The 115,343-nt window shown below is 56.7% G+C and carries 104 protein-coding genes and 4 pseudogenes (1 of these 108 cut by a window edge); 63 read left to right on the top strand and 45 right to left on the bottom strand.

All coding sequences use genetic code 11. The annotated features are described in order from the left end of the window. From CRO62_RS00510 to CRO62_RS00605, 19 genes and pseudogenes are all read left to right on the top strand, one after another. Nucleotides 1-601 carry the end of a CapA family protein gene (locus CRO62_RS00510; RefSeq protein ID WP_097098734.1) on the top strand. It extends 632 nt beyond the left edge of the window, so 601 of the gene's 1,233 nt are visible here — the last part of the coding sequence; its start codon lies off the left edge, out of view; it ends in the stop codon at nucleotides 599-601. Nucleotides 602-716: 115 nt separating this feature from the next. Beyond that, a pseudogene (gene pepT / locus CRO62_RS00515) lies at nucleotides 717-2,013 on the top strand (peptidase T). Nucleotides 2,014-2,017: 4 nt separating this feature from the next. Further along, a complete protein-coding gene (gene ctlX, locus CRO62_RS00520) occupies nucleotides 2,018-2,941 on the top strand; it encodes a citrulline utilization hydrolase CtlX (RefSeq protein WP_097098735.1) in 924 nt (307 codons plus the stop codon). Nucleotides 2,942-3,104: 163 nt separating this feature from the next. After that, complete coding sequence (gene traI, locus CRO62_RS00525; RefSeq protein WP_097098736.1) at nucleotides 3,105-3,743, top strand: acyl-homoserine-lactone synthase TraI; 639 nt, start codon at nucleotides 3,105-3,107, stop codon at nucleotides 3,741-3,743. Continuing rightward, nucleotides 3,740-4,711: a P-type conjugative transfer ATPase TrbB gene (gene trbB / locus CRO62_RS00530; protein ID WP_097098737.1), complete on the top strand. Its 972-nt coding sequence runs from the start codon at nucleotides 3,740-3,742 to the stop codon at nucleotides 4,709-4,711. Before traI ends, trbB begins: the two co-directional genes overlap by 4 nt. Further along, entirely contained in the window at nucleotides 4,701-5,105 is a 405-nt protein-coding gene (trbC, locus tag CRO62_RS00535; RefSeq protein ID WP_097098738.1) for a conjugal transfer pilin TrbC, read from the top strand. The genes trbB and trbC overlap by 11 nt, the downstream gene beginning before the upstream one ends. After that, nucleotides 5,098-5,397, top strand: a complete 300-nt coding sequence (locus CRO62_RS00540; protein ID WP_097098739.1) for a conjugal transfer protein TrbD — start codon at nucleotides 5,098-5,100, stop codon at nucleotides 5,395-5,397. Before trbC ends, CRO62_RS00540 begins: the two co-directional genes overlap by 8 nt. 10 nt (nucleotides 5,398-5,407) lie before the next feature. Next, on the top strand, nucleotides 5,408-7,876 hold the full coding sequence (locus CRO62_RS00545; protein ID WP_097098740.1) for a conjugal transfer protein TrbE: 2,469 nt from the start codon (nucleotides 5,408-5,410) through the stop codon (nucleotides 7,874-7,876). After that, nucleotides 7,848-8,657: a P-type conjugative transfer protein TrbJ gene (trbJ, locus tag CRO62_RS00550; protein WP_097098741.1), complete on the top strand. Its 810-nt coding sequence runs from the start codon at nucleotides 7,848-7,850 to the stop codon at nucleotides 8,655-8,657. Before CRO62_RS00545 ends, trbJ begins: the two co-directional genes overlap by 29 nt. Continuing rightward, nucleotides 8,654-8,881: an entry exclusion protein TrbK gene (trbK, locus tag CRO62_RS00555; RefSeq protein WP_097098742.1), complete on the top strand. Its 228-nt coding sequence runs from the start codon at nucleotides 8,654-8,656 to the stop codon at nucleotides 8,879-8,881. Before trbJ ends, trbK begins: the two co-directional genes overlap by 4 nt. After that, nucleotides 8,875-10,062 carry a P-type conjugative transfer protein TrbL gene (gene trbL, locus CRO62_RS00560; protein ID WP_097098743.1) on the top strand — a complete coding sequence of 396 codons (1,188 nt, stop codon included), beginning with the start codon at nucleotides 8,875-8,877 and terminating at the stop codon, nucleotides 10,060-10,062. The genes trbK and trbL overlap by 7 nt, the downstream gene beginning before the upstream one ends. A 17-nt stretch (nucleotides 10,063-10,079) precedes the next feature. Next, nucleotides 10,080-10,757 (top strand): conjugal transfer protein TrbF, encoded by a 678-nt coding sequence (locus tag CRO62_RS00565; protein ID WP_097098744.1) that lies wholly within the window; start codon nucleotides 10,080-10,082, stop codon nucleotides 10,755-10,757. Between the two features lie 17 nt (nucleotides 10,758-10,774). Then, complete coding sequence (gene trbG / locus CRO62_RS00570; protein ID WP_097098865.1) at nucleotides 10,775-11,629, top strand: P-type conjugative transfer protein TrbG; 855 nt, start codon at nucleotides 10,775-10,777, stop codon at nucleotides 11,627-11,629. Continuing rightward, on the top strand, nucleotides 11,629-12,108 hold the full coding sequence (trbH, locus tag CRO62_RS00575) for a conjugal transfer protein TrbH (protein WP_097098745.1): 480 nt from the start codon (nucleotides 11,629-11,631) through the stop codon (nucleotides 12,106-12,108). The genes trbG and trbH overlap by 1 nt, the downstream gene beginning before the upstream one ends. 11 nt (nucleotides 12,109-12,119) lie before the next feature. After that, on the top strand, nucleotides 12,120-13,424 hold the full coding sequence (trbI, locus tag CRO62_RS00580) for an IncP-type conjugal transfer protein TrbI (protein ID WP_097098746.1): 1,305 nt from the start codon (nucleotides 12,120-12,122) through the stop codon (nucleotides 13,422-13,424). Nucleotides 13,425-13,795: 371 nt separating this feature from the next. Beyond that, nucleotides 13,796-13,915: pseudogene (locus CRO62_RS27420) on the top strand (integrase); the annotation flags it as partial. 698 nt (nucleotides 13,916-14,613) lie between these two features. Next, the gene (locus CRO62_RS00595) at nucleotides 14,614-15,063 is read left to right on the top strand and encodes an Rrf2 family transcriptional regulator (RefSeq protein WP_097098747.1); all 450 of its coding nucleotides are present in this window, start codon (nucleotides 14,614-14,616) and stop codon (nucleotides 15,061-15,063) included. A gap of 185 nt (nucleotides 15,064-15,248) precedes the next feature. Continuing rightward, entirely contained in the window at nucleotides 15,249-16,010 is a 762-nt protein-coding gene (locus CRO62_RS00600; RefSeq protein ID WP_179784414.1) for a nuclear transport factor 2 family protein, read from the top strand. Between the two features lie 121 nt (nucleotides 16,011-16,131). Beyond that, on the top strand, nucleotides 16,132-16,668 hold the full coding sequence (locus CRO62_RS00605; RefSeq protein ID WP_097098749.1) for a DUF2867 domain-containing protein: 537 nt from the start codon (nucleotides 16,132-16,134) through the stop codon (nucleotides 16,666-16,668). A 320-nt stretch (nucleotides 16,669-16,988) separates the two neighbouring features. Here the strand turns inward: CRO62_RS00605 and CRO62_RS00610 are convergent, their stop codons facing one another. Further along, complete coding sequence (locus tag CRO62_RS00610) at nucleotides 16,989-17,843, bottom strand: PAS domain-containing protein (RefSeq protein ID WP_179784415.1); 855 nt, start codon at nucleotides 17,841-17,843, stop codon at nucleotides 16,989-16,991. Between the two features lie 4 nt (nucleotides 17,844-17,847). Beyond that, on the bottom strand, nucleotides 17,848-18,090 hold the full coding sequence (locus tag CRO62_RS26960) for a hypothetical protein (RefSeq protein ID WP_143539363.1): 243 nt from the start codon (nucleotides 18,088-18,090) through the stop codon (nucleotides 17,848-17,850). 798 nt (nucleotides 18,091-18,888) lie between these two features. On the opposite strand from CRO62_RS26960, the gene CRO62_RS00615 reads away from it, so the two are divergent. From CRO62_RS00615 to CRO62_RS00635, 5 genes are all read left to right on the top strand, one after another. Continuing rightward, nucleotides 18,889-20,817, top strand: coding sequence for a methyl-accepting chemotaxis protein (locus tag CRO62_RS00615; RefSeq protein WP_097098751.1), 1,929 nt, complete (start codon nucleotides 18,889-18,891; stop codon nucleotides 20,815-20,817). Next, nucleotides 20,817-21,299 carry a chemotaxis protein CheW gene (locus CRO62_RS00620; protein WP_097098752.1) on the top strand — a complete coding sequence of 161 codons (483 nt, stop codon included), beginning with the start codon at nucleotides 20,817-20,819 and terminating at the stop codon, nucleotides 21,297-21,299. The genes CRO62_RS00615 and CRO62_RS00620 overlap by 1 nt, the downstream gene beginning before the upstream one ends. A gap of 180 nt (nucleotides 21,300-21,479) precedes the next feature. After that, a complete protein-coding gene (locus CRO62_RS00625; RefSeq protein WP_179784416.1) occupies nucleotides 21,480-22,409 on the top strand; it encodes an HD-GYP domain-containing protein in 930 nt (309 codons plus the stop codon). Between the two features lie 115 nt (nucleotides 22,410-22,524). Beyond that, nucleotides 22,525-22,929 (top strand): hypothetical protein, encoded by a 405-nt coding sequence (locus tag CRO62_RS00630; protein ID WP_097098754.1) that lies wholly within the window; start codon nucleotides 22,525-22,527, stop codon nucleotides 22,927-22,929. Between the two features lie 343 nt (nucleotides 22,930-23,272). After that, nucleotides 23,273-24,124, top strand: coding sequence for a cation diffusion facilitator family transporter (locus tag CRO62_RS00635; protein ID WP_323455423.1), 852 nt, complete (start codon nucleotides 23,273-23,275; stop codon nucleotides 24,122-24,124). A 149-nt stretch (nucleotides 24,125-24,273) separates the two neighbouring features. Here CRO62_RS00635 and CRO62_RS00640 read toward each other — a convergent pair whose 3' ends face one another. Next, entirely contained in the window at nucleotides 24,274-25,233 is a 960-nt protein-coding gene (locus CRO62_RS00640) for an IS3 family transposase (RefSeq protein ID WP_323455411.1), read from the bottom strand. Between CRO62_RS00640 and CRO62_RS00645 the strand changes: the two genes are divergently transcribed. Then, entirely contained in the window at nucleotides 25,220-25,831 is a 612-nt protein-coding gene (locus tag CRO62_RS00645) for a dienelactone hydrolase family protein (RefSeq protein ID WP_179784417.1), read from the top strand. The two genes, CRO62_RS00640 and CRO62_RS00645, sit on opposite strands and share 14 nt — an antisense overlap. A 745-nt stretch (nucleotides 25,832-26,576) precedes the next feature. On the opposite strand, the gene CRO62_RS00650 is transcribed toward CRO62_RS00645, so the two are convergent. Genes CRO62_RS00650 through CRO62_RS00660 form a run of 3 tightly spaced genes read right to left on the bottom strand, consistent with a single transcriptional unit; the run spans nucleotide 26,577 to nucleotide 28,920 of the window. Continuing rightward, nucleotides 26,577-26,987 carry a hypothetical protein gene (locus CRO62_RS00650; RefSeq protein WP_097098756.1) on the bottom strand — a complete coding sequence of 137 codons (411 nt, stop codon included), beginning with the start codon at nucleotides 26,985-26,987 and terminating at the stop codon, nucleotides 26,577-26,579. A gap of 47 nt (nucleotides 26,988-27,034) precedes the next feature. Continuing rightward, nucleotides 27,035-27,928 carry an alpha/beta hydrolase gene (locus CRO62_RS00655; RefSeq protein ID WP_097098757.1) on the bottom strand — a complete coding sequence of 298 codons (894 nt, stop codon included), beginning with the start codon at nucleotides 27,926-27,928 and terminating at the stop codon, nucleotides 27,035-27,037. After that, entirely contained in the window at nucleotides 27,925-28,920 is a 996-nt protein-coding gene (locus CRO62_RS00660; RefSeq protein WP_097098758.1) for an MBL fold metallo-hydrolase, read from the bottom strand. Before CRO62_RS00660 ends, CRO62_RS00655 begins: the two co-directional genes overlap by 4 nt. A 258-nt stretch (nucleotides 28,921-29,178) precedes the next feature. On the opposite strand from CRO62_RS00660, the gene CRO62_RS00670 reads away from it, so the two are divergent. The 4 genes from CRO62_RS00670 to CRO62_RS00695 all read left to right on the top strand — a co-directional run bounded on the left by CRO62_RS00670 (nucleotide 29,179) and on the right by CRO62_RS00695 (nucleotide 33,613). After that, entirely contained in the window at nucleotides 29,179-29,667 is a 489-nt protein-coding gene (locus CRO62_RS00670; RefSeq protein WP_373694498.1) for a winged helix-turn-helix transcriptional regulator, read from the top strand. 949 nt (nucleotides 29,668-30,616) lie between these two features. After that, nucleotides 30,617-31,375: an SDR family NAD(P)-dependent oxidoreductase gene (locus tag CRO62_RS00685; RefSeq protein WP_097098762.1), complete on the top strand. Its 759-nt coding sequence runs from the start codon at nucleotides 30,617-30,619 to the stop codon at nucleotides 31,373-31,375. Nucleotides 31,376-31,475: 100 nt separating this feature from the next. Further along, on the top strand, nucleotides 31,476-32,240 hold the full coding sequence (locus CRO62_RS00690) for an SDR family NAD(P)-dependent oxidoreductase (RefSeq protein WP_097098763.1): 765 nt from the start codon (nucleotides 31,476-31,478) through the stop codon (nucleotides 32,238-32,240). Nucleotides 32,241-32,278: 38 nt separating this feature from the next. Next, nucleotides 32,279-33,613, top strand: a complete 1,335-nt coding sequence (locus tag CRO62_RS00695; RefSeq protein WP_097098764.1) for an MFS transporter — start codon at nucleotides 32,279-32,281, stop codon at nucleotides 33,611-33,613. A gap of 133 nt (nucleotides 33,614-33,746) precedes the next feature. Here the strand turns inward: CRO62_RS00695 and CRO62_RS00700 are convergent, their stop codons facing one another. Beyond that, complete coding sequence (locus CRO62_RS00700) at nucleotides 33,747-34,331, bottom strand: TetR/AcrR family transcriptional regulator (protein ID WP_097098868.1); 585 nt, start codon at nucleotides 34,329-34,331, stop codon at nucleotides 33,747-33,749. 352 nt (nucleotides 34,332-34,683) lie between these two features. Here CRO62_RS00700 and CRO62_RS00710 point away from each other — a divergent pair, with 352 nt between their 5' ends. The 3 genes from CRO62_RS00710 (at nucleotide 34,684) to CRO62_RS00720 (ending at nucleotide 37,507) form a co-directional block, all read left to right on the top strand. Further along, the gene (locus CRO62_RS00710; RefSeq protein ID WP_097098766.1) at nucleotides 34,684-35,097 is read left to right on the top strand and encodes a tautomerase family protein; all 414 of its coding nucleotides are present in this window, start codon (nucleotides 34,684-34,686) and stop codon (nucleotides 35,095-35,097) included. Nucleotides 35,098-35,767: 670 nt separating this feature from the next. Further along, nucleotides 35,768-36,436 carry a glutathione S-transferase family protein gene (locus CRO62_RS00715; protein ID WP_097098767.1) on the top strand — a complete coding sequence of 223 codons (669 nt, stop codon included), beginning with the start codon at nucleotides 35,768-35,770 and terminating at the stop codon, nucleotides 36,434-36,436. 726 nt (nucleotides 36,437-37,162) lie between these two features. Continuing rightward, entirely contained in the window at nucleotides 37,163-37,507 is a 345-nt protein-coding gene (locus tag CRO62_RS00720) for a MarR family winged helix-turn-helix transcriptional regulator (protein WP_323455424.1), read from the top strand. A 72-nt stretch (nucleotides 37,508-37,579) separates the two neighbouring features. On the opposite strand, the gene CRO62_RS00725 is transcribed toward CRO62_RS00720, so the two are convergent. Both CRO62_RS00725 and CRO62_RS00730 read right to left on the bottom strand, forming a co-directional pair. Beyond that, a complete protein-coding gene (locus tag CRO62_RS00725) occupies nucleotides 37,580-38,335 on the bottom strand; it encodes an MBL fold metallo-hydrolase (RefSeq protein WP_323455412.1) in 756 nt (251 codons plus the stop codon). A gap of 160 nt (nucleotides 38,336-38,495) precedes the next feature. Further along, complete coding sequence (locus CRO62_RS00730) at nucleotides 38,496-39,389, bottom strand: alpha/beta hydrolase (RefSeq protein WP_097098770.1); 894 nt, start codon at nucleotides 39,387-39,389, stop codon at nucleotides 38,496-38,498. Nucleotides 39,390-39,983: 594 nt separating this feature from the next. Here CRO62_RS00730 and CRO62_RS00735 point away from each other — a divergent pair. Both CRO62_RS00735 and CRO62_RS00740 read left to right on the top strand, forming a co-directional pair. Then, nucleotides 39,984-41,006 carry a four-carbon acid sugar kinase family protein gene (locus CRO62_RS00735; RefSeq protein WP_097098771.1) on the top strand — a complete coding sequence of 341 codons (1,023 nt, stop codon included), beginning with the start codon at nucleotides 39,984-39,986 and terminating at the stop codon, nucleotides 41,004-41,006. Nucleotides 41,007-41,009: 3 nt separating this feature from the next. Then, complete coding sequence (locus tag CRO62_RS00740; RefSeq protein ID WP_097098772.1) at nucleotides 41,010-41,708, top strand: FadR/GntR family transcriptional regulator; 699 nt, start codon at nucleotides 41,010-41,012, stop codon at nucleotides 41,706-41,708. Between the two features lie 36 nt (nucleotides 41,709-41,744). On the opposite strand, the gene CRO62_RS00745 is transcribed toward CRO62_RS00740, so the two are convergent. Both CRO62_RS00745 and pdxA read right to left on the bottom strand, forming a co-directional pair. Next, a complete protein-coding gene (locus CRO62_RS00745) occupies nucleotides 41,745-42,863 on the bottom strand; it encodes an iron-containing alcohol dehydrogenase (protein WP_097098773.1) in 1,119 nt (372 codons plus the stop codon). A 10-nt stretch (nucleotides 42,864-42,873) separates the two neighbouring features. Beyond that, a complete protein-coding gene (pdxA, locus tag CRO62_RS00750) occupies nucleotides 42,874-43,824 on the bottom strand; it encodes a 4-hydroxythreonine-4-phosphate dehydrogenase PdxA (protein ID WP_097098774.1) in 951 nt (316 codons plus the stop codon). 386 nt (nucleotides 43,825-44,210) lie between these two features. On the opposite strand from pdxA, the gene CRO62_RS00755 reads away from it, so the two are divergent. The 9 genes and pseudogenes from CRO62_RS00755 to CRO62_RS27425 all read left to right on the top strand — a co-directional run bounded on the left by CRO62_RS00755 (nucleotide 44,211) and on the right by CRO62_RS27425 (nucleotide 53,522). Continuing rightward, entirely contained in the window at nucleotides 44,211-45,089 is an 879-nt protein-coding gene (locus tag CRO62_RS00755; protein ID WP_097098775.1) for a dihydrodipicolinate synthase family protein, read from the top strand. Between the two features lie 120 nt (nucleotides 45,090-45,209). Then, complete coding sequence (locus CRO62_RS00760; RefSeq protein ID WP_097098776.1) at nucleotides 45,210-46,184, top strand: Bug family tripartite tricarboxylate transporter substrate binding protein; 975 nt, start codon at nucleotides 45,210-45,212, stop codon at nucleotides 46,182-46,184. Nucleotides 46,185-46,210: 26 nt separating this feature from the next. Next, complete coding sequence (locus CRO62_RS00765) at nucleotides 46,211-47,695, top strand: FAD-dependent oxidoreductase (RefSeq protein WP_097098777.1); 1,485 nt, start codon at nucleotides 46,211-46,213, stop codon at nucleotides 47,693-47,695. 33 nt (nucleotides 47,696-47,728) lie between these two features. Continuing rightward, entirely contained in the window at nucleotides 47,729-48,196 is a 468-nt protein-coding gene (locus tag CRO62_RS00770) for a tripartite tricarboxylate transporter TctB family protein (RefSeq protein WP_097098778.1), read from the top strand. 5 nt (nucleotides 48,197-48,201) lie between these two features. Next, entirely contained in the window at nucleotides 48,202-49,707 is a 1,506-nt protein-coding gene (locus CRO62_RS00775) for a tripartite tricarboxylate transporter permease (RefSeq protein WP_097098779.1), read from the top strand. Nucleotides 49,708-49,829: 122 nt separating this feature from the next. Then, nucleotides 49,830-50,718, top strand: a pseudogene (locus tag CRO62_RS00780) (methyl-accepting chemotaxis protein); the annotation flags it as partial. 521 nt (nucleotides 50,719-51,239) lie between these two features. After that, a complete protein-coding gene (locus CRO62_RS00785) occupies nucleotides 51,240-52,814 on the top strand; it encodes an ATP-binding protein (RefSeq protein ID WP_179784418.1) in 1,575 nt (524 codons plus the stop codon). Further along, a complete protein-coding gene (locus CRO62_RS00790; protein WP_323455413.1) occupies nucleotides 52,811-53,275 on the top strand; it encodes a response regulator transcription factor in 465 nt (154 codons plus the stop codon). The genes CRO62_RS00785 and CRO62_RS00790 overlap by 4 nt, the downstream gene beginning before the upstream one ends. Continuing rightward, nucleotides 53,259-53,522 carry a helix-turn-helix domain-containing protein gene (locus CRO62_RS27425; RefSeq protein ID WP_323455414.1) on the top strand — a complete coding sequence of 88 codons (264 nt, stop codon included), beginning with the start codon at nucleotides 53,259-53,261 and terminating at the stop codon, nucleotides 53,520-53,522. Before CRO62_RS00790 ends, CRO62_RS27425 begins: the two co-directional genes overlap by 17 nt. A 23-nt stretch (nucleotides 53,523-53,545) precedes the next feature. Here CRO62_RS27425 and CRO62_RS00795 read toward each other — a convergent pair whose 3' ends face one another. Continuing rightward, nucleotides 53,546-54,061 (bottom strand): hypothetical protein, encoded by a 516-nt coding sequence (locus tag CRO62_RS00795; protein ID WP_210201834.1) that lies wholly within the window; start codon nucleotides 54,059-54,061, stop codon nucleotides 53,546-53,548. A gap of 195 nt (nucleotides 54,062-54,256) precedes the next feature. After that, nucleotides 54,257-54,532, bottom strand: a complete 276-nt coding sequence (locus CRO62_RS00800; protein WP_097098782.1) for a substrate-binding domain-containing protein — start codon at nucleotides 54,530-54,532, stop codon at nucleotides 54,257-54,259. A gap of 445 nt (nucleotides 54,533-54,977) precedes the next feature. On the opposite strand from CRO62_RS00800, the gene CRO62_RS27430 reads away from it, so the two are divergent. Then, nucleotides 54,978-55,130 carry an ATP-binding protein gene (locus CRO62_RS27430; protein ID WP_373694499.1) on the top strand — a complete coding sequence of 51 codons (153 nt, stop codon included), beginning with the start codon at nucleotides 54,978-54,980 and terminating at the stop codon, nucleotides 55,128-55,130. A 201-nt stretch (nucleotides 55,131-55,331) separates the two neighbouring features. Here CRO62_RS27430 and CRO62_RS00815 read toward each other — a convergent pair. The 4 genes and pseudogenes from CRO62_RS00815 to CRO62_RS00835 all read right to left on the bottom strand — a co-directional run bounded on the left by CRO62_RS00815 (nucleotide 55,332) and on the right by CRO62_RS00835 (nucleotide 63,113). Then, nucleotides 55,332-56,784, bottom strand: a pseudogene (locus tag CRO62_RS00815) (PAS domain-containing methyl-accepting chemotaxis protein). Nucleotides 56,785-57,516: 732 nt separating this feature from the next. Continuing rightward, a complete protein-coding gene (locus CRO62_RS00825; protein ID WP_097098783.1) occupies nucleotides 57,517-60,648 on the bottom strand; it encodes an efflux RND transporter permease subunit in 3,132 nt (1,043 codons plus the stop codon). A 2-nt stretch (nucleotides 60,649-60,650) separates the two neighbouring features. Next, nucleotides 60,651-61,799: an efflux RND transporter periplasmic adaptor subunit gene (locus CRO62_RS00830; protein ID WP_097098869.1), complete on the bottom strand. Its 1,149-nt coding sequence runs from the start codon at nucleotides 61,797-61,799 to the stop codon at nucleotides 60,651-60,653. 720 nt (nucleotides 61,800-62,519) lie between these two features. Further along, nucleotides 62,520-63,113 (bottom strand): TetR family transcriptional regulator, encoded by a 594-nt coding sequence (locus CRO62_RS00835; protein WP_097098784.1) that lies wholly within the window; start codon nucleotides 63,111-63,113, stop codon nucleotides 62,520-62,522. Nucleotides 63,114-63,309: 196 nt separating this feature from the next. Here CRO62_RS00835 and CRO62_RS00840 point away from each other — a divergent pair, with 196 nt between their 5' ends. Further along, on the top strand, nucleotides 63,310-63,957 hold the full coding sequence (locus CRO62_RS00840; protein WP_143539365.1) for a hypothetical protein: 648 nt from the start codon (nucleotides 63,310-63,312) through the stop codon (nucleotides 63,955-63,957). A 369-nt stretch (nucleotides 63,958-64,326) separates the two neighbouring features. On the opposite strand, the gene CRO62_RS00845 is transcribed toward CRO62_RS00840, so the two are convergent. Beyond that, nucleotides 64,327-64,905 carry a TetR/AcrR family transcriptional regulator gene (locus tag CRO62_RS00845; RefSeq protein ID WP_097098786.1) on the bottom strand — a complete coding sequence of 193 codons (579 nt, stop codon included), beginning with the start codon at nucleotides 64,903-64,905 and terminating at the stop codon, nucleotides 64,327-64,329. A gap of 77 nt (nucleotides 64,906-64,982) precedes the next feature. On the opposite strand from CRO62_RS00845, the gene CRO62_RS00850 reads away from it, so the two are divergent. Then, complete coding sequence (locus CRO62_RS00850; RefSeq protein ID WP_097098787.1) at nucleotides 64,983-65,867, top strand: NAD(P)H-binding protein; 885 nt, start codon at nucleotides 64,983-64,985, stop codon at nucleotides 65,865-65,867. Between the two features lie 128 nt (nucleotides 65,868-65,995). Here the strand turns inward: CRO62_RS00850 and CRO62_RS00855 are convergent, their stop codons facing one another. Both CRO62_RS00855 and CRO62_RS00860 read right to left on the bottom strand, forming a co-directional pair. Continuing rightward, nucleotides 65,996-67,033, bottom strand: coding sequence for a zinc-dependent alcohol dehydrogenase family protein (locus CRO62_RS00855; protein ID WP_097098870.1), 1,038 nt, complete (start codon nucleotides 67,031-67,033; stop codon nucleotides 65,996-65,998). A 310-nt stretch (nucleotides 67,034-67,343) separates the two neighbouring features. Beyond that, nucleotides 67,344-68,360 carry an AraC family transcriptional regulator gene (locus CRO62_RS00860; RefSeq protein WP_097098788.1) on the bottom strand — a complete coding sequence of 339 codons (1,017 nt, stop codon included), beginning with the start codon at nucleotides 68,358-68,360 and terminating at the stop codon, nucleotides 67,344-67,346. A 221-nt stretch (nucleotides 68,361-68,581) separates the two neighbouring features. Here CRO62_RS00860 and CRO62_RS00865 point away from each other — a divergent pair, with 221 nt between their 5' ends. The 3 genes from CRO62_RS00865 to traR all read left to right on the top strand — a co-directional run bounded on the left by CRO62_RS00865 (nucleotide 68,582) and on the right by traR (nucleotide 72,943). Continuing rightward, nucleotides 68,582-70,741 carry a TonB-dependent receptor gene (locus CRO62_RS00865; RefSeq protein ID WP_097098789.1) on the top strand — a complete coding sequence of 720 codons (2,160 nt, stop codon included), beginning with the start codon at nucleotides 68,582-68,584 and terminating at the stop codon, nucleotides 70,739-70,741. Between the two features lie 78 nt (nucleotides 70,742-70,819). After that, nucleotides 70,820-71,626: an AraC family transcriptional regulator gene (locus CRO62_RS00870; protein ID WP_097098790.1), complete on the top strand. Its 807-nt coding sequence runs from the start codon at nucleotides 70,820-70,822 to the stop codon at nucleotides 71,624-71,626. A 612-nt stretch (nucleotides 71,627-72,238) separates the two neighbouring features. Beyond that, complete coding sequence (gene traR, locus CRO62_RS00875) at nucleotides 72,239-72,943, top strand: autoinducer-binding transcriptional regulator TraR (protein WP_097098791.1); 705 nt, start codon at nucleotides 72,239-72,241, stop codon at nucleotides 72,941-72,943. A 10-nt stretch (nucleotides 72,944-72,953) separates the two neighbouring features. On the opposite strand, the gene CRO62_RS00880 is transcribed toward traR, so the two are convergent. From CRO62_RS00880 to traA, 5 genes are all read right to left on the bottom strand, one after another. Beyond that, a complete protein-coding gene (locus tag CRO62_RS00880) occupies nucleotides 72,954-73,262 on the bottom strand; it encodes a transcriptional repressor TraM (RefSeq protein WP_097098792.1) in 309 nt (102 codons plus the stop codon). Between the two features lie 315 nt (nucleotides 73,263-73,577). Next, a complete protein-coding gene (locus CRO62_RS00885; protein WP_097098793.1) occupies nucleotides 73,578-74,204 on the bottom strand; it encodes a TraH family protein in 627 nt (208 codons plus the stop codon). Between the two features lie 12 nt (nucleotides 74,205-74,216). Next, on the bottom strand, nucleotides 74,217-75,512 hold the full coding sequence (locus CRO62_RS00890) for a conjugal transfer protein TraB (protein ID WP_097098794.1): 1,296 nt from the start codon (nucleotides 75,510-75,512) through the stop codon (nucleotides 74,217-74,219). Next, complete coding sequence (traF, locus tag CRO62_RS00895) at nucleotides 75,424-75,963, bottom strand: conjugative transfer signal peptidase TraF (protein ID WP_097098795.1); 540 nt, start codon at nucleotides 75,961-75,963, stop codon at nucleotides 75,424-75,426. The genes CRO62_RS00890 and traF overlap by 89 nt, the downstream gene beginning before the upstream one ends. After that, a complete protein-coding gene (gene traA, locus CRO62_RS00900) occupies nucleotides 75,960-79,262 on the bottom strand; it encodes a Ti-type conjugative transfer relaxase TraA (protein WP_097098796.1) in 3,303 nt (1,100 codons plus the stop codon). Before traA ends, traF begins: the two co-directional genes overlap by 4 nt. Before the next feature lie 254 nt (nucleotides 79,263-79,516). Between traA and traC the strand changes: the two genes are divergently transcribed. The 6 genes from traC (at nucleotide 79,517) to CRO62_RS00930 (ending at nucleotide 84,321) form a co-directional block, all read left to right on the top strand. After that, a complete protein-coding gene (gene traC / locus CRO62_RS00905) occupies nucleotides 79,517-79,813 on the top strand; it encodes a conjugal transfer protein TraC (RefSeq protein ID WP_097098797.1) in 297 nt (98 codons plus the stop codon). A gap of 4 nt (nucleotides 79,814-79,817) precedes the next feature. After that, nucleotides 79,818-80,033, top strand: a complete 216-nt coding sequence (traD, locus tag CRO62_RS00910) for a type IV conjugative transfer system coupling protein TraD (protein WP_179784419.1) — start codon at nucleotides 79,818-79,820, stop codon at nucleotides 80,031-80,033. Next, a complete protein-coding gene (gene traG / locus CRO62_RS00915) occupies nucleotides 80,020-81,963 on the top strand; it encodes a Ti-type conjugative transfer system protein TraG (protein ID WP_097098799.1) in 1,944 nt (647 codons plus the stop codon). The genes traD and traG overlap by 14 nt, the downstream gene beginning before the upstream one ends. 117 nt (nucleotides 81,964-82,080) lie before the next feature. Beyond that, entirely contained in the window at nucleotides 82,081-82,413 is a 333-nt protein-coding gene (locus CRO62_RS00920) for a WGR domain-containing protein (protein WP_097098871.1), read from the top strand. Further along, complete coding sequence (locus CRO62_RS00925) at nucleotides 82,413-82,973, top strand: thermonuclease family protein (RefSeq protein WP_323455415.1); 561 nt, start codon at nucleotides 82,413-82,415, stop codon at nucleotides 82,971-82,973. The genes CRO62_RS00920 and CRO62_RS00925 overlap by 1 nt, the downstream gene beginning before the upstream one ends. Next, nucleotides 82,954-84,321 carry a penicillin-insensitive murein endopeptidase gene (locus CRO62_RS00930; RefSeq protein WP_179784420.1) on the top strand — a complete coding sequence of 456 codons (1,368 nt, stop codon included), beginning with the start codon at nucleotides 82,954-82,956 and terminating at the stop codon, nucleotides 84,319-84,321. The genes CRO62_RS00925 and CRO62_RS00930 overlap by 20 nt, the downstream gene beginning before the upstream one ends. A gap of 199 nt (nucleotides 84,322-84,520) precedes the next feature. Here the strand turns inward: CRO62_RS00930 and CRO62_RS00935 are convergent, their stop codons facing one another. Beyond that, nucleotides 84,521-84,829, bottom strand: coding sequence for a DUF736 domain-containing protein (locus CRO62_RS00935; protein WP_003585013.1), 309 nt, complete (start codon nucleotides 84,827-84,829; stop codon nucleotides 84,521-84,523). Nucleotides 84,830-85,292: 463 nt separating this feature from the next. Between CRO62_RS00935 and CRO62_RS00940 the strand changes: the two genes are divergently transcribed. Next, nucleotides 85,293-85,481, top strand: a complete 189-nt coding sequence (locus CRO62_RS00940) for a hypothetical protein (protein WP_097098801.1) — start codon at nucleotides 85,293-85,295, stop codon at nucleotides 85,479-85,481. A 3-nt stretch (nucleotides 85,482-85,484) separates the two neighbouring features. Here CRO62_RS00940 and CRO62_RS00945 read toward each other — a convergent pair whose 3' ends face one another. The 12 genes from CRO62_RS00945 to CRO62_RS27130 form a co-directional block, all read right to left on the bottom strand. Further along, nucleotides 85,485-86,408: an ArdC family protein gene (locus CRO62_RS00945; protein WP_097098802.1), complete on the bottom strand. Its 924-nt coding sequence runs from the start codon at nucleotides 86,406-86,408 to the stop codon at nucleotides 85,485-85,487. A gap of 55 nt (nucleotides 86,409-86,463) precedes the next feature. Continuing rightward, nucleotides 86,464-86,631 (bottom strand): hypothetical protein, encoded by a 168-nt coding sequence (locus CRO62_RS27120; RefSeq protein WP_179784421.1) that lies wholly within the window; start codon nucleotides 86,629-86,631, stop codon nucleotides 86,464-86,466. Between the two features lie 48 nt (nucleotides 86,632-86,679). Further along, entirely contained in the window at nucleotides 86,680-87,267 is a 588-nt protein-coding gene (locus tag CRO62_RS00950; protein ID WP_097098803.1) for a hypothetical protein, read from the bottom strand. A 385-nt stretch (nucleotides 87,268-87,652) separates the two neighbouring features. After that, nucleotides 87,653-87,946, bottom strand: coding sequence for a hypothetical protein (locus CRO62_RS00955; RefSeq protein ID WP_323455416.1), 294 nt, complete (start codon nucleotides 87,944-87,946; stop codon nucleotides 87,653-87,655). Between the two features lie 139 nt (nucleotides 87,947-88,085). Further along, nucleotides 88,086-89,843: a ParB N-terminal domain-containing protein gene (locus tag CRO62_RS00960; protein ID WP_097098804.1), complete on the bottom strand. Its 1,758-nt coding sequence runs from the start codon at nucleotides 89,841-89,843 to the stop codon at nucleotides 88,086-88,088. Nucleotides 89,844-90,178: 335 nt separating this feature from the next. Beyond that, nucleotides 90,179-90,496 (bottom strand): hypothetical protein, encoded by a 318-nt coding sequence (locus CRO62_RS00965; RefSeq protein WP_097098805.1) that lies wholly within the window; start codon nucleotides 90,494-90,496, stop codon nucleotides 90,179-90,181. Between the two features lie 269 nt (nucleotides 90,497-90,765). After that, nucleotides 90,766-91,002, bottom strand: a complete 237-nt coding sequence (locus tag CRO62_RS27125; RefSeq protein WP_179784422.1) for a hypothetical protein — start codon at nucleotides 91,000-91,002, stop codon at nucleotides 90,766-90,768. Between the two features lie 214 nt (nucleotides 91,003-91,216). Further along, the gene (locus tag CRO62_RS00975; RefSeq protein ID WP_179784423.1) at nucleotides 91,217-96,310 is read right to left on the bottom strand and encodes a helicase-related protein; all 5,094 of its coding nucleotides are present in this window, start codon (nucleotides 96,308-96,310) and stop codon (nucleotides 91,217-91,219) included. 98 nt (nucleotides 96,311-96,408) lie between these two features. Continuing rightward, nucleotides 96,409-96,810 carry a DUF3085 domain-containing protein gene (locus CRO62_RS00980; protein ID WP_097098807.1) on the bottom strand — a complete coding sequence of 134 codons (402 nt, stop codon included), beginning with the start codon at nucleotides 96,808-96,810 and terminating at the stop codon, nucleotides 96,409-96,411. A 12-nt stretch (nucleotides 96,811-96,822) separates the two neighbouring features. Beyond that, on the bottom strand, nucleotides 96,823-97,431 hold the full coding sequence (locus tag CRO62_RS00985) for a DUF1419 domain-containing protein (protein ID WP_097098808.1): 609 nt from the start codon (nucleotides 97,429-97,431) through the stop codon (nucleotides 96,823-96,825). Nucleotides 97,432-97,570: 139 nt separating this feature from the next. Further along, on the bottom strand, nucleotides 97,571-98,479 hold the full coding sequence (locus tag CRO62_RS00990; protein WP_414896247.1) for a DUF3991 and toprim domain-containing protein: 909 nt from the start codon (nucleotides 98,477-98,479) through the stop codon (nucleotides 97,571-97,573). Nucleotides 98,480-98,752: 273 nt separating this feature from the next. Next, entirely contained in the window at nucleotides 98,753-98,929 is a 177-nt protein-coding gene (locus tag CRO62_RS27130; protein ID WP_038496918.1) for a hypothetical protein, read from the bottom strand. A gap of 493 nt (nucleotides 98,930-99,422) precedes the next feature. Here CRO62_RS27130 and CRO62_RS01000 point away from each other — a divergent pair, with 493 nt between their 5' ends. Beyond that, a complete protein-coding gene (locus tag CRO62_RS01000) occupies nucleotides 99,423-100,265 on the top strand; it encodes a DUF3800 domain-containing protein (protein WP_097098810.1) in 843 nt (280 codons plus the stop codon). Nucleotides 100,266-100,315: 50 nt separating this feature from the next. Here the strand turns inward: CRO62_RS01000 and CRO62_RS01005 are convergent, their stop codons facing one another. The 3 genes from CRO62_RS01005 to CRO62_RS01015 are packed head-to-tail and all read right to left on the bottom strand — an operon-like array spanning nucleotide 100,316 to nucleotide 105,754. Next, nucleotides 100,316-103,573 carry an error-prone DNA polymerase gene (locus CRO62_RS01005; protein ID WP_097098811.1) on the bottom strand — a complete coding sequence of 1,086 codons (3,258 nt, stop codon included), beginning with the start codon at nucleotides 103,571-103,573 and terminating at the stop codon, nucleotides 100,316-100,318. After that, entirely contained in the window at nucleotides 103,570-105,081 is a 1,512-nt protein-coding gene (locus tag CRO62_RS01010; protein ID WP_179784424.1) for a Y-family DNA polymerase, read from the bottom strand. Before CRO62_RS01010 ends, CRO62_RS01005 begins: the two co-directional genes overlap by 4 nt. Further along, nucleotides 105,002-105,754, bottom strand: a complete 753-nt coding sequence (locus CRO62_RS01015; RefSeq protein ID WP_097098812.1) for an ImuA family protein — start codon at nucleotides 105,752-105,754, stop codon at nucleotides 105,002-105,004. The genes CRO62_RS01010 and CRO62_RS01015 overlap by 80 nt, the downstream gene beginning before the upstream one ends. Before the next feature lie 282 nt (nucleotides 105,755-106,036). Here CRO62_RS01015 and ligD point away from each other — a divergent pair, with 282 nt between their 5' ends. Both ligD and CRO62_RS01025 read left to right on the top strand, forming a co-directional pair. Next, a complete protein-coding gene (ligD, locus tag CRO62_RS01020; RefSeq protein WP_097098813.1) occupies nucleotides 106,037-107,089 on the top strand; it encodes a non-homologous end-joining DNA ligase in 1,053 nt (350 codons plus the stop codon). 58 nt (nucleotides 107,090-107,147) lie between these two features. Continuing rightward, nucleotides 107,148-107,921 carry an SOS response-associated peptidase family protein gene (locus CRO62_RS01025; RefSeq protein WP_097098814.1) on the top strand — a complete coding sequence of 258 codons (774 nt, stop codon included), beginning with the start codon at nucleotides 107,148-107,150 and terminating at the stop codon, nucleotides 107,919-107,921. 308 nt (nucleotides 107,922-108,229) lie between these two features. On the opposite strand, the gene CRO62_RS01030 is transcribed toward CRO62_RS01025, so the two are convergent. After that, nucleotides 108,230-108,703 carry an Lrp/AsnC family transcriptional regulator gene (locus tag CRO62_RS01030; protein ID WP_097098815.1) on the bottom strand — a complete coding sequence of 158 codons (474 nt, stop codon included), beginning with the start codon at nucleotides 108,701-108,703 and terminating at the stop codon, nucleotides 108,230-108,232. A 102-nt stretch (nucleotides 108,704-108,805) separates the two neighbouring features. Between CRO62_RS01030 and CRO62_RS01035 the strand changes: the two genes are divergently transcribed. Beyond that, nucleotides 108,806-109,351, top strand: a complete 546-nt coding sequence (locus tag CRO62_RS01035) for an RBBP9/YdeN family alpha/beta hydrolase (RefSeq protein WP_097098816.1) — start codon at nucleotides 108,806-108,808, stop codon at nucleotides 109,349-109,351. 669 nt (nucleotides 109,352-110,020) lie between these two features. On the opposite strand, the gene CRO62_RS01045 is transcribed toward CRO62_RS01035, so the two are convergent. Beyond that, nucleotides 110,021-110,542: a MarR family winged helix-turn-helix transcriptional regulator gene (locus CRO62_RS01045; protein ID WP_038496953.1), complete on the bottom strand. Its 522-nt coding sequence runs from the start codon at nucleotides 110,540-110,542 to the stop codon at nucleotides 110,021-110,023. A 46-nt stretch (nucleotides 110,543-110,588) separates the two neighbouring features. Between CRO62_RS01045 and CRO62_RS01050 the strand changes: the two genes are divergently transcribed. Together CRO62_RS01050 and CRO62_RS01055 are read left to right on the top strand one after the other, a co-directional pair. Beyond that, nucleotides 110,589-111,794, top strand: coding sequence for an MFS transporter (locus CRO62_RS01050; RefSeq protein ID WP_173865429.1), 1,206 nt, complete (start codon nucleotides 110,589-110,591; stop codon nucleotides 111,792-111,794). Between the two features lie 85 nt (nucleotides 111,795-111,879). Next, nucleotides 111,880-113,181, top strand: coding sequence for an MFS transporter (locus CRO62_RS01055; RefSeq protein ID WP_323455417.1), 1,302 nt, complete (start codon nucleotides 111,880-111,882; stop codon nucleotides 113,179-113,181). 23 nt (nucleotides 113,182-113,204) lie between these two features. On the opposite strand, the gene CRO62_RS01060 is transcribed toward CRO62_RS01055, so the two are convergent. After that, a complete protein-coding gene (locus CRO62_RS01060; protein WP_097098818.1) occupies nucleotides 113,205-114,005 on the bottom strand; it encodes a helix-turn-helix domain-containing protein in 801 nt (266 codons plus the stop codon). Nucleotides 114,006-114,040: 35 nt separating this feature from the next. Continuing rightward, a complete protein-coding gene (locus CRO62_RS01065; protein WP_097098819.1) occupies nucleotides 114,041-114,613 on the bottom strand; it encodes a glutathione binding-like protein in 573 nt (190 codons plus the stop codon). A gap of 64 nt (nucleotides 114,614-114,677) precedes the next feature. Here CRO62_RS01065 and CRO62_RS01070 point away from each other — a divergent pair, with 64 nt between their 5' ends. After that, the gene (locus CRO62_RS01070; RefSeq protein WP_373694505.1) at nucleotides 114,678-114,938 is read left to right on the top strand and encodes a hypothetical protein; all 261 of its coding nucleotides are present in this window, start codon (nucleotides 114,678-114,680) and stop codon (nucleotides 114,936-114,938) included. Nucleotides 114,939-115,343 lie beyond the last annotated feature (405 nt).

Below are 115,343 nucleotides of genomic sequence, written 5' to 3' on the forward strand. Positions count from 1 at the left end.
CGAACTGGCGCTCGGCCGGACAATCTTCAAGCGCGCAGGTCGATTTGGCCGCAATGTGCGCATCGACGAGCGCGACATGGAGCGAAACCTCCAGGAAATCGCGTCAGCCGCGAGCGAGGGATACTTGGTCGTCTCCTATCTTCATCATCATCATTGGGCGTCCGACTGGTACAAGGTTCCTGAGTGGGTTGGCTCCATCGCACGCCGCTGTATCGACGCAGGGGCAGCAATGTTCCTGAGCCACGGCGCGCCGGTGCTTCAGCCACTGGAGATTTATAACGGACGGCCGATTTTCTACAGCCTCGGCAATTTCATATTCCATGTTCCTTCCAAATCAACCTGGCATTCACCGGAAGTCTGGGAGAGTGTGATTGGTGTGTGCAGCTTTGGGGCCCACAACCGACTGGTAGAGATCGAATTCCACCCCGTTGTCATCGGTGGCGAGGAGGGTTTGAGCCATTCAAGACTGGAGGAGCGACTGGCGCCCCATATTGCGACCGACGGTAGAGCAAACCGAATTCTCACGCGGTTTCAGGCGCAGTCGGCCGAGCTGGGAACACAAATCCAGATCGAAAACGACGTCGGTATCCTTCGGCTCTGAGTTCCGGACCACCTGATATGAGGCAGGACGAAATCCTTCACGCCCTCGTGTCAAACCAACGAACTGACATCGCCTAACCAAAACCATATCCAGATAAAGAGCGGAGCACAGATCCATGGAAACGACGGCAAGAGACGATACCGGGTTACGCGACGAGCTTCTCGAAAGGTTCTTTCGGTATGTCGGCATCGAAAGTCAGAGCAATGCGGCAGCGGCCGAATTGCCCTCGACGCCGGGACAACTGAAACTTGCCTTGTTGCTGGCACAGGAACTTCAGGAGCTCGGCATTGAAGACGTACTTGTCGACGAAAATGCAATCGTCACGGCGGTAAGGCGCGGCTCAAATCCGAATGCCCCGCGCATCGGCTTTATTGCCCACCTCGATACGGTCGATGTTGGGCTATCCGCTAATATCAAGCCGCAGATCAAGCGTTTTGAAGGGCGCGATTTATGCCTGAACGAGGACCGGCACATCTGGCTGCGGGTGGCTGACCATCCGGAGATAGAATCCTGGAGGGGAGGAGACGTCATCGTGAGCGACGGAACAAGTGTGCTTGGCGCCGACAACAAGGCGGCAATCTCGGTGATCATGACCCTTCTGGCACGATTTGAGAACGACGCTCCGACCGGTGATATTGCCGTTGCCTTCGTGCCTGACGAGGAGATCGGGCCTGCGAGGAGCAAAGGCGCTCGACCTTGCGCGCTTCCCTTGCGATTTCGCCTACACCATTGATTGCTGTGAGCAGGGTGAGGTCGTCGTCGAAAATTTCAACGCGGCATCTGCCGAGATTATTTTCACAGGCGTCAGCGCCCATCCAATGTCGGCCAAGGGCGTCCTCGTAAATCCTCTTTTGATGGCGATTGATTTCATCTCCCATTTCGATCGTAGGGATACACCTGAGCACACCGCGGGCAGGGAAGGGTATTTCTGGTTCAGGGATCTCAGCGCCAGCGACAGTGAGGCACGGCTAAAAGTCATGATCCGCGACTTCGACCGGAACAGCTTTGAAGAGCGCAAGAAGCGAATTGGCGTAGTGGCGGCACTCGTTGCCGCACAATACCCGACAGGCGCAGTTCGCAGCTCCGTTCTGGACACATATGACAATATCGCCGACCATCTTGCCGCCGATTCCCGCGCCGCTGACCTGCTGTTCAGCGCTCTTGACGAGCTCGGCATAAAAAAGAAGATCGTCCCGATGCGGGGCGGGACTGATGGTGCAGCGTTGTCCGCTCGCGGCATCCCGACGCCGAACTTTTTCACGGGCGCCTATAACTTCCATTCGCGCTTCGAATTCCTTCCTGTCTCCGCATTCGTGAAATCCTACGAGACAGCGCGGACAATCTGCAAACTGGCGGCACAGGGCGGCATCAACGTGCGGCGCTCAGCCGCAACATTTCTGAAAGCGGACTGAACTCATGCGATATTCTGCGCAAGCACCGGCCTCAGTCGTGATGATCCGGCCTCATAATTTTACGGTTAACACCGAGACGGCTGATGACAACAGTTTTCAAGCTGCGGGCGTCGATGTCTCGGACATCTCAAAAAAGGCTTATGCCGAGATAACCAACGCAGCCAAAACGCTCCGGCATCACGGTGTGACCGTCCATATGTTTGACGATAAGGGCAGTACAACACCTGACTCTGTCTTTCCAAACAACTGGTTCTCGACACATGCCGGCGGGTTTGTTGCCATTTATCCCATGCGGGCAAAAAATCGCAGAAAAGAGCGACGGGTCGATGTTATCGAAATGCTGAAATCGAAATACCGGGTGCAGCAGGTTGTCGACTACTCCGGGCTGGAACCTGATGGACTTTTTCTCGAAGGAACGGGTGCGATGGTCCTCGACCACATTGACAGGGTCGCATACGCGGCTCGCTCGGATCGAACAAATCCTGTTGCGCTCGAGCGGTTCGCCACACAATTCGGCTTTGAGCCGATGGTTTTTGATGCGTGCGATGCGCAAGGAATGCCGGTCTACCATACAAATGTATTGATGTGCATCGGAACCGATTTCGCCATGATCGGGAGCGGTATGATACGCGACATCTCCCGTCGTGAAGAGATTCTGGCCCGCTTGCATAGGTCAGGGCGGGAGGTCATTGAACTGCGCGACGATCAGATTGGCAAATTTGCCGGCAATGCACTGGAACTTGAGGGGAGTAGTGGGCGCATTCTGGCAATGTCTACGACAGCTGTAGCATCGCTTGAACCTTCCCAGCGAGAAGCGATCGAAGACTGCGTACGAATTGTTGCGCTTGATATACCCTCTATTGAGATGGCCGGAGGGTCGGTGCGTTGCACCTTGGCCGGCATTCACCTGATCCCCCGCAAAACCTAGGGTTTTCCAAGCCACGCCTACCCGTTGGCGGATGCGTTTGATGCACAGGAAAGGAAAGTAAAAGCGGCATGGCCTGCTGACGGCGAGCACTGCAGATCTGCAGATAGCCACGTCGCTTTCGAGATGCTCTTTCTTCGCACGGTGAAATCAAGCGGAGAAAGATATGCGGATCCTGACCGTTCCCCCTGATCAACACGCCCATCACAAAGATGAACTGGCGCAGATGCATCGACTTCGCGAAATGGTCTTCCGAGGTCGCCTCGAATGGGATGTCACAGTCACCGAGACAGGCGAATTTGACGAGTACGACCAGTTCGACCCCACCTATGTCCTTGCGGTGACAGACTATGGACGTGTGGTCGGATGCGCGCGCCTTCTGCCCGCACAAGGCCCGACTATGCTGGAGCTGACATTTCCGCAGCTCTTGAGGGATGGTTCGCTCAATGCGACGAGCGCGATGATCGAGAGTTCCCGCTTTTGCGTCGATACGACCTTGCCCGTGGGCAGGGGAGGGGGGCAGCTTCATCTTGCAACACTCACCATGTTCGCTGGGATCATCGAATGGTCGATGGCGAATGGCTACGACAAGATCGTCACCGCGACCGACCTTCGCTTCGAGCGCATCCTGAACCGGGCTGGCTGGCCGATGGCGCGTTTGGGTGAACCCGTTGCGATTGGCAATACCGTCGCCATCGCCGGCACACTTCCAGCGGATCAGGAAAGCTTCGAACAGGTTCGCCCTCCGAACTATCGATCTACTCTCTCTTATGGTGACAATCACTCGGCGAGGAGCGCGGCGTGAACCAGCTCCGTTCCCATCCCAGACTTGTCCGCAAACTCCAGGACGCACTTGGCGACAAGCTCTGCGTAGCGCTCGATGATGCGACAGTCGTCGAGATCATGCTCAACCCTGACGGCCGACTGTTCATTGAACGCCTCGGTCACGGTGTAGCCGAAGCCGGGGTCATGACGCCAGCGGCTGCGGAAGTCGTGATCGGCAGTGTCGCCCACGCATTGCAGTCGGAGGCAGATAACGAGCGCCCGATCATCTCCGGCGAACTGCCGATCGGTGGCCATCGCTTCGAGGGTCTGCTTCCGCCCATCGTATCCGGACCCGCCTTCACGATCCGCCGCCTCGCCTCGCGTCTCATCCCGCTTGACGACTATGTGACGTTGAATGTGATGACAAAGGCGCAGGCATCTACCATCCGCAGCGCGATCGATGCCCGCATGAACATCGTCATTTCCGGGGGCACTGGCTCCGGAAAAACCACGCTGGCTAACGCTATCATCGCCGAGATCGTCTTGAGCGCACCCGGCGATCGCATGGTCATCCTCGAAGATACCGCCGAAATCCAGTGCGCGGCTGAAAACGCGGTGTGCCTGCATACCAGCGATACGATCGATATGGCCCGCCTCCTGAAAAGCACCATGCGACTGCGGCCCGATCGCATTATCGTCGGAGAGGTCCGCGACGGCGCAGCGCTCACGCTCCTGAAAGCCTGGAACACCGGCCATCCGGGAGGCGTCACCACGATCCATTCCAACACCGCCATGTCGGCGCTGCGTCGGCTTGAGCAACTGACCGCCGAGGCCAGCCAGCAGCCGATGCAGGAGGTGATCGGTGAAGCGGTCGATCTCGTCGTCTCGATCGAGCGGACGGGGAAGGGGAGGCGGGTCCGCGAGGTGATCCACATCGAGGGATACCGCAACAGCCACTACCAGACCGAAAACTATGCCCATATCCACGAGGACAGCCATGTCGCGTAAAATCTCCATTCTTCTCACCGGCGCGATGCTTGTCGCCATTTCTATCGGCTTTAGCGATTCCGCATTCGCTTCCTCGGGCGGAGGCGGTCTTCCCTGGGAATCGCCGCTGCAACAGATCCAGCAATCGATCACAGGCCCTGTCGCCGGCTTCATCGCACTGGCCGCTGTCGCCATTGCTGGTGCCATGCTGATCTTCGGAGGTGAGCTGAATGATTTCGCGAGAAGGCTTTGCTATGTCGCACTCGTTGGCGGTGTCTTGCTCGGGGCCACACAGATCGTTGCCCTTTTCGGCGCGACCGGAGCCTCGATCGGGGAGGGTCACGCGCAGGCCGAGCAAGGAACTCCCGAACCGAGGATAGCGCCTACCACCGCGGGGGAAGAGACTCATGGCTGAGGCCGGATCTTCTCTGGCGCGCTCGCGTGTGCACAGGGCATTATCGCGTCCGAACCTGCTGATGGGCGCCGACCGCGAGCTTGTCCTGGTGACGGCGCTCGCCGCCGTCATCCTGATCTTCGTCGTCCTGACCTGGTATGCGGCGCTATTCGGCGCCGCGGTCTGGCTGGTCACGCTCGCAGCCCTTCGAGCGATGGCCAAGGCCGATCCGCTTATGCGAAGGGTCTATATCCGGCATATATCCTACAAGACGTTCTACCGCGCGACATCGTCGCCTTGGCGCAGGTATTGAGGGGTACGACATGGTTGCCCTCAAATCCTTCCGCCATTCCGGACCGTCCTTTGCCGATCTCGTTCCCTATGCCGGGCTGGTCGACAACGGCGTCATTCTCCTGAAGGATGGCTCGCTAATGGCCGGCTGGTATTTTGCCGGACCGGACAGCGAAAGTTCGACCGACGCCGAGCGCAACGAGGTGTCGCGACAAATCAATGCCATCCTGTCGCGCCTCGGCTCGAGCTGGATGATCCAGGTTGAGGCTGTAAGGGTGCCGACCAGCGATTATCCAACGGAGGAATCAAGTCATTTCCCCGATCCGGTGACACGAGCCATCGATGCGGAGCGGCGCGCGCATTTCCAGAAGGAGAGCGGGCACTACGAGAGCCGGCATGCCATGATCCTGACCTGGCGTCCACCGGTGCCGAGGCGGTCCGGACTGACGCGCTATGTCTATTCCGACATTGGCAGCCGGTCCGCCACCTATGCCGACAAGGCGCTGGAAAGCTTTCTGACATCGATCCGCGAGGTCGAACAGTATCTCGCCAATGTCGTGTCGATCCGACGGATGATGACCCGCGAAACGCCAGAGCGCGGCGGTCATCGTGTCGCCCGCTATGATGAGCTCTTCCAGTTCATCCGCTTCTGCATCACCGGGGATAACCACCCGGTGCGTCTGCCTGACATCCCTATGTATCTCGACTGGCTGGTGACGGCCGAGTTGCAGCACGGTATGACCCCACTCGTCGAGAACCGGTTTCTTGGCGTGGTAGCGATCGACGGCTTGCCCGCGGAAAGCTGGCCAGGAATTCTGAACAGTCTCGATCTGATGCCGTTCACCTATCGCTGGTCATCCCGCTTCGTATTCCTCGACGCCGAGGAGGCCCGCGCAAGGCTCGAGCGCACGCGTAAGAAATGGCAGCAAAAGGTGCGGCCATTCTTCGACCAACTGTTTCAGACGCAGTCGCGGTCGCTCGACCAGGATGCCATGCTCATGGTCGCCGAGACCGAGGACGCGATCGCAGAGGCGTCATCGCAGCTCATGGCCTATGGCTACTACACCCCGGTTATCGTACTTTTCGATGAGGACCAGCCAAGACTACAGGAGAAATGTGAGGCGGTTCGCCGCCTGATCCAGGCGGAAGGTTTTGGCGCACGGATCGAGACGATCAACGCGACCGATGCGTTTCTCGGCAGCCTGCCGGGCGTGTCCTATGCCAACATCCGTGAGCCATTGATCAACACGCGCAATCTCGCCGACCTCATCCCGCTCAATTCGGTTTGGTCTGGAAGCGCACTAGCACCTTGCCCGTTTTACCCGGCCGGATCGCCGCCGTTGATGCACGTAGCCAGCGGGTCGACGCCCTTCCGGCTCAACCTGCATGTCGACGATGTCGGCCACACGCTGATCTTCGGCCCGACGGGGTCCGGCAAATCAACGCTGCTCTCACTGATCGCAGCTCAATTCCGACGCTACACCGGTTCGCAGATCTTCGCTTTCGACAAGGGAGGCTCGATGCTGCCGCTGACACTCGGGTTGGAGGGCGACCATTACCAGATTGGCGGCGATATCGATCCGTCGACCAATGGCGAGGCGAGGGCACTCTCTTTCTGCCCGCTAGCGGAACTCTCGACTGATGGCGACCGGGCCTTCGCTTCGGAGTGGATCGAGATGCTTGTTGCGCTCCAGGGTGTGACGATCACGCCGGACTACCGCAACGCTATCTCCCGACAGATTGGGCTGATAGCGGAGTCGCGCGGACGTTCCCTCTCCGACTTTGTCTCGGGCGTGCAGATGCGTGAGATCAAGGACGCCCTGCATCACTATACCGTCGATGGTCCGATGGGACAGCTTCTTGATGCCGAGGAGGACGGTCTGGCGCTCGGAGCCTTCCAGTGCTTCGAGATCGAGGAACTGATGAACATGGGCGAGCGCAATCTCGTGCCCGTGCTCACCTATCTCTTTCGACGCATCGAAAAACGTCTGACTGGCGCACCCAGCCTGATAATTCTCGATGAAGCGTGGCTGATGCTCGGCCACCCGGTCTTCCGCGACAAGATCAGGGAATGGCTGAAGGTGCTGCGCAAGGCCAACTGCGCCGTGGTGCTCGCCACCCAGTCGATCTCTGATGCCGAGCGATCAGGCATCATTGATGTGCTGAAGGAATCCTGCCCGACCAAGATTTGCCTGCCGAATGGTGCTGCACGGGAACCGGGAACGCGTGAATTTTACGAACGGATCGGCTTCAACGAGCGGCAGATCGAGATCGTCGCGACCGCGATCCCGAAGCGGGACTATTACGTTGTGTCGCCCGAGGGTCGACGTCTGTTCGACATGGCACTTGGGCCGGTGGCGCTCTCTTTTGTCGGAGCGTCCGGAAAAGAAGACCTCAAGCGCATCCGCTCCCTCCATTTTGAACATGGGGCCGCCTGGCCTCTCCATTGGCTCCAGCAAAGGGGGATCACCCATGCCGAAACGCTCTTCCCAACCGAATAGGAAATCGCACGCCGCGCTCGGTGTGGCCCTCACGCTCTCGTCCGCTTTCCCACTGCCAGCCGAAGCCGGCGGCGTGACAGGACAGGCGACCGAATGGACACAACTCGCCAACAATACCGAACTGATCTCGCTTGTCGGCAAGTCCGCTGAGCAGGTTAACAACCAGATTACCCAGATCTCGCAGTTGGCCGAGCAGATCCAGAACCAGCTCAACATCTACAAGAACATGCTGCAGAACACCGCGCAGCTTCCAAACCACATATGGGGCGAGGTCGAAAGCGATCTGAAGCATCTCCAGAACGTCGTCAACCAGGGACAGGGCGTCGCCTTCTCCATGGGCAATGTCGACGATGTCCTGAAAGCACGCTTCCAGAGCTTCGCCGACATGAAGAGCAACCTGCCGGACGGAGCGAGCTTTTCCACGACCTATCAAAGCTGGTCCGACACCAATCGCGACACCATCGCCGGCACGCTCAAGGGCGCCAATCTGACGGCGGAGCAATTCTCCAGTGAGGAGAGCACGATGTCGCAGCTCAGGTCGATGTCGGAATCGGCCGACGGCGAGATGAAGGCCCTGCAGGTCGGGCACGAGATCGCCGCTCAGCAGGTCGCCCAGATGCAGAAATTGCGCGGTCTGGTCTCTCAGCAAATGACGATGATGGGCACGTGGTTCCAGTCCGAACAGGCGCAAAAGGATCTTGCGCAAGCGCGGCGCGAACAATTCTTCAGTGGGACCGAGCGCGATATCAGGGGTGGCCAAACGATGGAGCCCCGCTGGTGAGCCCCCGTCTGATCGTCATTATCGTCCTTGCAGCGGTCGTCTCCGCAGCGGGTGCAAGCGTCATAACCTCGGTCCTGCTTCGACCGCAGCCAGTTTCAGGATCCAGTGCCATCGCGACAGGCTCTCCCTCCGATGAAGACCGGCGCCGACATCGTGAAGAGTTCTTCGGTGGAGACGCCAACCGCGACATTCGCGGAGGCCAGGAGATGAAGCCGCGATGGTAGCCGTTCCTTCTTCCCGCGCGCTTGAACGGATGTTCATCGTGATCGCAGTTGTCCTGCTGGCGACCACGCCAGCGTTGGCACAACAGGGCCAGGTCCTGACCACACTCGAAAACTCCGTCGTCACCGCCGCCAAGGGCTGGGAGACGACGGTGATGAATGCAGCCCGCTCGCTGTTCTGGATCCTTGCCGGCATCGAGGTCGGGATCGCCGCCGTATGGCTGGCGATCAACGCCGCCTCGCTCGACAGCTGGTTCGCCGAACTCGTCAAACGCATCATGTTCATCGGTCTGTTTGCCTTCATTCTCAATGAGGGGCCGGCCTTTGCCAAAGCCGTTGTCGACAGCCTCTACCAGATCGGAGCTGGCGGTGGCTCGGCGTCTCCCGCCAACATTTTCGACGCAGGTATTCGTGTTGCGACCAAAATGTCGGAACAGGCGAAGTTTGGCCTCTTTGAGGACAATTCCCTGGCGATCGCCGCCGTCTTCGCCATGGTCGTGGTCGTCGTCTGCTTCTCGCTGGTTTCCGCCATCTTCGTCTCCGTCATGGTGGAGATGTATGTCGGCCTGCTCGCCGGTATGATCATGCTCGGATTGGGTGGCACATCCTACACCAAGGATTTTGCCATCAAATATCTGGTCTACGCCTTTTCCGTCGGGATGAAGCTGATGGCGCTGGTGATGATTGCCAAGATCGGCTCCGACATCCTGCTCGGCCTGGCCGAAGCACCGACAGCAACCTCCGAGCAGTTCATCACGACGCTCGCGATCGCGGGTATTTCGGTCGTGGTTTTTGTCATCGCCATGTATGTGCCGCCGATCCTACAGGGTGTCGTTCAAGGCGCTTCCGTTTCCGGCGGCATGGAATCGATCCGCCACGGCGGACAAGCCGCATCCTTTGCGGCGGGCGCCGGCTTTTTGGCGACGGCGGCAGCCAGCAGAGGATTTCAGGCAGCAGGCGCGGCAAGGGCAGGGGGAGCGTCCCTCAGCACTGCCGCTTTGCGCGGTATGGAAGCGAGTATCGGTGGTACTGCAGGCGCAGCTGGGTCTGCCGCGAAGGATAAGGCTGTCGGCTCGCCCGGCGCCTATGCCGGATCTCTGCTCGGGCTTGCCAATGCCAAACTCGACCAGCAGCCGGGTCGTACCGCCTCGACGCCTCCACCGCCACTTAACGAGACTAAATAACTGGAGGCCGATCAGCCATGGCCGGACACAATCCGCTTGATAATCCCGATCTTGCCAATCCCTATATTGCCGCCCGCAACGAATGGAACGAGCGCTATGGTTCCTATGTGAGATCAGCCGCCGCCTGGCGCATTGTCGGCATTGCCGGCATGACCATGGCTGTGATCGGCTTTGGCTACGCGCTGTACCAAAGCACGCAGGTCAAGCTCGTTCCCTACATCGTCGAAGTCGACAAGCTCGGCACATCAGTCAATGCGGGCTTCCCGCAGCAGATCGAGTATGCCGATCCGCGTGTGGTGCGCGCGACACTCGGCAGTTTCGTATCGAACTTCCGGTCCGTCACGCCGGATGCTGTCGTGCAGAAACAGTACATCGACCGGACCTATGGGCTGCTGCGCACCTCCGATCCCGCCACGGAAAAGGTCAACGCGTGGTTTCGCTCGAATTCGCCCTTCGAGAAGGCAAAGACCGCGACGGTGTCAATCGAGGTCAACAACATCGTCGCGCTGTCGAACCAAAGCTACCAGATCGACTGGACGGAGTTCGAGCGGGATCGCCGCGGCAAGGAGACAGCCACGCGCCGCTTCCGCGGGATCGCCACCGTGACTTTGACGCCACCTCAGGACGAGGGCGTCATCCGCCTCAATCCCATCGGGCTCTATCTCCGCGACTTCGACTGGACTGCACAGCTTTGAAAGGCATGGCTCCCAATATGAACATCAGACATCTCAGAATACGGGCCATGCTGACTGCGGGCGCCGCCGTGCTGCTCATTTTCCCGGTGATGGCTTCTGCCCCCTCCCACGCAGTTGCCGCGGATGGTGTCACTGCCAACGAGGCGAAAGGCATGGGCATTTCGACACAATGGCGCGGAAGCCGCGGGCTCGTGACGAAAGGCTCCGATGGGAAAGTGATTTTCCTCTATGGCGAAGTGCAGCCGTCGGTCGTCTGCTCACCGTTGCAGGTCTGCGACATCGAGCTTCAGGGTGGCGAGGTCGTTCGCGACGTGCTGGTCGGGGACACTGTGCGCTGGAAAGTGGAGCCTGCGACCTCTGGAGCGGCAGGCGGGCAGGCGATCCACCTGATCGTCAAGCCGTCGGAGCCAGGTCTGGTCACCTCGATGGTGGTGACGACGTCACGGCGGACCTATCACATCCAGCTGAAATCACATGCCACGCAGTATATGGCGCGCGTCGGGTTCGAATATCCCGAGGACGTCTCGGCAAAACTTGCCGACGTCAACGCCCGGCTGGAAGCCAGCACGGTTCCCGGCGCCGGCGTTCCGGCCGAGCAATTGAGCTTTGCCTATACCGTCTCCGGCAGTGCCGGCTGGCGGCCGACAAGGGTCTATTCAGATGGACAAAAGACCTACATCCAGTTTCCGCGATCAATCTCCGGTCAGGATGCCCCGGTTCTCTTCGTCATCTCCGGCGGACAGAACCGCATCGTCAACTATCGTATGAAGGACAATATGATGGTGGTCGATTACAATATCGATCGCGCTGTCCTCGTCTCAGGCGTCGGCTGGAAACAGCAGAAGGTGACCATCAGCAGGGGAGGCCGGTGATGCTGAACCTCCACCGTCACAGAGGAAACCGCCTCGGCCCTATCTTTTGCTTCGCCGCGACGAGTGCCATCGCCATCCTTGTTTCCGGATGCCAGTCAATGGACACCGGCGTCCTCGCCTCCAGCGCGGCACCTCCAGAAATCTCCGGACCGGCAGCGGGCGCGATCGCCGGCGACATGGTCAGCCGACTAGCTGAACAGATCGGGCAGGGAAAGGCGACTGTTTTGCTCAGACAGGATGGTTCTCCATTCGGGCAGGCGCTTGAAGCCGCCTTGAAGGGATGGGGTTACTCCGTTGTCACCGATCAGAAGATGGATAGCGGCGTGGCCGTCATCCCGCTCGCCTATGTCATCATGCCCTATGACGGCCAGATTCTGGCACGGCTGTCGACGAGCAGTGTCGAACTCGGTCGGGCCTACACAGTGACGACATCGGGTGCGACACCGGCAAGCGCGCTGTCGCTGATGCGGCGCGGGTGAGGGAGGACATCATGGTGCAGTCTCTCAAGCTCGGTGGTTCTGCGAATAGTCTGGCGACATCTGGCATCAAGCGGGTGAACCGCGTGCCGGTTATCGTCGTGATCGTGCTGTTGGTCGCCTTTCTTGGCATCATCTTCTATGGGCTCGCCTCGCGCGGGCTTTACTTTGGAAAGGATAGTGGTCCGGAGGCGAGTTCGGGCAATCCGGCCTCGACCTATGCTGACCAGATCAAGCGGGGCGTCACCGACGGCATCATTGGCGAGCCACAGCCGCAGACGATGTTCCAGCCGACCCCAGTAGAGACGAAGCAGGCCGAAGAGAAGGCGGCCAATCCGTTCACGCAGCCCGAGCAGAGGCCGGAACAACGAGGATCGGAACTGGAGCCAGAGGAGGTGTGGCGGGCGCGACTCGCCCGAGAGCAACAGGAACAGGGTCTGCGCGAGCAGCAACGCCAGCGGATGGCGCGGATGCAGGCACGAGACTCCGCCTATGATGCGCCGCTTGCCATCGATCGCGGCAAGCTGGAAGTAAGGCCGGAAAAAGATGAGAGTGCCATGGCCCGGAGGACGACGACAGCCGCCACGAACGGAAGCGCGTCCGATCTCTATGCCGCGGCGTTGCGCGCCGGTCTGGGCGGACAGAACGTGGATCCAAACGGACAGAGCTCCAAGGAAGACTTCTTCAATGTCGACCTCAAGGACCTCGGCTATCTGCCAAGCCGCGTCGTGCCACAGCAGTCCCCATACGAGCTAAAACGCGGATCGGTCATTCCCGCGACATTGATCACCGGGATCAATTCCGACTTGCCGGGTCGCATCACAGCCCAAGTCAGTCAGAATGTCTATGACAGCGCAACAGGACATCAGCTACTGATCCCGCAGGGCACAAAACTGTTCGGTCGCTATGACAGCAAGGTATCATTCGGTCAAAACCGCGTTCTCGTCGTCTGGTCAGACATCATCTTCGCGAACGGCTCGACATTGCAAATCGGTGGCATGGCCGGCACGGATGCTGAAGGGTACGGCGGCTTCAATGACAAGGTGAACAATCACTACCTCAAAACCTTCGGCTCGGCGGTCATGATCGCGCTGATCGGGACGGGCATCGACATGGCGGTGCCTCAGAGCTCGACGCTTGCCACCCAGGATACGGCTTCAGATGCGGCAAGGCGCAATTTCGTCGAGACCTTTGGGCGAGTGGCCGACCGGACGATCCAGCGGAACATGGATGTGCAGCCGACACTGCAGATTCGACCGGGCTATAAGTTCAATGTCTTGGTAGATCAGGACATTGTTTTTCCAAGCCAGTATCGCTGAAAAGCGCAAATAAAATGTCGATTATCTTATGGTACGAGGGAACTTGTGAATAGCGAAAGGTCGCTCCCTTAGTTTTCTGACCTCGTGGGAGCAGTGATTTATATGCCAAAGGTCGATGGCTTGTGATCCCTGCGAGGCGAAAGCAAAATTGAAGGCGAGTAAAAACCGAAGGAAGGGCGTCGAGATCGTCAGCTTCTGCTCGGTTGTCTATCGCCTACGACGGACATAACCCGTCAGCTGCCTGACGACTGTCTGGTCGGAAGAAGGGGGCAGTTCAGCCCTTTATGCTGCTCAAGCGGCGCAGTCTGAAGGTGTCTCGTTTGATCCTTTCACATTCGAGCAGGATGGCCTGGCCGCGACCAAAGCAGACGTCGGGCGGGGGTAAGGAAGCTGCGAACCGGGGCATTCCGCTTGCTCAAGCCGTGCAGCAATCGATGCACAATTCGGTCACGCAGGCTTCCGGGTATTACAATAATACCGAACGAATATAGGGCGCGCCGCCGGCCGCGTCGTGTGATCAAAACAGAATCGTAGATTGCCAACGCAGAACTCTATTTTACCAAGGGTAAGCATGTAGGCCGAAAGGCGGGTCAAATGTATGGTTTGCAAGCGAGGAGATGGGCGGGCTGTCGGATACGCTGCGGTCGCGCCCTCCTCGCTTTGCTTCGTAGAGTAGCGCATCAATCCTACTGTAAAATGCTGTCCAGGTTTCACCCCGGGGCCAGTACTCTTGCACCGAAACTAGCTGTCATGGGTGCATATCCGGATCTGTGAACTCGCAGGACTGGATCGCCATGGCGAGACTTTCCCCCAGCACGTTGAGCGAGAGCTGCAGGACCGTCCAGAAGAGCGAGTTCGCGAATACAGCAGATGGAAATGAGAACCCTATCGTAAATAAGGTCCGAGGGAAAAACTGGACGGATCCCGACCGGCAGTATGCGAGCGGCATTGCTTGCCCTGGACAGTAATTTCGAGGTTGATAAAGATTGCGTCTTCCAGCGAGCGCTCATAATTGGATAAGGCCCCATTACGGGATCGCGCCACAGCGGCCAGTGATTGGGAGTATGAAGCATCACGCTATATGCGCGACGGGCTGGAACGTGTGCACTTTAAGCTGATACTGTGGTAAATGGCTGCTACAACACCCACTTACAGTGTCCACTTGAAAGCTTACACTCGGGCCTATTCCATGAACACCCGTTTCGCCGTTGCCATTCATATCCTCATCTTCCTGCAAACCCAGCAGGGAGTGCCTGCCAGCTCGGAGCTGATCGCATCAAGCGTCAACACCAATCCGTCCCTGATCCGTCGCCTGTTATCTCCGCTTGCCAAAGCCGGCCTCACCACGTCCCGGATGGGAACTGGGGGGGGTGCACTGCTCGCTCGACCGGCTGAGAGGATCACATTGCTCGACGTATATCATGCGGTTGACGATGGGGGGTCTCTGTTCGGCATCCATGGCGAACCCAACCCGTTCTGCCCCGTGGGGCGCAATATACCGCCCGTGCTTAAGGCACGCTTGCATGCCACGGAGCAAGCGCTGCTTACAGAGCTTGCCCACACGACGATTGCGAGCCTGGCGGCTGATGTTGCGGTGAACGAAGTCCGCCGGACAACGGACGCCGCCAAAGTGGGCTAAGACCGAGCCGACCTTGGCGACAAACTCTTTACAACAGTGTGTGCTTGTAATAGATACAAACTAATATGTAACTTATTCGGATACACATTACAGTCGATCAACCGTCGCGGCATCCTTAGTGTTTTTCCGCGCTTCGCCGTATGATGCTGAAGAGCGTCTTGGCCACACTTGCATAGGAGCCGATCATGACCAGACAGGAACAGCAGGTTGTTGACTTGCTTGAAGCCGCTTCCTCGGGCACGTCCGACGCCATCGCCGTTATCAGTGCCGATGGCTACATCCAGCACAACCTCGCCGTTCCGGACGGCCTCGCCGGTTTCAGCCAGATGCTTGCCTCCCTGCCTAAAGGCGCGGTCAGAGTGGACGTTTTGCGTATATTCGAGGATGGCGACTTCGTGGTGGCACATTGCGCCTACGAGTTTTTCGGCCCGAAAGTCGGTTTCGACGTGTACCGTTTCGAGAACGGGAAGATCGTCGAGCACTGGGATAACCTGCAGGAAACCGCAGGCCCCAACCCAAGCGGCCACACCATGACGGATGGTCCGACAGAGATTACCGACTTCGACAAAACCGAAGGAAACAAGGCGCTCATAAAGGCCTATGTGGACGACATCCTAGTCAACGGCCGTATGGAGAAGTTTGCGAGCTACTTCGAGGGTAATAACTACATCCAGCACAATCCACAGATTAGCGATGGCCTGTCCGAGCTTGGCAAAGCGTTCGAGGCCATGGCCAAGACCGGGTTCACCGTTAGGTATGACACCGTGCATCGCGTGTTGGGCAAAGGCAACTTTGTACTCACTATGAGCGAAGGCACGTTGGCGGAGAAGCCGACCGCCTTCTACGACTTGTTCCGCGTCGAGCACGGTAAGATTGCCGAGCACTGGGACGTGATCGAAGCCATTCCTGCAAAGGCTGAGTGGAAGAACCAGAACGGCAAGTTCTGAGCATTCGGAGGGGCGCCCACGCGCGTCCCTTTTAATTTTCATATAATCCGCAACTCCTCGGACGACCGAGCCGAGCCATTGCCGCGGCGATGGCAAAGACACATAAAGGTATTTTTGGAAGATGATTTCCCACTTGTCCGTGACTGAGCAGCCTCCTCCCGTTCAAAGCAGGTTAGCCGACTGGTACAGGGATGCAGACCTCGTTGACACCTTTGCCGCACCGCTTCCCAGTGGCGCGGACAATAACCTGCGCGCTATTGGAGATGCAGTCTTCGGCCAGCCCTTGCCGGGGCTAAAGACCCTATTTTCAATCCGTGATGGCGTTACTCGTCGCCTTGGAATCAAAGTAGCCGACAAGCCCCGCAGCTTGCGTTATGATGATGACGATGACCATGTAGGCATCTTCCCGGTTTTGTCCGTGCACGACGACGAGTTGATATTGGGGAAGGACGATCGACTCATGAACCTGCGCATTTCATTGTTCGTTCAGAAAGGAGGCGATGGCCTTGATCGCGTGCTCGCCACCACCGTTGTTCAGTGCCATAACCGGCGCGCGCGGGCGTACATTGCTTTGATCAAGCCCTTCCATCGTTTGCTGATCCGCTTGAGCCTTTACCGGGCTGCCAACGCTGGTTTTGCAAACGGGACTATCACATAAGCGGCAATCTCCTTTGATGCCCAAACGCTATCAAACATGCGTCCCGTCAGGATACTGAAACGCTCTGACGGCAGCTCTTTCCGAGTTGGCGATCAGCATCGTCGGGCGCGCTCTGCCAGCCTTTTCTGCCAAGCAATTACCTTGGGCTTCCGCTTTACGCGATTGGGCCGCTCGCTCCCTGGCGCGAGAATCCTGATTTTGCTGCATTGAAAAAGTCGGGGTAACATCCCGAGTGAAACTCGAGAGTTTCGTGACGTAAACATCGCGCTGCTGTTGATAAGCGCAGACCCCAACAGGGCGGAGTAGGGGCATGCGGAAGACTAACCATGTTTGAAGTGAATGGACACATCGTCTGCTTTCGGCCCGGATGTGATAAAAATGCCATTCGCCTCGAGTGTTTTGCGAACGGAGTGACAGACCTGGCTGCCGACAGGTTGGCCTGCATCCGCCTCGAGGCGGCGGACGGATGACACCGAGACTCCGGCTTTGAGCGCCAATTCGTCAATCGTCCAGTCCAGGAGGGCGCGGGCGGCACGGACATGGCGCGCTCTTAAACGCGGCATGGAATTCTCACTATGATCCTTTTCGGCCTTTTCTCCGCTCATTTCAAGAAGCGCCCCAATCCACTCACGGATTGTCCCATCTGGATTGAACACAGGCGCGGCTCGGCTGAGAAAACGGCGGTATTGCCCATCCTTACATCTGATCCGGGGATCGACGGCATAAGAACCGCCGCTTTCGAAGGCAGAGAGCCATGCCGATTTTGTCAGCTCGCGATCATCTGGATGGATGGCGTTGAGGCATCCAAACTCAGCTGTCTCGTTTTCAGTCTGGCCGGTTAACTCATACCATCCACCAACACATGAGAAGTCGCCGCCTGCTGATATCGCATATTCGATCACAGCCATTGATGCTACCAGTGTCTTGTAACGGTGCCAGCCGTCCTCAACGGATTGACGCGACGCATGTTGGTCAGTGACATCAATCATGACGCCGACCGCGCGAGCAGGGGCTCCTTTGGCATCGACAATAACCTCAGCCTTGTTTTGAAGCCAACGCATCGTCCCGTCCGGTCGAATGATCCGAAATTCTCGTTCGATGGAGTAGCCTGCACGTATGGTTTCGTACATCTGTCCGTGAGCAGCCCGGTCATCGGGATGAATCATCTTGACCACGTCTTCACGGCCCTAACGGGATGGAGGGGGCGATGCCGAACAGACGATAGAGACCAACAGACGTGGTCATATGGTTGGAGCTAAATTCCAGCGTCCAGAAGCCAATCTGGCCACGATCTTCGATCAATCTTAGAAAATGCGATGAGGAAACGCCTTGTAGAACCTGAGTGCGTAGCAACCCGTTTTCATCGATCGCTTCTTCGCTTCTCCCAGTTGATGAAAACTGCATGAGCCGCGTTGTCGGCATTGTTAATTCCTTCCGCGTCGTGTTGCCGCCCTTGTGTTGTCAAGGCGACTATCGTTACTCGAGTAGAGAATTGTGCCGTTTACAGCCCGCTCTCCATTACTGAATACTGATTGTGAATAAGCTTATTCACTTAATCACGGCGAAGCCACGATGTGGAATACCTTCCGCGAAACACCGCAAACTAGGTGCCTTCAAAACCTGCCATTTGCGGGCCTTTTGTTTCGTCCATCGCCACAAATGAGCGAAAAACGCTCACTGCACTGGTTATCTTCCGCAGGATTTCTCAATCAAGAGCGAAAGTCGCTCAAAAAGGCGAAAATGCAAACTTTATTATATATTGAAATTAATACACGAAAAATTTTCGCGCGATATGATTATGTGTAGGTAAGATTTTGTATGCAGTGGCCGTGAGGCGGGTATTACAAATAATTGCCGTACGTATCCGCGTCGCATAAATGAGAATTCACTAATATCAATGGCGTAAACTTAGATCGAGTTTCAAATGGCCAAAATACTAATATATCCGCGCAATCGCGATGAGATCCTGGTCTTATCGATTCAGTAATTTGCCTCAAGCGAACAATATTCTGGGTTTTATACTGTAATATATCTGCAAAATTTCCTCGTATATCTAAGATCATCTACAGATTTAATTTGGTGTATCCGATATATGATGGACTACGAAGTCCTGCTCCAATTAAATAAACATTCATTACTGCATTGCGTCATGGTGACAGAATGATTTTGCTCACCCTGTCTTACCATGTGAACAGCCATTCCGTTTCCCAGGAGCAAGCTATGTCATTTCTGAAAAACACCAAAATCCAAACGAAAATCCTCGCACTTATTATTCCGCTATGCGTTGCTGGCCTTGCTGGTATTGGTGCGGTTGCCTCAAGTTACCAAAAGACCAGCGAGGATTACGCTGGCTTCATAGACAATGACGGCGTCGCGACAGTAGCGCTTGCGCGCATCAGCATATCCCTCGTTGGTGCAGCCTACAATGCGAACCAGACGCTGAATTATGCTGCCAATGATCCCTACAACAAGGCGGTCATGAGCGGGTACGAAAATAACGCCAAGCGTATGAACGAGCGATTTGACCTGCTTGTTGATGTTATGCCGAGTATGAAAGACGAAATCAGTACGTGGCGGACACGCTCGGAGGTAGTTCTGAAGATGACAGACGACGTCATCGCTTTGAGCGCAAAAGACCAGGACGATGAGGCGAGGGCAATCCTGGCGAAGATCGATCCGGCTGTGGCAGAGTTGCAAGAGACTATGCGTCAGAGGGTCGATGCGATGCTAAAGCATATGAACGTCGAAAGTCAGCGTATGACGAAAGACATGCAGTCGACGATCCTCACATATATCGTTTCACTCGTAGCCTTGTTTGCAGCTTTGATCATCGCAGCCCTCTACGTTTCAAGCCGGGGTATCACCGGCCCGATCAATGCCCTGCGAGCACGGATGCTTTCACTTGCGGAAGGTGAAACCGAGGAGCCGATCACTGGCATGGGTCGCAAGGACGAAGTCGGCCAGATGGCAGACGCAGTTGCAGTTTTCCGGGATAACGCTGTGGCCAATCGGCGCCTTGAGCAGGAAGCTGCCGCTAACCGCAGTCTTTCGGAGGAAGAGCGTCATCGTAAGGTAGAGGCAGATCGGGTCCGTGCAGAGGAAATGATGGAGGCGAGCACCGGTCTGGGGGAAGGCCTGAAACATCTGGCGAACGGCGACCTGACTTTCCAGCTGAACAAGCCATTTGCTCCCGACTTCGAAACTTTGCGTGCCGACTTTAATACTGCTGTTGCGCAACTCTCCGAGACACTGAGAACCGTGGCTGAGGCGACCGGCGCTATCGACAATGGCAGCCGCGAAGTCAGTGCCAGTGCGGACGACCTCTCCAAGCGGACGGAACAACAGGCAGCAGCACTGGAAGAAACAGCGGCCGCACTCGACCAGATCACCGTCAATGTGACCAACTCGTCCAAGCGTGCCGAAGAAGCCCGCAAGGTCGCAGTGCAGGCCAATGAAAGCGCCGCCGAGTCCGGCCGGGTGGTGGCCAATGCAGTCGATGCCATGCAGAAGATCGAGGCGTCCTCCAACCAGGTCTCCAACATCATTGGCGTCATCGACGAGATCGCTTTCCAGACCAACCTTCTGGCTCTGAACGCAGGCGTTGAGGCGGCCCGTGCCGGAGATGCCGGTAAGGGATTTGCCGTCGTCGCCCAGGAAGTCAGGGAACTGGCCCAGCGCTCGGCCCAGGCTGCCAAGGAAATCAAGGACCTTATCCGAAACTCCTCGATCGAAGTGCAGAGCGGTGTCAAACTGGTCAGCGACACAGGCGAGGCGCTGAAAACCATCGAGGGCTACATTGTCACTGTCAACCAGCACATGGACTCGATCGCCACATCGGCCAGGGAGCAGTCCGTTGGTCTGGCCGAGGTCAACACGGCCGTCAATCAGATGGACCAGGTGACCCAGCAGAATGCGGCCATGGTCGAGGAGACGAGTGCAGCCGGCGCGACGCTTGCCAACGAGAGCGGAAGGCTGCGCGAACTGATCTCGCAGTTCCAGCTTGGAAACGCACTGCGCCAGACGGGTGCGGTCATGGCAGCCGGGGCGGGACATCGCCCTGTGCAGTCTCCAGTCAAGCGTCTGGCCGGCAAGGTGGCCAAGGCGTTTTCTGGCAATGCCGCCGTCAAGGAAACGTGGGAGGACTTTTGATGAACGCAACTCATCCATCTACGAGTGGCATAGGCGCAATGCTGGAGATCATCGCCTTCCGGCTGCACGATCAGGAATTCTGCGTACGTACGACAACCATCCGCGAAATTCGCGGATGGGGACCGGCAACCTCGATCCCGCATGCTCCGGCAGACGTTATCGGCGTCATGAACCTGCGGGGCACGGTGATCCCGATCATCGATCTTGCCAACAAGCTCGGTATGAGAAGCACCGATCCGACCCCGCGCAGCGCCATCGTGGTTGCTGAAGTTCACGGCATGGCCATGGGCCTCGTCGTTGACCGAGTATCGGACATCCTGACGATCCCCTTCAGTCTGCTTCAGCCAGTCCCGGAGATCAGCGTGCCAAGCGGAATGAAATATGCCGACGGCATTATCGCTCAACCTGAGGGTATGATCTGCTTCCTCAACCTGGAACAAATGTTCGAGAAAGATCAAACCCCGGCAATGTTTGCAGCATAGCTCCAAGTTCCCATACCACATCTTCGTCTTGAAACGCGGATTCGGGAAGGGTTGCAACGTAGGGAGCCGGCGGCGGTGAGCCCTCTCATTGATATCTGCAAGCGTTCAGATTCCAGTAGCGCTTGCGGATATCAGACCTCTGAAATGAAATGTTCACACGATTGGGAGGCAGAGCGCAGCATGCTCAGACGCATCAAGCCGGAGCAGGTCCGCCTGGGCATGTTCGTAGAGGCAGTTGACGGCAACTGGAGTGGCCAGAAATTCTGGCGAAGCCGCTTTCTTCTCGACAGTCCCAGGGATTTGGAGATATTGAGAGCCAGCAGTGTCGATGGTGTTATCATCAACACGTTCAAGAAAGGCTGCCCCCCCCCTTTAGCGTCGAAAAAGAATGTCACCGAATTGCCGAAAGGGCAGGTCGCGCAGGCATTGCGGACGATCAAACAGTCAAAGCCGCTCATCAACTCGATCTTCGCAGAAGCGAGAATGGGCAAATCAATTCCAGCCGACACGGCTCTGCAGGTTGTTGAAGATATTGCCACCTGCATGCAGGAAAATTCGAGGGCACTGATTGCAGTGACCCGACTGAAGAGCAAAGACGAATACACGTTTCTGCATTCAATCGCAGTGACTGCTCTGATGGTCCACTTCGGCCGAGCGTTGAAATTCGACGAAAGTGCCATCCGCGTCATGGCTATGGGTGGCTTGCTTCATGACGTGGGAAAAATGAGAATTCCATTAGAAATCTTGAATAAGGCCGGGCGTTTGACCGACGAAGAAATGGCGTCGATCCGCCGACATCCGCAATATAGCAGAGATATTGTGGCTCGATCGGGGAGCATGCCGGAGACTGTGCTCGACATCTGTCTCCATCATCATGAAAGACCCGACGGCAAGGGTTATCCCGAAGGCTTGTCGGGGACGGACATTACAGTTCCTGTGCGAATTGCCGCCATTTGTGACGTCTTCGACGCGCTCACCTCACACCGCGCTTACAAGAAAGCTTGGCCAGCCCGAGAAGCTGCCGAATTTATGCTGCGGCAAGAGGGGCAGTTCGACAGGTCTCTCTTGAAGACGTTCTGTTCTGTCATCAATCTCCAACTGGCGTCCTAATGCGATCTTGGCGTGAATGCTGTATGAAATGGCAGGATCTAGCAATGACCCTTGGCGCCCACACAGGTATGCTGGGTAGCAATTTTATATTTTTTGACGATAAGGCCAACCGTACATGTCGATGGACAGTTCTAATTTTCCTTTCGTCTGGATGGGTCTACCAGACGGCTCAGGAAACACGTTCAGACAAGGGTTCGAAGAATTCGAGGCGAACTTGAAACGCAACGAAGCTTTTGTTTTATTGACACATTCCGCTCCGACCGAAAATCATAAACATAGCCAGGAGGAGAAGAAATACACATCACTCTGGATGAAGAAGCACAAAGCTGAATTGCGCAATTTGGTCTTGGCAATGATCGTGATTGAGTCGAGTGCCGCGAAGCGAGTCGCCCTTATGGCCTTTGGTGTGATTTTCTTGAAATTCTGGGGCTACCCGTTGGTGCTTGCTTCCACCTGTGAAGAGGCCCTGCATACGGCGGAAAAACTGCTACTGCAGAGCGGTAAACGGGGCAGCATCTAATTTATATGATACGCATTTTCGATTAAACGGCTTTGATAACATGCGGACTATCGTAAAAGGTCCGGCTGTTCCCCCGTCCGTCCTTAGGAAACTGAATATTCCGGAACGGGAATGATGCTATCAAGGACCCGGTTCCAACATAACCTTGGATAAGGATAGAGGGCCAAGCGACGAGCAACGTGCTATGTTTGATGGGTGTGTCATTTGCCATCACCCAGAGAAATGAATTCGTGGAGGACATCGGATGGTGGGCAATCAACGACCTCACAATCATATCGCTCTAGACGACAGTCCTGGGCATGGACAAGAAGGCCATAACCATACGGCTGGTGCCAATACAAGAATGCTCAGCTGGGCGTTCGCGTTAACCTCGATCTTCCTCGCCGCAGAAGTAATTGCCGGGTTTTACTTTAACAGTTTGGCACTGCTGTCCGATGCTGCGCACATGATGACCGATGCCGCTGCCTTGGCCATCGCACTTCTAGCCGTCCGGTTCGGAAACCGGCAAGCCGATGACAAGCGGACATTCGGCTACAAGCGGTTGGAGGTGCTGGCAGCCGCTTTCAACGCCATGCTTCTTTTTGCAGTGGCAATCTACGTATTGGTCGAAGCGATCAAACGTTTCAGTAGCCCGGAACCGATCGGGTCTGTCGGAATGTTTGTTGTCGCGTTCCTCGGTCTCCTTGTGAACCTCGCGTCCATGCGGATCCTTGCCTCAGGTCGAGATAAAAGCTTTAACGTCAAGGGTGCCTATCTTGAGGTCTGGGCCGATATGCTCGGTTCGGTAGGCGTTACTGCTGGCGCAATTACCATTTATCTGACAGGTTGGACCTGGATCGATCCTGTTGTTGCGGTTGGTATCGCATTATGGGTATTGCCCCGAACATGGATATTGCTACGCGACACCACCAATGTCTTGCTTGAGGGCGTCCCGGCGGGCCTGCGGTTAAACGAGGTCAGGCAGACAATTGAAGGTGTTCAGGGTATCACCAGCGTCCATGACCTTCACGTGTGGACGATGGCGGGCGATGAGATAAGTCTGACAGCCCATATCATACTCACAGATGGCGTCGATGCGATGGCCGTCCGGTCAAACGTCGAGAGTATGCTTGCAGATCGTTGGAGGGTTCATCACACGACTATCCAGGTGGATCGAGCGGACGAGATGCACTCCGGCATCGGCTACCACTCTTAAAACTCAGGCTTATGAGGTTGGGGTCGGTTCTGGCTGGGGGTGAAATGACACCCTAAGCGGGACACGGCAACAATGAGACGATTCCAGACTTACTCAAGCCTCGCAATAGGAGCCACTGAATAGCCCCGAGTTCCGTAGACACCCTCGGGTCAGATTTTCTGCTGCTTCTCGAACTCGACGGGCGACAGCATCCCGTTCCTGACGGATTTGCGTTTCGGGTTGTAGAACATCTCGATGTAATCGAACACGTTCTGGCGTGCTTCATCGCGTGAATGGTAGACCCTGCGACGTATCCGTTCGCGCTTCAGGAGATTGAAGAAGCTTTCAGCGACGGCGTTATCATGGCAATTCCCTCGTCGGCTCATCGAGTGAGCCAGATTGTGGTGCTTGAGGAACGAGGCCCAGTCCATGCTGGTGAACTGGGAGCCCTGGTCCGAATGGATCAGCACCTGGTTCTTCGGGTTGCGCCGCCATACCATCAGCAGAGCCTGTGACACGACATCCGTGGTTTGGCGGCTCTGCATTGCCCAACCGATGACCCGGCGGGAATAGAGATCAATAGCGACAGCAAGGTAGGAAAAGCCCTCACAGATCCGGATATAGGTGATGTCCGTAACCCACGCCGTGTCTGGAGCCTCGACGTCGAACTGCCGGTCGAGTGTGTTGTCGACGACGACGGAAGGTCTGCCACCATAGATGCCGGGACGGCGTTTGTAGCCGATCTGCACCTTGATCCCGGCAAGACGGGTCAGGCGCGCAACCCGGTTCGGGCAGCACATCTCGCCCAGATCGAGAAGGTCGTCGTGCAGTTTTTGATAGCCGTAGACCTTGCCGCTTTCCTCCCACGCCTTCAGGAGAAGATCAGTCTGTCGTTTGTCCTCGCTGGCTCGGGAAGCAGAGCCGATTGAGTTCTGCATTATACTTCTACAAGTATCGCTAGCTGTCGCGCTATTGGCATCAATGACGCATGGGCAGAGCGGAGCCAACCCGAATCGATCCCGGCGCGGGTCGAATTCCAATAAATTCACTCGCTGACAATTACTGATACGCAATATCTGAACGGCGATGCAGACGGTAAGGAGATTATCCTCGCCGGTGGAATTGAGCATTGCTCAAGATAACGGGTCCCTTCCGGTTGTCGTCTTAATGCATGGTTCCGGAGGCGTCGGCCCTAATATTCAATTTTGGCGCCGCCATTTCAACTCCTTGGTCGTCTCGACGTTTATCATCGACGGCATGACCGGTCGTAATTTAATCAGCGTGGGCGACAATCGGGCTCCGTTGGGCCGCCTCAATTTTTCCCTCGACATTTTTCGTTCGCTTGACATCCTGGCAAAGCATCCGCGGGTCGACCCAAATCGGATCATTCTGATGCGCTTTTCCCGCGGTGGCCAAGGCGCCCTTTATTCTAGCGTTTCTCGGTTTCAAAAAATGTGGAACAAGAGCGGCGTCGATTTAGCGGGTTATGTGAGTTTCTATCCCGACTGCGGAACGACCTATAAACAAGATTGTGTTGTGCAACAGCGTCCAATCCGCATCTTTCATGGCACTCAGGACAACTATAATCCCGTTAGGACCTGCAAGGCTTACGCGGAACGGCTGAAGAGTAGTGGTGTTGACGTCTCGATCACGGAATATCCGAATGCGCAACACGGGTTTGGTAATCCAATCGGTGCCAATCCTCCGGTGGCCACGAAGGCTGACTAATCAGTGCGTGATTGCGAGATCAAAGAAAACGATGTCGGTGTCTTGATGAACGCGGAAACCAATGAGCCTTTCAGCTACAAAGATGCTTGTGTAAAACTAAAGCCACTTGTTGGTATGGATCCTGAGGCGACTCGTGCCTCCGTCGAGACGGTCACAGACTTCGTCAAGTCTACTCTGAAGTTTTGATTGGAACGGTGCTTGCCGTTTCCGTGCGCTCGCGACCCGGGTACATCCCATCGCGAGCAAACCGGACTCCCCGTGGGCCTCCAGCCTTAAGACGTGGTAACTCGATTGGGCGGCCCGACGGGGAGAAACTAAGTGTCTTTCGAGACTCGACGCATCAGATTTTTTTCCATAGCGTGATCACATGGCGATACCCCACATCGAGATCATAGCGACGGGACTTCGCTTTCCAGAAGGACCGGTTGAACTTCCTCATGGTTCGATTGCAGTCGTTGAATTCGGACGGGGCAGGATCGGAAGGATCTGGGAAGGAGGAGTCAGGAACAACTTGTCGTTACGAATGTCGGACCTAACTTGGCGCAGAACCTTTCGTTTTGGGACAGCACTATCTGGCCAATTTCGCCATGCATTGGCACTCAGCGGGATTGTTTTCCGTCCTAGTTCGTTGCCTTCACTCAGTCAAACAGCCTCCGGTCACCGGAGGCTGTTGAAAATCCTTTTGGTTGTAGCAACTGCCACAATCGGATTCTAGTTAAGCCACGCAGGTCATTTCTTCCGGGGCTTAACTGAAGAATTCTTGCTCAAGTGTTCCTTCGAGGCGCTCCTTAAGGCCAGATGAAAACTCACGGACGACGTTAAACGGGCTCTGGAAGAGTTTGATGTTTTCGATAAGGCCCGAGGCGTTCCGAGTGATGATGGTTGTGCCCGCAATTGGTTTGTCGGCGTGGATGGCCTCCCACTCAAGGTAGGTCTTCACACCGTCAACAGTCTCCGCGGTAAACACAAAGTCGTTGTACATCGTACTCGTTGCGGTGAAAAAGGCCCCGATGAGTGTCGGGCCGACCACCGCCCTGCTTAGGGCGGAGGCCTCAAGCCTAGCGTCAGAGGTGAACGAAGCTGCAAAGTCGCTCGTTCCTTTTTTCTTGACGATTTGCATCCATGCCGTTCCCGGAGTCGTGGTGTCAGTGCTCATGTAAGTCTCCTATGTAGTTTTAGGCGCTCGCTGAATGCGCGCGAACGTTACTTTTCAAAGTGCCCGATGAGAAACTCCCCCACTCTTTGCAATGCGTCGTGGGCCTGGGGTAAAGAACCGGTCTGAATGTGCCAGACGTGAAGCATCTCCGGCCAGACCTCGAGTATCGACTTGCCGCCCGCCGCGCGCACCCTCCTATCAATTTCAAGTGCATCGTCTAGAAGTATCTCGTCGCTTCCAACATGGATGAGCAACGGGGGGAAGCCGTGCATATCGTTGAACATGGGTGAGATGCGTGGCTCTTTCAAATCGTGGTTGCCAACGTAAGCCTTGATCATATCCCGCATCCCGTCCACGTTGACCAATGGGTCGCGATCGGCCAGCTGCGTTAATGACGGCAACGTCAGCGTCAAGTCTGCCCATGGGCTAATGAGGACTGCTGCTCGCGCCTCGTTGTGGCCCTTCGAGGATGCGTAGGCTAGAACGTTTAGAGCCATACCACCGCCACTGGAGTCACCTGTCACGGCGAACGGCTTGCCTAAAGCACGCACCGCTTCGTAGGCTCGGATAGACTCGTCATATGACGCTGGGAATGGGTGCTCAGGCGCCCTGGAGTGATCCAGGACGATAACCCTAGATTTTGCTGCTCGAGATAGCTCTCCGAGCATGCCTAGATGCGAGGCAGGAGAACCCGCCACCCAGCCACCTCCGTGTAAATGGTAGATGACACGATCTTTAGAAGCGCCGGGAGCCATGATCGCCACGGCGGGTACGCCATTCAACTCGGTCGGCTCGACGCTTAGGTCAGCCGCCGCCGGGTTTGCTTCTGGAATCGCTTCCATGCCAGCGCGGAGTGTCTCTATGGTTTGTACAGGATGCGCAACATTGAAGGCGAACATCGCATCGCGCAGCTTGTGGACAGAAGATGAATCATAGGTCATGGCTTAACTCCCTTTAGGTTGACGAAGGTTGTCGGCACCCAGTCGTAACCAGCGCCGGTGTCGATTTTACGAACACGACCCAAACCCGGAAACGGCATGTGAGCGGCGGCGATCATGGTCTTGTCGGAGGCGAGTTTTATCAGAAGGTCTTCACGTGTTTTGATTGCCGCCGCGCTGTCTGAGTCGAAGACAATCCCTATTTCCGGGTGCGGCATCTGGACGGCCATCACATGAGCAACATCTCCCCAGATCAGCAGCGACTGCCCTTGGGAGGAAATCATGTAGCCAGTATGACCGGGCGTATGGCCGGGAATCTCATACGGCGCGATGCCGGGGAGGATTTCGTCCATGCCTTGGTAAGGCGCCCACTTGCTAGCGCTAATGTAAGGAGCAGCGGCATCCTGTGCCACGGCGAAGAAGATTTTTGCTTCTTCCGGTGCCTTTGCCATAATCTCTTTGGAGAGCCAGAAGTCGGCGTCAGCCTGCTTCATCATTACCGTGGCGTTCGGGAAGACGCGTTTCCCGCCGTCGTAGATTCCGCCCACATGGTCTGCGTGAAGATGCGTCAACAGCACCAGATCAACTTGTTCCGGGCTGTAGCCGGAGGCCTTAAGGTTCTGCACGAGCTTGCCCAGTGTGGGACCTCCCCAATGTCCACCTGCACCGGTATCGATGAGAACGAGCTTGGAGCCGGTGTTAACAAGGTAGCCCTGGACAGAGGCCGTGACATTCTTCGGATCATTCTGGAAGGAGTGCGCTAGAAGGGACTGAATAAGCGCCGGATCACCACGCAGGAGGCTGGAATCAATGCCCCCGCCACCGTCGTAGATAGCCGTGACCTCATAGTCACCAATCATTGTGCGATAGAAGCCAGGAACTTGCTTCTGCTGCATCGGGGCGGCAGCATAGGCTGGCGCTAAAGCAACGGTGGCGTTAGCAAACGCTAACGTTACTGCAAGCACAGTGCGCGAAGTGATGGTAGATAGTTTCACAGTATTTCCTAACCATTTTAATTGGCGGATTTGAACGCCGTTTCGTTCCCCTGCAGGCAGAGCAACGGCTGATTCACTTTCGCCATTGTGGTAGCGACATGCACAGCCGGGATGCCGCCGTAAACCGTGTGAAAGAGGAACGCGTACTCATGTCTGAAGCTGTCCCGCTCTCGGCAAAATATACTTGCATAATGCAAGTGGTTGACTGATACTGCGTCTACTTGCATAATGCAAGTGGAATTTTTTAGGAGAATTGTTGTGACGCAAACAAGGCGGTCGGGATGCCCGATCAACCTGACACTTGAACAAATCGGCGATCGTTGGAGCCTGATAGTTATCCGCGATATCATCTTCGGTAAAAGGCGCAGCTATGGCGCTTTGCTGGAGCACAACGAGGAACGAATAGCGTCGAATATCCTCGCAAGCCGATTGAAGCACCTGACCGAATCTGGCCTTCTGACACGGAGTTCGGACCCCCACCATAAGCAAAAAGGGGTCTACAGCCTCACTGAAGCTGCGATACAGCTTGTACCTCTAATCGCACATATGGCTGCGTGGGGCGCTCGACATACGCAGCCTAGCAAGGAGGCTTCTTTGCAGGCTGAGGTGCTAGAAAAGGGCGGCGCGTCATTCTGGGATGCCCTTATGGATGAACTCCGTTATCTACATCTGGGCGCCACGCAGCCAGCGCGTTCGGCACTGGACGAGTTGCAGAGGGATTACAAAAAGTTAAGCGTCGAACGATAGCTACTCAGCTCGAATATCGAATCTCTGTAAACTGTTTGACGTGCGTCACTCTCAGAACCCGCCGGGCACGACATAGAGTATGGCGGCAGAGTAGAAGCCCCTATCAGCCGCAGTGACTTTGGAGTGATGGCAAAGCGGCCAAGGAGATGTGGTGGGCGATCATGTAGGCTTGCAGTTACTTGCAAGCGTGTACGTGCAGTGCGCCTGTGCGAAAGAAGACCGCAATGCTCTCAGGACCGTGAACAGTAAAGAGCCTGCTGCGTTTTGCCCGATAGCCGACCGAGCCACGACAGCCGTCACCGTGTCGCCGGCGTGGTCGACGAACAGATTGTCGGCGTCAGCTTTAGCGCCCATCCGCGATAGAAGTCACAATGCCGGCTTTTGCCGTAGCTGTCGGGATAACGGTTCGTGTATTCGTCCCGGAGAATCTGCGCCCTCACATGTTTGCGCTTGCACTTGCAATAATAGTTGCCCTCGTCAGGCTCGGGAAGCTCGCAGCCCCCCCCCGCTCCAGTGTCTCCCGTGCCACCGAGGGGGCTGCGGCCACAATGCAGGCGATGTGTCGGCCAGCCATTGCAGGATCTATATCTCAATATCTCGCCGACATGCCGGAATCTCCAATCAACCCGCGGGCATCACGCTCCTTGCTGTCAGCATCGACCGAAGTCACCCACGCCAAAACCCGGATTACGGGTCGCTAATGCTCGGGAGGGGGCAATATCAATTCGGAAGCAGCGGAGGGAACTGAGAAGTTCGCAATCAAACTCCCATCGCTCTTCAATCATATCGCTGAAGACTTGACAGGCCCTGACTATAAACATTATGGTTGCAATGTTTAGAGCGTCGATGGTGCCTTGGAGGAGTTTTCACAGATACGAGGCTGGACCTGCATGTTCGGCAAACGAATATTTTGCGGGCAGTGGGGTGCTTGCATTTTGGAGGAGGAACCATGGAAGAGCACTTGCCAAACTTTCGGTTAGATAAAAAGACCGCGATCATTACCGGGGGGGCTGGCGATATCGGGCGGGCAGTATCCAAAGGGATGGCTGCATCCGGTGCCTACGTCGTCGTACTAGATTCGGACGGTGCTGCTGCCCAAAAGGTAGTCGAGGAAATTGGTTCGAACGCAGAAGCAGTTGAGGCAGACGTAACAAATGGCCAAGCCATCGAAGAGGCGTTTGCTCAGATAGCCAAAAGCCGCGGCCAAATTGATGTGCTCTTTAACAATGCTGGCATCAATCGCCGAGGCCCCAGTTTAGAACTGAGTACCCAAGACTGGGACGCGGTTGTGGCAGTTAACATGACAGGAATGTTCTTCTGTGCGCGGGCCGCAGCACGCCACATGAAACGTGGCGGAACCATCGTCAATACTGCCTCAATCCTGGGGATGTCTGGCGGCTTTTATCCGAACATTGTCTACCAAGCAACAAAGGGCGCTGTGGTCAACATGACCAGATCCTGGGCTATTGAATGGGCGCCTTTGAATGTCAGGGTTAACGCGGTCGCGCCCAGTCTGGTTCGTACAAGCCTAACAAGCGCACTCACAAGCGACCCAGAGTTTATGAAGCAAGTCGAGGATATTACTCCTCTCCGAAAGCTGGCCGAACCACGAGATATCGCAGGTCCAGTACTATTCTTGGCCAGTGACGCCTCTGCAATGGTCACGGGTCATATTTTACCCGTCGATGGTGGAACCTTGGCCCAGTAACCAAGTCGACAAGTGAATTCAAACGTCCGTGAACTCGTGGGCAGTTTTACCGCCTGACCGCTCCAATCGAAGCGTGAGAAAATTATGTGGAACAGTAAAAATGTATAGCAGATTTAATTTGTCGGGAAAAGTTGCGGTCTTGACCGGGTCGACTGCAGGGATGGGCTTGAGCATCGCTCGAGGTCTCGCCGAGTGTGGAGCGAGTGTTGTCGTTTCGAGTCACCTCCAGGACGCGACGGAAGCGACTGCAAAATCCATGTGTGCTCAGGGCTATTCTGCGAAAGGTATCAAGTGCGATATCACTAACAGCGATGATATCGAAGCCTTCGGTGAAAAGGCGATCGCTGCTTTCGGCAAAGTCGATATCCTTTTCTGTTTAGCGGCTGAACCCACGCAAATTCGTCCAATCCTTGAGCAGTCGCGCGAGGAGCTAAGTCGACTTTTCACAAATACCGTCGCGAACAACCACGCAATTGTCAAGCAGTTTATTCCCGGAATGGTTGAGCGGAAGGACGGCGCTATAATAATGATGTCAAGCATTGGCTCTGAGAGGGCCAGCCCGGGTCTTACGGGTTACGGAGCATCAAAAGCCGCCGTCAACAGTTACGTCCGCAGTATCGCAGCGGAGTTCGGGCAATACAATATTAGAGCGAATGCGATAGCCCCTTCGATCGTACGCACGCCGTTCTCGGAAGAAATTTGGGGTGACGAAAATCGCAACAAAATTATGACCGACAAAGTGCCGTTGAAGCGGCTCGCGGAGCCTGAAGATATTGTCGGACCGTCTATTCTTCTGGCCTCGCCAGCAGGATCCTATATCTCGGGCCAAGTAATCCTGATCGACGGCGGCCGATCAATTACCTGATAAAAGTACTCAAAAATCGACTGGGAGGTGGAGTAAAAATGGATAATGTCAATGTTCGGCAATTTATCGACGACCGGCCTGTAAGCAGGCACCAATTTGCAATACTATTCTTAACATTTCTCGTTGTCGCGTTTGACGGGCTCGACGTTACCATTATTGGTTTACTCGCACCTGAAATTATTCGAGACTGGGGGATCTCCAAAACGGAGATGGGGACTGTTCTTAGTTCTGTCTTTGTTGGGATGGCGATCGGCGCTGCAATCGCGGGTCCGATTAGTGATCGGTATGGCCGAAAGCTGGTGCTTGTGGCAAGCGTCTTCTGGCTGGGAACACTGACATTTCTGTCGGCCTTTTCACCAAATATCGAAGTTTTGCTCGCCCTGCGGTCCCTTACTGGACTAGGTCTGGGGGCGGCAATACCTGCCGCGCTCGCGCTCGTGGCTGAATACGCGCCAAAGCGCCAACGCTCACTCTTCGTAACCATCTGTTTTAGCGGTTATACGGTGGGCGCAACTTTGTGCGGATTTTTAGCTGCCTGGTTGATTTCGAGTTACGGCTGGCGAGTAACGCTAGGAATTTCGGGTGTTCTACCGATGCTTCTAGGCGTCGCGTTACTCTTTCTTTTGCCGGAGTCGGTGGCGTTCTTGGCGCTAAAACAGAGAGTTGGATCGATACCTGGCATTCTCCTGAAAATCGACCCACAGGTATCCTTTTCCGAACGCGCAAAATTTTGGTTGCCTATCGTTGCCGGGGAAGAAAGCTCATCACTTCGCACGCTGTTCGCCCCCAAGTATGCTGTCACAGCGGTAATGCTAAGCTTGGCTTATTTCCTTGGTGTGCTTGTAACCTACGTCATTATGGGATGGCTGCCCGTGATAACCAGAGACGCCGGTTTTAGCGTGGCGCAGAGTTCGATCATCATAGCCCTTTTCAACCTAGCCGGACCCGTTGGGGCAATATCCTTTGGTGCTGTCATGGACCGCCTCAATCCTCAGCGTGTATTAGCTGTGACTTTCACGACGGCGGGTCTCTTGCTTGCCAGCATTAGTATCATCCCTCTGGAATTTGCGACGGTCTGCGTTACGATGTTGGTGCTTGGTTTCTTCCACCATGGGTCAATGGCCGGACTACAAGCACTTGCGCCACAGTCATTTCCGATTGCTGTAAGTGCAACCGGTGTTAGCACTATGCATGCGGTTGGAAGGCTCGGCGCGATTATTAGTGGGGTTCTCGGCAGCGTCCTTATTTCTTTGGGCTGGGAGTTTGGGACAATTTTCATTGCGCTCGCATTCCCCATACTCCTTTGCGCGGCGTCTATGGCGGTGATCGGGATAACTGCTTCTCGAAAAGTGGTCGAGGCCCCCGGCATTTGATCCGAAAAGCCCAAGCTGATCAGGGCACTTTCGCGGCGTTTTTACGAACCAAGTGATCTTGACGAGACCGCATTTCGGTCTCGTCAAAGCCTTAAGTTTCCGCAGCACCCAAGCATTGATTTACCGTTCAATCTCAAGCAATTCCTGTCAAGGTTTTCACAGCATTTCGCGCAGCGTCAAGGATCTCTTTGGAGGCGTCCGGTTGAGCTTTTCGGGTTGCTCTTGAAGCCGTCACAGCGCCGCTGATCAGGCTCAGTATCGCCGAGGCACGTCCGAGCCGTTCGTTTTTCGGGACTTTATGGAGAAGATCGGCAATTGCCTCAACGCTGGCGGAAAATCCATTAGCGAAACGCTCACCAACATGCGTGTCCTGACGAGCTACATCCGCGCCCAAAGCCGGAAACGAACATCCTCCAGCAATGTCGTCGCGGTGGCGCTCGGACAGATAGTAATCGAGGTAGGCCATCAGTGGATCGGCGTGCCCTCTACCCCTATCCGCCATTCGTTGACGACTAGCTTGTACCGTAGCGCCAAGCGCTTCCGCTACGAGCCCGCTTTTTGAGCCGAACTGGGCATAAAGAGCCCCATGCGTAAGACCCGCAGCTGTAGAAATTTCCGAAACGCCTACACCGTCAATTCCACGTTCCTGAAATAGATTAACAGCGGCGCCGATTATCGCTGCGCGGTTTGCCGCGAGTTTTTCTTTGCTCACTTTCATTGCTGCTCCTACAAACATCATCTTGGCCGGCATCAAGTTCACTCAGCGACCTTGACACGGAAAATCCCCATATTAATAATGATCGCAATTAATGGCGGCCATTATGATGTTACCAAACATTAAGGTCGTCATCAATAAGCGGGTGAGGCGTATGCCTTCCGAGACGACGGGACACAGAGCTGCTCACATTACAGCACTTCGGTTTTACCTAACGAAATCTGTAACCAAAGTTGAGAGACACGCCTTGTCGCACCCATTTCACGTCAAGGACACCTTATCCGATGCCCTTCTGATGGACCAACCGTTTGGTGTCTGTCGTTGGGTCTAGAGCAACGCAGCCAAGGAGACATTTATGCCAACCTTTCACGCCCACATTCCCGCTCAAAAGTTCTCAAGTGAGGAGAAGCGCGCTTTAGCCGATGCTTTGAACCTAGCGCTTCACGAAGCGATGAATACCCCTATGGAAGACCGGTTCGTGATCATCAGTGAACACAAGGAGGACGAACTTTACATTCATCCGACTTTTCCTGGCATGAAGCGATCCGATAAGCGTATGATTATAACTGTGACGGCTGGTACAAGCCGTACTGTCGACGAAAAGCGCAAGCTCGCGGAATTGGTTACCCGTTACGCAGTAGAAAAGGTTGGCATCAGTCAAGACGATATCTCCCTGATGATTTACACCATACCTCTGGAAAATATGAGCTTTGGGGGTGGGAAGCTGGTCTCTGACATCGATCTCTCCATGCCTTGGGTAAATAAGTAATAGGAAGGGTTGCTGGCCGAGCGACGGTATAGGGAAAAAAGATGGGGTAAGATCCGACCGGGTACCGGATAAAATAACCTCGGGGTTCTCCGTAGGCTTTTGTCAGTGGGTCCCAAATCGCCTCTCGGTCAGAAACGAATCTCCTTCCGAAGGATCAACCAAAATCGAAAGTCCCGTCACGATTATTACTCCTCGTGATGGGACGCGCTGTTCGCAATATCGGAGCATCCCCCCCGAGCGCGATCATTGGTTACCCGGTAGAGGTTAAACCGTTTTCCCGTAATGTATCCTTTGGCATGATCCGTTTCGGACCTGTATCTCGATCCGTCGACCGCACGGGGATCTATCCAACCCGTTGAGAAGCAGGGAAACAAAAATCATATGGGAATTCGACTGGTAAACCTTGGATTGCGGCCGCATGTCAGGCCTATGAGAGTTGACTGCAGACGGCGTCTACCTCCAAGCAACTCCCCACTCCAACTTTGGTAATCAGCGTGCCAGCGATGCAGCATGAAGGTCTTCAGGCCACGCCTGTGGCTCGAAATCACTAAGCTTGCCGCTCATAATCAGCGTCGCCACAAAAGGCGAAAAATTGCTGGTGAAGGAGCATGGCTGCGAGCGATAGGCCTATCGTGGTTTATCAAACACCGTCAAACGATGAGGAAGCGTAATGGACCACGAACTTTACTGGATCAGTGGAAGCCCCTATTCTTGGAGGGTTCAACTCGCGCTTGAATATAAGCAGGTGCCCTATATTTCCCGCCGCTTAGATACGGGGAAAAAGGAAAACCGGTCACCGGAATTCCTTGCGCTCAACCCTCGCGGCAAGGTGCCGGTGCTGACGACTGGCGGAACGGCTATTTGCGAATCCATCGCCATTGTGAGTTTTCTAGATCGCATGCATCCAGCCCTTCCGCTGTTTGGCAGAACGACTGAGGAGCATGGTCGGATCTGGCAGCGCGTCTGTGAGTTTGAAAATTATGCGCGCGACCTCATTGAGATGGGGATCGTACGCCCATTGTTACGCGGCGACGCCAAGGATGATCTAGAAGCGATGCGCGCTTCGGCGCGTCATGTAATGGATGTGCTCGGCTGGATGGATCGCCACCTTTCGCATGCCCCTTATCTGGCGGGCAAAGAGATCACAGCAGCAGACATCGTTACCATTCCAAACGTGCAGTTGCTCAGGCGGGTCGCATCGCGTCCAGACGCGATCGAATTGGCACTGGGTCTTGACACGCTCGATGCGCAGTTGCCGGCGCTGGGCGCGTGGCTAGTACGCATGGAGGCGATGACAGGTTACGAGGCAGCTTATCCGCCGCACTGGAAAAGTTCGTGACGATCCGCCGTCTAGGAAACATCATGTGCACGCTCGGCCTCGTTCAGCCGGAGTCGAGCGTCGTCGATCCCTGAAACTGAAGGCCAACCGCCTGGTACTGTGGACCTTCGCGGACCGCCCGAACCAACTGTCCAACAGCCACATCCCGATCAACGGCATCCTCAATCCTCGACGAGCAATAGAGAGGGGTTGGGGAAATTAAAGAGCGGTTATGAGGGGAGTGTGTGCCTGCCTTCGAATTTTGATGCCGGGCAGAGATGCCAGAACCCCAACGCTGCTTTCAAGGCGAAAGTAGTATTTGCCGCAACCGCGCTTTAGCGTGTGTCTGGTGACACTGTCGTGAGGAATTCGGATTATGTTTGGTTGCCTCGCGTAAAATGAACACAGTATTCAGGCATAGTGCGGCATCGTCAGTAGATTTCGAACTCATTACCGAGAGGCACGACAGATCGGGGGGAACCGGAACTGATGCCGATAGAATCTCGCGATTTATGCGTCACCACTCTAAGGAAGAGTTGGCCGAGCCCCTTGCCTTGATGCTGAGGGCTTTCAAAATGTGCATATGCGTATATTCTGGCTGTCGAGTATTAATCCAACCTAGTTCCAGGAGTTTCAACAGTGCCGAAATCGAGCTATCTTGATGCATCCGCGCTGCTTTGCAATTGCACCGCCGTTCGACAGGCTGCGCGACATTTAACTCGATTTTATGACGCTTGTCTCTCTGAGGTGGATCTGCGGGGTACGCAGTATATTATCCTTGTGTTCCTATCGAGACGTGGACCGGTTACGATGGCCGAACTGTCAGAAGCCCTCGTGGTGGATCGAACCACGATGGGACATAATCTAAAGCCATTGGAACGTGATGGCCTTATTGAACTAAACATTGGCAAAGAGGATCGCCGTTCTCGCATTATCTCGCTGACGGGGGCGGGGTTGAGGAAAGTAGAAGAAGGCCGCGCGGCTTGGACGAGGGCGCAGGACGGATTTGAACAAAAGTTCGGAGCAGCGAAGGCCCGAGGCATGCGCAATATCATGGGCCAAGTCGTTAAGACTGAACTCGGCACGGATTAATATGCTGCCCGGAGATGAATTAGTGTTCGAGACGCAGAATCGCCTGCCCGCTTTATAGCGCTTGCACCTGAATCAAGAGGGTTTGACGGCATGAGCCGCGGACCAAAGGGAACCCGGATTAACTCTCTCTGGATAAAGCGCTAACATTTTATCATAGAGTTCGCGCGCGCTCGTTGTCGACTCCAACGACCTATTGAAAGCTAAAATGTAATTACGTGTTTCGCCAATATGTCTGGGGTCGCTATCGGGATCAATTACACCGTGACCTGCGACAACAGCATGCGGATCTAGCGCCTCCACCTTGTCGAGCGCCGCGAGCCACTCTTTACGCGCAGCCGCGTCACATTCGGCTAGATGCAGGTGTGTGTTGTTGTAAACGCAGTCGCCTGAGACAACGAGATCAATGGACGGAACATGCAGGCAGGTCGTGCCACCTGTATCGGTATGTCCGAGCGGTACTACCAACAGTTCTTGTCCTTCGAGTTCCAGCACGTTGCTTTCTAGGACATTTGGGACAACGGGGTTTTTCGGAATTTGGCCAGGGAACCGCGGCTCCCAAAAGTTCTTTATGAAGTTCGGATCGATCTGCTGTCGGATATCTTCAACGACAGCAGCAGTCGCCAGCGCCTTCGCTTTGGGAAATCGGCTGAGTAACAACCTGATGCCAAAATAATGGTCCCCATGGGCATGGGTGACATATATTGTCGTGAGGTTCTTGCCGCTTGCGACGATCCAGTCCGCTAACTCCTCCGACTGTTTCTCAGAAAGAAACGTGTCAACGAGAACCGCGTCCCGTTCGCCATGGATTAGGGTTACAGTGTTGGTCACCCACGCCAACGTCTCCGTGCCAGGCGGAAGTCCCTGGGTGGAACTCGCGCGTTTCTTTGTCAGCAGCTTCCATTTTAATGGCGCACGTGAGAGTTGCATTCGAGTCATGGTTCAGCTTCCAGTTATCGATGCTCAGTATCTGCTTAGATCGAGCGAGCAATCAGCTTAGGTGCTGCAGGAACCATTCCGTTGCCGCCGCCGCCGCCATGTCGAATTGATCGAGGTAAGGGTCGAAGTGGCCGCCAGGTATCAAGGCAAGTTTTTTTGGCTCTAACGCGCGCTCATAGGCAGCCAGCTCAATCTCCGTGAGTGTTACTTTATCTTGGGACGCCACGACCATGAGCAACGGCGTCGGAGCAATGCGCGATATCCACACACCGGGCTCGTACATGCGAGCGCTTCGTGTGGAGCGGATCGTTACCTTGTTCTCCCATATTCCGGCTGGAATCGGCTGAGTGTAGAATTCAATGGCTTCCGTGGAACGGTAAGACGCAGCCACAGAGATGTCGTCACTGACAAGGGCTTGGTACAGAAGGGGGTCACCGCGCAGTCGGCTCCGGTCTTCTTGCGCAAGCATCTCATCGAACGCAGGAAAAGCATCGGGGTTAATACGTCTCAGGAACTGTTCGTGACCGCTGATCGTTGGCACCTGCGCAACTACGCAACGAAGCCTTCGGTCGGTCGCGCCGAGTACTATGGCATGCCCGCCGGCGTAGCTGGTTCCCCATACGCCAATCCTTGTCGGATCAACTTCGGGACGAGTCTCAAGGTAGGAGATTGCCCGGCGCCAATCGGCGATCTGTTGCCACGGGTCAATGTCTTGCCGCGGCTCGCCGCCGCTTCTTCCAAAACCTCGATGATCATGGAGCAGCACTGCAAAACCTGCTGAGGCAAAGGCTTTTGCAAAGGGTTCGATCCCGTGATCGCGGGTTCCGCCATAACCGTGTGCCATTGTAATGGCGGGGTGAGGGCCAGCGGAATCCGGGACGTAAAGCCACGCTGATAACTGAACGTTGCCTTCTCCTGGAAATTCTACATCTATCCTTGCAACCACAGCATTACCTCCATCCAGTTATGTGCATATGCGCCTATCCTTGCAGAGAAATTTGACCATTGCAAGATCGTAGACATTCCACTGCACCGTCCGGGGGCGAAATTCTCACTACGAAAAATGCGGTACAGTCACAGAGTCTCGCAGATTTGATGGCTAAATGTCATGTCGTTTATCCCCGGCAACATGTGCACATTCTTGGCAAAAACCTGTATGTTGCACTACGGAGGAGTACATTTCTGTGAAGGTAGCTATGCCTACGATAAAACATTCAATCAGGAAGATACGATCATTTCATGTCGAGCGCTGGCATGTCTGTGCAGATGCATTTATTTGTAAATCCTTTTAGAAGGCGATCTACTGGCCTTCGGCCGAGCCCGCAACTAACCCGATTGAAGAGCCGAGCGGGAATGCATGCGCCCTACAGTGGATCCCTGTGCGGCAACAAGCGTTGAACCCTGAAGCGGCTCGCAAACCGTTCATATCGCTGTTGTGCTGGCGGCAACTTTGTCATAACCTGTTGCCGTTAATTCAAGATGTCTTGACATTTCAATACTCTTTTAGAATTATTAACATAACAACATCTTTAGGACGGCGATGCTCGCGATTTTGGCAGACGACCTCACTGGCGCATTGGACGCTGGCGCACCATTCGCTGCTCGAGGCATGCATGTAGAGATTGCTCTATGTCTTGAGTCAATTGGGGAAGCTCTGCGTGAGGGACCCGACGTTGTCTCCATTAGCCTTGGAACGCGCGAACTGAACGAGGCAGACGCCAGCCTGAGGACGTCAGCAACCTTGGCATCGTTGCCGTCCGGTACTCGCCTGTTCAAAAAGATCGATTCCCGGATGAAGGGGAATATTGCAGCCGAACTTGATTCCACGCCCTATACCAAGGCACTGGTTGCGCCGGCGATTCCAGAGTTTGATCGCAGAGTGGTTACTGGCCACATTGAGGGCTTCGGAATTGACGAACCAATTTCTATAACCTCCCGACTAGCGTCCCATGCGGCTCGGGCAGTGGTTCCAGATGTTCGTAGCCAAAGCGACATGCGGCAATGGTTGGAATGGGCCGAAAGAGGCAATGTTGATCTTCTCGTTGGGGCTAGGGGCTTGGCGGAGGCTCTAGCTGAGAGACTTACGTCCAGCGCATGTGTTCGGCGGGCTGAAATTCCAGGCTGCCCGACGCTGCTTGTCATTGGCTCCCGCGACCCGATAACACTCCGTCAGATTGAAGAACTGCGGGCTGCCCATCCATTGCAGTATTTTGCTGCTCCCAATGGGAAACTTAAGGAGTGTTTATCGAATATGCCTGTTGTCACTGTCGTTCAGGCAGTGCCAGGAGAAGAGGTTGTTACGGCGGCCGATGTCTCGCAAGCGCTTGCGGACAGTGTTTTTAGCGGCGAGAACAACACTACCCTCGTTCTGTCTGGGGGCGCTACGGCTGAGGCTGTATTAGGGACCTTAAGGATAAAGCGATTCAGGCTGATCGGCGAGTGCCTACCCGGCCTGGGCTTGGCCCACGCTCACGGCCGTTGCATTATTGCAAAGTCTGGCGGATTCGGGGCACCCGATACGCTGGTGAAGATCGTCGACGAAATACTCCGGAAGATGGACTAAGTGATGGGATTAGAGACCGGAACAGCTCGAAGAAGCCTTAGCGATCTGGTTTTTCAGCGTATGCATCGGGCTATCAAGTCTGGCGCCTACCAGCCCGACGAGCGGCTGCCTACCGAACACGATCTGGCGATAGAGTTTGAGGTCTCGCGGCCGGTGATACGTGAAGCGTTGCGCCGACTTCGAGAGCAAGGATTTATCTATTCGCGCCGTGGTGCTGGAAGCTTCGTTCGCATTGTTGGCATGCGTGAGCCTCTTGGGTTTGGACAACTGCAAAATATTACAGACCTCCTGAATTGCTATGAATTCCGGTTGAATGTTGAGCCAGCGGCCGCGGCGGCGGCGGCAGAGCGCCACGGCGAGGGGGACATAGCTGCCATCGGCCAAGCGTTGGAGCTTATGCGCGATGCAACCAATCGGCACTCTCACCGGGCAGATGCGGACTTCCAATTCCACTTGGCTATAGCCCGTGCCGCCAAGAACCGATACTTCTCGACGGCAATGGAAGCTCTGGAGGACCACATTGCCGTCGGGATGAAGTTCCACGGAGCTTCGGTTCAACGCGATAGCGCTGGCTTAACGCGCGTGTTTACCGAACACGATGCGATCACAAAAGCGATCTCGGAGCGCAATCCCGAATCTGCGCGCCAACTCATGCGAGAACATCTTATCGGATCGCGCGAGCGCCTCTTATATGGGACGTAAACGGATTATGGTTTCAAGGCGAGGTTCTGTTTTGGACTACAGTGCGGATTGGTAGATTTTCAGAACATCTTCTTTGTTCATATCAACGGGATTATTATCCATAAGCCGTCGAATTCCATGCGCTTCACTCGCAAACTGCAGGAGGTCATCAGCCGTGGCGCCGTGCGCAGTGAGCGACATCTCAATCCCAAGTTCCCTGCAGAAATCACAGGCGGCTCCCAAGAGGTTATCCTGTGACAAAGCGGAGCCAAAGCCAAGGGCATCAGCAACTTCGGCAGTTTTAGCCACGGCCGCTGGCTGATTAAAAGCGAGAACATGGGGAAAAATGATCGCATTTGCCAGCCCGTGTGGCAGCCGAAGCCGCGTGCCCAAGGGATAGGCGATAGCATGACCAGCCGCTGTATTTACTGGGCCGAGGCAGATGCCGCCATAGTAGGAGGCCAGCATCAGCCCCTCTCGGGCCTCCGTATCTGTGCCATCTCGTACTGCGCGGCCAAGGTACTTGCCGACCAAGCTGAAACCCATGCGGGCAAAGCCGTCGATCATCGGATGGGCGCGGCGATTGGTGAAAGCCTCGACGCAGTGCGCCATGGCATCAACGCCGGTCGCAGCGGTCACAGACGGTGGCACCGAATATGTCAACTCGGGATCAAGAACCGCGCAATCTGCAATCATGTGTGGGCTCTCCACCGCGATCTTGTTGCCCTTTGCGGGGTCGGTGATCAGTGAGCGGGTGCCTGCCTCGGAACCGGTGCCGGCTGTCGTGGCGACCTGCACGAGACCAGTCTTTCGTCCTGCAACCTTGTTCGGCCCGGCCACGTCGACAAGAGACTGATCCGAGTCCCAGAGTACGGCGACGAGTTTTGCAACATCCAATACAGAGCCTCCGCCGAGACCGACGATCAGGGTAGGTTTGCACTCACGCGCCGCTTCAAGAGCCGCGTCCAGCGTCGCAATATCCGGTTCCCCCGGAATAGCGTCGAACACCGTGACCTTCCCGCGGAGTTCAAGACGCTCTACAAAATTGGCAGTAATCGGAGTCGCGATCACAAGCGTTGAGGCACCGCCGGCAGCCCATCTACCGACCTCTCCGACGGTACCTGCACCGACGGTCAGACACCGAGGCTGTTGAAATGTTAGGGAAGCAATCGTCATGTTGTAATCCTTACTTCGACGAGCCGGCAATAAGTTTGCGTGCATATGTAATGGCCTCGTTCATATTGCTGTGATTGGCGATGCCTTTGCCGGCAATGTCGAACGCCGTCCCGTGGTCCACCGAGGTCCGGTCGATGGGGAGATCTACTGATACGTTCACGGCCGTATCGAAGGCGACAAGCTTGATCGGAATATGCCCCTGGTCATGGTATTGAGCGACTATCAGGTCGAAGGCACCGGTGTAGGCGCGGTGAAATACGGTATCGGCAGAGATTGGGCCATGAGCATCAATCCCCTCCGCCCTTGCGGCAATGACAGCCGGTGCGATCTGCTCGTCGTCTTCGCTTCCAAACAGTCCGTTTTCGCCGCAATGCGGGTTTATTCCGGCAACGGCGATGCGAGGAGCCGTGTAGCCGATGCGTTTGAGATGTGCGTTCCCGGCGCGGATCGTGGCGAGGACCCGCTCGGTTGTCGCCCTCTCAATTGCGTCTTTCAATGAGACATGCGTCGAGACGTGAATAACCTTCAACTTCTCGGAGGCCAGCAACATGTATGCGGCTTTTGATCCTGTCAGGCTGCGCAGCATTCCGGTGTGACCGTCATAGTGGTGCCCCGCCATATTTAGGGCTTCCTTGTTAATCGGGGCGGTTACGATGCAGCCAATCTCGTTGGTCTGCGCATCCCGAACAGCATTCTCTATGAACCGAAATGCGGCGTCCCCCGCCACGGCACTTAGCTGCCCCCACGCGAGCGGCGCACCGTCGATGGGTAGGTCTACAACATACGGCGCTAGCTCAATATCGAGGCCCAACGCGTGACGCGCTGCGTTCAAAGTGGCAAGATTCCCGTAAATTCTAGTCTGCTTTTGGTCGTCTTTGCCCATATCCACCAGGGCTCGGACACAGATCTCGGGCCCCACGCCACAGGGATCTCCCATTGTTATCCCAATGATATCACTCATGCCAGCTCCGTCGTTAAAGCCACTTCATCAAAGCGGCGACCAGACATATTCGTGGCGATAGAAAGCGGGCGACCGAGATAGTTGTCAAGTTCTACTTTGTAATTCACACCACGAATACTTAAGAAGTGTGACTTTAATATGTTGATAAATAAAGCTAAAATTTTTTTCTTTACGACCTGATGCAGAACAACACAGAAACTAATTGACAAACTTAGTATTCAGGGCAATGTTTTGAGGCGTCTTTTAGTGCGGATCCAATGCCGCGATTGCCATCAATCGCAGGCAGACGTTCTTATTGAGATCGACGCGGGCAGTAACGGCAATTGCATCATTCTGTTCAGCTATTCGTGCAGCCGGTTTGAAGCCAGATATAGAGGATAGACGTGATGCCTAGAGATGCTTTCGTTGCGATAGTCACCTGCTTCAATGAAGATGAAACAATCAACTATGCAGCGACCCGCAGTCAGGTGCGTCGCCAGGTAGAAGCGGGGAACAACATTATGTGCGCCGGTACAAACGGCGATTTCAGTGCGCTCACTTTTGACGAGAAAGTTCGGCTGACCCATGAAGTGGTGAGCGAAGTAGATGGTCGGGCGAAGGTTATCGTTAATGCCGGCATGCCATCGACATTCGTGACTTTAAAGCTTGCCCGCGAATTTGACCGTATCGGTGTTGATGGTATTGCGGTAATCACGCCGTTTTTTGTTGCCTGTACCCAAGAAAGCCTCGTCCGGCATTTTTCCGTGGTTGCCGACTCTGTCACGACGCCTGTTTATCTTTACGATATACCGGCTCGAACGCAAAACCACATTGAAGCAGACACTGCGCGCAAACTGGCGACCCACGGCAACATTGCCGGTATCAAGGATTCGGGCGGCACCCAGGAGACCCTTGAAGCCTACCTTCAAATCGCAAAAGAGGTCGATGGTTTTGATGTCTATTCCGGGCCAGACCATCTGGTCTACTGGGCGTTACAAAACGGCGCGGCCGGCTGTATCTCCGGCCTCGGCAACGCGATTCCCAGCGTGCTCGCAAATATTCTGAAAGCTTTTAATGAAGGCAATACCGCTGAGGCCCAGAAACACCAGGACACGTTCGCCGCTTTTCGATCCGAGTTGTATGCGTTGGGATTTGCTCCGGCCATGGTTAAGCGAGCACTCTATCTGCAAGACAAAACGGTCGGCGTAAGCCGCCAGCCGGCTTTGTTGTCAAGCGACGAGCAGGACGCCAAAATTATCCAGATTCTACGGCGGCACGGCCTCTGACGATGATCGTTTTAACTCCGACGCGCGTGTGCGGCACACCAGCATCACTTGTTTATGTCACTAACTATCGAAAACCAAGCCCATGGTATCGAATGCTATTATCAACGGGAGGAAACGTGAATGTCTATTCTATCAAAATTCATCGGCGTAGCTGCGATGACTGTCGGATTAGCGCTAAGTGTGGCGGCCTCCGCCACGGACTTTCCAAGCAAAACAGTGACGATTGTTGTGCCCAATCCACCTGGCGGGGCTTCCGACATCATTGCCCGCGTGGTCGCAGAAAAGCTCCAGCAAAAGTGGGGTCAGCCGGTTGTGGTCGAGAACCGGCCTGGAGCAAGCACAATCATCGGTTCTGACTATGTGGCCAAATCGGCTCCGGACGGCCATACTTTGCTGCAGATGACATTGACTCATTCATTGAACAAGACTCTTCAGAAGAGCCTACCATACAACACCGAGAAGGACTTCGTCGGCGTCGCGCAAACGAACCTTTCCCCGATGGTTCTGGTTGCCCATCCAAGCCAGCCATTCAAAAATATCAAAGAATTGATTGAGTTCGCCAAGGCCAACCCGGGGACACTAACCTATGCGTCTGCTGGTAACGGGACGGCCCAGCATCTTTTAGCAGAAATGTTCAAAAACATGGCCGGTGTCGATATCGTCCACATCCCTTACAAGGGAAGCAGCGACGCTCATCCCGATCTGATCAGCGGGCAGGTGGCGATCATGTTTGATACCATTCCTGCTATCCGGCAGCACATCGAGTCCGGACGCATCAACGCGATTGCTGTCGCCGGTGCGAACCCGTCGGCATTGCTTCCAGGGATACCGACCATAGATGAAAGTGGGTTGAAAGGGTACAATGCGGGTTCGTGGGGCGGTTTGCTTGCCCCCGCTGGCACACCGGTCGACGTCCTCAACAAGATCAACACCGACGTGAACGCAGTCCTTGCCGAACCAGCAGTGGTGGAGCGGCTGACGAAAATGGGCCTGGAGATCAAAACAGGGTCCCCGCAGGACTTCGACGCCTTTGTGCGGGGCGAAACCAGCCGCTGGGCAGAGGTCATCAAAACGGCAAAGATCGTCGCCGATTAATCTCGAACAGAATGTGAATTGAGTTGATGAAAGAAAACACAAGCTACGACGTAATCGTGGTTGGCGGTGGACCCTCTGGGTTCATCGCTGCCACGGCGGCTGCACGGCAAGGGGCCAAGACCCTTTTGATCGAGCGCTACGGCTTCCTAGGAGGGATGCCCACCACGGCGTGTATCGGCCCTATCTCGCCGTTCCACTTCAAAGATGAGCAGGTCATCGGGGGGATTCCGCAACAGTTCATTGACCGCATGGTCGAGTTGGGCGGCAGCACGGGGCATGCAAAGACAACCGATCCCAAAGGTCATGGCAGCTATGTCTGTTTTTATGACCGTCAGATCTACAAATGGGCCGCATTGCAGATGGTCCAGGAGGCAGGCGCCGATATCCTGTTCCATAGTTTTCTATCCGACGTGCAGGTCGAAAACGGTCGGGTTGTTTCCATCACAACGACGAGTAAATCAGGCAGAACGGCCTACCGCGCACAGGTCTTCGTTGATGCGACCGGTGACGGCGATCTAGCCGCACTTGCCGGTGCGGAATACTCCGTTGGCCGGGCCGATGGTGTCGTTCAGCCAGCAACGCTGATGTTTGAAATGGCACAGGTCGACACAGCGGCAGTCAAAAAATACATGGACGAAAACCCGGACGATTTCTGGAGACGTTCCGAGATCGTGCCAATGCGGACGTTCTCGACTGATCTGGAACAGAAGCACTATTGCGGCCAAGGTTTCATACGCGCCGTGCGCGAAGCGACGGACTCGGGAGACCTTAAGCTCGGTCGAGACTCAGTGCTCTTTTGGACTGGCGTTAGACCAGGAGTCCTGCATTTCAATTCGACCCGTGTGTCTGCCGTTAATGCGATCTCAGCGGACGACCTGACGCGTGCGGAGATCGAAGGACGCGAGCAGCTGATGTCCTTGGCCGATTTTCTTCGCCGCAAAGTACCAGGGTTTAAGCATGCATATGTTTCAGACTCAGGCGTGCAGATAGGCATTAGAGAGAGCCGCCATATTGTTGGCGATCACCTGCTATCGCAACAGGAAGTTGTTACTGGCGCTAAACATGCTGACGTCATCGCGCGGGGTTATTTCCCGATCGACATTCACAATCCCAACGGCCGTCAGGGCGCCTCGAAGGATGGCGGTGTCTGGAATGACATTGATGATTCCTACGACATACCGTACCGCTGCCTTTTACCTAAGGGCTTGAATGGGCTCATAGTCGCTGGCCGGGCAATTTCGGCATCGCACGAAGCTCATGCTTCATTCCGCACTCAGGGCGGTGTCATGGCTATCGGCCAGGCAGCCGGTACCGCCGCCGCACTAGCCGCGAAAAACCTTGTCAGCCCGCGGGATGTCGACATCAACATTCTTAAAAGTGCGTTGGTCGCAGATGGCGCTATGCTGGTAAGAGATACACATCGTGCAGCGCAAGACAAGCAGCGCGCGGACGCCGCTGTTCAAGCTGCTCTCGACAACGGATCGATTTCAGCGGCCTATCTGGCGAGATAAAATACAGGACTGCGTAAGGGAGGAGTGACCGGGATGCGACTGCATATTCGAAATTACAATGAGCTTGGAGCCGGAGCGATTTATCTCCTGTTTGGAGTGTCTGCGCTTTGGTTTGGACGCGACTACCCGATGGGAACTGGTGCCCGCATGGGCCCAGGCTACTTCCCAATTATCTTGGGCGTATTGCTTTCTGGTTTTGGTTTCATCGCCTTGGCACGAGCGCTCATACTAGAGAATATTACGATTCCCACATTCGCATTTCGGCAACTCATCCTCGTTACCGGAAGCATTGTTCTTTTCGCTGTGCTTCTCCAATATGTCGGCGTTGTTGTCGCCCTCATAACCCTCATGCTCGTCGGAGCTTCGGCGAGCAGCCGATTCCGGCTACATTGGAGGTACGTGCTCGGCATCTTAGTATTCGTGGCGATTTGCACCGTTGTCTTCGTTTACGCTCTCGGAGTTCCAATCCCCCTTGCGGGCACTTTGTTTATGGATCGGTGAGCGTCATGGAAATTTTCGAACATCTCGCGCTGGGTATTAGTGCCGCGGCTAGTTTTCAAAACCTTTTATTCTGTTTGATTGGTGCAATCTTGGGCACCGCCATAGGAGTCTTACCTGGATTGGGGCCGACTGCTACGATTTCCATCCTTCTGCCGTTAACCTTCGGGCTTCCGGCTGAGGCGGCCTTGATTATGCTGGCTGGTATTTATTACGGGGCCCAGTATGGCGGCTCTACGACCGCTATCCTGGTTAATCTGCCGGGCGAGCCGTCCTCCATCGTCACCGCGATTGATGGTCATCAGATGGCGCGGCGGGGAGAGGCCGGAAAGGCGCTCGCAACCGCGGCGATAGGCTCATTCATTGCTGGCAGCATCGCGACGCTCCTAATAGCAATGTTTTCTCCAGCGTTGGCGGAAGTTGCGCTAAATTTCGGGCCCGCTGAATATTTCTCTTTGATGGTACTAGGCCTTGCTGCGTCTGTTGTTCTAGCCAGCGGCACCCTGTTTCACGCCCTCGCGATGATCCTGCTGGGGCTTTTGCTTGGGACTGTTGGCATGGACATTACATCAGGCTTTTCCCGATATTCTTTCGACACACCCCAGTTGCTCGACGGGATCGATTTTGTTGTGGTCGCGATGGGACTGTTCGGTATCGCTGAAATCGTGGTCAACCTTGAACAGGAAACCACCCGTGAAGCGATGGTGTCCAAAGTAAAGGGTAAGTTGCTGACGCTGGCAGATTTTCGCCGTATTCTCCCGCCTATCCTGCGTGGCACGGGTCTCGGCTCCGCATTGGGCATCCTTCCGGGTGGTGGAGCCATGTTAGCAGCTTTTGTCTCATATGCGGTCGAAAAGAAGCTATCAAAGACCCCCGAAAGATTTGGCAAGGGTGCAATTGAAGGGGTAGCGGCTCCGGAAGCGGCGAACAATGCAGGTGCGCAGACTTCCTTCATTCCAATGTTGACGTTGGGAATTCCCTCGAACGCGGTCATGGCACTCATGATCGGAGCGTTGATCTTGCAGGGGATACAGCCCGGCCCAACAATGATGACGGATCAACCTCGTCTATTCTGGGGTCTGATCGTGTCCATGTGGATTGGCAATTTCTTTCTTCTTGTCCTCAACCTACCTCTGGTGGGCTTGTGGGCGAGAATGATTTCAATCCCTTATCATCTATTATACCCGGCGATTTTGGTTTTCTGCTCTATCGGCGTTTTCAGTCTGAGCAACATGACATTCGACATCTACATGATGGCGGGCTTCGGCGCGCTTGGATACATCCTCATTAAGCTCGGTTGCGAACCTGCTCCACTCCTGCTTGGTTTCATCCTCGGTCCAATGATGGAAGAGTACTTGCGGCGGGCGTTACTTCTTTCCCGTGGAGACGCAACGGTGTTTGTTACACGACCCATCAGTGCGGCGATGCTTATTATCGCTGTGCTGGTGCTTGCTGCCGTTGTCTTGCCCTCGGTGCGGAAGAAAAGAGTAGAAGCGTTCCAGGAGGAGTTGTGAAGATTCCCAGGCGAAGCCGCAGGCGGGCCGATGGTCGGCTGCGGCTTCGCAGTCACGTCACGCCATCGATAGCGACAGGGACAGGGACAAGGGCTAACGATCTGCGTCGCTTTGTCGAAATCGTCCAGAGCAGCTTCAATTCCCTTGCTGCCGGAGATTTAACGGTACGCATGAACGAGCGCGTTGCACCCGAATTTGATGCGATCCGGCAGAACCTTAACGTTTCTGTTTCTTCACTTGAAGAAACGAGCAGCAACGTTGTTCACGCGGTCTATACGATACGCTCCGGTCTCTCCGAGATATCTACCGCATCGAAGCAGCAGGCTGCCTCGCTTGAGGAAACCGTGGCGGCTCTCGGTAGAGTCACTCGTGGCGTAAACGATACCGCAGATGGTGCGTCGAGTGCACAAAAAACTGTGAATGTTGCCCGTGGAGATACCGAGAAAGGGTGGAGAAGTCGTCACCCGCGCGATTGCGGCGATGACGGTATTTCAGGGGTCTTCCAGCAAAATTGGCAATATCATCAGCGTTATTGATGAGATTGCTGTCCAGACCAACCTCCTTGCACCTGAATGCTGGCTTTGAGGCTTTGCGGTTGTGGCGCAGGAAGTACGTGAACTTGCACAGCGCTCTGCCAAGGCTGCGAAAGAAATCAAGGAGCTGATTTCCATTTCGTCTACCCAGGTAGATTCTGGTGTTCAACCGGTCGAAGAAACCGGCTCATCTCAAGGCAAGATCGTCGAGCAGGTTCTGGGCATGAGCCAGACCGTCCATCAGATTCCTGCCAATGCGCGTGAACAGGCGGTTAGCCTGCGGGGGGTGTCGTCTGCCGCAGACCAGATGGACAAAGTCACACAACAGAACGCAGCCATGGTGGAAGAAACAACGGCTGCCGCTCAGAGCCTTTTACAGGAAACCGAAAATCTGGCGTTGGAAATTCGCCGCTTCAAAGTCGCAGGCGACAATAGGCGAGCCCACCATGGATATGTGCAGTATAAGGCCGCCAGCTAACAAAAATTCGCGGAGAGTCCTCTTGGGCTTGAGAAGTCCGAAATCGTGTCCCGCTTCCACTATTCGCTGGGACACGATCAAGCCTCGACAGTATCTTTCCCGGCAGTAGTGCGAGGTACACTGTCGCGTATGGTGCGAAGGATTCAAATGAAGTAGTCCAAACGCAGCCGCCGAAATCGTGCTGACCTGCTGGAACATCGCAGACCAAGCGCAGGAGTATATTAAAAATGGTCGTCGCGCATTCGCATCCGGTTGTCCCCATCTCTAACTCTGACATACGATGGCAAGGCAGAGATGGAAGGTAGGGGCAGAAAAGAAGTGCCCGTTCTCGTGCCTCTGGCCCTGCGCAGCCATGTTGGCAGGAGCAGAGGCCGGCTCTAAAGCCTGAAATATTGTAAAAGAGTCTGGGCGATACAATGTAAGGCAAGACTTGAGGCGAGACCAGTCCAGCCAATAAAGGCACTTTAATGAAGCGAATTGACTTCACGATTCGACTGATTGGATCTTTCGCGGTCTTAGCCTTGCTGATCGTATCCCAGGGACTCCTCAATCGGCACATCGCCACGGAGGCAGAGCAGCAGGTCATCCGCGGTCGATATGCGGGAGATATTCTCTCCGGTTTGCTGGAGCTGTCAGCGACCAAGCAGCGGCTCCGTGCATGGTCTCTGCGCGCGCTGATTGGCGCAGATCATGCTCCTGGCGACGGGGAGATTCTTAGAACTCATATGGCCGCAACCATCGAAGAGCTCCAGCACATCAGCCAGCGAACACGGACGATGGATCATCTGGCTGGCGCGCCTGCCGATGATGACGACGCGCGCGATGAGGCCTTGCAGCTGATCTCCGGTAGCGTTATTGCGCTGAAGCCTGCCATCGAAGACATCAGGTCACATACGGGAGCCGATGATGTGCGAACGGCCTGGGCATCCATCGAGAAAGTTTTCGATCAGGGAGCCGGGCGGGATCTTCGCGAAGTTCTCAACGACACTATCGCCAAGGAACGGTCGCAGCTCATCATCACGCGCGCCAACGCGGATGCCGCGCTACTGCAGCTCAATCACGTCCTTGCGGTGATGACGTTCATCATCGCCGTTATCGGCATGGGGTTGGCCTACAGCATCGCCAATGCCATCCGCCGCCCACTCCAGCAGATGTCGGAAGGCGCGAAGGCTTATGAAGGCGGCCAGCTCGAACATCGCATCCCCGTGACGACCACCGACGAGTTTGGCCGATTTGCCGCCAGCATCAACCGCATGGCGTCCGAGCTTTTGCTGAGACGCAATGAAGAAGCCAACCACCGGATTGTGCTTGAGCAACAGGTCAGAGAGCGGACGTCCGCCCTTGAAGATGCCTTATCGCGTTTGCGCGCTTCGGAGGGGCGTCGGCGCAGTCTGTTGGCCGATATCAGCCACGAATTGCGCACACCGACGACGGCAATCCGCGGTGAAGCGGAGATTGCGTTGCGCGGACAAAAGGCGGATGACGATTACCGCGCGTCGCTTGTGCGGATCGGCCAAGCGGCCGGGCAGATGGGGAGCCTGATCGACGATCTGCTGATGATGGCACGTGGCGAGGACGAGACGTTGGCAATGACCAGGGAGCCGATCGACATAGCAGGTCCACTCGAAGAAGCGCTATTGAGTGCGGCAGCCTTAGCCAACCAGCGAAGTGTGAAGATTGTAGCCGATATCGAGGATGCGGAAACGATCGTGGCTGGCGACGCGTTTCGACTAAGGCAAGTCATTGCCATTTTGCTCGATAATGCCATCCGCTATTCGCCTTACGATAGCCGCGTCGAAGTTACGTCTAGGGTAATCGAAAGCAATTGGGAACTGGTCGTTCGCGACCACGGGATAGGTATCGAACCCGAAGCCATAGAACACATTTTCGACCGTAATTTCCGCGGCAACAATGCGCGGCTTCATCGTCCGGAAGGGACAGGCCTGGGTTTGTCCATCGCCAGACATCTGGCATCTGCACACGACGGAACGATCATTCTATCCAGCGATAGGGAGGAGGGAACGACAGCCGTGCTTCGGTTGCCACTGGCCAGAAACCCCGCCGTTCCTGAAACCATCCCGGAGACGACGAAATGAACATCCTCATCATAGAAGACGATCCGAGAGTGGCAGATTTTTTGGTGCGCGGATTGCGCGCGGAAGGCTACGGCGTCAGTGTCGCACGCGATGGCCCGACAGGCATCGAACGCGCGCACGAGCTATGGCAGGAATGGCGCACCACAGGTGCAAACGGCGCTATCCTGCTTGATGTCATGTTGCCAATCATAAACGGCTCCGATGTCTGCCAGACGCTGCGCGCGAGCGGCATATCGGCACCGATTTTGATGCTGACCGCCCTTGGGTCCGTGACTGATCGTATCTCTGGCTTGCGCATGGGCGCCGACGACTATCTGGTCAAACCGTTCTCGTTTGAAGAACTGCTGGCACGGATCGAGGCGTTGATGCGCCGACCGATCGACCTGCGTCCGCTCGGTCCCAGACTATTGAGTGTCGGGCCTGCTGGAGTTGGACCGGGAATCTATGCGTGTCACCGTTGAGGGCGAAGAGATTTCGCTGACCGCCAAGGAACTAGCGCTTCTCGAGCTGTTCATGTCGGCACCAGGACGCGTGCTCAGCCGGGAACGTATCTTGTCGAATATCTGGGGCGCAGGCGAAGACCCCTTGACGAATGTCGTGGATGTCTACGTGCGTCGATTGCGTGCAAAGATCGACCGCTCATCGGAGAGTCGATCCTGCATCACAACTGTTCGAGGTATCGGCTACCGTCTTGAAATAGATCGGTAGTTGCTGCCTGCTTCAGACCGATATTATTTGGCGGCGTAAGGTAGTGAGGAGTGATGCTGAACGATACGGATCGTTCCCTCATCATCCTTCTTGAACGTCCACGATTTGTCGACGGTCGTCACTTTGCCGTCCTTGTCGGTGAAGGACACCTTACCCAATGTTGTCGCGTATTCGCCATCCAGAAGAATGGCAGCGTTCTTGACGTCGACTTCACGCCATCCCTTCAACGCAAAGCCCGTATCGGCAGGGTATTTGGGATTTTGGCCCACGAAATACGAAAGGGCGCCCTCACGGTCGGTACGGAATGTTTGAGGTTCCTGCGTCAAGGTCGGTTTGAAAAGCACCGGGCCTAACTGGTATCCATAGGCCGCATCGATCACATTCGCTGCCATTTCATGGGCGGGCTTTGCACCCTTTTCTTCATATTCACGAGAAATGGCCACTAGAGCCTCGCCCCATGCCTTTTGTGTCTGAAGGACCTCAGCCTCGCTTATGGCTCCGTTATGAATTTCGACGGCGTTAACGACGCCGACGGTCATAAGCAGAGCAGTTCCTGTTATGGCAGTCGCCTTGGCTATCCAGCGCATATGTGTCTCCTGTTTGGTTGCTCGATGTGAGCGACAACAGGAATATGGATGTCCTCTCTGAAGCTGGCGTGGCTGCTTCATGAACAGATGATGGACAGAATATTACAGTGCAACGCTCGGTCGTGTCCGAAAACCATCTCTAAAAGCTCATGCACCGCGAAGTTGTATCAAAGCTACAGCAAACAACCGGTCGAGGTCGACGCGGTCCGGATCTGCCAAGACTTTCACGAGATATTCAACCATCTCGGTTAGCGGTTGCCGGTAAGTCGTGAGGTTATAGTTCGGATTATCTGCCTGGGGCACCTCGTGGAAACCCGTAATTGCTATGTCCTCTGGAATGCGCAAACCCAGCTTGTAACGGATAACGTCAGCGGCGCCGATCGCTAGCGCATCATTCTCGCAGACCAGAATGTCCGGTATCATCGCCGCATCGCGACCTGCAATGTGAAATACACGGGCAAAACGGCACGATCGTTTTTGACCAGGAAAACATGAACGAATTGTGGGTGCACAGGACTGGCGAAGCAGGGTTTGTACGGCACCTCACAGGGCCAGATCAGCCGACTTTGCCGCCTTTTGCCCAGCGCCTGGCCACAATTTCGGTTTCAACGAGCAGAAGGTTATCGAGGCGCGCGACCTGCTCGTCATCATCGGTGGCAGAGCGAATGTAGGTCCTGACTTCGCGAAGGTCTGGAGATCGAGAAAGTCATCCACGCCATGGCCGACTCGAACGGAACCCCGATACGCGGTTGAGGCAAGACTGATATTTCAATTAGGAGAATGACGATGGAGCAACCGTTTATCCTTGCCGCCTGCGTGGAGATGCTTTGGCGCGACAAACCGATCGAATGGCGCTGCGCGCAACGCAATGACCTCGGCTTTGGATCGCCTGCTTCATCATTCGACGGTAATCACAATTGGAGGTGACAGCTATCGCCTTCGCGAAATGCGCCAACGAAAAATCAATCATGGCGGTCAATTTCTGATGGCGCAAAAGGGGTCGATTCTTCGTGTCGCTTGACACGCAGCCCGGGTGTTTTGTGCGCGGGCGATTGTCAGTAGTGACAATATGGCTGGAGGAGGTCGGAAGCAGAACGTGCTAACATTGGCCAGAAAGACCTGGCCGTTCGTCAATCCGTCGTAGACAAACTGGAGCCCAACATGCCCTGTCAAGCGTAGAGCTCCAGTGACCCTGTCTGTCCGTCCGGCGTGGACTCACCTGCTATGCAACCCGGCGATGAATTACATCTGTAGTGACGACAGAAACATTGCGGGGCTGCGCTGTATTGAGCTTGAACTGTGAGATCAGCTGATTCAGTCGTCCAGCCTCGTTCGCAAGCGTTGCGCTAGCCGCATTGCTCTCTTCTACCATGGCTGCATTCTGCTGGGTCACCTGATCCATCTGATTAACGGCTGCGTTGACCTCGGCGAGGGCCTACAGATTGCTCGCGGGCCGAAGTGGCGATGGAGTCCATGTGTTGATTAATGGTGACGATGTAGCTTTCGATGGTTTTCAATGCCTCTCCAGTCTCAATCACCAGCGTGACTCCGCTCTGTACTTCAATTGAGGAATTCCGGATAAGGCCTTTGATCTCTTTCGCTGCCTTTGCGGACCGCTGAGCGAGCTCGCGCACTTCCTGTGCCACGACCGCAAAGCCCTTGCCCGCCTCGCCTGCACGAGCTGCCTCAACGCCTGCATTCAGAGCAAGAAGATTGGTCTGGAAAGCAATCTCGTCGATGACGCCGATAATGTTGGAAATCTCGTTGGAAGAGCGCTCGATTTTGTGCATGGCATCAACCGCATTGGCGACAACTTTTTCAGACTGAGCAGCGCTGGTATTAGCTTGGACAGCCACCGAACGGGCTTCTTCGGTTCGTTTGGACGAGTTTGCGACATTGACAGTGATCTCATCGAGAGCAGCAGCGGTCTCCTCAAGCGAAGCAGCCTGTTGTTCTGTTCGTCTTGAAAGCTCGTCCGAGCCAGTGCTGATTTCCTTTGATCCCGACAAAATGCTGGATGCAGCAACCGATACAGCGTTCAACGTTTCCTGGAGCTTATCGGCTGTCTCGTTGAAATCGGTTCGGAGGCCCGCCGTCTTTGCGGCAAATTCGGCTGTAATGCGATGCGTAAGGTTTCCATTGGCCAGTTGGGAAAGAGCTTCGGCCAACGCACCGACAGTTATACGGTCACTCTCGGCTTCCCGTTCCATCCGCTCCCTCAGAAGAATTTCGTCATTTACGTTCGTGAGTGAGCCGCAGGCGCGGATTGTTTTTCCATCTGCCTGATGGGCGCATCCACCTGTCGCCCTGAACCACTGATAAGACCCATCGAAAATCTTGAGTCGATAATTGACGCTGTACCTCGACTTACCCGTCTTATCCTCGAGATGCGCGGCGAAGGCGGCAAATGTGGGTGCCACATCATCGGGATGAAGCTTATCCGACCACGACTGCACAACGTTGGGAAACGATTGGACGTCGGTGTAGCCGACCAGACGGCGGAACTCGGCGGACCATGTCCAGATGCTCTTTGCGTGAAGCGCGTCGCCTTCGTGTAACACAGCCTCCCACAGACCGATGCCACAGGCTTCATCGAGTAGATTTGAACGTTCCTTTACGGCATCGAAATTTTCTTCGAGTTCTGCTATACGTCTGCTTTTCGAACTTCTGAACATTTCTATTTCCAACAATAAGCTGCACCTAGAACAATGCTAATGTATAAAAATTTATATATAATGAATTATCGGCTCGATCTGGAGGCGACCTCGTCGGGTGCTCTACATGTGATGTCAAGTGTATTTACTGATAGCATAGAAGGAGGCAGCCATTCCGGATTAGCAGCTTGTGGCTACTCGCAACTTTAGATAGATGGCGAAGTGGCTTGATTTGTACTTGCGCAAGCGCTCGTTATTTTTTGCATCACTTAGACCGGCGCTTCGATAACAGTATTATTGCTGCGATATCTCTCAATGTGAATTAACCCGACGCCCTTGGGGCGGTTTACGCGTTCCTTCTTTTTTCCACATCTGGCTATTGAGGGGAAACCGCCACCGGCAAGCCGCATCCGATTGGATCGGATTGGCAAGTCAGAATTGTTGTCAATTGACAAGATTGCTATCGTAAAACCGCACGGCAGTCCCGCGTTTCGAACACGATCACGCGTTCGTTGTTTTGCTCACAAATGCCGCACTTTCTAAGAAGTTAAAGCCGGGCAAGGTCCGTGCGGTTCAAAGCTACTGTACGGCTCTCTCAAATCAAATCCGAAGAATGTGAAACCTCGCTAGAAAAACTCTTTATGTAAGCGAGACGATGAAAGAATACTGGAATAAAATTCGGTGCGTGAACATAGTGATGCGACCGCCCTGGAAGCTAATTCTCGGCTCGCAGGGCGGACGCATGCCTTTTCGTTAGTCGCCTGACTGACCGGTGCTCCTTCGATCGAAAATCTTGTTGACGACCACAAAGAACACCGGAACAAAGATAACGGCGAGTACTGTCCCTGTTACGGTCCCAAAGAACGTTGCGTAGCCTATAGCATGCCTTGCACCGGCCCCCGCGCCGCTTGAGATGAGAAGAGGCACGACGCCGAGGCCGAACGCCAGAGATGTCATGAGAATTGGTCGGAAGCGCAGCTTTGCGGCCTCGAGGACTGCCTCCACAGCATTTCCTCCGGTGTGTGCCATTCGTTCACGCGCAAACTCAACGATCATGATGCCATTTTTACCTGTCAGTCCAACGACGGTCAGAAGTCCGACCTGAAAGTACACTCCATTCGTCTGATCGCCGATCAAGGCTCCCAGGAGTGCTCCGAGCACGCCCACCGGCATTGCGAGCAAGACAGCAATCGGTATCGTCCAACTTTCGTATAGGGCGGCAAGGCAAAGAAACATCGTTGCCAATGCCAGACCATACAAGGGCAAAGCCCCTGCGCCCGCTTCCTTCTCTTCCAAGGACTGCCCAGTCCATCGCAAAGTGAAGCCTTTGGGAAGCTCGGCCGCCAGACGTTCCATCTCAGCCATTGCCTCGCCGGATGAGAATCCGGATGCGGGAGACCCTTCTATCTGCATCGCTGGCAAGGCGTTGTAGCGATCTACCTGTTGCGGTCCGAATACCCAGTCCTGTGTAGCAAAGGTCGAGAAATCAACAAACTGGCCATTTGCATTCTGAACGCGCCAAAGAGCGAGATCTTCGGGTCCAGTCCTCGCATGGGGCTCACCCTGAACGTAAACGCGTTTCACGCGACCTGCGTAAAGGAAGTCGTTTACGTATGTCCCGGACCATACAGTTGCGAGGAATGATCCAACATCAGCAGCTGTGACCCCGACCGCTCCAGCTTTGCCCCAATCTATATTAAGCTCGAACTGTGACGCATCTTCTACTCCGTTCGCGCGAACAGCCGTGAGCATCGGATTTTTCGCGGCTAGCCCCAACAGTTGGTTGCGGGCTGCAAGCAACTCTTCGTGTGACTGACCTGATTCCGCCTGCAGGAACGCCGTGAAACCGTTGGAGTTGCCAAGCTCCATAACGGGTGGCGGTACAATCGGAACAACGATTGCTTCATTTATACCGCCCATTAGTGGACCGAACGCCCGTGCGGCGATGGCCTGAGCAGAGTTTTCGGGCCCGACGCGGTCCTTCCAGTCCTTCAGGCTGACGAACATCATGCCCATATTCTGGCCCTGACCCGCAAACGAAAAGCCTTGGACTGAAAAGACGGAGCTGACGTTATCCCCTTCAACTGTTCGGTAATAATCCGACACCTTGCTCAGAACCTTTTCGGTGTTCTCACTTGTGGTGCCGGGCGGTGTTTGAACGATCGTAAAGAGCGTGCCCTGATCTTCGCTTGGCAGGAAGGAGGTGGGGGTCCGCTGGTATAATACCACCATGCCAGTAACGATAAGCCCATAGATCAACAGCATTCTGACAGGCCGCTTGGTGGCGACTTTTACAACGCCGCCATAGCCATCTGTCAAACGTGTGAAGTTGCGTTCGAAACCGTCCGTAAGTCGGGCCAGCAACCCTGTGCGTTTCTTTGTGTTGTGCGGCTTCAACAACGTTGCACAAAGAGCAGGCGTAAAGACGATCGCAACGATAACCGAAAGGGCCATTGCGGACACTATTGTTACGGAGAACTGCTTGTACATTTCGCCCGTCGATCCACCGAAGAAAGCCATCGGTACGAAAACTGCCGAGACGACCATCGCAATACCAACCAACGCACCGGTAATCTCGCGCATCGATTTTTTTGTGGCTTCCTTGGGAGTCAGATGCTCTTCTTGCATCAGGCGCTCAACGTTCTCAACGACAACTATTGCGTCGTCTACGAGGAGGCCGATTGCCAGGACCATTGCGAGCATCGTCAAGGTGTTGATAGAAAAGCCGAACGCTGCCATGACGCCGAACGTACCCAACAGGACCACCGGAACAGCAAGAGCAGGTATCAGGGTGGCGCGGAAGTTATGCAGGAAGAGCAGGATCACCAGCACAACGAGCACAATCGCTTCAAGCAATGTGTCTATGACCGCCTCGATCGACAATTTGACAAATGGCGTCGTGTCGTAAGGTATAACATACTCCACGCCTTCTGGCATTGTTCGGGACAGTTGCTCAACGCGTTCCTTCACAAGTTCTGCGGTTTCCAGTGCATTCGCGCCTGAAGCCAGTTGAACCGCCATGCCCGCCGCGGGCTTGCCGTTGTAATATGTTGTAATTTCATAGTTTTCTGAACCCAGTTCCGCACGCGCGACGTCGCGAAGAAGTACCAGCCCTCCATCTGTGTCCGCGCGCAGAACGACCCGCTCAAAATCTTCGGGCGTTTTGAGAAGCGATTGAGCCGTGACCGTTGCATTGAGTTGCTGGCCCTGGGGCGAGGGCATTGCTCCAAATGAACCAGCAGAAATCTGAGCGTTCTGCGCCGTTATTGCAGTAACAACAGCTGATGGCGAAAGATCGTAGTACTTCAGTTTTTGGGGATCAAGCCAAATACGCATGGCGTATTCGGAGCCGAAAACCTGCACGCGCCCGACCCCTGTCAGCCTCGATATTGATTCAACCATGTAGGAGTTTAGATAGTCTGCCAGATCAATGGCGCTGCGCGTATTGTCGCTCGATACGAGGCCGACCACCATCAGAAACCCCGTGGCCGATTTTTCGACCGTCACACCTTGGCGAGTAACATCATCCGGTAAGTTCGCCTCTGCCTGGCTGAGTTTGTTCTGAACTTGGACCTGCGCAATATCCGCATCAGAGCCCAGGTGAAATGTGAGAGTAATCTCGGCTCGACCCGTCGAAGTTGTCGATGAGTTGATGTAACGCAGCCCGTCAAGTCCGGTCATTTCCTTTTCGATGATCTGGACGACAGTGTCTGCGACCGTTTCTGCTGAAGCGCCAGGGTACGTCGCTCCAATAACGATCGATGGTCCAGCAATGGTCGGGTATTGAGACACGGGCAGGCTAAGTACTGATAGCGTTCCGAGACCCATAATGATAATCGCGATCACCCATGCAAATACCGGGCGGTCGATAAAGAACTGTGCCATGATTACTTGCTTTCGTTGGCTTGCAAGGCTGGTTTCCCACTGTCTACTGTCACAGCGACCTCAGCGCCGGGGGCGGCCTTTTGGAAGCCGGAAGTGACAACGGCTTCGCCGGCTGCAAGACCGTCGGTGATGACGAGTTGATTGCCATCAGCCGTGAAGATTGACAGGGCCCTCTCTTCGACTTTCGAGTCCCTCACGACCCAGACATATGGCTCGCCCTTGGCGTTTCTCATCACGGAGCTTTGAGGGACGAGGATAGCACCGTCCGCCTTGGCCTGCGGTAATTCCACCTCGACATAAAGACCCGGAAGCAGCACCTGCTCTGGATTCTCAAAACTTACACGCAGCGTCACCATGCCCGTCGTGGGCTCTACTTTGGGCTCGGCTGCGGTGAGGTTGCCCTTGAGCGGGTAGCGGGACCCGTCAGGGAGGATCAGTGAAGCCGTCGCAGACTTCTCAAGTCCAGCGGCACCACCTTTCGATTGCCATCTAAGCAAATCCGTTGCGGACTGCGTAACGTCGACATTGACCGGATCGATGGTTCTGATTGTAGCCAAGGCTGTTGCCTGCTGTGCAGCGACCAATGCACCGGGGGTGGTTTCCGAAAAGCCGATCACCCCGTCAATCGGGGCTCTGATCGTTGTTCTGTTCAGATCGATTTCGGCAGTTGTCAGCTGGGCGCGGGCGCGCTGAAGCGCTGCATCCGCTCTGCTTTGTTGAGCGGCAGTGCTGTCTCGATTGGATGCCGTCCCACTGCGGTTCGCCAGCAACTCGGCTGCTCGTCTCGCGTCAATAACGGCCAGGTCAAAGTTGGCCTGAGCTTCGGCTAGCGCCGCTTTGGCTGATTCCGTCGCGCTCACGTAGTTGTCGTCATCTATTTTGTAGAGAGCCTGACCCTTCTTTACTTTGACACCTTCGTAAAAGAGACGTTCGCGAATGATGCCCGATACTTGAGGACGCACCTCTGCCTCGGTGGAGGCCTTTATCCGCCCGGGCAAGCGAGCGGTGAGCGTGTAATCTGTTGCTTGTACGACTGTGACAGTGACAGCGGGAAGGGGAGGCTGCTGCGCTGCAACAGCGACGGGCGCGATCACCAAAGGCGCAGCGAGAAGGACGCGCTGTCCAAAGCCTCTTGTCAATTTGAAGTCCATTTGGAACCTTTCTAGCTCAGGTAGCTCGCTCACAAGCATCCCGGATTTCGTAAATTTCAGACGCGACATTGAGGTGGTTTACGGCTGTCAAATGAAGAACCGCTCCACCCACCGACACGCCGGTCAATGTGATTTAATAAACATACGGTATATTTGTAAATAGCATATTCTGCGGAGAGGCAATCGGTCTTTTGATTTGATGATAAATTCTGAACACTATGGTAGACCGGATCTGGCGATTGCCAGTCCGCTAAGCCTTCAGGTCCAGTGCCAGATTGTCTTATAAGACGTAGAAAGACGGAGCGGTGCTTTACTTGCGCATCGAACAAACGCTTCATCGTGTTCCAAACATGCCTTTGCAATATCGACAACGACAAAGCGCCAATTGCCAACTTGAAAGGCAAAGCTTTTCAACCCACTTGAGGCTATCCGCGCGCGTGTATCGGAGTGCGTTGTTGGCGAAAAATGATGCCACGAATACAATGCTTACTGCTACATGCTTGAGTATCAGTGGATCCCGAATTTGGTGTCAGGAGATTGGACGCGGTGAGTGTTTCGTGGAAACAGCCTGCGCCATGGAGACGCGTCATGGCTTCGAGTGTGACCCAGGTAGTGAGCGTGTCACTGTATTGACCGGAGACGGTTTCCTGCGAAAAACAGACAAGCTTCTGTTTCACCGTCAGATTCCCTGGACGCGATCACCAAGTCGGTTGAGTGTTTTCAGTTCTGGAAGCCTTTGATGGCGATTTTGACGAGGTCTTGTCCGTATGGCACGAGCGGAAACTCGCTGCGCTCAAGCGCCCACTCCTCAAGGACCCCGAGAACGACGGCAGTCACAGCGGACGCAGCTTTTTTCGGAGTCCAAGGCGGGTTTAACGGGTTGATTTTGTTGGCTTTGGCGAAGATTCTTTCCATGGCCTTGTATGAATCCCGATCTTCTTTAGGAACTGGGCAGTCCACAGAAATGTCAAGGTGTAGCATCAGACGCATTAGTCCACGGCGCCGCTCATCGGAGTGCATATCGAACAAAATTTTGGAAAGTACGTCACCCAGCATCTCCAAGGGCTGACCTTCCACCTCGGTTTCGAGGGCATCTGCTAGCTCTCTCAGAGGGAGCTGTGATTCTCCGCGCAACGCGAAAAGGAGACCTTGCTTGTTACAGAAGTGCCAATGAACCGCCCCTCGGCTGGTCCCGACTGCGGTCGCAATCTCGTCAAGCGTTACGTTCTCAAATCCGCGTTCGAGAAAAAGCGTTTCGGCGGCTTGAAGAATCTGCCGTTTTGTTTCGGCGGCGTCTTCTTTAGTTCTTCTCATTGCAAACCCTCCGGTGCTTGGCGTTCCCTATTAGATTATGGCGCCAAGTGTCAAATATGCGCGGTGCGCGCAAGAAAGCACAACACGAAGCTCACATCAACTTTTTTGACATACAGTCAGAACGTATGTATATGAGAATTTCACCGAGGGGTTATCAAGCCCCCCCTGTTCCACGCATTTTTCAGGAGACACGCGCATGGCAAAAAACAAACCCCGTGCGAGGAGTGGTCATTCCGAAAAGCGTTCACTCTTGTCGTTCCGCTTCCCTGTCCTTCAGACGCTTCGGCGAATTTATACGATGGCCTGGTGGAGCAGAACCAACCGCTTCACGGGACCGGGTGACTGGAGGCGGGTCATTGCTTTGGGCGTTGTTCTCATCGACTTCGCGATCCTCGGCTTTCTTTCGTCATTGGTGGGAAAGCTGGCAGGTTACTTGCCTGGGACGTCTTCCATGTTCGGAGGGTTGCTGACTTGTATTATCATGTTGCGGTTGAGCCGACCTGCCATCTTTCTGGATTGGACGCTCTTAGGTGTTTTCCAGATTTGTCTGGGCATACAAGTCCAATTGGGTCTGTCCGATTCAGGAGTTTTTGGAGCCGTCACGTTTTATTCCGGTCTGATTGCGTGTGCAGCGTTGCTGATCGCCATCGGGTTCAACACTCATGTTTTTGCCGGCAGAGCATGGCTTCTGGCGGGCGGGATCTGCTCGCTGATCATGTCAATCGCAAGCATCGCGGAAAAACTGTTTGTCGGGCATATGGGTTCAGACAACACTCTTCTTATCATGCTGACAATTCTGGGTCTTTCTATCGTCGGAATGGGAACGTCCCTAAGAAGCAAATGATTCGATGTCACGATCGCTCCACGGCGCTCGCTGTTAAAACTTCCATAATTGCACCTGAGACGACTTCCAAAACCATCTGCTCGCATTTCTCCTGCAGGAAATGCATTCCTACCGGCCGAAAGCAGTCGACGAGTGAATTGATCGGCATCCGGAGCGCACTTTGTGGTATCGCTATCGCAACACTATTCGGGTCCTGCCTCTCAGGTTTCCGTGTACTGGTTTGCGGACACTGAGTTGGCCGGATAGTTGGAAAAAGCCGTTCCAAGCTCGCAGGCGTGCCAATCTACATGTCATGGTTTATGGCTCTCGCGGGCGTTGTCACGTGCTGACCGGTATGCACCGAAACACGATGGATTGCCTGTTTGGAGGCTATCGCGGCCAAGCCAACATCGCGCAAGCTACCATCCGATGGAGATCGGATCGAGAAGCGCCTATTTGCGGCAGGTTCAGAGTAGCCTGAAGGACTCCGAGAAAGTGCCACACTAACGCCTCGATGTCCGTCAACGAGGCCAACTCTCCATTTGAAACCGCAGCGGTAACTATCTCTCTCAAGATCACCCGCTGAGCCTCTACTCCCTCCAATGCCGCGGTCTTCCCAGCGGGGGGCAGCTCGGTAATGTCAGCGCAGGCCTTTACAAGCATACACCCGCCGGACCTCTGCTTTACAGGGGCGTCTGCCACAAACTCGAGAAGCAGAGCGTTCATCTGTTCGCGCTTCGTGTCAGCTTGGACGAGACGCATACGCTGCATAACTCGACTATTATACGTTACCAACACCTCGTGAAAAAGCCCTTCTTTATCCCGGAACCGTTTGTAAAGACTAGAACGTGACAGTCCCATCGCAGCCGAAAGTTCGTCTATGGAAGCTGCCACATAGCCATGGCGCCAGAAGATCTGCATTGCGCATTCTATCACCACGCTATCATCGAATTGCTGTTTGCCGCTCATACCGCCACCTTGACATTCTGGAATGATCGGTCCAACTATGTTGGACCGATCATTCCAGAATAAGTGAGTTTGGAAACATGTCCAGCTTTTTGCAACCCGAACAGGCACTTCGGATCGCTGTAGCAGGCGCAACTGGTCGGGTTGGAGGAGCGCTTGTTTCCAGCTTGTTGAGCGACAGCGTTGAGATAGTCGCACTGAGCCGTAGTCCGCAGGCAAATATAGCACCCAAAGGGGTCGCAGTCGTTACAATTGATTTTGACGACCCCGCGTCATTGGTGGAAGCGCTTCGTGACACCGACCGGCTTTTCCTGTCGCATGGCACGTCGGCGCAGCAGGTTGCCAATGAGATCGCGTTGATCGATGCGGCGGTCACCGCTCACGTCTCCCACATCGTAAAGCTTTCCGTCATGGGGCCAGCCTCCAAGCTGCATCCATTTGATTGGCACATGCAGATCGAGGCTCATCTTGCGCAACAGGATGTTGGATACACGATCCTGCGGCCCTCCTCGTTTGTCGATATACTTGGGCGTGCCGGCGCTCCAGTTGCTGCGGGAGCATGGGGTGGTGCCGCGGGCGATGGTCGGGTAAACCTGATCGATACAAGAGACGTTGCTGACGCCGCACGCATTGCCTTGCTCGATATCGCCTTTGCGGGTTCTAAACGGGCTTATCATCTCACGGGCCCCTCGACGGTTAGCATGCCGGAAGTCGCTGACGAACTCACAAGACTTCTGCGCAGAACCGTGACATACCAACACCGCACCGCAGAGGAACAACGCGAAGTTCTGATGGCTTCAGGTGCCAGCGAGCTTGTGGCGAATGTTCTGGTTGGAATTGATCAGTTGTTCAGGGAATCCGTGCTTGCAGAAACCACCGCGACATTTACGGATCTCACAGGCAGGCCGCCACGATCTGTCTCTGCATGGCTGAGCGAAAACATAGCGATGTTCGAAAGCCATTGACCGGTCCCAGCATCATTCGGCACGTCTAAGAAGACAACGTCATACGATGGCCATCCAGATGAAGACATTCAACATGAGCCAATGACAGTGCGGAGAGATGTCGCTCCCCGCACCCTGCATCCTGTCGTTCAAGCCGATAGGATAATCTTCATCGCTTTTTCCCGCGCCGCGTTACCAAACACCTCATATGCTTCAAGGATGTTATCAAGGTCGAACCGATGCGTGATGAGTTTGAGTGGGTCAAACTTTCCCGCCTGAACGGTTTTGAGAAGCATCGGCGTGGTATTCGTGTTCACCAGTCCCATCGAGATGTTGATGTTTTTGATCCACAAGTCCTCGATGTGTAAGTCCACGGGTTTTCCATGCACTCCAACGTTCGCAATCTTTCCGCCAGCCGATACGATCTTCTGGCAAATATCGAAGGTCGCCGGAATACCCACGGCTTCAATCGCGACATCAACACCTTGGCCGCCCGTCATGCTCATAACTTCAGCCGCTACATCCTGCGTGCCCGCCTCGATCGTATCGGTGGCCCCAAACTGCCGTGCAAGCCCAAGCCGCGCATGATCCCTGTCAATCATGATGATACGTCCGGGGGAATAGAACTGTGCGGTCAGAAGAGCCGACATGCCCACCGGCCCAGCACCCACGATTGCGACGGTGTCGCCGGGTTTAACCCCGCCGGCCTGGACACCGATCTCAAGTCCAGTAGGGAGGATATCTGACAACATGACTAGAGCCTCCTCATCTGCGCCTTGAGGAACTGGGTATAGAGAATTGTCACCGTGCCGAATACGAACGTACTCGGCCTGGGTGCCGTCAATCATATGACCGAGGATCCAGCCGCCGTCGTTGCAGTGAGAGTAGAGTTGTCGTTTGCAGTTGGGGCAAGATCCGCAGGAGGTGATGCAGGATATGAGAACGGAATCGCCCTTTCTGAAATTGCGCACGGCGGCGCCGACATCGTCGACGATGCCGACACCTTCGTGGCCAAGCACTCTCCCTTCCGTCACAGCCGGTACATCGCCCTTGAGAATATGTAAGTCCGTGCCGCAGATCGTTGTCTTCGTGATCCTCACAATGACGTCCGTGGGTTCCAGAACTTGAGGTTTCGGCTTTTCGACCCAGTTCGTTTTTCCTGGTCCGTAATATACTAACGCTTTCATGGTTTCCTCCCTATGGGGCACGCCCCGCAACATCACACTGCACAACTCACACAAACCGCTCTCCAACCTGCACTGAAGCTAGGGTCCAATATGCATAGCGGGCCGCAGTTGGCAGGGACAGTTGCAACAAGGTAAGGCGATAGTCGAAAGGGGAAGTAACTACTCATAAGCAGAAGAAAATTGCCATGCGCGGCGAACATGGCCGTTGAGGGATGCCCCCGCCAAGCAGCGCAGAAAGAGATCCGCGCGCACTTTGAAACGAAAAATTCGCATGTTTATGCAGATCTTTCGAACCAGTCGTCGTTTGATACTATGGCTTGACCGGACGATTTTGCAGGGTTTGAAACGGGGTCTCTCCGAACCGTCGCTGATAGATTTGAGACATGGCGTGCAAATTCACGTAACCTCTCGCGGCTGCAATTGAGGTCAATGTTTCCCCGGCGGGTGCGGATTTCAGCGCCTCGTTCATTCTGTCAAGCCGACGAGCGCTCAGAAAGTCATGAGGGGTTATTCCCCTGAATCGACGAAAGCCATCCGACAGACTGCGTGCTGAAATTTCAAGCTGGGCGGCTATACCCATAATGGTCGGTGCCGTGTCTGCCTGCTCCATCATAAGGCGCTCTGCCTCACGGACGTACCGGGGTGCTGCGCCCCTGGCTCCGGTTTCCAGATTCATATCTGCATTTTCAGCCCAGTTCCTCAGCAGTTCGAGGCAAATCGTCTCTTCGATGCGCTTCTCAATCAAGGGATTTTCAATTCGGTTGTTCCGGGCATCAATTGATCGTGTTGCATAATCGAGCAGAGACAGCCAGGCGGAGTGTTCCTTGCCGAAAAGTAAGCGGCTTTTCCAAAGTCGGTCGTCCGGGATGAAGCCGTACCAGCGCTGTGCGGTTTCTTCCATAAGGTTATGGGGAATAGTCAGGTTGAGTTGCAGATCGTGACCATCGGCGATGTTCCAGTAGTCCGTTCGGCTACAGTCGACGACATAACTATCGCCTTGCCTGGTATCAACACTGTTCTTGTCTCCAAGAGGATGACGAACGCCTCCCTTCAAGGTATTGACAACGATGATATTGCCCGAGTTTGGGTCGAAGTCGTCCGCCCTGGTCGGCACCCCGAAGCAAAAGCGGCTGAAAACTATTTGTCCGACCTTCAATGTTCGCAGTGTAGCGTTAGGGTCAGCCCCTTTTACAAGCGGTCGTGTCGCAAGCGGCATGTAAACCCTATGACAGAACGCGTTGACCTCGCCCCATTCACGCGAACCGGTCAGCTTGCCTTCAAGAAGTGGTTGACCATGAGCGTCATGTAAAAGCGCAGAATTCAGCATGGGTATCTCCTCTGTCCCATCTGCCGCATTCTACCACTGTAGCAGAAGAAAGCGTGTGCTGCTGTCAATTGGTACAGAGAAGCGTGAACTGACGCCATCTGCTGATAGTCGGCTCTTTGAAATTTGGCCGGATTGCAAAACACAAAGTCCGGGCAGTGAAATCTGAACTGAAATTGTCAGGTTAATACTGCAGCCAATCTAACAAGGGGATTGCTGCGCAGATGACGACTTCGAATGATGACCTGACGAGCGGAGATTATGCGAAAGCACACGACTCCTCAAAAATTGGGTTGCGTGTAGCGGCATACGGGATGGCCTCTATGCTGTCCGTCAGCGGTGCACTTGGACAGGAAGCCAATAGCGGTGTCGTGAACACTGAAGGAGCGACGGTTCTCGAAACCATCACAGTCACGGGTCGCAAGACAACGGAAGATCTCAAGGATGTACCGCTAAGTGCGTCGGTGATCGACCCCGAGATACTAGAAACAAGCGCAGCCGACCCCGGAACGGCAATAGCGACCGCTCCGAATGTGCAGTGGCAAAGCCAGACGGTCGGCAGACAGTTTTTCTCGATTCGAGGTGTGAGTTCCCTGGGCGCACCGCTCAATTACTCAGACGGTACTGTCAGCTTAAATGTCGACGGTGTTCCCAACAGTATGATTACAGCTTCAAGCCCACTGCTGGACGTTGACCACGTGGAGATCCTGCGTGGCCCGCAGGGAACTCTCTGGGGCGCGAACTCCCTGGGTGGAGCGATCAATGTCGTTACCAATCAGCCCGATGGCGAGCGTGAGGTCAAGGCCACAACCGAAATCGGCGAAAACGGCTATCGCATGGGAGAATTCATCCTCGGCGGAAACATTATCCCAGACAGCGTCGACGGTCGCCTTGCGGTCCGGTTTACGCATATGGACGGCGATATCGACAGCCTTTATACCGACGACCTAAATGCGCGGATGATCGGTGCCGTGCGGGGTGGGTTGCGATTTACTGGCCTGGACGACACCACTATCACCGTCACCGGGAGCTATTTCCGTGACAGGAACACCGCCCCGTTTTACGTCCTTGGCAATGCGGCCGGTTTCCCGCTCAGCGGATCTCTCACGGAGCCCGAAAACGTCACCAGCCACGGCGATGGCGTCGTTTCGATTACCCATAATTTCGACGCCTTCGATCTGACTTCGGTAACGTCGATCCAGCACAACAAGATCGACGGCTATCTCGACAACACCGACGCGCTGATTTCCCCTGCGTGGTTTCCAAGCGATCCAGCGAGCCTCGTCGACCGGGAAAAGATATACAGTCAGGAATTCCGGTTGAACTCTCTGCAGGGTGATCCGGTTCGCTGGGTAGTTGGTGCCAGTGTGGCTTATTCTGACCTCCACCGTGATTGCTTCGCCACGAACTGTGCTCCTTCCAATACCATCAAGATGACGGCAGATCTGCGCGCCCTAAATCTCGGTCTGTTCGGTGATGTCTCCGTGCCCCTCGGAGAGTCCTGGGAAGTCTCGCTTGGTGGAAGGTTGAGCCATGATCGCATAAAGATGCGCAAGGGTAGCGACTCCGGAGATCCGAGATTTAACGGCGAGGGATCAGTCGATGACACATACCTGACTGGAAGAACGTCGATTGCCTACAAATGGAACGACAATGCCCAAACCTATGCCTCCGTCTCGCGAGGGCAGTCAACACCCGTCTATCCGCTGTTCGGCTATCCGACCACGGGCGTCCTTGATGATCCGTATCCCGCCGCCAAGGGATGGACCTACGAAGTCGGGACGAAGGTTACATTGTTCGATAACCGCCTTCAGCTTGATGGAAGCGTCTTCTATAACGATATCAAGAACGGTACGGTCTTTTATGTGGACCCGAGTGCCATGGCGCTTGCGGCGACCTATCAGGATTACGAGACGTCAGGCTTAGAGCTTCAGGCACGAGCAGAACTCGCCAAGGATTGGGTGGTCACCGGCGGCGTCGGCTACACGCATTCGAAGCTGGGAAGGAGCGGTGCCAATGCGGGAACGGAAGGCAACCAAGTGCCCAACATACCGGAATGGAGTACAAGCGTCGGTCTGGAGTATTCGACGCCGGTTTCCATCTTCGATCTGGATGGTGAGGTGACAGCCGCAGTCCAGTATCAGTTTAACGGGAAACGCACGGCGGATGTTGCCGACACCTTTGAGCTTTCTTCCTATAGTCTCGTGAATGCGCGGGTAGGGTGGAAAAATAGCGGCGCTGACTTTGAAATCTATGGTTTCGGCCGCAACCTCTTTGATGAGCGTTACGAGACATTTGCGTCCGCGGGATTTACCCCCGGCGACCGATATGTCGGGGTCGGGCGTGGCAGAATTCTCGGGATCGGGATGAGCAAGAGCTTTTGAGTGCGTTCTTTCCGGGTGGTATGGTCTCATGAGGTCACGCTGTTTAGATGTCAGGGACGCACAAGACCGGAGTAATAGATGTCCGTTTTCGATATTCCCGTAAGCCACCACGTGGATCCAGACACGCTGAGACGCTCGCTTGTTACTCTTGGGATGATCGCAATCATTGATGGATGGAGGAAAGAACGACATAGCCACCGAAGAGGCGCGCTCATCTTTAATGTGAAAGGACTGGTTACTTGTGAGGCTGAGGGAGGCCTGTGGATGGTTCCGCCTCATTGTGCGCTCTGGATTCCGGGCGGCGTCGTGCACGCCCCACATTTGGCAGGCAACCTCGAGTGCTATACGGTTTTCATAGAGCCGGAGCGAGTGCCATCGATGATGCAATCCTGCGCGACAATCCATGTAACACCGTTGATGAGAGAACTGATCCTGCGAACGGCAACTTTTCCCGAAGAGTATTCAACGGGTGGAACGGAGGACCGGATCGTGCAGGTTCTCGTGGATGAACTCTCGGCTGCGAAGGAAGAAAGTCTTTTCTTTCCCATGCCGGCGTCCCCCAAGCTGCGTTCTCTCGCGTCGATGATGGTGAACGATCCATCCGACAAGGCCAGTCTGGCACAGTGGGCTTCACGGATAGGGTTGAGCGAACGAACTCTCAGCCGGTTTCTGATGGCAGAAACCGGCATGAGCTTTGGCCGCTGGCGCAGGCAGCTTCACATCCTGGTCGCGTTAAAACGGCTCAGCGCCGGAGACTCGGTCCAGAACGTCGCCTTCGATCTTGGCTATGAAAGCTCCAGCGGCTTCGTAACGATGTTCCGCAAGATCCTTGGCAAGCCGCCGGGCAGATATCTTCACGAGCGCAATATCGCAAAATCGTTATGACGCGGCAGACTGCCCGACCTGCCTCTTTGGCTGGATTGAAAAAGCATTTGGCCGACGGGCCGGCATGACCTGACCGGAGTGCCAATCTACCTTGGCTTCGCATTGAGGATGCCCGTAAAAACTGAGCAGGAGGCAGCATTGAGCTTCAACACGCCCACGTTTCCGACCTTCTTGCCTCATTCTGCCGGATAAACTCTAATGAAGAGGTTCGAACCTTGATGTCAACCTACCCGCCACAGCCGTGACGACCATAGGCATAATCGCGCGATAGGCAGTCGCTCAACGTCCAAACTGGTGATGGGGCTGGTATAAGTTTGGCGGTGAACGGCCGCATGAGCTGCGGGACACGCCGCCCTTCAGCGAACGAATAAGGCTCCGACGCTGCACGAACAGCCCCACTGACGTTCAGTCGCAAGATCGTAGGATACTAAGATCTACCGGAATTTGCGGCTTGGATCTGAATGATTGGGAGGGAATAGAGTTCTCATAGGCGTCCGAAGGTTCGGGTTCCATAACATACATTATGCAATCTAAGATTGCTTCACTAATTTTAATACAATTTATGAGGACCGCCTCGTGACCTGTCTCACCTGACAATTTACGGAGTAAAATATGCAACATTGGCTGGATAAGCTCATCGACCTTGCTGCGCTTCGGGGCGATGAGAATGTTCTCAAGGACGCTCTGACCCATCTTGCCTATCGAGCGGGTTTTTCCGGCTATGCCTATCTATATATCCGTCCGGGCCAGACGATCGCATCGTCAAATTACCCATCCGAATGGCATTCGATCTATTTTAAGCGGAAGTTTGAGTCCATCGACCCGATCGTAAACCGCGCAAAGTCGCTGAAGCGTGTGTTTACGTGGAGCGGACAAGATGGTCGGCAGCGCCTATCGAAGGAGGAGAGAGCGTTCTTTGACCAAGCAGCGGATTTCGGGATTCGCTCTGGAGTTACCGTTCCGATTCGAGCGGCCAACGGATCAACTTCCATGTTCACGCTTGCTTCTGACAAATCCTCAATTGAACTCATACGCGATATCGATCCTGTCGCGGCAGCCGCAGCTGTTGGGCAGCTTCACACACGCATGACCCTGTTGCCCCTAACGCCGACTGCACAGCACCCGGCCTGGCTCGACCCGAAGGAGGCCGCGTACCTCAACTGGATCTCGGTCGGCAAGACGATGGAAGAAGCTGCCGATCTCGAAGGCGTCAAATACAATTCGGTGAAAAGCAAACTTGAGGAGGCGAGAAAGCGCTTCCAGATCCATACGATGCCGCACCTGGTGGCGCTGGCCATCCGTGCTGGCCTTATCTAACCTCAAATGCTCAGTTTACCGACACCTTCGGGATGTAGCCTAAAATGCCAACCAGAGCGCTAACTGCGTTCATCTGTGCATGCATCTCGATCATCGCTTCGATGTATTCGAGATGCTGGTCTCCACCGACTGATTTTCCCGTCTGGTATTCCTCCGGTAGCGCCTGGAAAAATTGATCGGCCTTTTCGACAAGTTGCCTGTGCAACCTGATGGCGTTGGCAGTCAGTATCTCAAGGTCGGCATTCGGAAGTCCGCGCGTCAGCCCGATCACCGGGCGCAATTCACATGTGTCCGACACTGCTGAATCTTTCAAATCCATTGGTGATCCAACCCTTGAGTATAGTCTGCGGTGCGCCCCCGCAAACGTTAATCTCTGATCCCAAGCCGGGGGTTGGAAACTGTACTCGGACAGTCCTGCGACCTTTAGCACCGGAGCACCTGGACATACGTCGCAGGCCCACCGGCCAATGGCCAGAGGATTCTGGTGTCGCATCGGCCGACACCAACCGCCGAGTAAGGGTTTCCACACCCCCGGGCAGCGCGTACTGCCCTGCTCCGTGTTATAAAAGCTCCCGATTGTTTCCGCTAGGGCATTGGAAAAACAATCGCTTGCAAATTTTCAGGGAGATCCTGGTTATGGCCTTGCGCCGATCCCCGAGAGATCGACCCTGATGCCTGCCTTGTTCGGATCGGACGCTACCGTGTCGGTCGCGGTTGCAGCCGCGGCGTTATATTTGTTGGGGTCGTTGCCATTTTCGGATTCTTCGGAATCGGTCTTAGCGGGGCGCGTGATTTTCTCCTGCCCCGGATCCTCCGCGCGAAACACAGCCACTCCTTCGAAATACCCGGTCTGCCAGGCAAGGACCGCATCATCCATGACCTGTGGCAGGACTTCTTTCGCTGTGGGATTGCCATACCATTCCAAAACGATGCGAAAGACCTTGGCGAAGAGCGCCGTCCCCATGCGGATATTCTCACAAGGCTCGACCATATCCGGCTTTAACTGGCCAGCCTCGACGATGCCGACGCCTGCTGGATATTGTGTGATCCCAACGCGAACGGTGTTGCGACCGAGATTGTTGCGGATCACAGCCAGTGCCTCCTCCGCCGTTGTTGGCTTCGGCACCAGCACGACGCGGTTGCCGGAGCGCACGGTGATGGCGAGAGGGTCCTGCGATCCGGCACGGGTGATAAACTGCTCGACGATCGCGGGCTTCAGGGTAGGATCGGCGCATTGTTGTATAAGGACGGCATCGAGCATCTTGGGTACTCCTTATGTGTTGAACGCCATAACAACGGGCAGGCCGAAGAGTCTTGCCCAGGCTGAGACGCTCGCTTTCTGGATGGCGACGATCGAGGTGTTTTCCGTCCACCAGCCATTGCCAACGGCAACGATCACCTGGGGCGCATGCAGCATCGATTGCAGGATCGGCCAAAGGATAAGCTGCTCGTAGCAGATCAGCGGCGCGATCCTCACTCCGTCAACCTCGACCACCGGGTTGGCGAAGAAGTCGGCCCGCGCGCCACCGCCCTGCCCGGTCCATTGCAACCAAGGTTGCCACATCGAACCCGGGACCGGCATGCGCTCACGATAGAGGACGTTTGCTGCATTGGCCGAGATCACCACCATCACATTGTCATAGCCTCTGGGATCGACGACGGCAGCACCTGCGATAACGGTGAGGTTCGAGCCACGAAGACCTTCCTGCCAGACCCGCGCAACAGTCGGTGTCCAGAAGCCGAGCGCACTTTCCGGCAGGACCACAACATGCGTGTCCGGATGCGCGGCAATTCTGTGGCGCATCGTTGCGATCAGGTCACGGTGATACGGGAGCGATCCATCGCGACCGAGGTTTTGTCCCACCTGAAGGTCGACGCCCCTCCATGCATCAGGTAGTTTCGGTTGCGTCCACGTCGCGGCGGACCAGAGCCAGAATCCTCCAAGGATGACGGCTGCGGCCGGCCAAAGCCTTGTCGTCATGATGAGCAGGCCGGTCGCCATCGCGCACAGTCCCCACCATTCCCAGCCTGGGAATAGCACGCCGGCCGCTGTCAGGGGATGCGCCCAGCCGGTAATGCCGAACGGCGGCAGCCCCGTCAGCGCCATCGCCGATAGATAGCGCAACGCCCTCGCCGAATCCGCACCCCTCTTCCCGGACGCGAATTCGTCACCACGCTTCATCCAGAGTGCAGCATGCACGCTAACGAACGACACCGAAGCCACCTCCCAAAGCACCAGCCCGGGCCAAAGATCGGCGGCATAGAAGTTGGCCACGCCCTGTGGCAAACCGCGGCAGGCCGCCAGGAAATACCCTGCCGCCACAAGTGCAGCGATCGAGCGTGACGGCGCCATTGTCCATAGCACAGGAAATATCGCGGCGACGGGGAGGAGAAGCACCTCCCCGCTCCAGCCGATCCACCCACAGGTAATGGACGTGATGATCAGGAGGATGGATTTCCAGCGATCAGCCAGATGATCGTCACCGCGATCTCGGGTGGTAGGTGAAGACGGGCCGCGCCAAGCCGAGAAGACCGGAATCCGGAACCGGACCAAAATATCGACTATCATAGGAGCTCGCAAAGGAGGAGTGAAGGAACAGATGATGCGGCGGAACCACGCCGCCGGAATCAGGCAGGAGCACCTTGCCCTCGCCGTCCGTGCCGCTCACCGACGATGCGGGGACCGAACGGCCGTCGATGTGCACGTGATCGGTGATTTCGACACGCTGCCCAGGGAGCGCCGCAACAGTCTTGATCAGCGGCGCAACTCCACCGGCACAAAGACCTCGCCGAAGATACCCGCGAACTCGTGCCTCTGCGAAGACGGCTGTCGAGGGCGGACATAAAAACACAAGATCGCCGATAGCGACCGGACGCTGAAGCTGTTCGATACGCCAGAGGCCGAGCGGCTCGCTTGGGGTCAGGTTCAGCCGATAACCACCCGTGATCGCGGCCGCAGTCAGTGCGGACACGAAGACGGCGGCGCCTGTCAGAAACAGGAGAGCCCGCCTGTGCCTCATTGCTTCATCACCGGCGTCTGCCGTTGTGTGAGCCGCTGTTCCTCGGCTTTTCTTAGCGAGTGGACAGTGCGCTCGTGGGTCGCGAGCTGTTGCCCTGTCTGCATGAGCGGCCATGCATGTTTGAGCTGCTCCTTCTGCTCCGGCTTCATACCCTCGGAAAGCTTTTCGTACAGCTTTCCGGAGGGCTCGCGTGCGGCGTTGCTCAACAGCGTCCGTTCTCCAAACCGCTCGGTGACCGCCTGATTGAACCCGTCAATTTCGAGCTTTGTTTCGCGATTGCTGAGCGCGTAGGCTATCGCCGCTGGCAGGTCGTTTCGATCGATGGCGTCACGCACCCGCTCCAGCACGACGCGCGCTACCGGCGACAGCGCCGGAATGTCGATCGAGATCCGCTGACGCAGAGCCTTCTCGTCCGTCTGCAGCCTTTGCGTGGCGGTCTCGCGCATCCGAAGATATTGCTCAAGATCGCGCTTGAGAGCGGGTACGTTCACCTCGGCAACACGACGCGCCTCCCGCTCTGGCTTGCTGGCGAGAATGCCGGTCTTACCCTTCAGTGGACCGATAGATCCCGGCTCAGCCTCCAGCTTCTGCAAGATCTGCTTTACCACCTCCTTGTCTGCCAGAAGCGCATCGAAGTTCATCGCGCGGAAGGCGGTTTCAGGATCGGCGAAGACATACGCAAAACGTGCCGAGACTTCTTCCCATTGCCGTTTGAGGGAGGGATCTGTTCCGAGCCTGTCACCGACGATTTCGGAAACCGAGCCGGAGAATCTCTTGATACCTGCGACCATGGGTGCAGCCTCCTTCATCGTTTGAGTGGTCGGGGATTGAGTCATGCCGAGCCGCGCGGCGAAGGCCGCAAGACGCTGGCCAAGGTCGACAAGTTTGGCCTTCTGGCGCAGCGTCCAGTCGAGCCGATCTCGTATCAAGGTGCGTGCGACCTGGACGACGTGCAGGCCACGAGCCTCGGCGAAGCGCAGCGCGTCGCGATAGAGCTGGCCGCGCTCGTAATCGAGCGTCGTCTCCTTGGCTTGTCTTCGGGAGAGAACTTTTGCCAGGCCGCCGTTGAAGGAGAAGGACCGCGTCCCGTAGTAGAGCTGCAGATCCTCACGGTGGCGGGTCATCGCCACATAGGTCAGATGCCGGTCCAGGGACAGGGAAGCAAGCACCTTGACCCTATCGACGGTGGCGCCCTGGGACTTGTGAATCGTCGTGGCGTAGCCGTGATCGAGATTGTTGTAGAACCGCTGTTCGACGATCACCTGACGACGCTGATCGCCCTCGCCCACCGTTGCGACAATGCGGTTTGCTGCGGCCTCTACGACATGACCGATCATTCCATTCTTGACGCCGAGCGATCCCTCGTTCTTCAGGAAGACGATCTGGTCGCCGGCGTCGAAACGGCGTTCGCCGTCGGCGGTCCGGAACAGATGACCTTCACCCACCATGCCGCGTTCGACCAGCTTTTCGCGGGCCATGACATTGAGGATGCGAACATCGCGGCGCAGATGGGCAAGGATCAGAATCGTCTTCGTCTGATCGTAGTCGCGGTTCCAGTCGGCGATCAGACGCTCGACAGCTTCGGCCTTCAGGCGCTCACCCGTAATCCTGACGTTGGCACCATAAGCACTCAATGCGTTTTCGACATTGCCGCGCGCGAGATCGAGCGACGCCTTGCGCATCCATTCCTCGCGCTGGCGATAGATGGTTTTGAGTTCGGCATAGCCAATACGATCGACAATGGCGCGGAAGGCAGCACCCGCCTCGATCGGCTGAAGCTGTTCAGGATCGCCGACCAGCACGATCTTCGCGCCTGCTCTCACCACCGCATCAACGAACCCCGCCATCTGTTTCGACGCCACCATGCCGGCCTCGTCCATGACAAAAATCGTCTTGTCGTCCAGAAGGTCACGGCCGCGTTTCCAGCGCAGCTCCCATGACGCAAGCGTCCGGCTCTGGATCCCCGCTTCCTTTTCCAATCCTTCGGCCGCTTTGCCTGCAAGCGCACCACCGACCACATGATATCCAGCCAATTCCCAGACTTCACGGGCTGCCTTCATCATCGTGGTCTTGCCGGCCCCGGCACGTCCGACGACCGCGGCGATACGGGCAGGTCCTGCAACGCGCTCGATTGCCGCTTTCTGCTCGTCGGACAACTGCTCATGGCGCCGGAAGGTGGCGTCGAGAGCAGTGGGGGAAACGCTCCTTCCCTCCCGGTTCGACAGCCATGTTGCCTGCCGTGCCATCGTCGCTTCCAGCCGGATCATCGCCCGCGTGGAATAGCGCGCCGGCAGCTTTTCTCCGGTGGAGAAATCGATCGTCTCGCGCTGCAGCCGCAACACTTGCCTGTTCAGGATGATCTTCAACATCAATTGCTGGAAGAGCGCGGGGTCGTCGATATAGCGATGCAGGACCTTGGCTATATCGCGTTCGTCGAAGACGCTCTTCTCTCGCGTGATCAAGTCGAGCACGATGGCTGGATTGTTCAGAATGCGGCGGGTGTTTTCCGAGCGTCGTTGCTCGTTCAGCTCGACCCGTTCCAGTTCCGGGCGAACACCCCTTTGCTCCGCCTTGCGCTCGATCGCCTTGGCCCCGACGCCAAGGTGAATGGTGGGCTCAAGATTGATACCCTGCTTCTCATAGGAACGGCCGTCGATCTTGAGATCGATGCCGCCGAGCGCGAGATGATGGTTCAACCGCTCGAACCATCCGTCGCGCAACACGTTGAAGTCATCGGTCGAACCGGCCCAGAGTTCGTACAGGATCTTCCCGGACTTCGTGCGTACCGGCTGGCCGTCTTCGCCGATGACGGCAACCTTCTTCGACCCGAAGCTCTCATCAGAAAGCGGCCGCAACGTGGTCATCAGATGGATATGCGGATTGCCGGGATTTTCGTGGTAAACCCAATCGGCAACCATGCCCTTCGCCAGGATGTGTTTCTCGACAAAATCCCTGACCAGGGCGATGTTCTGCTCGGCCGAAAGTTCCAGGGGCAAGGCAATTGTCAGGTCACGGGCAAGCTGCGCATCGGCACGCTTCTCGAACGCTTCCACCTTGTTCCAGAAGGCTTCGACAGCGCCCGAAACAGAGCGGTAGGCGATGAGACTGCGAGCCCATTCGGGGGCATTTGCAGGGAGTACGAACTCTTCATGCAGCAAGCCTTGTTTGCGGGTGTAGTCAATGGTGCGGGCCTCGCGCTCAAATTCCATCTTCGCGCAGTGCCGGTAGGCCGCAGACAGCACCACGCTGCGGCCCGAGCCGCGGCTGACGATGCTGGCTGAGAAATGGGCGATGGCCACGGCGAAGAGCGCTCCCGGTTAGAACCAAGTTCGTCGGGAGTGGCGGTAGAGCCCGATCTCACCGGGCCGATAAGCAACGCGTCGTATCACGACGTATAATTGCGCCCTTGGGAAGCCGCCCCTTCGGAACGGCGGGATCATTCACAAAAGCATCGCCCTTGGCGATCTGCAGATCTGCAGGTTTCAATTCACGCACATCCGGAAGAATCTGGGCGTCGCAAGTGCAACGCCCAGACTTCAAAGGAGCAACCGGAATGAAGAAACCTTCATCGAAGATCAGGGAAGAGATCGCAAGATTGCAGGATCAACTGAAGCAGGCCGAGACCCGTGAGGCCGAACGCATCGGCCGCATTGCGCTGAAGGCTGGTCTCGGGGAAATCGAGATTGACGAGGCAGAGCTTCAGGCTGCCTTCGAGGACGTCGCCAAACGGTTTCACGGAGGCAAAGGGAGTGCGGCGGGCAAGAAAGACGTCGGAGATGGCGGAACCGCGAGCGGGACGTCCGCGACGCAGTCGCCTGGCGCGGATGCGAGCGGCACTGGTGAGGTTTGAGCGCATGGCTAAAGCGATGACATCAGATGCACGCAAGAAGGATACGAGGGAAAAAATCGAGCTCGGCGGCCTGATCGTCAAGGCCGGTCTGCGCTACGAGAAGCGTGCTTTGCTCCTCGGCCTGCTGATCGATGCAGCCAAGCGGATTAAGGGCGACGAGACGGAGAAGGCCCGACTGACGGCGATTGGCGCGGAGGCCTTCGGCAATGACGGCGAATAGGCTGCTTCTGGCAATCCTGCCCACGGCAATCATGGTCGCAGTGATGATCCTGACGTCAGGCTTGGAACATCGGCTGGCGGCGCTCGGGACAACAGCACCGGCGAAGCTGATGCTGGGCCGCGTCGGGCTCGCCCTTCCCTATATAGCCGCGGCCGCGATCGGCGTCGTCTCGCTGTTCGCCGCCAATGGTTCGGCGAATATCAAGGCTGCCGGATTGAGCGTACTGGCCGGGAGTGCTGTGGTCATTGTCATCGCCACGACACGTGAGGCCCGTCGCCTGTCCGGAATTGTCAACAACGTGCCAGCCGGACAATCGGTTCTCGCCTATGCCGATCCGGCAACGATGATTGGCGCTGGTGTCGCCTTCATCGGAAGTGGCTTTGCCCTTCGGGTTGCGATCAGGGGCAATACCGCCTTCGCAACGGCCGCACCAAAGCGGATCGGTGGCAGGCGTGCGGTCCACGGCGAAGCCGACTGGATGAAGATGCAGGAGGCTGCAAAACTGTTTCCCGAGCACGGTGGCATCGTCATCGGCGAGCGATACCGCGTCGATCGCGATAGTGTTGCCACCATGCAGTTTCGCGCTCATGAACCGCAAAGCTGGGGTGCCGGCGGCAGGTCACCGCTGCTCTGCTTTGACGGTTCCTTCGGATCGTCGCATGGCATCGTCTTTGCCGGATCCGGTGGCTTTAAGACGACCTCGGTGACGATCCCGACCGCGCTCAAATGGGGCGGCGGTCTCGTTGTGCTGGATCCGTCGAGCGAGGTCGCGCCGATGGTTTCCGAACATCGGCGTCAGGCCGGCCGCAAGGTGATCGTGCTCGATCCAACCGCGTCTGGTGTCGGCTTCAATGCGCTCGACTGGATCGGTCGTCATGGCAATACCAAGGAAGAGGATATCGTCGCCGTTGCGACGTGGATCATGACCGACAATGCGCGCACGGCATCTGCCCGCGACGACTTCTTCAGGGCCTCGGCGATGCAACTCGTGACGGCTTTGATCGCCGATGTCTGCCTGTCAGGACACACCGATGAAAAAGACCAAACTTTGCGCCAGGTCCGCGCCAACCTGTCCGAACCCGAGCCAAAACTTCGGGCGCGTCTGACGAAGATCTATGAAGGGTCGGATTCGGATTTCGTGAAGGAGAATGTCTCCGTCTTCGTCAACATGACGCCGGAGACATTTTCTGGTGTCTATGCCAATGCAGTCAAGGAAACACACTGGCTGTCCTATCCCAACTATGCCGGTCTGGTCTCCGGCGACAGTTTCTCGACCGACGATCTCGCAAACGGCGGGACGGACATCTTCATCGCGCTCGATCTGAAAGTGCTGGAAGCCCATCCGAGCTTCGCGCGCGTCGTCATCGGCTCGCTGCTGAACGCGATCTATAACCGCAAAGGCGACGTAAAGGATCGCACACTCTTCCTACTCGACGAGGTGGCTCGTCTCGGCTATCTGCGCATCCTCGAAACGGCGCGCGATGCAGGCCGCAAATACGGCATCACGCTGACGATGATCTTCCAGTCGCTCGGCCAGATGCGCGAGGCTTATGGAGGGCGTGATGCGACGAGCAAGTGGTTCGAATCTGCATCGTGGATTTCGTTCGCGGCGATCAACGATCCCGATACGGCCGACTACATCTCGAAGCGATGTGGCGACACCACGGTCGAGGTCGACCAGACCAATCGCTCGTCCGGAATGAAGGGATCGTCGAGGTCGCGGTCGAAGCAACTCAACAGCCGACCGTTGATCCTTCCGCATGAGGTCCTGCGCATGCGCGCCGACGAACAGATCGTCTTCACCTCGGGTAACGCACCCCTTCGATGCGGGCGCGCCGTCTGGTTCCGCCGCGAGGACATGAAGGCCTGTGTCGGAGAGAACCGGTTTCACAAAAACTCTTCCGGCACGTATGAACCGGCTGTGCGATAGATCGAGGACCCAACGGTGAGATATTGGGAAGCATGCGAAGCACAGGTGACAGTGGCCGAGGCGATCGATGAATGCCGCAGGCGGACCGCCCCCAGTGTTCACCAGAACTTCACGAAAATGAATCGGTCAGACGCAATCGATTCATATCTCTCGTTGGACGAAAACTGGCGACCGAGCGATTATGCTGGCATGCTCATTCAACCCTACCACCTCTATGTCGAACGCACGGACGAAGCCCGCAACATGGCCCGCTTTTATGCGATGACGATCGAGCCCAATCTGTTCGGCGAAATCTGCCTGACACGCCGCTGGGGCCGGATTGGAGCCCAAGGCCAGATGAAGACCCAGCTTTTTGCCAGAGAGCAAGATGCGGTCACCACCTTCCTGGATCTTCTCCGCCGGAAGCGAAGCCGCGGATACCGGGTCAGCCCTTCGGCAACCGGTCATTAATGATCGACGATCTCTCGCAGACACTGGCTACCATCCACACATCGGCCATGCTAAACAGGAGCATTCGACGTTTGGCATATTCGCATGGTCTCCGGCTTTTCTTCCGGAAAAAGAGATGGCAGCGCAACCTCACTATGCGCGGTATAGTGCTCCGCATCATGTTCACCATCGCCCTCGCGGCCAGTGCTGCGTCGATGACACTGGCCGCACCGAATATAGCTGCGACAATGTTTGAGAAATGTACCGGCGGCCATTGTATCGCCTGCGTCATCGATGGTGATAAGCTGTGGATCGATGGCACGAAAGTCCGAATTGCCGACATAGACGCACCTGAGATTAGCGAGCCCAAATGCCCCTCGGAACTTGCTCTTGGAAACCGAGCGACTGAGCGATTGACCGAACTGGTCAACCAAGGTCCATTCGAAATTCGAGCATGGTCCGGTCGCGACACGGATCGCTATGGCCGTACACTTCGGGTTCTGGTTCGAAATGGCCACAGCCTCGGCGATATCTTGGTCTCGGAAGGACTGGCCCGAGCAAATGTCGAAGTCTGCGATTAGCAGCACCATTCTGCCTGAATTCATTCCGGAAGGAAAAAGAAACCGACCCGGAACTAGGATCAGCCCCACATCGATTACGATCCACAATACTGACAATACTAACAGAGGCGCGAATGCGAAAGCGCACTCAAGATTTGTTCGCGAAACCGGTTACTACGAGCACAACGGCAAGATCATTTGGGTGTCATGGCATTTCACCGTCGATGACACACACGTAATCCAACATCTGCCTTTGAACGAGGTCGGTTATCACGCAGGTTCGAATGCCAATGGTTCGAGCATTGCGATCGAGATTTGCATGAACTCCGACAACGACCAGGAACGCGCCAATAGCCGGGCTGTCGGTTTAGTCGCGAGCTTGCTCAGGGACTTCGGCTGGGACGTCGACCAAGTAAAGCGTCATAAGGATTGGACCGGGAAAAATTGTCCATCCCTTCTCATGTCAGGCACCAAATGGAAAGCATTTCTCAAGGCGGTTTCTACTGAACTTTCAGCCGCCAAAGCTACCGTCGAGCTTGATCCTGAAGACGTCAAAGCCGCGCAGGGAACATGGAAAGCCCCGACCGAGGTTGGGGATTTCGACATCGACCATGATGCTCTTAAGTCTGCAATCGACGCATCCTTCTCCAACGACATCGGCCTGAGTGACCAGACCTCTTTTTTCCGGGCGAACCATTTATTCGAGTCTGTCATCTCAACATTGGCTGATCGGATTCATGGGGGATCTCTTCTGTTTCCACATGGCATCAACGATATTTCTCTCGATATCAGTCCCGCTGGGTTCAGATTCGCGGTGAAGGGACCAGCAAGCTCCGGAATAGCGGCCGAAGACGCGGCCGAGCATGAAGACACCGTCCCGGACGAGAACTTCGATGCCGACATAATGCGAGCCCTACCTCCGATCACAAGCGACCTCAGGGATAGCTCTTCGGTCTACGGGACGCATCGCGCCGATCGGCGGTACGGAATCGAGCGTACGATCGAAGCGGTGAACCGGGTTGCAGAACGGTTTCACGACGAGTTCGGAATCCGGGTTGGCATCGGAGATATCAGCAAAGAAGGTGGCGGACCGATTTCGGGTCACGACTCCCATCAGAAGGGTGTGGATGTCGATGTTCGAGTTCCCAGACACGACGACCGTGAAGAAGCCTCAAATTTCCGACATTCGTCGTATTCGAGGCAGCGCACCCAACGATTGGTCGAACTCTTTCGAACGAACGGCATCTTCCGGGTGAAGTTCATTTTTTTCAACGACCCTCAGGTCCACGGGGTGTCGTATTGGAAAAACCACGACAATCATCTGCACGTACGATTCGACATCGATACCCTTCACGGCGAAGTCGCTTAATCAAGGCGGATTTGGTTCACGGCAGAAAAGGGCCGTCGGAAAACCAAGGCCCATGAAGTGTGAAGGTCAAAAACCTCAGCACGGTCATCGCGAAGGCATCACCGCCTGTCGGAACAAGGCGCTCGATCGATGCTTGGTCCGGCTTAAATTACCCGGTAGAGGAAAAGGCCCCGCCGGTGGCGGAGCCTCATGATGTCAATCAATCCCGGTTCGGGCGGGACCAGATAAGCTGGAGGCCGTCTTCGCCTTCGACTTCGGCGAGCGTTGCGTAGATTGGAGCTGGAAAGCTCGGATCGTCGAGCTTGACCGAGAGGTAGTCGCGGCCCTCACCGGAGGTCTTCTGCCAGGCGGCGCCCAGTTCGACGCTCCCCGCGTAGACGCGGAACTGCGGGCCCTTGTCGGAGGGGTTCTCGACCCGGGCAATGCGGGCCTTGACGTTGAGGGCGAGAGTGCGGATGGAGCCGGTGAAGCCGTTTTCGGTGGAGGTGAAGGTGCCGATGGTTGCCATTGTCGTATTCCTTTTCTCGTGTTCGGGCCGCGCCCATCGCGGTCTCGATGGCTGTCGCAAAGACCTGTGACGATCGGACCGCACCTGATAAGGCCGGAATGAAATGGAGGGCGGCAACTGCCACTTTTGTTAGTGGGAGAGGAATGGCGGCGCAGCCGACAGGGGTAAGAAAAGTGGTCGTGGCCGTTGCGGGAAAACGATCGAGGCGCAGCCGGTCTCCGGTCAGACATGCCTCATCGAGCTCGCAGATGGGTTGCCGGAAACTCCGACGGGAAGGGATATGGCAGTGGCGTCCCGCCGCATTTGCCTCGGTCAGGAATGGTAGCCTGGGCCCTGCCCCACTTGCACCGCCGTCGTTGCCTGCTTCAATTGGGGAAACGAGCTCCACGTAGACATCGGCCGGCTTGTCCAAGACGCCTCGTGCGATATCGTTGCACCCCGCGAATCGTAGCCTGGAGAACCAATGCGTCAGCAGACCAAACCGTTCATCGTCGAACGCAAAATGTCCCGTAAACCCAAACCCGACGCTGCAAAACCGTCGATCTGGGGAAGGCTGGATGCTGACATTGCACAAGGTCTCCAACAACAATTGGACGGGGACCAGCGTGATACGGATTACGCGGCCACCACCGGTGGTGGCGACCGCGCTTGAGCATTAAGCCGCATCCATCAAATCCGCTTTCGGCTGTAAGGAATGCAGAAAGCTCACTGCCCGCTGCGCATGGGCGGCCGCTTGGAAAATTGCCCGCTTGTCGTTGGCCAGCACCGAGAGCCACGACTGCAGATACGATGCATGATCCGGCCTCGGCTCAAGCTCCGGCGCGATACCGAGATCGGCGCAGAGGAAACAACTGCCGAGCTCGGCAATGAGTTCTTCGCGCGCCCGCTCTGTCCGGTCCTTGGCATAGCGCGACAGGTCACGTCCCACGCGATGTTCTGCCGCCGTCCAGTGGGTTGCTTCATGACTGAGGACGGCTGCGTATCCGGAAGCATCGCGGAACACCTCGAAGGGCGGCATCTGGATATAGTCCATGACCGGCGAATAGTAGGCCTGATTGCCGCCTTGACGGATGACTGCACCGGTATTGCGGAAGAAGCGATCGGCGCTCTCGATCCGCGCGACCGGATCAAGGACCTTGGCCGGAGGCGCGTAATAGCCATCGGGCAACCCCTCGATCTGCTCCACGTTGAACACCGAATACGCCTTCAGGAACGGGATCTCCCGATCGACTTCGTTGCCGTTTCCGTCGGCTTCGGACTTGGTGAAACGGCTGGCGAAGACAACGGTCGAGCCCGTCTCGCCCTTGCGCACTGCCCCGCCCAGTTCGAGCGCCTGCAGATAAGTCATCCACATCGACGAGGCGAAGCCGCGCGACATCTGCTCCGACCATAGGAGGATCACGTTCATGCCCGAGTAGGGAAGGCCGTTGTGGCGCACCGGCCGGCTTATGCGACCATTGGTGTTGGCGGCGCTCCACGGCTTCATCCAGGGACGCACGCCTTGTTCGAGATCCTCGACAATCCGATCGGTGATCCGCGCATAGATGTCGATGCGGTTGGAATCCGTTTTCCTGCTCATGACTTCTTTCTCCATTAGGACAGCGCCTATCGCGGTCCGTCACGGAGGTCCGAAATCAGGGGCCGATGGTGTGGCCATGCACCGGAACGGCCGCAAGCGTGGAGGACGGCAAAGCCGTTGCATGGGCGCCCGGCTCCTGCAGGACCGGCGAGCGGGACGGGCCGCGATAGGCGCGTCTCCAGTTTTCCTTTTCGGCATGAGAAAAGGCCGGCGCTGTAAGCACCGGCCTTGAACCAGGAAAAGAAGGCGGGGTGCGACCCCGCCAAATGAGTTATCCGAATGCAGCCATCTGAACTTCGGCCGCTTTGCGGTCGAGCGATGCGCCCGGGTTTTCGACCGGCCGGTCGAATGGTTTCCAGCTCTCGCCGACGACCTGTTCGTAAGCCGCCACCGCGCCCTCGGCTGTCATGCGCAGCGCATGGGACTGGATACCCATGTCAGCCGCGAATTCCCGCTTGCGTTGTGCGGCGCTGTCATAGCCGACCGGACCGTCGAGATCCTCGTCGCGGGCATCGTTGGATGCCTTGGCCGTTGCGTCGCGCGCCTCGGTGACGGCGCGCGAGTAGAACTGCCCGGCGCCATGCGCCGATCCTACGAAGGCCCCGACGATGCGCTGCAGATGGATCTGCATGGCCCGCTCGCCCAAGCCCTCGGAGAGGCTGTCGGCGGTTTCGACGATCAGCCGCTCATGCAGGCTGCGGATGCCATCGCTGTCGACGACCGTGGTGCCAAAGCTTTCGGCGATCTTAAGCGCCTGGGCCGCATCGGGGCATGTGAGGCGCACCATTTCGAGGGTTGCTCCTTTGCGGAGTTGTGAGTTCCGTGCGTTGGAGCGGTTATGAGTTGCTGGCTTGGCCATGTCTGTTCCTTCCTTGGCTGCCGAAGCGGTTCCGGCCCGTGCCGGTCTGCCCTTCGATGCGGACGACCAGAACCGGCAAAGGGACGGGCGGCTTCACAGGTCCGATCCGGCTGAGCCAGCAGGGCAGGTTTGCGGGCAAGCAGGTTTTTACCTGAGCAGACGGCGAGCCTGCCCTCGCGCAGGGAGGCTGGGTCGGCCGCCACGCGGCGCGACAGCGGCCTTGAAACGCCCGGCCGCCGGTTTAGACCGCAGCGAACAAGAAGGGCAGTCCAGCACGGCCCGATATCTGGCTCTAGCGGGAAGGAACAGACGCGGCCAAACCCGCCACGCCGACGACATCGAAGCCGGGCAAGTTCAGCACCAGCGGCTACGTTTACGGGCCTGCCTATGTCGCCGGACGATGCAAAGGTCGCTCGTCGCGATGCTGCAGTTCACCGATGACACTCTCTTGCATGGCCAGCCTGCGGCGGATCATGTCGAGTTCGACCCAATGCTCGAAGGTGAGGCGGTCGACGAGCTCCTGATGGCCAGTACGACGACCCGATCGGCGACGCGCTCGGCTCCAGGCTTTCACCGTCGTCGTCTGCCTTTCCGCGCGCGCTGTAATTTGCCGGGTGAGACATTCCAGATGCCAGCCTGTCGACGATTGCTTTTGCCAGCGGTTTCGAAGCGCGTGCATTGATCATCGCCCATCCCCCGGTCGTCGGCGGCCGATGAAGGAGGACGGTCTTTCGACGGATAAACCGTCCGCACTGGTGGCAAACTCCACCCCCGAAAAATCGGGGGTGGATGCTACGATGTTCGATGGGGGGCGGCTGTCACGCTGCGTCGCTCTGATCGAAGCCGGCGTCGTACTCTTCGTGGTCAGAAAGAACTGCATCCTGCAGATCGTGCTGATCCGCAACCCCGTTGAAGTGCCCTTCCTGATCCTCGGCTGGGTCGTCAACATGATCGCCACCATCGTCTTGCGCGGCCGCGCCGAGAATATCCGTAGCTGAGCTCGCCCGGATCCAGTCGAGCAACTCGTCAGCTGGCGGGGCGAAGCGTGCCGAAGCATGGACGAAGTGCTCGTTTTCGAAATGCTCGACGAGCGCTGCACGGGTTTCACGAACCTTGGGCCGAGGCTGTACGGATGCCTCGGCGCACGATGCTTCCAGTGCCTGGCGGGACAAGCACAGGAGGAACTCCTCCGAACCCATGTTCGGCAGGAATTGATCGGCTCCGATAGCCTCGCCGGCGATGCGCGAGACCATACCGCTGTTCGACATACCGCGGCGGCACGAGAAGACATCGATCAGCACGGAGCGAACGGCGATCCGCAGCGTGTCCTGGTCAAAGGCAAGCTTTCCATGCTCATCGAACAGAGCGACCGCATGGCGCGAGAAGCGCTTGCCGGAATAAAACGTCCCATCTGCACCGGAGTCGACGCGGACGTTCTGCCCCGCAAAGGCCAGAACTAGCAGCGCCATCAGCATATCATCCTCGATCGGCGTCCGGCCGAGCGCATCATGCAGGGCATCGGTGCGAAAATCCCCGATCATGTCATGGCCCTTCTGGGTCACGTCGGGCCGAGGCTTCGGCGAGGCAATCGCGTCGCCATCGTTGCTGTCCGCCGTGGAGCCGTCTCCAGCGGCGCCCTTCGGCTTGGCCGCCTCGGGCATGCGGTAGTGCACTGTCTGCACCTTGCCGTCGCGATCGAGGTAGAGCGCGGTGTAGTCGGACTTGGAGGGCTTGCCGTAGACTTGGGCCGCCTTCTTCGGCAGCTCCGGCTGGCCCCAGCTGTTGACTTCGACGATGGCACCGCGCTTGGGAAGGTTTCCGGTCATCCACTCATGCTGGGCGCCGAGAAAGCCTTCGACATTGGTGGTATAGCGCCCGTCCTGATCGGCTGGCGCGAAGAGGTCTTCGATCCACTCGATACCATAGGCCTGTGCCAGATCGTCACCAAAGCTCGCATCCCGGGCAAACATGCGCTTCTTGGTCAGCGCATTGGCGATCTGCCACCACGGAGCGGTGTCGCCCTTCTTCGGCTTGTGTGCTTTCCAGACCTCTTTCTGCTCGACTTGACCGGCGGCGGCGATGATCCGCAGCTGCGGCTCGGACGGCATGTCGCCCAGCGCCATCTGCTCAAGCATCGCGGGAAGGACATTGGCGAGCAGCCGCAGCTTGCGGATCTGGCGGACAGGAAGCGCGAGGGCGACCGCAATCGCTTCTTCAGTCCAGCCGAGCGCGACGAGACGTTCGATGCCGCGCCACTGATCCACGGGGTTGAGCGCTTCGCGAACCGAGTTTTCGACCATCGAGCGCATGGCCCCATTGTCGTTAGCGGCATCCACGACAAGAATTTCGATCTCTTCCAGACCGGCGGCGATGGCCAATCGCACGCGACGATGTCCGGCGTCGATGATATAGCCGTTTCCGCCATCGGTTTCGGGGGCAACAACCGGCGGCTGGACGATGCCAACGGCCTTGATCGTTGCCAGCATCAACGCATCGGCCTGCGGCGAGGATTTCGACTGGCGCATCCGGTCGGGATTTTCCTTCAGTGCACGTGGGTCAACCTTCATGATCTGCATGGGATTTGTCCTTCTCGATAGGGTTCCGGGCCAACGCCTTGCCAGCCCTTCCTGTCTTCATCTTTTCTCGAAGACACCTCCCGGACCGCCGAGCGGCCGGACTGCCGCAACTGCGGCCGAGCATCCCTGCTGCGCGGGACGAGCGGGGCGACCGGGCCCTGCTAAGGACAAGCGGCCGGGATCGCGCAGGCGGCGGTTGAGCGACAGCGTCGGCAGGAGGACCGGTCTGCGACGGGTTCCTCCTTCCTGCTTTTCTTTCTCAATCATTATTTATCAAGTGGAGCCGAGGCGCGAAGATAACAGGCTGCTGGCAGCAGCCGTACGTCGAGGATGGCCTAGGTCCGGCGACCCAAAAGGGCTAGACCATCGGCGAGTATGCGCTTCAAGATCAGCTTCCTGCTTTCCGGTGCGGTGCAATCGGCTTCGGAGATAGCAACAGTAGCAGGCGGTGGATTGATGGTTTCGGAGGGCAAGACCGGAAGCGGCTGTTCGACCTTTGCGGCGACCACGACGTGCTTGATTGTTGTCTCATCCGATTTGACCGCGACAGTGACCTGTCCTCCGGAGCGGAGGCGGTCGACGCCCGTTTGGGCGGCCTCCTGCTCGTCTTGAGCTTCGACCAGCAATGTCTGCGTCACGAGAAAAAATGGCATGTGTTCCCACGGAGTTTTTTGGTGCAAATCTCCTCTGCAATGCGGTTGCCGTCAAGGTGCCGCGCTTTGTTCACGGTCGCCTCCCATACACAAAAGGCGCTCGACCCGTGAGGGGAGCGCCTTCTTTTGTATCCCGGTGCAATGTCAAACGCCGCGGCGATTGCAGCGAGCAGGACATCGTCTCTTCGGGAAGTGATGCTCAGATATTGTTGACGATGAGCAATTTCAAGTCGCGAACCAGATCGCCAACTGGTAAATCTCGCCGCTTATCAGGAATGCCAAGGCGAAACAGTATCAGCACAGACACCGAGACCCGTCGAGCGATCGCGCAGCGCGTAATCGATCGGGCCCGAGCGCGCGGTGTTCCGATCGATACGGATCCAGCCTACCTTGTCTTGCTGGAGGAATGGATCCGCGGAGAGATCGACATGAAGGCGATGCGCGAGCGATATCTCGATATAATCGCTCTTCATGCTGCCGAGCGGCGAGGCCCGCGCAAACGCCATCTCGGCATAAACCCCTTGGAGTCGTCGGACGAAGCGAACAAAGAATAAAAAAATGGGCCTGCGAGAAACCGCGGCCCATGAAGTGTGGAGATCTAAAACCTCCAGAGGGGAACAGCTGCTGCGACGGAACTGGGGGGGTGACCGCCATGTGCATCAGCTGAAGGCGTAATGCCTGATTTTTGACCACCACGAAAACATTTATTGTGCAACGCAGCTATGCAGCTGCCGGGACGGTCTCATTGTCCAAATCTGCCAGTTGAGCCTCGATTGCCCGCAGCTTCAGACGCTTTACCTCCAGGTCGTCTGCGAACGCGAAAGCGCCTCCGTCTCGGGAACGGTAGGAAACCAATCGCCGCTCGGCTTCTTCTAAACGCCGGCGATACTGGCGCTGTTCGTCGTCCAAGCCGCTGAGAGCGTGCTCCAGCCGTGAGATGGCGCCAAGCGGCGTGACCGTGATCGCCAGATCGATCTCGTAATCGGCGCCAGTGCGCTGGAGGAGGGTCTCGTAACGATAGCCGTCACCCTTGCCGAGCCGCTCACCCTCATAGACGAGATCGAACCCGCCGATCGTCGCGAGATGAACCTCACCTTTGCTCTGAAGCTGCAGAAGCGTGAGGATTTCCTTCATCAGCGCCCGGCCGGCCTCCTTGCGCTCGGTATATGCCTGACCGAGCACCATCATCATAAAGGCATCGCCGGCGGTCGGCCTGAGACGCGCAATATCCTGAGCGATCTCGCCGATGCGCCGGTTCGAGACCTCAATCTCACGCTCAGCATCACGCATTTGCCGACGAACGGCATATTGGTCATCCTCATGGGCAGCACGCAGTCGTTCCAGTCGGGCAATGTCCGCCTCAAGCCCAGCCTTCTGCATCAGGCGCTCGTCGCCGGACGCGATGGCCTTGGCCATGGCGAACTGGTTGGCGGCACCTTCACCGATATCCTCCAGTCTGCGGATCGAGGTGTCACCAGATAGAGCGGCAGCGATGAACCGGGCCTTACGCTCGTTGTTCTGCCACATCGAGGCATCGAGCGAACCCTCTGTGGCATAGGCGAAAATATCCACTTCCTCATGTTGATTGCCCTGGCGGACAATCCGTCCCTCGCGCTGCTCGATCTGTGACGGCAGCCATGGCACATCCAGGTGATGGAGCGCCTTCAGCCGAAGCTGGGCGTTGACGCCGGTGCCCATCGTCTCGGACGAACCGATCAGGAAACGGACCTTGCCGGAGCGGACATCACTGAACAGCCGCTGCCTGGCTTCGGTCTTCTTGTAGTCCTGCATGAAGGCGATTTGCGACGCCGGCACGCCGAGCCGGATCAGCTCGTCGCGGATAAAGCGGTAGGCCGAGAAGCCACGAGACTTTTCGACATTAAGGGTGCCGAGATCGGAAAAGATCATCTGCGCGGCGCCGGGCAACTCAAAATCCTTGCCATCGGGGCGACGATAGGTGGCCTCGCCGGTTTCGTTCCAGATCCGATAGGCGTTGCGGACGAGAAGATTGAGCTTATTGTCCCCCTCGTTCCCGGCTCCCGGCATGACGAAGCGCAGATCGATCGCCGCATGGCGTCCGTCGGTGATGACCGATAGCAGGATATCGTCGCCCGGCTTGGCCGGTCCCTCACGCTGCTCGATCGCCTTGATGCGTGCGTCGAGCATCTGCTGATAGGTCTTGAACAGCGCGGTTGGCTTGGCAGTCAGGATCCGCCTGCGCCCGGTCGAGATGTTGGGGACCTTCACATATTGCCTGAGATCCTCCGGCATGACGACATCGGCGAACGACCGGAACATGGCGATCAGTTCCGGAACATTGACGAAGGAGGCGAAGCGGCTGACCGGCTTGTATTTGCCGGATGGCTGGATTTCGAGTTCGGTGGTCGTATCGCCGAAGCAGGATGCCCAGGCATCGAACTCATGCAGCCCGCGTTCAGCGAGTGCTGCATGGCCGAGCAGGCGCTGGATCGAGAACATCTCGCCGAGTGTATTGGTGATCGGCGTGCCGGAGGCGAGCACCAGCGCCCTGCCCGGGTTCTTCGTCTCGATATAGCGAGACTTCACATAGAGATCCCAGGCGCGCTGCGAGCCGTTCGGGTCGATGCCTTTCAGCGTCGACATGTTGGTGGCGAAGGTGAGCTTGCGGAATTCCTGGGCCTCGTCGACGACGATCTGATCGACGCCGATTTCCGATATGGTCAGAAGATCGTCCTTGCGGGTGGCGAGGCCTTCAAGCCGCTCCTGCAAACCTTCCTTCAGCCGCTCAAGGCGCTTGCGCGAGACGCGGTCGTCGCTGTCGACCTTCGTCAGCAGATCCTCGTAAAGCTGCAATTCGTCCTGGATCATCTGTTGCTCGAAGGCCGATGGCACGGCGATGAAGCGAAACGCCGAGTGAGTAATGATGATCGCATCCCAGGTGGCGGTCGCGGCCCGCGAGAGAAAGCGTGCGCGCTTGTCCTTGGTGAAATTGGTCTCGTCGGCGACAAGGATGCGGGCGTTGGGGTAGAGGGCGAGGAATTCGCGGGCCGCCTGCGCCAGGCAATGGCCGGGCACGACGAGCATGGCTTTGGCAATCAGGCCAAGCCGGCGCTGTTCCATGATGGCGGCGGCCATGGTCATTGTCTTGCCGGCGCCGACGGCGTGAGCGAGATAGGTAGAACCGTCGGCGATGATCCGCCAAATGCCGCGTTTCTGGTGCCCATAAAGAACAAAGGCGCCAGAGGCGCCCGGTAGCTTCAGATGGGAGCCGTCGAATTTGCGCGGCGCGATATTGTTGAAGCGGTCATTGTAATCGCGCGCCAGCCGGTCGGTGCGATCGGGATCGGTCCACACCCAGTCCTGGAATGCCTGCTTGATCCTTTGCAGCTTGTCGCGCGCGGCTTCGGTATCGACGACGTTGAGAACCCGGTGCTCGCCATCGGCATCCTTGAAGGTGTCGAAGATCTGTGGCACCCGGCTGTTCAGTGCATCGACGAGCAGCTCACCGGCATGGCGACGGCTCGTTCCCCATTCCGACGTGCCGGCGGCGCTGTATCCAAGCTGCCGAGCTTCCACGGTCCAGGACCCGAGCTCCGGCATATGATGGATGCGAATATCAGCCTCCATCTTCCCTTTCACGAACGCGACGACATCGGCGGCCGGGATCCACGGGGCGCCGAGACGGGCGGTAATGTCGGAGGGGCGAAGATCGGCCGGTTGAACATCCTGCAGAGCACGCACGTTGCGCTCATAGGCCGGATCGAGCTCGGCTGCGGCCTGCGCGGCGGCGAGCTTGGTACGGACTGCCCCTGAGAGATAGGCATCGGCTGTCTGCCAGGATCCATCGACCGGGTCGCGAAACACCTCGTCGGCGAGATCGGCAATCACCGTGGACACGTCGAGATGCAGCAGTTCAGCGATATGATCGAGGTCGACATGGCCGCGTTCGTTGAGTACCACCGCCAGGGCATCAGCCGCATTGGTGATGACAGGCGACATCAGCGGAGCGATCACACGGGTAGCGAATATCGGACCCGGCTTCGCCGTGTCGGTCTCCAGATCATAGTCCTCGATCGACGCGACCAGCCAGCAATCGGGATCGTCCCTGAACGGCGCGAGGTTCGGCTGGCGATGGGTCTCCTTGACCTCGCCGGTCTCGGCATCCCTCTGGACCGATACATCCGTGTGATTGATCGGCCCGAAATCGCGCACGAAGCTCGACCAGGCGATGCGCAGCCGGACCTGGAGATCGCGCCAGGGCCGGTCGGTTTCCTGCGCCTTCAGTACCTCGCGCACGGCGTCGCGGATTGGGATGAGCTTCGAAATGACGCGGATATGCTTCTCTGACACCCCGTCGCCGGCGCGACCCTTGCGCATGGTGACCGGCACGGCCGAGCCGTCGAGCATCTGCATCAGACCCTTTGTCCGGTCGAGGAAGAAGCTCCCCTCGCGAATGGCCCTGTCCTTCGGCTGTAGATCAACGATCTCGCCGAGCTCATCCTCCAGATCGATATCGATGGGCGTAGGCTCGCCGTCATAGAGATCGGCCGGCAGAAGATCGATCGTAGCGGCGAGGACGGCTTCAAGATCCTCACCGTCGCGCGGCAAGCAGGTATAGGTCTCGCCAAATGGTCCCGACGTCAGCGCGTGGGTGCCGAGAACGAAATCGGGATGGCCGGCGAACCAGCGATTGACGCGGATCGCGCCCTCGTCATCCGTTGCGGAGCGAAACTCGCCAACGTCGAGCCAGGTCTGATCCCCCTCCGGCTCACCTACCTTCCGCTTGCGGAAGAAGAGGATGTCGACGACGACATCCGTGCCGGCGTCGCGGCGAAAGCTGCCCTCGGGCAACCGGATCGCCGCGACCAGATCTGCGGATTTGGCGATATGCTCCCGCGCCGCCGCGCCTGCTTTGTCCATCGTGCCATGGGAAGTGACGAAGGCAGCGAGCGCGCCGGGCTTCAGAAGATCGATGGAGCGCGCGATGAAGTAGTCGTGCAGACGAAGGCCGAGCGAACGATAAGCGCGGTCCGAGCGGACGATGCGATCGGAAAAAGGCGGGTTGCCGATGGCGAGATCGTAGATCGCCGAGAGATCGGTGCGAGCGAAGTCGCCATTGATGATCCGCGCCTTCGGCTGAAGCAGGCGCGCGATGCGGGCCGTGACCGGATCGAGTTCGATCCCGGTGACGTAAGCGGCGTCGCGATATGTCTCCGGCATCAACGCAGGGAACAGGCCCGTGCCGATGCCTGGCTCCAGCACACGACCACCGCGCCAGCCGAGTTTCTGGATACCGGCCCAGATCGCCCGGATGATGAACTCCGGCGTATAATGGGCGTACTGGGTGCAGCGGGCGAGCGACGCATAGTCCGCTTCGGAGACAGCGGTCTCGAGCGAGGAACCGAGCTCATCCCAATCCTGTCGGAAATCCACCTCACCCGGCCGCCGAAACATGCCGTTGGCCAGCTCGCCGGCGCCAAAGCCAGTAAAGCGGATCAACTGCGCCTGCTCTTTGGGTGTCGCCGGTCGATCCTGCTTGGAGATGGTATTGGCAACGAGGATCGCCGCGACATTGGCGCGAGCACGATCCTTCCAGGACGAAGGTAAGCCGCGATCACCCTCGATATAGAAGTTGGCCCGGAGCCTCTCGGCTCGGGAGGGTACGGCCGCCCGCGGAGGTGCGGGCGCCGGCGGCGTCGGATCTGGATCGTCATCGTTGGCCGGTTCGCCGACCGCCTCGGGTGCGAAGCTCCCAAAGGCTGTGACGCCGAGGCCAAGCCCGGAAGAAAGTACGGTATTGCCGTAGATGTCGAGCGTGAAGGGATCGCTGCTCATGATAAAAATCTCCTTTTTGAAAGCGCGCGTCATCGTTCCGCCAGGACGATTGGGCGAAGGGACGCTAGTTGAGGTTGGAATCCCGCTGAGGTGGGGTGTTACGACCAATCGATAATGAAGAGTTCCATCGAGTCCGGCTGGAAGGTGATGCCGAGATGCCTGGCATTGGAGGTGGCGGCGATCATGGCCTCCAGATGGTCGGCATCGATGAATTCGACACCGTCGTCTCCCCCGAAGGTCTTGCGTTTGACTTCGAACCAATCGTCGTTCGTGCGGGGATCGCATTCGAGCGCATAGGCGACCAACGGCTTTTCGCCGTCCGGCAATTTGCCGTTCGAGCACAGATAGACACCGTGGTCTCCGACTAGCCATACGCCTGGCTGCTCGTCGCAGCCGGGATGAAGGCCGTAATGGGGATTGCGGTAGCCGCCGTTGGCCTCGGCGTCGGCGCGACCGCGGGCGATCACAGCCCGCACTGATTCAATCGGAAAGGAAAGCATGAACGCATCTCCTCACGCTACGACTGCCGCACGGGCAAGATGGCGCAGTTGGACGGGCAGCTTGGTGGCGATCTCATCGTCGGTCAGGTCGTCGAGCAGTTTCGACCTGGCAGACCCAGCGGTGGTGTAAAGAGTGATGACCCGCTGCCCCGGCAAATAATGGAGGGAGCGTTCATCGGAGTAGCCGCGATAGGCGTCTGCCGTGGCACTCCAGATATGCTCAAGATGCTCGTCCCGCGTCATCGCCCGCACTGGACGCGTCTCCCGCTCGATGATCTCCAGCCGCATGTCTTCCACGGACCGGCCGTCGGAGAGATCACAATATCCATGGAAGTGACGAACTACCCCATCGATCCGCAGCGCGAAGAACACTGATGTGACAGATCCGGTCAGGAATTCGCGCATTGCAAACATCGAGCCCCGGATCCAAAGCGGCGGCAGGATCTCGAACATATAATCATGCTCGCGTTCGGTGATTTCAAACCATTCGCCAGCATAAAGCGCGCTTGTGTCGCTGTCGAAAAGGTTAGGACGCTGCGCATACCGGTCGAACAGCCGGAACATCTGATGGCGGTCGGCGGCGCCCTGGTAGACTTTACGGATTGCGGAAGGGGTGCTCATTGACGGCTCCTTTGGCCCTGTCCGAACCGAAGCGCGGTGCTGCTATCAGCTCACCATCCTCTTCAGTCCTTCATGACCCTCCCCTCACGCCGCCTCTCCGTCCGGGCGCGTCAAGGGCCGCTCTCGAGCGGGCGAAGCTTCACCCTTGACGCGGCCGGCGGGCATGCGGCAGGCCTCCGCTTGTTTCCATTCTTCTCTCCCTCTTTTCTTCCTCGCGCGCCTTCAGCGCTTCATTCCAATCCTCCGATGGCGGCTTCAGTCGCAACCAGTCGCAGCCGACCTCATTGGCAATGTCGCGAAGCCGGCCGGCAAAGGTCTCACCCTGGCTATTGGCGTCGGTAGCTGCGATCAGAACAGCACCGGGACGCGCGGCCAGCTTGCGGATCGCGGCGTCCGTCGCCGGCGACCAACCGCCGCCGGTGCTGAGATAGAGGCTGCTGTCACGCAGCCCCTCGAAAGCCGCAAGGCTCATGGCGTCGATCGCCGCCTCGGTGACGCAAAGACGCATGGCATTGGAAGAACCAAGGCGAAACAGAATTTTCGAACCGCCTGTCGAAAAGCCCCGCCAATCCGGGCCGCGCTCTTCCCAGCCGGTGACAGAACCATCGTCATTTACATGGGCGGCCCACATGCTGCCATAAGGGCCTTCTCGAAGGACGTCGCTGCGGATGGCCTGCCGGATGACCGTTACGGGGATGCAGCGCTCGGTTCGCAGATAGCGCCAGGTCATCGACCCCAGCCACGGGCTCCGTCGTTTTGCCCAGCGTTCCGGGACGGAAATGCTATGAGCGAGCTTTCTGTCTGGGCGAGACCAAGCAGGATCCGTGGCGATGACGCCGACGAGATCGGCCACCCGGTCGAGTGCTTCGACAAAGGTGACGCCGTCCAGATGCTCCGCGAGACCAAAGACATCGCCTTTCGCGTCCGACAGTGGATCGAACCAACCCCGCCCCCCATGGATGACGATGACGATTTCCGCACCGCGCCGGTACTTCAAAGCTTTGCGAGTGCTTTCCTTGACGTCGATGGCAAAGCCAGACTGTTCCAACAAAGCTGCGCACGGGACTTGGTACCGAAGTTCTTCCAGTTTCTGTTTCTCCATTATTTTCCGGCGCTCGTGGCGCCGCCCTTCTCTCCAGATTCATGTCTCCCGCAGTTTGCGGGACCGTTTCCGGCGGCCGCGAAGAGCAAAGGGGGCAAGGGCGCGCCCTGGCAATCTGCTGATCTGCAGATCAACGCCTACCGTCGGTGCCAAAGCGCGGCGAAGCTTCCCTTGCCGCCTGCCGCTCGCAAGCGGCACCAAGGAGATGTAAATGCCGGCTCAATGAGCCGGCCAGGGATGGAATTCATGCACGATCTCCAGATCGTCTTCGTCATCGAGTTCGTCGCTCGGCAGAACGCCGAACTCGTCGCCGGACCTGAAAAGCGTGACCGGAACCATCAGGATGCGGGAAAGCTGGAAGGCGTGGTTCTGCGCAAGGGTAAGATCGGTGTTCATCGGAGGGCTCCATCTTTGGAGCGGGCCATTCCCGCTCGATGGCTCCCGTCAGTGTCCGGAACCGGTCGCGATCACCGCGAAGGCGCAGCCGAAGCGGCCGCAGCTTGCCTAGCGGACCCCGTCAGCGGGTTGATCGACGGAGATCCGGGACCGGACCAGGAAGCCATCCATCAAGAGCAGGAATGGGACGCCTCAATAGATCTGCCTCCGGCCAACAAAGATCGTGCTGATGCGTATCTTGTCACGCTCCTCGATACCTGATGCTATCTTCTTTTCGCTCCAGTCATCAGGTCAAGTCGATGCCCACGCCCTGGATACGGGTCACATACGACGTGAATCCGCGAACGCCGGACGTTGGCGATTGGGAGCCATGCGGAGCCGCCCCTTGAAAAGCCGACACGCAACCGATATATGTTGGTCATAGTCGAGAGCGCTGATCCGTCGGTGCGTTGAACGATTGTTTCACTCGGCTTACCGAATTGGAGCGGACCGCATGCGGTCCGCTTTTTCGTTTCAGGGGGATTCGTTGCATCTACTATATCTCGACGAGTCGGGTCACTCTCATGATCCTAGCTCCGACTTCTTCGTGCTTGCCGGATTCAGCATCTTCGAGCGTCAAACCCACTGGCTGGAAGCCCAGATAGATCCTGTAGCGGCGCGCTTTAGCTCGACCAATCCTCGGGAAATCGAGTTTCATGGGAATCCGATGCGTTCGGGCAACGGTACCTGGAAAGGTGTGCCTCCAAATGAAAGAGTTCAAGCCGTCGTCGATATCTTGTCGCTACTGGCCGACAAGCAGTTGCAATTGAAGGTTTACGCCTGCGTCATCGAAAAGAAGCTCTTTTCTCCTAACGATATTTTGGCTCGGAGTTTCGAGGAAGTGGCTTCGTGTTTCGATGGATATCTGAAGACACTCTATAAGAAAAAGAATCCCCAACGCGGCTTGGCCATCCTCGACAAAAGCAATTACGAGGAGAAAATCCAGACCCTGTCTCATGTGTTCAAGCACGTGGGGCATGCCAACGGACAACTTCGAAACTTTGCCGAAGTCCCGCTTTTTCTGGATTCAAAAGCATCGCGCCTCATTCAGATGGCGGACTTGATCGCCTACTGGATTTTCCGACACTTTCAATCAGGCGACCAGCGTGGCTACAACCTCATAAAGCCGTACTTTGCCCGGTATGGTGTCGGGCCAGTCTCAGGTCTGCGCTGTCATGTCACGCCGGAGACAGAAGCGCGCCTCGCATCACTTCCAGTTCCAGCTCATCCGTTCCCAAAACCATCGGCGAAACCTGTTGTCACGGATGCATCCGAGGTTTCCATACTTGATGACTAGAGCGGCTTTGGAGGTGTAGGCGCCGCTTCCGACTCGCTGGCTTGAGCAATTTAGTGAAAATTCCTGCTCTTCACCTTCAGCGTATCGATATGGAGATCGGGTGTGAACATGTCCCGCGGGACAACGGGGTTTTGTCGATCACGCGAATCCGGACCGCCGCCGCCGTGTGCAAACTCGTCACCTCGCCCGGTCGGCAACTTGAACCCGGTATCCCGATCAGCCAGTCCTACGAGGTCCGTCGATAGATCGAACAGTTGCTGCGCGACAAGATGCACGACCTCCCCTTCCCGCTGAATCCGCCCATTGATTGCCATCATCGAGGATCCGAGCACCACGCTCCTGCGCTTCTCGAACAGTGACGGCCAGACGACGATGTTGGCAGGGCCTGTTTCGTCCTCGATGGTGATGAACATGACACCCTTGGCAGACCCGGGCTTCTGGCGCACCAACACCAGACCTGCAGTATAAACCCATCGCCCATCCCGAGCATTCATCGCCTCCGCACAGGGGATGATGTTGCGTGCCGACAGGTCCCTGCGCAGGAACGCGACCGGATGCTGCCGTAGCGTCAAGCCCGTATGGCTGTAATCTTCGATGACGTTGTGCCCGTCCGTCATCTGCCGAAGGGCGACCTCCGGCTCCTGCTGCTCAGCAATTGCCGCCATCTCGCGCTCGGTCGCAGCGGCAAACAGCGGCAAGGGTTCATCGCGCAGCGCCTTGATGGCCCAGAGCGCATCGCGCCGTTCGAGTTTGAGCGATGGCAGAAAGGCATCGGCCTCTGCCAGCTGGACAAGCGCCTCCGTCGGCACGCTGGACCGGCGCCACATGTCATCGACGGATAAGAAAGGACTATTCATGCGTGCCGTCACGATCCGCGCTGCATCAGCGACAGCCAGTCCCTTCACCTGCCGAAATCCAAGCCGGACAGCATGCCGATCAGTGCTGCCGATCTTTTCCAGCGTGCAGTCCCAGCGCGAGCGGTTGACGCACACAGGTCGCACCTCAACGCCATGCTTGATTGCATCACCGACGATCTGGGCTGGAGCATAAAAACCCATCGGCTGACTGTTGAGAAGGGCGGCACAAAAGACATCCGGATAATGGCACTTGATGTAGTTCGAAGCGTAGGCAATCAATGCAAAAGAGGCCGCGTGGCTCTCGGGAAAGCCGTAGGAGCCAAAGCCTTCAAGCTGCGAGAAGGTCTTTTCGGCAAACTCGGCTGAATATCCGTTCTTGACCATCCCGGAGACGAGTTTCTCTTTGAAGCGTGAGACCCCGCCGGTGAACTTGAAAGTGGCCATGGATTTGCGCAGCTTGTCGGCCTCCCCGCCAGTAAAGCCGGCGCAGACCATGGCGACCCGCATAGCGCTTTCCTGAAACAGCGGCACACCCAGCGTCTTGCCGAGCACGGCCTCAAGCTCGGGTGTGGGATATTCGACCGGCTCCTTGCCCTCACGGCGCCGCAGATAGGGGTGCACCATGTCGCCCTGGATAGGACCGGGCCGGACGATCGCCACCTGCACGACCAGATCGTAGAAGGTGCGGGGTTTCAGGCGCGGCAGCATCGCCATCTGCGCGCGGCTTTCGATCTGGAATGTCCCAAGCGTATCGGCTTTTCGGATCATTGCGTAGGTGGCTGCGTCCTCCTGCTGGATCGTAGACAGATCGAGATCCTCGCCCTTATCCTCACGGATGAGATGAAACGCCTTTGCCATGCAGGTGAGCATGCCGAGTGCGAGCACATCCACCTTCATGAACTTCAGCGCCTCGACATCGTCCTTGTCCCACTCGATGATCTGGCGGTCCTTCATCGTTGCCGGCTCGATCGGTACGAGATCATCCAGCCGGTCGTGGGTGAGGACAAAGCCGCCAGGATGCTGGCCAAGATGGCGCGGGGCTCCCATCAGCTGCTGCGCCAGTTTCAGGGTGAGCGCTAAGCGCCGGTCGTCAGGGTTGAGATTGAGCTCGCGGATGTTTCTGTCGGGCACTTCCTCCGACCAGGACCACATGCCCGACGACAAGGCCTTGATCACGTCCTCCGGCAGGCCCAGCGCCTTGCCGACATCGCGGATCGCTCCCTTGGCACGATACCGTGTGACGGTGGCGCAGAGGGCTGCCTTGTCGTGTCGGTAGGTCTTGTAGATCCATTGGATGACCTCCTCGCGCCGTTCATGCTCGAAGTCGACATCTATATCAGGCGGCTCGTCGCGCTCCTGGCTGACGAAACGCTCGAACAGGAGATCGTTGGTCGATGGATCGATGGAGGTGATGCCGAGGATATAGCAGACAGCACTGTTGGCCGCCGATCCCCTGCCCTGGCAGAGGATGGCCTGGCTCCGGGCAAAGCGCACGATCGAAAACACCGTGAGGAAGTACGGCGCATATTTCATGGTTCGGATGAGATCGAGCTCATGCCGCACGGTTTTCAACACGTCGGGCGGCAAGCCTTCCGGATAACGATCCGGCACGCATTGCCAGACATAATGCTCGAGCGATCCCTGAGCATCCTTGCCCGGCACGATCGCCTCTTCGGGATATTGGTAGGTAAGCTCCTCGAGTGAGAACGTGCAGCGCCGCACGATCTCCATGGTTCGCGCCAGGGCTTCCGGATAGCGCGAAAACAGGCGAGCCATTTCTTCCGGAGGCTTCAGATACCGGTCGGCATGACGCTCGCGCTCGAAGCCGACATCGTCGATCGTGGTGTTGTGCCTGATGCAGGTGACGATGTCCTGCAACTGCCGCCGGCCCGGTTCATGAAACAGCACGTCATTGGTGACCACGGTTTTGACCCTGACCCGTGCCGCCATGTTGGAAATCTCATGGAGCCGCAGCTGGTCATTGGGGCGTCGGCGCAGACACAGCGACACGTAAGCGCGGTCACCAAACGCTCCAGCCATCTTGCGAAGCTGTGCTGCACAGGTGGCGTCCGGCAGATCCGGCACCAGAATACCGATCATGCCTTCCGAGTAGGAAACAATGTCATCCCAGTGCAGAATGCAGTTGTCCTTGCCACCACGTGACTTGCCGAGCGTAATCAGCCGGGTCAGGCGTGAGTAGGCAGCTCTGTCTATCGGGTAGACGAGCAACGACATGCCGTCGGCGAGATCGAGACGGCAGCCAACGACGAGGCGGAGACCTGTCGCGCGGGATGCTTCAAGGGCGCGAACAATCCCGGCCAGCGAATTACGATCAACGACGCCGATCGCACTGATCCCAAGGAGCTTTGCAGTCTCGAACAGCTCCTTCGCCGACGAGGCACCACGAAGAAAAGAAAAATGTGTCGTGACCTGAAGCTCCGCGTAGCTCATGCGAATATCCCGTGGCAGAACCAGCGATGCGATCCGGTCTGCGGATCAACACCGTCGCCGGAGCGAAACACCCACAAGCGCTCGCCTGCCTCATCCTCGATGACAAAGTAGTCGCGCACCGCCTCCATTTCGGCGTCGCGCTGCCACCATTCCCCGAAGATGCGTTCCGGGCCATCGGCTCGCTTCACCTTCCGGCGTTTGCCACGCCAGACGATCGAAACCGGCGGCCGGTCCGGCATCAGCGCGATCGCCTCGATCAACTCAGGTCTCGGCAAGAGACGGACGGGGCGGCGCCAATGGCTGACCCAGGCAACGGCGATTGGTTCAGCGACGGGGCTGATGCGCTGGACAGAGCGTTCCGGCACATCGGAGGCGACCGGCGCGACGCGATAAACCCTCTGCCCCCGGTTTCCATAGAGGTCGATCAGCGGCGTTACATCAGTGACGTCATCCTCGACCAGAGCAGAGGCTTTCTGAGCCTCCTCGAGAGGCTCGGCTATCACGGCGACCAGGATCAGCTTTTCGATCCCGAAGCCCGGCTCGATCTTTTCCGTCCGGTCCCGAAACAGTTTTGTCAGCCAGGCGACATCGCGGGCAGGTCTGGCTGTTCCCGCCCGGATCGCCTGTCTCGTACCGTCGACCTTCTCAACGATCAGGTCGGCACGGCGCACGCCAAGCCCGCGCTTCTGGAGTTCGCCAACGAGTTGGACGACCAGACGGCCAACATATTTGTCGATGGTTTCCGCAGCCCCGATCGGTTCGGCGAAGGCCTTGGAGACTTCAACCAGCTCTGCGGTCCGGATCGGCTCGATCGGCTCGGCGACACGACACAGCAGCTGGTCGAGACGGCGGCCGACCTCTGGACCGAAACGCAATGTCAGCGGGGCCCGCGGGGTGTTGGCAAGTTCGCCGATCGTCTGGAAACCGAGCATGCGCAGATCAGAGACGATCTTTGACGGCAGGCGCAAAAGCGAGATCGGCAGTTTTTCGGCGGCACGGGCCGTCTCCCCCGGTGGAACGACAATCGTTTCGCGATTGATGGCGCGGGCGCAAGCATGGGCAGCACCCCAGCTGTCGGCAACCGCCACACGAGCGGTCAGCTTTTTCGCGAGGAACCGGTTGGCGATGCCATTCACCATTGATAGTTCGCCACCCTGCAGATGATCGGCGCCCTCCGTATCCATGACGATGCCATCAATCCCGTCGACCGCGACGATTGGCGAATAGATCGTCAGCGCCCAGAGCGTGATGCGCTCAAGTGCGGCTCGATCGGCTTCGGCATCAGCGTCAACCAGCATCAGGCCGCGAAACAGCGACTGCGCCTTTGCGGCTGCCATGCCGGTATGCACGCCCGCCTTTCTGGCAGCCGGATCGGCGGCAGACACCCATCGCTTCGAGCCGCTTTTCGCGATCACGGCGATTGGCTGTTCAGGCGGAATAGACGGATCGGCCCGACGAATGCGATCTGTCGGCAGATCCGGAAGATAGATCGAGACGACCCTTGTCATCACACGCCCTCACGAGAAACTCAGCACACTCACCCGCTTTCACGCGCATCAATTCCAGAAACCATTGGGGCCTGCCCACCCCCGCTACCGGCAACTCTTCCGACGGCATCACGCTGACACGCCACCGCGTGGTCGAGGCCGTCGGCTGGCCAAAGTCATTGGCCTCCGTCTGTCGCCGCCATCGGCGAACGCCAAGCGCCATGGTCCCGGTTCGCTCGGCTGCAAGCTGCAGGCGGCGGGAACTGACCATGGGCAAGCGGACAAGTTCACCGACGACGGCGCCAAGTCCACCGAAGGAAAGGCCCTCCTCCATATTGGCAAGCACATCCTCTTCCTTGTCGGATTCAACAAAGATGACGCGGTCGGGATGCAGACCCACATGGGCAAGAGCCGGAAAAAACAGATCCGGCCGCGTCAGACACCAGATGACGGGGCCTTTTGTTCGTGCGGCAATGCCGGCAACACAAAGGGCGGCCGCTGCGCCATCGACGGTGCCCGAGCCGCCGCCTGCAAACTCGTGCAGCGCGCCATAGGCGAGACCACCGCCGGGCAAGGCCGCATCGATCTCGGGAACGCCGAAGGCGAGTGTTCCGGCCCGCTTCGCGGATACCCCTTCCATCGACGCTATGCGGTCGCGCAAGTCGCAAATCACCCTCTGACGGGCAGCAGTCATCGTTCACGGCTCCCTTCAAGGTCGTGTTCAAAGGATCGACATCATGTCGTACGGGCTATATGTTCATTGTTTGTTCTCCTAGCGCAAAAGAGTCAAGCACCACAAAGTTGAGGAATATTATCCCAGTATTAGCAAAGTCGAAGATTCTAAAAGGATTCAAGGAGGTAAGGCGAAACAGAAATTTTTGCGGCCCCTGCGTCCGTCGGGGCCAGAATGGTCGATAGCGGGGATAGATGAACGGCGTCACAATCTTCTTAAGGTTTTCGTGCTGAACTCGTTTGCATGACGAAGCCACCGAGATCAAAGCCGCTCCTTCGTGATACCGAAGCCCCGCTGCGGTCAAAGCCGCGTCGGAAGCGCAATCCCGCACAGCCACAGCTGCTGTTTGAACCGATGCCCGATCGCGTCGAGCCGGCGCTCGCCCAATTGAAGGCGCATCCTCCACAAGGCGACCAATGGAGCTGGGAGCTGAAATGGGATGGCTATCGACTGGCGGTTCATATTGAGCCGACTGGGGTCCGCATCCTCACGCGTAGCGGCCATGACTGGACGCACCGGTTTCCTGCGATCGAGCAGGCTGCTCAGGCGCTTGGGCCGGCAACGATGATCATCGATGGCGAGGCGGTTGTGCTTGACGATGAAGGGCGGTCGGATTTCGGGCTGCTGCAGAAATCGTTGGGTGCTTCTGGAAAGACTGCTGGCAACCGAGCTTCGGACGCCATCCTCTACGCCTTCGATCTTATCTATCTCGACGGTCATGATCTGCGGAATGTCGAATATCGCTCACGCCGACATCTTCTCGAGGAAATGCTTAAGGACAATGATGGCGCTATCCGCCTTTCGGAAACCATTGACGCCGATCCCGCGATCCTGCTGGAACACGTTGGCGGCCTTGGTCTCGAGGGCATCGTCGGCAAGCACCTCGATCAGCCCTATCGTTCCGGCCGCACCGGGGACTGGGTCAAGATCAAATGCGTTGAGAGCGAAGCGTTCATGATCGTGGGCTATGAGCCATCGACGGCATCGCCTGCCGGGTTCGCCTCGCTGGCGCTTGCTGCCTATCGCGGTGACGAGCTTATTCATGTCGGGAATGTCGGCACAGGCTTCAGGGACGCCGAGATGACCAGGCTGCGCAAGATGCTCGACAAGCTGCGCTGGAAACGGAAGCAGTCACCTGCATCCTATGCCGAGCACGCAGACATTGTCTGGGTCGAGCCGACCCTCATTGCCGAGATCGAGTTCCGGGCGTGGACGGCCGACGGCAAACTACGCCATGCCTCCTACAAAGGCTTGCGGGAACGGCAAGACAATGCCGACGTTTACAAGCTCGACTAGCGACGGAGGCGGAACTCACCACACAACTGCATTCGGTCGCAACGGAGGAATTGCTGCCATGTGCAATCTATATCGGATGGAAGACAAGGACTGGGTCTCCAAATGGGCTCAGGACGCCGAAAGCCTGATCAACCTGATGCCGGCCTATCAGATGAATCCCGACCAGATGGGACCGGTCGTGCGCAACACGGCTGACGGCAAGACGCAGTTGGTGCATGCGCGTTGGGGCCTTCCCTCGCCTCGCTTCGCACTCGAGAAAGGGGCCAAGGCCAAGGCCGAGAAGCTCGCGGCCAAGGGCAAGCCCTTCGATCTTGAGGAACTGATCCGCATGGAGGCCGACCGCGGCACGACCAATGTGCGCAAGCTCAATTTCCCGCACTGGACGCGGTGGTTCGGTATCGAACATCGATGCCTCGTCCCTGTCACCAGCTTCGCCGAGCCGGATCCGGCGAGCAGGCAGGAAGGTGGCAATGTACCCAATGCCTGGTTCGCCCGCGATGAAGCAAAGTCGCTGATGTTCTTTGCCGGCATCCATGTGCCGCAATGGAAAAGCGTCCGGAAGGTTCGAGACGGGCTCACGACCGACGATCTCTATGGTTTTCTGACCACCGATCCCAACCAGGTCGTGAAGCCGATTCACGAGAAGGCCATGCCCGTCTTGCTGCTGACGAAGGAAGAGACCGACACGTGGATGCGCGCGCCATGGGACGAGGCGAAACATCTTGCCCAGCCACTACCGGATGACGCGCTGATCATTTCGTCGCGCGAGCCCTATGGATCCTCGATCGTGTCGACGTCTGGCGAGTTGGTTGAGCAAAGAAGCCTCCTCTAATCGGTCAAGCGAAAGCGCTCCAGCGGCCATTACCTGACGGCGGTCTCGTGCTGCCGCTAACCGAAGCCATACGCGCAACAGCCGACGGCATTCGATATCTGGCACCGCACATCGTCCTACTCTTCAAAGCCAGCCACGCCCGCGAGAAAGATCACAGGGACTTCCGCAATGCTTTAACTCGCTTAGGATCGAGTGAGAAATACGCCCTTCGTCGATGGTTGGAGGTGCTGCATCCAGGACATGCCTGGATTCAAGAGCTTCAATCATGCTGACCGTCTACTTGGAGCAGAACTCCAGGCTTTGGGCAGCTAGCTTTTCAGTAGCTTCCGTCCAATACGCTTAACCGGCTCGCTGCGCAGAACAATCGCCGTAGTGACCGAACCATAGCGAGCAACCGCATCGACAATGCTTTCCAGCTCGGCTGGTGTGGGCACGATCACTTTCAGATGGAAGCAGTCCTCTCCAGTCAGCCTCAGGACCTCAATGACCTGCGGCATCTCGGAAAACTGCTTCAGGCAAGTTTTGATGTGTTCATGCGTGGTACGCAGGCGGACGATCGCCATCATTCCAAGACCTACCGAAGCAGGATCGATGACAGCCCTGTAGCCGTTGATGATGCCTCGTTCTTCAAGCCGTTTTAGACGTTCGGACGTGGCCGGCTGAGAGAGGCCGACCCTTCTTCCAAGCTCGGAAACGCTGATGCGCCCGTCGTCCTGCAATATTTCGATCATGGAAATGTCCGTTGGATCGAGTTCGGGACGGGTGTCGAGATGCTTTGTCATGACCTTGAATCTATCGGTTTTCGGAGCTTTTCTCCGATGAATGCCTATTTTTCTCGTTCTCGTAAATGCCCATGATGGGGGCGAACAACGAAGAGGCGCAGTATGACAGAAATCATTCATTTGCCGGGTATCGGCAATTCCGGCAAGCTCCACTGGCATACGCTTTGGGAGGATGCCGATCCCTCCATACGCCGTTTTGCCCCGACAAGTTGGGATGACCCAGATCTTTCCGACTGGATCGCGGCGTTGGAGGAAGCCGTGCGTGCCGCGCAAACGCCGCCCATTCTGGTTGCCCATAGCCTGGCCTGCCTGCTCGTCGCCCATTGGCATCACGTTTCTGATCTGCCAATCAGAGGGGCAATGTTGGTCGCCGTGCCTGATCCGGCATCTCCGGCTTTTCCCCCACAGGCGATAAGCTTTGCAGGCGCACCTGAGACCAAATTCCGATTTCCCTCTCTCATCGTGGCAAGTACCGACGATCCCTATGGCTCGCTGCCCTATGTCCAGACCCGAGCAGAGCTGTGGGGTAGCGATTTGACGATGATTGGCGCCGCTGGCCATATCAACGGCCAAAGCCAACTCGGCGATTGGCCAGAAGGAATGGCGCTTCTGAGAGACTTTCTGATCCTATCAACGTCCCAGATATGATACTTATGGTCGAAACGAAGATCAGTGGGCTTCAGGAGACTCTTAGCCGCCAGGTCTCCGCATGCCTGGCTTCATGCCATCGGGGCATTGTCCTTGATACACGGCCTTGACCGTAGAAATCAGCTGATCGTCTTTTCCACCTATTCCCTGAAACAAACTCACGGAAACAAAGTGGTAACGGCTTTTGAAATCCCCGTCATAGGTGACGGTAAGTTTTACCTTGCCGGTCATCGAGGATTGGCAGTTCGCCTCAATTTTCCGGGACCTAAGCTTACCCACACTATTGGACACAACACACTCCTGCGCGAAATTCGACCAGATATCTGTCTCCACGAAGTTGGTAAGAGTGTCATCGACGCACAAACTCCCCTTTACCAGGCGATTGTCCGGAGAGTCGAATACCCACAAGCCTAGCTGACGCTTTGGAAAGTCGTCAGCGGCGACGGCCGCGTGGGGCCATGGTGCTAGCAAAACTACAAGTGGAAGAAACTTAAGAGACATGTCATTCCAATCCATCATCTATTTTAAAGAACAGCGCCGCAGAGTGGCGCGGGCAAGCTGGTGAAAACTGGCCGTTTCCGACCTGCCGTGGCTTGCAGAATTTGAAGATAACCGTCGCAGGCGGCTCACCTCAGCAGCATGCCATCGGAAGAACCGCTTCTGGCGCACTCATCGTTTTGGCATGTCATTTAGGCTTGCAAGAAGTTTGATCGTTAGCGCATTGAACTGCTCCTGCTCAACCTTTGTTAGTCCGGCCAACGCAGTTCGTTCGTTTTCGACATGCTCTGAGAGGATCGCGTCGATCAATGAAAGACCTTTTGGCGCCAGCGCCACCAATGTGCCGCGTCGGTCTATGGGATGGCGCCGCCGCACGACTAAACCATCCCTTTCAAGGCGGTCGATACGAGCGGTCATCCCGCCCGATGAAAGCATGGCGGCTTCGTAAAGTTGGGTGGGCGTGAGTTCGTACGGTGCTCCTGACCGCCGTAGCGTCGCCAGGACGTCGAACTCCCCACTTTGCAAGCCGTGCTGCACAAAGAAAGGGTTGAGACGATCACGCATGATGATCTGCGTGATTTCTCCCAGGCGCCCCAGCAACTCCATCGGAAACGGGTCGATATCAGGACGCTCCTGCCTCCATTGCGCAGCCGCGGACGCTGCCCGGTCTAGGTCCTTGAAAACTTCCGACATAAGATATATCTCGACATTAAGATTCTTTCCATTGAGATAAAATCATATGCACAATTCAGACATCGATCAACCATATATTCGCCGGCCGGCTTGCACTTCAAACACCCTTGCAATCATCGCCGTTATCGCCGTTGCCCTGAACTTGCGACCAGCTCTCGCTGCGTTGGGTCCCGTCCTTGACCGGATTGAAGCAGCATCGGGCCTCACATCGACCGGTGCGGGCGCGCTAACGACTCTTCCGGTATTTTTGATGGGCTTGGGCGCACTCGTCGGCTCTTCCCTGCAGCGATGGATCGGGGATAGACGCGGCATTGCTCTGGGAGTGGCGATCATCGCGCTTGCCTGCATAGCGCGGCTCTTCTGGTTTTCCAGCGCCGGGCTTCTCGCCAGTGCGGCAGCATGCGGTCTCGGCATTGCTGCCGTTCAGGCGTTGATGCCGGGGTTCATCAAGCGGGTCTTCCCGTCCAACGCAGGGCGCGTCATGGGATTGTACTCAACCGCCATCATGGGGGGCGCAACGCTCGCAGCCGCGACAGCGGCTGGTTTGTCCCGTTTCGTAGGTTGGGAAGCAATGCTGGGACTGTGGGGGCTGCCTGCTCTCTTTGCCCTTGTTCTATGGCAAGGAGCATCGTCTTCGGATGCCTCCGCGCAGCGAACGGTGTCCGGTCAACCCATTGGTCGATCCCCGTCACGAAGCGGCAAAGCCTGGCTTCTGCTCATCTTCTTTGGTGTCGGTACGGGCGCCTATACGCTTGTCCTGGCATGGCTGCCACCTTTCTATGTTCAACTGGGGCGCAGCGAAGATATTGCCGGCTATATGCTTGCAGGTCTTACGCTGATGGAGGTTATCGCCGGTCTTGCTGTGTCGGTGATGATCGATCGCTTCCGCGATCGTCGGGGACCGCTGATCGCGGCTCTTTTCGCCGTTCTTGCAGGACTGACCTGCTTGATCATAATGCCACTGACTTTGGCGCTTCCCGCAATGATCCTGCTTGGGTTGGGGATCGGCGCGCTGTTTCCGCTGTCGCTGATCGTGACGCTCGACCACGCCGACGAACCGGCAAGTGCCGGCCGCCTCTCGGCCTTCGTTCAGGGAGGCGGCTACATCATCGCAAGCATGATGCCCTTTGCAGCCGGCTGGCTGCGCGGCCATTCAGATGATCTGTCACAAGCCTGGATCATGATGGCTCTCGGGATCGGTCTGCTTATCTTGCTTGCGATGCGTTTCTCTCCCGAGGAGCGCATCATTTGACCGAATTCGCGACATGGCAGGTCTCAGCGCTCTACGTTGCAAAAGTCGACGTTTCATTTGATTAAAGGAACCGGAAGTTTCGCGAATGCAGCTATGCCGCCCCGACGATGAGGCTGATGAGGGTGCGATGAAGCAGGAAAAACAACGACTGAACTACGTCCTGTTTCTGGTTGCGGGATCAGGACTGGTGACGATCGCACGCGCAATGACGCTATCGTTCCTGGCCATCAAGCTGCAACAGTCGTTCGGGCTCGGTCCTGCCATGATCGGTGCGCTACTGGGGATCGGTCCGCTGTTGGGCGCTGTCGCAGCTCCTTTCGCAGGCTCCCTGTCGGACAGGGTAGGGCGCAGAACTATGCTGACGCTCACACTGCTTTTCATGGCGCTTGCGCTGATCGGTATGGGATTGGCTGAAACCGTCATCGCCTTCTGCATTGCCCAGATCGTTGCCGCAGTCGCGCTCGCGATCTATGAGCCGATATCGCGTGCTCTGATGAGCGATGTGTGCCCGCAGCCACTGCGCCTCAAATATTTCTCATGGCGCTACACTGCTACGAATGCCGGCTGGGCCATCGGACCGCTGATCGGCATTGCTGCAGGCGCGGCCTCCACTACTCTTTTCATCATTGCGGGCGCCGTTTATGTGGCGTTCGCCGTCGCCTTGCACCTGTTGCACGTGCCCATCCATCGAAGTGATGACGTTCCTCAGGCGACCGCACCCGTCCCATTGCTGAAGAGTCTTAGCGCTGCGATCCGCGATCCCCGGCTTGCCTTCTTTGTCGGCGGCGGCACACTGCTGATGGCGGTCTATGGCCAGTGGTCAGCAACACTCGCCCCGTACCTTACGGGAAATGTCGCTGGAGGCATGGAAATTTACGCCTACCTCGTTTCGATCAACGGCGCAGTCGTCCTGATCGGGAATCCGTTCGCCCGCAGGTTCATCGAACGCGCAGGCGCTCTCAACGGCCTTGTGACCGGCTGCGTGCTGTTTGCTTTTGGGGAACTCGGCTTTCTCAGTGCCGTCGGCTTCTGGGGACTGGCAGCATCAATGGTTGTTTTTACGATCGGAGAGATTCTCGTCGTGCCCTGCGAGTACACGCTGGTCGATGGTATCTCGAACGATCGTAACAGAGGCAGCTATTTTGGTGCTCATTCATTCTCGACCGTCGGCAACTTCATCGGACCGACACTCGGCGGCGCCATGCTGGGTGCTTTTGGCGGAGCTGGCATGTTCCTGCTGTTTGCCGGTTTTGCGGGACTCAGCGCCATCTTGTTCGCCGTCGGGACAGGCATGCCGCCTCCGAAAGCAGCAGCACCGCAATCCCCGTCGGGCTCGACGGAAGCTACGATCGGACCACATAATCGCGGCGCGATCATTGTTGCATGAATCGTGAAATCGCGAGGCCGCTGTCACCTCAATAAAATTGGAGAAATTTGATTGGCGCCGTTGAGGCGCGGCTGGTCACCTGCTGGCCGTTGGGAAAAACGATTGCGGTAAGTCCAGGGGCTGACCCCATAATGCCGGCCAAATTGAAGCCTCAGGTTTTCGGCGCTTCCAAGTCCAGTCGCTCTGCCAATCTCATCGGGTGCGGTCGTGCTGGTTTCAAGCAGAATGCGGGCTTGCTCCAGTCGCTCCCTCAGGATCCACTTGAGCGGGGATAAACCGGTCAGGGACTGAAAGCGACGCTGAAAAGTGTGCTCGCTCATGCCGGCGTGGCGGGCAAGTGAACTGATTGTGTGCGAATCCTGAAGGTTGGCGAGAATGTGGTCGAGGATCGACGACAGGCGGTCAGCCTCTCGCCTCAAGGGCACGGGCCGCTCGATGAACTGGGACTGGCCGCCCTGGCGATGGCTATACATGACGAGGCGAAGCGCCACCGTATTGGCAAGTTCCGCCCCGAAATCCGACCGGACGATATGCAGACACAGATCGATGCCTGCCGAGCTGCCGGCCAATGTCAGAATGTCCCCCTCATCGACATAGAGACAGGTCGCGTCGATCTTGATAGCAGGATAGCGGTAGGCCAGGTGCTCGGCGAAACGCCAGTGCGTCGTGGCGCGGCGACCATCAAGCAGACCGGCGGCCGAGAGCACATAAGCACCCCCACAGATAGAGATGATCCGGGAGCCACCCCGATGAGCGCGAACAAGGGCGCCGCAGATATCGCCGCGCCCACGCCACCGGTCCCCATAAACGGCGACGCGGCGCACGTCCCGGTCCCTCGCCTATTCTGAAAGGCAGTTGCTCACGCCACAAACGCGACTGCGGCTTCCCGCTCCAGCGCCGCCGCGACCGAAGGGCGAATCGCAATCCGCTGCATGTAGGCTGCGACTTTCGGCCAGCGGCTGAGGTCAATGCCAAATCCCTTTATCCAGCCGAGGACTGTGAAGAGGTAAGCGTCCACGACCGTGAAGCGGTTGCCCATCAGATAATCTTGGGTCGCGAAGCGGGTTTCGATGAAATCGAAACGCCGGGTCAGCTTCGTCTCGAAGAGGTCCCGCACCGTCTCCGGCAGGTCTCTGTTGAACAGCGGGCTCGATCCAGCATGAATCTCGCTGGTGACGAAGTTGAGCCATTCCTGGAGCCGGGCGCGCTCCAGGGTGCCATTGGCTGGGGCCAGGCCCGAATCCGGCTTCAGGTCCGCCAGATACTGGAGGATCGCCGGCCCCTCGGTCAGAACGTCCCCGGTGTCGAGCGCGAGCGCCGCCACATAGCCTTTAGGATTGATGGTCAGGAAATCGCCCGGCTCCGACATGAGCTTTGTGCGATTGTCGACCCTGACTAGATTGTAGGATAGCCCCAATTCCTGAAGCAGGATGTGAGGAGGTCGAGTTCATTAGACTGACAACAATTCATTTCTGCAATGACAGAGAGTATCGGGTATGCCGACGTTCAAGCGTGCATCACCGATGCCCACACCCAGCATCCGCATTCCCGCCTTTGGGACAATGGCACAACGTCATCGCCATGGCCTGTTCCGGCAGAACGATATTCTGCGACATATTTTTGAAACGGTAGTGGAGCGATGCCTCGCAGAAGGATTTGCCGTCGATGCCAGCCTTATTGCAGCGGATCCCGACAAGCAGCGTTCGATACCAGGAGCTGAGTGGGAAGCAAAGGAGGACGCTGACCGTTCTCGATGATGCCGAATTCGGTGCGGCATCGCCAGTGACACCGAAGTTCATCTCCCCGTCTGATCCTGCCGCGAATGGACCGGCGCTCACAAAGGCACAGAGGACAACCACGCTAAAACCAACTCCTTAGCAGGAAAAGCAGAAAATGCTTATTTAGAGTTGTTTTGAATATCTCCTAAAGCATCTATTTCAACCCAAAATAAGCTTAACAACACTTTAATGTTTTGAGAGAATATTATCCTACATAATCTTGGGGTAGAGGCGCGAACGGCAGAAGCCGCTCTGAAACGCGGACAATGATATCCACCCCTTTTTTGTGTCTCGCCCTCTGTTCATGGAAGTGTCACCATGTCACTCATGCAAAACCTCCGGATCAGGACGAAAGTCCTGTCCCTGGTCCTTCCCACATGCCTG

The sequence above is a fragment of the Rhizobium sp. AN6A genome, assembly GCF_900215635.1.
GTDB classification, from domain to species: domain Bacteria; phylum Pseudomonadota; class Alphaproteobacteria; order Rhizobiales; family Rhizobiaceae; genus Agrobacterium; species Agrobacterium tumefaciens.

Excerpts from the sequence above, each read along its gene's own strand:
- ctlX (WP_097098735.1), top strand. The coding sequence starts at position 2,018 with ATGCGATATTCTGCGCAAGCACCGGCCTCAGTCGTGATGATCCGGCCT.
- traI (WP_097098736.1), top strand. The coding sequence starts at position 3,105 with ATGCGGATCCTGACCGTTCCCCCTGATCAACACGCCCATCACAAAGAT.
- trbC (WP_097098738.1), top strand. The coding sequence starts at position 4,701 with ATGTCGCGTAAAATCTCCATTCTTCTCACCGGCGCGATGCTTGTCGCC.
- CRO62_RS00540 (WP_097098739.1), top strand. The coding sequence starts at position 5,098 with ATGGCTGAGGCCGGATCTTCTCTGGCGCGCTCGCGTGTGCACAGGGCA.
- CRO62_RS00545 (WP_097098740.1), top strand. The coding sequence starts at position 5,408 with ATGGTTGCCCTCAAATCCTTCCGCCATTCCGGACCGTCCTTTGCCGAT.
- trbJ (WP_097098741.1), top strand. The coding sequence starts at position 7,848 with ATGCCGAAACGCTCTTCCCAACCGAATAGGAAATCGCACGCCGCGCTC.
- trbL (WP_097098743.1), top strand. The coding sequence starts at position 8,875 with ATGGTAGCCGTTCCTTCTTCCCGCGCGCTTGAACGGATGTTCATCGTG.
- CRO62_RS00565 (WP_097098744.1), top strand. The coding sequence starts at position 10,080 with ATGGCCGGACACAATCCGCTTGATAATCCCGATCTTGCCAATCCCTAT.
- trbG (WP_097098865.1), top strand. The coding sequence starts at position 10,775 with ATGAACATCAGACATCTCAGAATACGGGCCATGCTGACTGCGGGCGCC.
- trbH (WP_097098745.1), top strand. The coding sequence starts at position 11,629 with ATGCTGAACCTCCACCGTCACAGAGGAAACCGCCTCGGCCCTATCTTT.
- trbI (WP_097098746.1), top strand. The coding sequence starts at position 12,120 with ATGGTGCAGTCTCTCAAGCTCGGTGGTTCTGCGAATAGTCTGGCGACA.
- CRO62_RS00595 (WP_097098747.1), top strand. The coding sequence starts at position 14,614 with ATGAACACCCGTTTCGCCGTTGCCATTCATATCCTCATCTTCCTGCAA.
- CRO62_RS00600 (WP_179784414.1), top strand. The coding sequence starts at position 15,249 with ATGACCAGACAGGAACAGCAGGTTGTTGACTTGCTTGAAGCCGCTTCC.
- CRO62_RS00605 (WP_097098749.1), top strand. The coding sequence starts at position 16,132 with ATGATTTCCCACTTGTCCGTGACTGAGCAGCCTCCTCCCGTTCAAAGC.
- CRO62_RS26960 (WP_143539363.1), bottom strand. The coding sequence starts at position 18,090 with ATGCCGACAACGCGGCTCATGCAGTTTTCATCAACTGGGAGAAGCGAA.
- CRO62_RS00615 (WP_097098751.1), top strand. The coding sequence starts at position 18,889 with ATGTCATTTCTGAAAAACACCAAAATCCAAACGAAAATCCTCGCACTT.
- CRO62_RS00620 (WP_097098752.1), top strand. The coding sequence starts at position 20,817 with ATGAACGCAACTCATCCATCTACGAGTGGCATAGGCGCAATGCTGGAG.
- CRO62_RS00625 (WP_179784416.1), top strand. The coding sequence starts at position 21,480 with ATGCTCAGACGCATCAAGCCGGAGCAGGTCCGCCTGGGCATGTTCGTA.
- CRO62_RS00630 (WP_097098754.1), top strand. The coding sequence starts at position 22,525 with ATGTCGATGGACAGTTCTAATTTTCCTTTCGTCTGGATGGGTCTACCA.
- CRO62_RS00635 (WP_323455423.1), top strand. The coding sequence starts at position 23,273 with ATGCTCAGCTGGGCGTTCGCGTTAACCTCGATCTTCCTCGCCGCAGAA.
- CRO62_RS00640 (WP_323455411.1), bottom strand. The coding sequence starts at position 25,233 with ATGCTCAATTCCACCGGCGAGGATAATCTCCTTACCGTCTGCATCGCC.
- CRO62_RS00650 (WP_097098756.1), bottom strand. The coding sequence starts at position 26,987 with ATGAGCACTGACACCACGACTCCGGGAACGGCATGGATGCAAATCGTC.
- CRO62_RS00655 (WP_097098757.1), bottom strand. The coding sequence starts at position 27,928 with ATGACCTATGATTCATCTTCTGTCCACAAGCTGCGCGATGCGATGTTC.
- CRO62_RS00685 (WP_097098762.1), top strand. The coding sequence starts at position 30,617 with ATGGAAGAGCACTTGCCAAACTTTCGGTTAGATAAAAAGACCGCGATC.
- CRO62_RS00690 (WP_097098763.1), top strand. The coding sequence starts at position 31,476 with ATGTATAGCAGATTTAATTTGTCGGGAAAAGTTGCGGTCTTGACCGGG.
- CRO62_RS00695 (WP_097098764.1), top strand. The coding sequence starts at position 32,279 with ATGGATAATGTCAATGTTCGGCAATTTATCGACGACCGGCCTGTAAGC.
- CRO62_RS00700 (WP_097098868.1), bottom strand. The coding sequence starts at position 34,331 with ATGAAAGTGAGCAAAGAAAAACTCGCGGCAAACCGCGCAGCGATAATC.
- CRO62_RS00710 (WP_097098766.1), top strand. The coding sequence starts at position 34,684 with ATGCCAACCTTTCACGCCCACATTCCCGCTCAAAAGTTCTCAAGTGAG.
- CRO62_RS00715 (WP_097098767.1), top strand. The coding sequence starts at position 35,768 with ATGGACCACGAACTTTACTGGATCAGTGGAAGCCCCTATTCTTGGAGG.
- CRO62_RS00735 (WP_097098771.1), top strand. The coding sequence starts at position 39,984 with ATGCTCGCGATTTTGGCAGACGACCTCACTGGCGCATTGGACGCTGGC.
- CRO62_RS00740 (WP_097098772.1), top strand. The coding sequence starts at position 41,010 with ATGGGATTAGAGACCGGAACAGCTCGAAGAAGCCTTAGCGATCTGGTT.
- CRO62_RS00745 (WP_097098773.1), bottom strand. The coding sequence starts at position 42,863 with ATGACGATTGCTTCCCTAACATTTCAACAGCCTCGGTGTCTGACCGTC.
- pdxA (WP_097098774.1), bottom strand. The coding sequence starts at position 43,824 with ATGAGTGATATCATTGGGATAACAATGGGAGATCCCTGTGGCGTGGGG.
- CRO62_RS00755 (WP_097098775.1), top strand. The coding sequence starts at position 44,211 with ATGCCTAGAGATGCTTTCGTTGCGATAGTCACCTGCTTCAATGAAGAT.
- CRO62_RS00760 (WP_097098776.1), top strand. The coding sequence starts at position 45,210 with ATGTCTATTCTATCAAAATTCATCGGCGTAGCTGCGATGACTGTCGGA.
- CRO62_RS00765 (WP_097098777.1), top strand. The coding sequence starts at position 46,211 with ATGAAAGAAAACACAAGCTACGACGTAATCGTGGTTGGCGGTGGACCC.
- CRO62_RS00770 (WP_097098778.1), top strand. The coding sequence starts at position 47,729 with ATGCGACTGCATATTCGAAATTACAATGAGCTTGGAGCCGGAGCGATT.
- CRO62_RS00775 (WP_097098779.1), top strand. The coding sequence starts at position 48,202 with ATGGAAATTTTCGAACATCTCGCGCTGGGTATTAGTGCCGCGGCTAGT.
- CRO62_RS00790 (WP_323455413.1), top strand. The coding sequence starts at position 52,811 with ATGAACATCCTCATCATAGAAGACGATCCGAGAGTGGCAGATTTTTTG.
- CRO62_RS27425 (WP_323455414.1), top strand. The coding sequence starts at position 53,259 with ATGCGTGTCACCGTTGAGGGCGAAGAGATTTCGCTGACCGCCAAGGAA.
- CRO62_RS00795 (WP_210201834.1), bottom strand. The coding sequence starts at position 54,061 with ATGACCGTCGGCGTCGTTAACGCCGTCGAAATTCATAACGGAGCCATA.
- CRO62_RS00800 (WP_097098782.1), bottom strand. The coding sequence starts at position 54,532 with ATGATACCGGACATTCTGGTCTGCGAGAATGATGCGCTAGCGATCGGC.
- CRO62_RS27430 (WP_373694499.1), top strand. The coding sequence starts at position 54,978 with ATGACCTCGGCTTTGGATCGCCTGCTTCATCATTCGACGGTAATCACA.
- CRO62_RS00825 (WP_097098783.1), bottom strand. The coding sequence starts at position 60,648 with ATGGCACAGTTCTTTATCGACCGCCCGGTATTTGCATGGGTGATCGCG.
- CRO62_RS00830 (WP_097098869.1), bottom strand. The coding sequence starts at position 61,799 with ATGGACTTCAAATTGACAAGAGGCTTTGGACAGCGCGTCCTTCTCGCT.
- CRO62_RS00835 (WP_097098784.1), bottom strand. The coding sequence starts at position 63,113 with ATGAGAAGAACTAAAGAAGACGCCGCCGAAACAAAACGGCAGATTCTT.
- CRO62_RS00840 (WP_143539365.1), top strand. The coding sequence starts at position 63,310 with ATGGCAAAAAACAAACCCCGTGCGAGGAGTGGTCATTCCGAAAAGCGT.
- CRO62_RS00845 (WP_097098786.1), bottom strand. The coding sequence starts at position 64,905 with ATGAGCGGCAAACAGCAATTCGATGATAGCGTGGTGATAGAATGCGCA.
- CRO62_RS00850 (WP_097098787.1), top strand. The coding sequence starts at position 64,983 with ATGTCCAGCTTTTTGCAACCCGAACAGGCACTTCGGATCGCTGTAGCA.
- CRO62_RS00855 (WP_097098870.1), bottom strand. The coding sequence starts at position 67,033 with ATGAAAGCGTTAGTATATTACGGACCAGGAAAAACGAACTGGGTCGAA.
- CRO62_RS00860 (WP_097098788.1), bottom strand. The coding sequence starts at position 68,360 with ATGCTGAATTCTGCGCTTTTACATGACGCTCATGGTCAACCACTTCTT.
- CRO62_RS00865 (WP_097098789.1), top strand. The coding sequence starts at position 68,582 with ATGACGACTTCGAATGATGACCTGACGAGCGGAGATTATGCGAAAGCA.
- CRO62_RS00870 (WP_097098790.1), top strand. The coding sequence starts at position 70,820 with ATGTCCGTTTTCGATATTCCCGTAAGCCACCACGTGGATCCAGACACG.
- traR (WP_097098791.1), top strand. The coding sequence starts at position 72,239 with ATGCAACATTGGCTGGATAAGCTCATCGACCTTGCTGCGCTTCGGGGC.
- CRO62_RS00880 (WP_097098792.1), bottom strand. The coding sequence starts at position 73,262 with ATGGATTTGAAAGATTCAGCAGTGTCGGACACATGTGAATTGCGCCCG.
- CRO62_RS00885 (WP_097098793.1), bottom strand. The coding sequence starts at position 74,204 with ATGCTCGATGCCGTCCTTATACAACAATGCGCCGATCCTACCCTGAAG.
- CRO62_RS00890 (WP_097098794.1), bottom strand. The coding sequence starts at position 75,512 with ATGATAGTCGATATTTTGGTCCGGTTCCGGATTCCGGTCTTCTCGGCT.
- traF (WP_097098795.1), bottom strand. The coding sequence starts at position 75,963 with ATGAGGCACAGGCGGGCTCTCCTGTTTCTGACAGGCGCCGCCGTCTTC.
- traC (WP_097098797.1), top strand. The coding sequence starts at position 79,517 with ATGAAGAAACCTTCATCGAAGATCAGGGAAGAGATCGCAAGATTGCAG.
- traD (WP_179784419.1), top strand. The coding sequence starts at position 79,818 with ATGGCTAAAGCGATGACATCAGATGCACGCAAGAAGGATACGAGGGAA.
- traG (WP_097098799.1), top strand. The coding sequence starts at position 80,020 with ATGACGGCGAATAGGCTGCTTCTGGCAATCCTGCCCACGGCAATCATG.
- CRO62_RS00920 (WP_097098871.1), top strand. The coding sequence starts at position 82,081 with ATGAATCGGTCAGACGCAATCGATTCATATCTCTCGTTGGACGAAAAC.
- CRO62_RS00925 (WP_323455415.1), top strand. The coding sequence starts at position 82,413 with ATGATCGACGATCTCTCGCAGACACTGGCTACCATCCACACATCGGCC.
- CRO62_RS00930 (WP_179784420.1), top strand. The coding sequence starts at position 82,954 with ATGTCGAAGTCTGCGATTAGCAGCACCATTCTGCCTGAATTCATTCCG.
- CRO62_RS00935 (WP_003585013.1), bottom strand. The coding sequence starts at position 84,829 with ATGGCAACCATCGGCACCTTCACCTCCACCGAAAACGGCTTCACCGGC.
- CRO62_RS00940 (WP_097098801.1), top strand. The coding sequence starts at position 85,293 with ATGCGTCAGCAGACCAAACCGTTCATCGTCGAACGCAAAATGTCCCGT.
- CRO62_RS00945 (WP_097098802.1), bottom strand. The coding sequence starts at position 86,408 with ATGAGCAGGAAAACGGATTCCAACCGCATCGACATCTATGCGCGGATC.
- CRO62_RS00950 (WP_097098803.1), bottom strand. The coding sequence starts at position 87,267 with ATGGCCAAGCCAGCAACTCATAACCGCTCCAACGCACGGAACTCACAA.
- CRO62_RS00955 (WP_323455416.1), bottom strand. The coding sequence starts at position 87,946 with ATGCACGCGCTTCGAAACCGCTGGCAAAAGCAATCGTCGACAGGCTGG.
- CRO62_RS00960 (WP_097098804.1), bottom strand. The coding sequence starts at position 89,843 with ATGCAGATCATGAAGGTTGACCCACGTGCACTGAAGGAAAATCCCGAC.
- CRO62_RS00965 (WP_097098805.1), bottom strand. The coding sequence starts at position 90,496 with ATGCCATTTTTTCTCGTGACGCAGACATTGCTGGTCGAAGCTCAAGAC.
- CRO62_RS27125 (WP_179784422.1), bottom strand. The coding sequence starts at position 91,002 with ATGGCGTTTGCGCGGGCCTCGCCGCTCGGCAGCATGAAGAGCGATTAT.
- CRO62_RS00975 (WP_179784423.1), bottom strand. The coding sequence starts at position 96,310 with ATGAGCAGCGATCCCTTCACGCTCGACATCTACGGCAATACCGTACTT.
- CRO62_RS00980 (WP_097098807.1), bottom strand. The coding sequence starts at position 96,810 with ATGCTTTCCTTTCCGATTGAATCAGTGCGGGCTGTGATCGCCCGCGGT.
- CRO62_RS00985 (WP_097098808.1), bottom strand. The coding sequence starts at position 97,431 with ATGAGCACCCCTTCCGCAATCCGTAAAGTCTACCAGGGCGCCGCCGAC.
- CRO62_RS27130 (WP_038496918.1), bottom strand. The coding sequence starts at position 98,929 with ATGAACACCGATCTTACCCTTGCGCAGAACCACGCCTTCCAGCTTTCC.
- CRO62_RS01000 (WP_097098810.1), top strand. The coding sequence starts at position 99,423 with ATGCGGTCCGCTTTTTCGTTTCAGGGGGATTCGTTGCATCTACTATAT.
- CRO62_RS01005 (WP_097098811.1), bottom strand. The coding sequence starts at position 103,573 with ATGAGCTACGCGGAGCTTCAGGTCACGACACATTTTTCTTTTCTTCGT.
- CRO62_RS01010 (WP_179784424.1), bottom strand. The coding sequence starts at position 105,081 with ATGACAAGGGTCGTCTCGATCTATCTTCCGGATCTGCCGACAGATCGC.
- CRO62_RS01015 (WP_097098812.1), bottom strand. The coding sequence starts at position 105,754 with ATGACTGCTGCCCGTCAGAGGGTGATTTGCGACTTGCGCGACCGCATA.
- ligD (WP_097098813.1), top strand. The coding sequence starts at position 106,037 with ATGACGAAGCCACCGAGATCAAAGCCGCTCCTTCGTGATACCGAAGCC.
- CRO62_RS01025 (WP_097098814.1), top strand. The coding sequence starts at position 107,148 with ATGTGCAATCTATATCGGATGGAAGACAAGGACTGGGTCTCCAAATGG.
- CRO62_RS01030 (WP_097098815.1), bottom strand. The coding sequence starts at position 108,703 with ATGACAAAGCATCTCGACACCCGTCCCGAACTCGATCCAACGGACATT.
- CRO62_RS01035 (WP_097098816.1), top strand. The coding sequence starts at position 108,806 with ATGACAGAAATCATTCATTTGCCGGGTATCGGCAATTCCGGCAAGCTC.
- CRO62_RS01045 (WP_038496953.1), bottom strand. The coding sequence starts at position 110,542 with ATGTCGGAAGTTTTCAAGGACCTAGACCGGGCAGCGTCCGCGGCTGCG.
- CRO62_RS01050 (WP_173865429.1), top strand. The coding sequence starts at position 110,589 with ATGCACAATTCAGACATCGATCAACCATATATTCGCCGGCCGGCTTGC.
- CRO62_RS01055 (WP_323455417.1), top strand. The coding sequence starts at position 111,880 with ATGCAGCTATGCCGCCCCGACGATGAGGCTGATGAGGGTGCGATGAAG.
- CRO62_RS01070 (WP_373694505.1), top strand. The coding sequence starts at position 114,678 with ATGCCGACGTTCAAGCGTGCATCACCGATGCCCACACCCAGCATCCGC.